99 protein-coding genes and 4 pseudogenes (2 of these 103 only partly in view) are annotated in these 113846 nt (G+C 70.8%); 55 read left to right on the forward strand and 48 right to left on the reverse strand.

Annotation, left to right across the window (positions count from 1 at the left end):
- Both ACWC5C_RS16495 and ACWC5C_RS16500 read left to right on the forward strand, forming a co-directional pair.
- On the forward strand, positions 1 to 106 hold the final stretch of the coding sequence (locus ACWC5C_RS16495) for an L-serine ammonia-lyase (protein WP_450876055.1). 1283 nt of this gene lie to the left of the window's left edge; the window shows 106 of its 1389 coding nt (coding positions 1284-1389); its start codon lies beyond the left edge, outside the window; the stop codon is at positions 104 to 106.
- Between the two features lie 17 nt (positions 107 to 123).
- Complete coding sequence (locus ACWC5C_RS16500; RefSeq protein WP_450876056.1) at positions 124 to 1803, forward strand: hypothetical protein; 1680 nt, start codon at positions 124 to 126, stop codon at positions 1801 to 1803.
- A gap of 394 nt (positions 1804 to 2197) precedes the next feature.
- On the opposite strand, the gene ACWC5C_RS16505 is transcribed toward ACWC5C_RS16500, so the two are convergent.
- From ACWC5C_RS16505 to ACWC5C_RS16515, 3 genes are all read right to left on the reverse strand, one after another.
- A complete protein-coding gene (locus tag ACWC5C_RS16505; RefSeq protein WP_450876057.1) occupies positions 2198 to 4300 on the reverse strand; it encodes an ATP-binding protein in 2103 nt (700 codons plus the stop codon).
- Between the two features lie 124 nt (positions 4301 to 4424).
- Positions 4425 to 5099 (reverse strand): contact-dependent growth inhibition system immunity protein, encoded by a 675-nt coding sequence (locus ACWC5C_RS16510; protein WP_450876058.1) that lies wholly within the window; start codon positions 5097 to 5099, stop codon positions 4425 to 4427.
- 25 nt (positions 5100 to 5124) lie between these two features.
- Positions 5125 to 7224: an RNase A-like domain-containing protein gene (locus ACWC5C_RS16515; protein ID WP_450876059.1), complete on the reverse strand. Its 2100-nt coding sequence runs from the start codon at positions 7222 to 7224 to the stop codon at positions 5125 to 5127.
- Positions 7225 to 7598: 374 nt separating this feature from the next.
- On the opposite strand from ACWC5C_RS16515, the pseudogene ACWC5C_RS16520 reads away from it, so the two are divergent.
- The 3 genes and pseudogenes from ACWC5C_RS16520 to ACWC5C_RS16530 form a co-directional block, all read left to right on the forward strand.
- Positions 7599 to 7823, forward strand: a pseudogene (locus tag ACWC5C_RS16520) (DNA-binding protein); the annotation flags it as partial.
- 52 nt (positions 7824 to 7875) lie between these two features.
- A complete protein-coding gene (locus ACWC5C_RS16525) occupies positions 7876 to 8034 on the forward strand; it encodes an RHS repeat domain-containing protein (protein ID WP_450876060.1) in 159 nt (52 codons plus the stop codon).
- Positions 8035 to 8059: 25 nt separating this feature from the next.
- A complete protein-coding gene (locus ACWC5C_RS16530) occupies positions 8060 to 8317 on the forward strand; it encodes a hypothetical protein (RefSeq protein ID WP_450876061.1) in 258 nt (85 codons plus the stop codon).
- A gap of 257 nt (positions 8318 to 8574) precedes the next feature.
- Here ACWC5C_RS16530 and ACWC5C_RS16535 read toward each other — a convergent pair whose 3' ends face one another.
- From ACWC5C_RS16535 to ACWC5C_RS16545, 3 genes are read right to left on the reverse strand one after another with little or no spacing between them, the layout of a single operon-like run.
- A complete protein-coding gene (locus ACWC5C_RS16535) occupies positions 8575 to 8799 on the reverse strand; it encodes a DUF397 domain-containing protein (RefSeq protein WP_450876062.1) in 225 nt (74 codons plus the stop codon).
- Positions 8796 to 9014, reverse strand: coding sequence for a DUF397 domain-containing protein (locus ACWC5C_RS16540; protein WP_450876063.1), 219 nt, complete (start codon positions 9012 to 9014; stop codon positions 8796 to 8798). The genes ACWC5C_RS16535 and ACWC5C_RS16540 overlap by 4 nt, the downstream gene beginning before the upstream one ends.
- Positions 9011 to 9835: a helix-turn-helix domain-containing protein gene (locus ACWC5C_RS16545; protein WP_450876064.1), complete on the reverse strand. Its 825-nt coding sequence runs from the start codon at positions 9833 to 9835 to the stop codon at positions 9011 to 9013. Before ACWC5C_RS16545 ends, ACWC5C_RS16540 begins: the two co-directional genes overlap by 4 nt.
- A gap of 133 nt (positions 9836 to 9968) precedes the next feature.
- Here ACWC5C_RS16545 and ACWC5C_RS16550 point away from each other — a divergent pair, with 133 nt between their 5' ends.
- Together ACWC5C_RS16550 and ACWC5C_RS16555 are read left to right on the forward strand one after the other, a co-directional pair.
- On the forward strand, positions 9969 to 10190 hold the full coding sequence (locus tag ACWC5C_RS16550; protein WP_450876065.1) for a hypothetical protein: 222 nt from the start codon (positions 9969 to 9971) through the stop codon (positions 10188 to 10190).
- Complete coding sequence (locus ACWC5C_RS16555; protein WP_450876066.1) at positions 10187 to 10405, forward strand: hypothetical protein; 219 nt, start codon at positions 10187 to 10189, stop codon at positions 10403 to 10405. Before ACWC5C_RS16550 ends, ACWC5C_RS16555 begins: the two co-directional genes overlap by 4 nt.
- Positions 10406 to 10557: 152 nt before the next feature.
- On the opposite strand, the pseudogene ACWC5C_RS16560 reads toward ACWC5C_RS16555, so the two are convergent.
- A pseudogene (locus ACWC5C_RS16560) lies at positions 10558 to 11821 on the reverse strand (RNA-guided endonuclease InsQ/TnpB family protein).
- Between the two features lie 442 nt (positions 11822 to 12263).
- Here ACWC5C_RS16560 and ACWC5C_RS16565 point away from each other — a divergent pair.
- Together ACWC5C_RS16565 and ACWC5C_RS16570 are read left to right on the forward strand one after the other, a co-directional pair.
- On the forward strand, positions 12264 to 12884 hold the full coding sequence (locus ACWC5C_RS16565) for a glycoside hydrolase family 25 protein (protein ID WP_450876067.1): 621 nt from the start codon (positions 12264 to 12266) through the stop codon (positions 12882 to 12884).
- 68 nt (positions 12885 to 12952) lie between these two features.
- Positions 12953 to 13261, forward strand: coding sequence for a hypothetical protein (locus ACWC5C_RS16570; protein ID WP_385448035.1), 309 nt, complete (start codon positions 12953 to 12955; stop codon positions 13259 to 13261).
- A gap of 40 nt (positions 13262 to 13301) precedes the next feature.
- On the opposite strand, the gene ACWC5C_RS16575 is transcribed toward ACWC5C_RS16570, so the two are convergent.
- The 5 genes from ACWC5C_RS16575 to ACWC5C_RS16595 form a co-directional block, all read right to left on the reverse strand.
- Positions 13302 to 13517 carry an EF-hand domain-containing protein gene (locus ACWC5C_RS16575; protein ID WP_385448033.1) on the reverse strand — a complete coding sequence of 72 codons (216 nt, stop codon included), beginning with the start codon at positions 13515 to 13517 and terminating at the stop codon, positions 13302 to 13304.
- A gap of 76 nt (positions 13518 to 13593) precedes the next feature.
- On the reverse strand, positions 13594 to 14217 hold the full coding sequence (locus ACWC5C_RS16580) for an N-acetylmuramoyl-L-alanine amidase (RefSeq protein WP_450876068.1): 624 nt from the start codon (positions 14215 to 14217) through the stop codon (positions 13594 to 13596).
- Positions 14218 to 14595: 378 nt separating this feature from the next.
- On the reverse strand, positions 14596 to 15102 hold the full coding sequence (locus ACWC5C_RS16585) for an ATP-binding protein (protein WP_450876069.1): 507 nt from the start codon (positions 15100 to 15102) through the stop codon (positions 14596 to 14598).
- A gap of 227 nt (positions 15103 to 15329) precedes the next feature.
- Positions 15330 to 16097, reverse strand: coding sequence for an enoyl-CoA hydratase/isomerase family protein (locus tag ACWC5C_RS16590; RefSeq protein WP_450876070.1), 768 nt, complete (start codon positions 16095 to 16097; stop codon positions 15330 to 15332).
- 23 nt (positions 16098 to 16120) lie between these two features.
- Positions 16121 to 17326, reverse strand: coding sequence for a L,D-transpeptidase (locus ACWC5C_RS16595; protein ID WP_450876071.1), 1206 nt, complete (start codon positions 17324 to 17326; stop codon positions 16121 to 16123).
- 381 nt (positions 17327 to 17707) lie between these two features.
- Here ACWC5C_RS16595 and glgX point away from each other — a divergent pair, with 381 nt between their 5' ends.
- The 6 genes from glgX (at position 17708) to ACWC5C_RS16625 (ending at position 30404) form a co-directional block, all read left to right on the forward strand.
- Positions 17708 to 20071 (forward strand): glycogen debranching protein GlgX, encoded by a 2364-nt coding sequence (gene glgX, locus ACWC5C_RS16600; RefSeq protein ID WP_450876072.1) that lies wholly within the window; start codon positions 17708 to 17710, stop codon positions 20069 to 20071.
- A gap of 34 nt (positions 20072 to 20105) precedes the next feature.
- Complete coding sequence (locus ACWC5C_RS16605) at positions 20106 to 21956, forward strand: ABC transporter ATP-binding protein (protein ID WP_450876073.1); 1851 nt, start codon at positions 20106 to 20108, stop codon at positions 21954 to 21956.
- Complete coding sequence (locus ACWC5C_RS16610; RefSeq protein ID WP_450876074.1) at positions 21953 to 24142, forward strand: ABC transporter ATP-binding protein; 2190 nt, start codon at positions 21953 to 21955, stop codon at positions 24140 to 24142. Before ACWC5C_RS16605 ends, ACWC5C_RS16610 begins: the two co-directional genes overlap by 4 nt.
- Before the next feature lie 366 nt (positions 24143 to 24508).
- On the forward strand, positions 24509 to 26734 hold the full coding sequence (locus ACWC5C_RS16615) for a M4 family metallopeptidase (protein WP_450876163.1): 2226 nt from the start codon (positions 24509 to 24511) through the stop codon (positions 26732 to 26734).
- 269 nt (positions 26735 to 27003) lie between these two features.
- The gene (locus tag ACWC5C_RS16620; RefSeq protein ID WP_450876164.1) at positions 27004 to 28644 is read left to right on the forward strand and encodes a M4 family metallopeptidase; all 1641 of its coding nucleotides are present in this window, start codon (positions 27004 to 27006) and stop codon (positions 28642 to 28644) included.
- A gap of 167 nt (positions 28645 to 28811) precedes the next feature.
- Complete coding sequence (locus ACWC5C_RS16625; protein ID WP_450876075.1) at positions 28812 to 30404, forward strand: M4 family metallopeptidase; 1593 nt, start codon at positions 28812 to 28814, stop codon at positions 30402 to 30404.
- Positions 30405 to 30472: 68 nt separating this feature from the next.
- On the opposite strand, the gene ACWC5C_RS16630 is transcribed toward ACWC5C_RS16625, so the two are convergent.
- The 3 genes from ACWC5C_RS16630 to glgP form a co-directional block, all read right to left on the reverse strand.
- Positions 30473 to 31009, reverse strand: coding sequence for a suppressor of fused domain protein (locus tag ACWC5C_RS16630; RefSeq protein WP_450876076.1), 537 nt, complete (start codon positions 31007 to 31009; stop codon positions 30473 to 30475).
- 94 nt (positions 31010 to 31103) lie between these two features.
- Positions 31104 to 32657: a phosphate ABC transporter substrate-binding protein gene (locus ACWC5C_RS16635; protein ID WP_450876077.1), complete on the reverse strand. Its 1554-nt coding sequence runs from the start codon at positions 32655 to 32657 to the stop codon at positions 31104 to 31106.
- A 130-nt stretch (positions 32658 to 32787) separates the two neighbouring features.
- Positions 32788 to 35424 (reverse strand): alpha-glucan family phosphorylase, encoded by a 2637-nt coding sequence (gene glgP, locus ACWC5C_RS16640; protein WP_450876078.1) that lies wholly within the window; start codon positions 35422 to 35424, stop codon positions 32788 to 32790.
- A 140-nt stretch (positions 35425 to 35564) separates the two neighbouring features.
- On the opposite strand from glgP, the gene ACWC5C_RS16645 reads away from it, so the two are divergent.
- From ACWC5C_RS16645 to ACWC5C_RS16685, 9 genes are all read left to right on the forward strand, one after another.
- Positions 35565 to 37484, forward strand: a complete 1920-nt coding sequence (locus tag ACWC5C_RS16645; protein ID WP_450876079.1) for a rhamnogalacturonan lyase — start codon at positions 35565 to 35567, stop codon at positions 37482 to 37484.
- A 48-nt stretch (positions 37485 to 37532) separates the two neighbouring features.
- Entirely contained in the window at positions 37533 to 38327 is a 795-nt protein-coding gene (locus ACWC5C_RS16650; RefSeq protein WP_450876080.1) for a pectate lyase, read from the forward strand.
- 77 nt (positions 38328 to 38404) lie between these two features.
- On the forward strand, positions 38405 to 39217 hold the full coding sequence (locus ACWC5C_RS16655; protein WP_450876081.1) for a pectate lyase: 813 nt from the start codon (positions 38405 to 38407) through the stop codon (positions 39215 to 39217).
- A 123-nt stretch (positions 39218 to 39340) separates the two neighbouring features.
- Positions 39341 to 40555, forward strand: coding sequence for a S8 family peptidase (locus tag ACWC5C_RS16660; protein ID WP_450876082.1), 1215 nt, complete (start codon positions 39341 to 39343; stop codon positions 40553 to 40555).
- Positions 40556 to 40894: 339 nt separating this feature from the next.
- Positions 40895 to 42889 carry an alpha-1,4-glucan--maltose-1-phosphate maltosyltransferase gene (locus tag ACWC5C_RS16665; protein WP_450876083.1) on the forward strand — a complete coding sequence of 665 codons (1995 nt, stop codon included), beginning with the start codon at positions 40895 to 40897 and terminating at the stop codon, positions 42887 to 42889.
- Positions 42886 to 44622 carry a maltose alpha-D-glucosyltransferase gene (treS, locus tag ACWC5C_RS16670; RefSeq protein WP_385446350.1) on the forward strand — a complete coding sequence of 579 codons (1737 nt, stop codon included), beginning with the start codon at positions 42886 to 42888 and terminating at the stop codon, positions 44620 to 44622. Before ACWC5C_RS16665 ends, treS begins: the two co-directional genes overlap by 4 nt.
- Before the next feature lie 1126 nt (positions 44623 to 45748).
- On the forward strand, positions 45749 to 47239 hold the full coding sequence (locus tag ACWC5C_RS16675) for a maltokinase N-terminal cap-like domain-containing protein (RefSeq protein ID WP_450876084.1): 1491 nt from the start codon (positions 45749 to 45751) through the stop codon (positions 47237 to 47239).
- Between the two features lie 423 nt (positions 47240 to 47662).
- Positions 47663 to 49837, forward strand: a complete 2175-nt coding sequence (gene glgB, locus ACWC5C_RS16680) for a 1,4-alpha-glucan branching enzyme (RefSeq protein WP_450876165.1) — start codon at positions 47663 to 47665, stop codon at positions 49835 to 49837.
- Positions 49838 to 49937: 100 nt separating this feature from the next.
- Positions 49938 to 51383, forward strand: coding sequence for a glycoside hydrolase family 16 protein (locus tag ACWC5C_RS16685; RefSeq protein WP_450876085.1), 1446 nt, complete (start codon positions 49938 to 49940; stop codon positions 51381 to 51383).
- Here the strand turns inward: ACWC5C_RS16685 and ACWC5C_RS16690 are convergent.
- Positions 51376 to 54210, reverse strand: a complete 2835-nt coding sequence (locus tag ACWC5C_RS16690) for an AfsR/SARP family transcriptional regulator (RefSeq protein ID WP_450876086.1) — start codon at positions 54208 to 54210, stop codon at positions 51376 to 51378. The two genes, ACWC5C_RS16685 and ACWC5C_RS16690, sit on opposite strands and share 8 nt — an antisense overlap.
- A gap of 146 nt (positions 54211 to 54356) precedes the next feature.
- Here ACWC5C_RS16690 and ACWC5C_RS16695 point away from each other — a divergent pair, with 146 nt between their 5' ends.
- Positions 54357 to 54551, forward strand: a complete 195-nt coding sequence (locus ACWC5C_RS16695; protein WP_385446346.1) for a hypothetical protein — start codon at positions 54357 to 54359, stop codon at positions 54549 to 54551.
- Positions 54552 to 54692: 141 nt separating this feature from the next.
- On the opposite strand, the gene ACWC5C_RS16700 is transcribed toward ACWC5C_RS16695, so the two are convergent.
- Complete coding sequence (locus tag ACWC5C_RS16700; RefSeq protein WP_450876087.1) at positions 54693 to 56141, reverse strand: cation:dicarboxylate symporter family transporter; 1449 nt, start codon at positions 56139 to 56141, stop codon at positions 54693 to 54695.
- A gap of 165 nt (positions 56142 to 56306) precedes the next feature.
- Between ACWC5C_RS16700 and ACWC5C_RS16705 the strand changes: the two genes are divergently transcribed.
- From ACWC5C_RS16705 to ACWC5C_RS16725, 5 genes are all read left to right on the forward strand, one after another.
- Positions 56307 to 57935, forward strand: a complete 1629-nt coding sequence (locus ACWC5C_RS16705) for a sensor histidine kinase (RefSeq protein WP_450876088.1) — start codon at positions 56307 to 56309, stop codon at positions 57933 to 57935.
- A 154-nt stretch (positions 57936 to 58089) separates the two neighbouring features.
- Entirely contained in the window at positions 58090 to 58803 is a 714-nt protein-coding gene (locus ACWC5C_RS16710; RefSeq protein ID WP_385446343.1) for a response regulator, read from the forward strand.
- 159 nt (positions 58804 to 58962) lie between these two features.
- The gene (locus tag ACWC5C_RS16715; protein WP_450876089.1) at positions 58963 to 59979 is read left to right on the forward strand and encodes a chitinase; all 1017 of its coding nucleotides are present in this window, start codon (positions 58963 to 58965) and stop codon (positions 59977 to 59979) included.
- Positions 59980 to 60099: 120 nt separating this feature from the next.
- Entirely contained in the window at positions 60100 to 61452 is a 1353-nt protein-coding gene (locus tag ACWC5C_RS16720) for an ABC transporter substrate-binding protein (protein ID WP_450876090.1), read from the forward strand.
- A complete protein-coding gene (locus ACWC5C_RS16725) occupies positions 61449 to 62360 on the forward strand; it encodes a carbohydrate ABC transporter permease (RefSeq protein ID WP_450876091.1) in 912 nt (303 codons plus the stop codon). The genes ACWC5C_RS16720 and ACWC5C_RS16725 overlap by 4 nt, the downstream gene beginning before the upstream one ends.
- Positions 62361 to 62495: 135 nt before the next feature.
- Here the strand turns inward: ACWC5C_RS16725 and ACWC5C_RS16730 are convergent, their stop codons facing one another.
- Genes ACWC5C_RS16730 through ACWC5C_RS16740 form a run of 3 tightly spaced genes read right to left on the reverse strand, consistent with a single transcriptional unit; the run spans position 62496 to position 65012 of the window.
- The gene (locus ACWC5C_RS16730) at positions 62496 to 63593 is read right to left on the reverse strand and encodes a CU044_5270 family protein (protein WP_450876092.1); all 1098 of its coding nucleotides are present in this window, start codon (positions 63591 to 63593) and stop codon (positions 62496 to 62498) included.
- Positions 63590 to 64234, reverse strand: a complete 645-nt coding sequence (locus ACWC5C_RS16735; RefSeq protein WP_450876093.1) for an RNA polymerase sigma factor — start codon at positions 64232 to 64234, stop codon at positions 63590 to 63592. Before ACWC5C_RS16735 ends, ACWC5C_RS16730 begins: the two co-directional genes overlap by 4 nt.
- A 58-nt stretch (positions 64235 to 64292) precedes the next feature.
- On the reverse strand, positions 64293 to 65012 hold the full coding sequence (locus ACWC5C_RS16740; RefSeq protein WP_450876094.1) for a TetR/AcrR family transcriptional regulator: 720 nt from the start codon (positions 65010 to 65012) through the stop codon (positions 64293 to 64295).
- Positions 65013 to 65112: 100 nt separating this feature from the next.
- Here ACWC5C_RS16740 and ACWC5C_RS16745 point away from each other — a divergent pair, with 100 nt between their 5' ends.
- The gene (locus ACWC5C_RS16745) at positions 65113 to 66015 is read left to right on the forward strand and encodes an NAD(P)H-binding protein (RefSeq protein WP_450876095.1); all 903 of its coding nucleotides are present in this window, start codon (positions 65113 to 65115) and stop codon (positions 66013 to 66015) included.
- A 9-nt stretch (positions 66016 to 66024) separates the two neighbouring features.
- Here ACWC5C_RS16745 and ACWC5C_RS16750 read toward each other — a convergent pair whose 3' ends face one another.
- Positions 66025 to 66477, reverse strand: coding sequence for a hypothetical protein (locus ACWC5C_RS16750; protein ID WP_450876096.1), 453 nt, complete (start codon positions 66475 to 66477; stop codon positions 66025 to 66027).
- 134 nt (positions 66478 to 66611) lie between these two features.
- Between ACWC5C_RS16750 and ACWC5C_RS16755 the strand changes: the two genes are divergently transcribed.
- From ACWC5C_RS16755 to ACWC5C_RS16765, 3 genes are all read left to right on the forward strand, one after another.
- Positions 66612 to 67634, forward strand: a complete 1023-nt coding sequence (locus tag ACWC5C_RS16755; protein WP_450876097.1) for an AraC-like ligand-binding domain-containing protein — start codon at positions 66612 to 66614, stop codon at positions 67632 to 67634.
- Positions 67635 to 67761: 127 nt separating this feature from the next.
- Positions 67762 to 68085, forward strand: coding sequence for a hypothetical protein (locus tag ACWC5C_RS16760; RefSeq protein WP_450876098.1), 324 nt, complete (start codon positions 67762 to 67764; stop codon positions 68083 to 68085).
- Positions 68086 to 68242: 157 nt separating this feature from the next.
- Positions 68243 to 69187 carry a helix-turn-helix domain-containing protein gene (locus ACWC5C_RS16765; protein ID WP_450876099.1) on the forward strand — a complete coding sequence of 315 codons (945 nt, stop codon included), beginning with the start codon at positions 68243 to 68245 and terminating at the stop codon, positions 69185 to 69187.
- Between the two features lie 209 nt (positions 69188 to 69396).
- On the opposite strand, the gene ACWC5C_RS16770 is transcribed toward ACWC5C_RS16765, so the two are convergent.
- On the reverse strand, positions 69397 to 69801 hold the full coding sequence (locus ACWC5C_RS16770) for a hypothetical protein (protein ID WP_450876100.1): 405 nt from the start codon (positions 69799 to 69801) through the stop codon (positions 69397 to 69399).
- 238 nt (positions 69802 to 70039) lie between these two features.
- On the opposite strand from ACWC5C_RS16770, the gene ACWC5C_RS16775 reads away from it, so the two are divergent.
- The 3 genes from ACWC5C_RS16775 to ACWC5C_RS16785 all read left to right on the forward strand — a co-directional run bounded on the left by ACWC5C_RS16775 (position 70040) and on the right by ACWC5C_RS16785 (position 71801).
- A complete protein-coding gene (locus tag ACWC5C_RS16775; RefSeq protein ID WP_450876101.1) occupies positions 70040 to 70432 on the forward strand; it encodes a glycosyl hydrolase in 393 nt (130 codons plus the stop codon).
- A 151-nt stretch (positions 70433 to 70583) separates the two neighbouring features.
- Positions 70584 to 71252 carry an SGNH/GDSL hydrolase family protein gene (locus ACWC5C_RS16780; protein WP_450876102.1) on the forward strand — a complete coding sequence of 223 codons (669 nt, stop codon included), beginning with the start codon at positions 70584 to 70586 and terminating at the stop codon, positions 71250 to 71252.
- Positions 71253 to 71321: 69 nt separating this feature from the next.
- Positions 71322 to 71801 carry an OsmC family protein gene (locus ACWC5C_RS16785; RefSeq protein ID WP_450876103.1) on the forward strand — a complete coding sequence of 160 codons (480 nt, stop codon included), beginning with the start codon at positions 71322 to 71324 and terminating at the stop codon, positions 71799 to 71801.
- 12 nt (positions 71802 to 71813) lie between these two features.
- Here ACWC5C_RS16785 and ACWC5C_RS16790 read toward each other — a convergent pair whose 3' ends face one another.
- From ACWC5C_RS16790 to ACWC5C_RS16805, 4 genes are all read right to left on the reverse strand, one after another.
- Complete coding sequence (locus tag ACWC5C_RS16790; RefSeq protein ID WP_450876104.1) at positions 71814 to 72353, reverse strand: hypothetical protein; 540 nt, start codon at positions 72351 to 72353, stop codon at positions 71814 to 71816.
- Between the two features lie 124 nt (positions 72354 to 72477).
- Positions 72478 to 73224 carry an AAA family ATPase gene (locus ACWC5C_RS16795; RefSeq protein WP_450876105.1) on the reverse strand — a complete coding sequence of 249 codons (747 nt, stop codon included), beginning with the start codon at positions 73222 to 73224 and terminating at the stop codon, positions 72478 to 72480.
- A gap of 244 nt (positions 73225 to 73468) precedes the next feature.
- Positions 73469 to 73672: a DUF397 domain-containing protein gene (locus ACWC5C_RS16800; RefSeq protein WP_450876106.1), complete on the reverse strand. Its 204-nt coding sequence runs from the start codon at positions 73670 to 73672 to the stop codon at positions 73469 to 73471.
- 3 nt (positions 73673 to 73675) lie between these two features.
- Positions 73676 to 74608: a helix-turn-helix domain-containing protein gene (locus ACWC5C_RS16805; RefSeq protein WP_450876166.1), complete on the reverse strand. Its 933-nt coding sequence runs from the start codon at positions 74606 to 74608 to the stop codon at positions 73676 to 73678.
- 139 nt (positions 74609 to 74747) lie between these two features.
- Between ACWC5C_RS16805 and ACWC5C_RS16810 the strand changes: the two genes are divergently transcribed.
- Positions 74748 to 75164, forward strand: coding sequence for an ATP-binding protein (locus ACWC5C_RS16810; protein ID WP_450876107.1), 417 nt, complete (start codon positions 74748 to 74750; stop codon positions 75162 to 75164).
- 72 nt (positions 75165 to 75236) lie between these two features.
- On the opposite strand, the gene ACWC5C_RS16815 is transcribed toward ACWC5C_RS16810, so the two are convergent.
- The 3 genes from ACWC5C_RS16815 to amcB form a co-directional block, all read right to left on the reverse strand.
- Positions 75237 to 75923 carry a pentapeptide repeat-containing protein gene (locus ACWC5C_RS16815; RefSeq protein ID WP_450876108.1) on the reverse strand — a complete coding sequence of 229 codons (687 nt, stop codon included), beginning with the start codon at positions 75921 to 75923 and terminating at the stop codon, positions 75237 to 75239.
- A gap of 73 nt (positions 75924 to 75996) precedes the next feature.
- Positions 75997 to 76188, reverse strand: coding sequence for a multiple cyclophane-containing RiPP AmcA (gene amcA / locus ACWC5C_RS16820; protein ID WP_450876109.1), 192 nt, complete (start codon positions 76186 to 76188; stop codon positions 75997 to 75999).
- Positions 76185 to 77336: a cyclophane-forming radical SAM peptide maturase AmcB gene (amcB, locus tag ACWC5C_RS16825; protein WP_450876110.1), complete on the reverse strand. Its 1152-nt coding sequence runs from the start codon at positions 77334 to 77336 to the stop codon at positions 76185 to 76187. Before amcB ends, amcA begins: the two co-directional genes overlap by 4 nt.
- A gap of 209 nt (positions 77337 to 77545) precedes the next feature.
- Between amcB and ACWC5C_RS16830 the strand changes: the two genes are divergently transcribed.
- The gene (locus ACWC5C_RS16830; RefSeq protein ID WP_450876111.1) at positions 77546 to 78067 is read left to right on the forward strand and encodes an NUDIX domain-containing protein; all 522 of its coding nucleotides are present in this window, start codon (positions 77546 to 77548) and stop codon (positions 78065 to 78067) included.
- A 9-nt stretch (positions 78068 to 78076) separates the two neighbouring features.
- Here ACWC5C_RS16830 and ACWC5C_RS16835 read toward each other — a convergent pair whose 3' ends face one another.
- Complete coding sequence (locus tag ACWC5C_RS16835; protein WP_450876112.1) at positions 78077 to 79531, reverse strand: hypothetical protein; 1455 nt, start codon at positions 79529 to 79531, stop codon at positions 78077 to 78079.
- Between the two features lie 245 nt (positions 79532 to 79776).
- Here ACWC5C_RS16835 and hisS point away from each other — a divergent pair, with 245 nt between their 5' ends.
- The 5 genes from hisS (at position 79777) to ACWC5C_RS16860 (ending at position 84834) form a co-directional block, all read left to right on the forward strand.
- On the forward strand, positions 79777 to 81105 hold the full coding sequence (hisS, locus tag ACWC5C_RS16840) for a histidine--tRNA ligase (protein ID WP_450876113.1): 1329 nt from the start codon (positions 79777 to 79779) through the stop codon (positions 81103 to 81105).
- A gap of 44 nt (positions 81106 to 81149) precedes the next feature.
- On the forward strand, positions 81150 to 81764 hold the full coding sequence (locus tag ACWC5C_RS16845) for a hypothetical protein (protein ID WP_450876114.1): 615 nt from the start codon (positions 81150 to 81152) through the stop codon (positions 81762 to 81764).
- Between the two features lie 42 nt (positions 81765 to 81806).
- On the forward strand, positions 81807 to 82646 hold the full coding sequence (locus ACWC5C_RS16850; protein ID WP_450876115.1) for a DUF1963 domain-containing protein: 840 nt from the start codon (positions 81807 to 81809) through the stop codon (positions 82644 to 82646).
- A 76-nt stretch (positions 82647 to 82722) separates the two neighbouring features.
- Positions 82723 to 83175 (forward strand): nuclear transport factor 2 family protein, encoded by a 453-nt coding sequence (locus ACWC5C_RS16855; protein ID WP_450876116.1) that lies wholly within the window; start codon positions 82723 to 82725, stop codon positions 83173 to 83175.
- A gap of 375 nt (positions 83176 to 83550) precedes the next feature.
- Entirely contained in the window at positions 83551 to 84834 is a 1284-nt protein-coding gene (locus tag ACWC5C_RS16860; protein WP_450876117.1) for a serine hydrolase domain-containing protein, read from the forward strand.
- 11 nt (positions 84835 to 84845) lie between these two features.
- Here the strand turns inward: ACWC5C_RS16860 and ACWC5C_RS16865 are convergent, their stop codons facing one another.
- Positions 84846 to 85331 carry a carboxymuconolactone decarboxylase family protein gene (locus ACWC5C_RS16865; RefSeq protein ID WP_450876118.1) on the reverse strand — a complete coding sequence of 162 codons (486 nt, stop codon included), beginning with the start codon at positions 85329 to 85331 and terminating at the stop codon, positions 84846 to 84848.
- 171 nt (positions 85332 to 85502) lie between these two features.
- Here ACWC5C_RS16865 and ACWC5C_RS16870 point away from each other — a divergent pair, with 171 nt between their 5' ends.
- The 5 genes from ACWC5C_RS16870 to ACWC5C_RS16890 all read left to right on the forward strand — a co-directional run bounded on the left by ACWC5C_RS16870 (position 85503) and on the right by ACWC5C_RS16890 (position 91977).
- Entirely contained in the window at positions 85503 to 86408 is a 906-nt protein-coding gene (locus ACWC5C_RS16870; protein ID WP_450876119.1) for an RNA polymerase sigma-70 factor, read from the forward strand.
- Between the two features lie 151 nt (positions 86409 to 86559).
- Positions 86560 to 86958, forward strand: coding sequence for a hypothetical protein (locus ACWC5C_RS16875; RefSeq protein WP_450876120.1), 399 nt, complete (start codon positions 86560 to 86562; stop codon positions 86956 to 86958).
- Between the two features lie 275 nt (positions 86959 to 87233).
- Entirely contained in the window at positions 87234 to 89330 is a 2097-nt protein-coding gene (locus tag ACWC5C_RS16880; RefSeq protein ID WP_450876121.1) for a glycosyltransferase, read from the forward strand.
- 69 nt (positions 89331 to 89399) lie between these two features.
- On the forward strand, positions 89400 to 91076 hold the full coding sequence (locus ACWC5C_RS16885) for an LCP family protein (RefSeq protein WP_450876122.1): 1677 nt from the start codon (positions 89400 to 89402) through the stop codon (positions 91074 to 91076).
- Positions 91077 to 91152: 76 nt separating this feature from the next.
- Positions 91153 to 91977 (forward strand): carbohydrate ABC transporter permease, encoded by an 825-nt coding sequence (locus ACWC5C_RS16890; protein WP_450876123.1) that lies wholly within the window; start codon positions 91153 to 91155, stop codon positions 91975 to 91977.
- Between the two features lie 7 nt (positions 91978 to 91984).
- On the opposite strand, the gene ACWC5C_RS16895 is transcribed toward ACWC5C_RS16890, so the two are convergent.
- The 3 genes from ACWC5C_RS16895 to ACWC5C_RS16905 all read right to left on the reverse strand — a co-directional run bounded on the left by ACWC5C_RS16895 (position 91985) and on the right by ACWC5C_RS16905 (position 95537).
- A complete protein-coding gene (locus ACWC5C_RS16895) occupies positions 91985 to 93121 on the reverse strand; it encodes a hypothetical protein (RefSeq protein WP_450876124.1) in 1137 nt (378 codons plus the stop codon).
- A complete protein-coding gene (locus ACWC5C_RS16900) occupies positions 93112 to 94437 on the reverse strand; it encodes a hypothetical protein (protein WP_450876125.1) in 1326 nt (441 codons plus the stop codon). The genes ACWC5C_RS16895 and ACWC5C_RS16900 overlap by 10 nt, the downstream gene beginning before the upstream one ends.
- 74 nt (positions 94438 to 94511) lie before the next feature.
- Positions 94512 to 95537 (reverse strand): ATP-dependent 6-phosphofructokinase, encoded by a 1026-nt coding sequence (locus ACWC5C_RS16905; protein WP_385446484.1) that lies wholly within the window; start codon positions 95535 to 95537, stop codon positions 94512 to 94514.
- A gap of 199 nt (positions 95538 to 95736) precedes the next feature.
- On the opposite strand from ACWC5C_RS16905, the gene pta reads away from it, so the two are divergent.
- From pta to pyk, 3 genes are all read left to right on the forward strand, one after another.
- Entirely contained in the window at positions 95737 to 97842 is a 2106-nt protein-coding gene (gene pta / locus ACWC5C_RS16910) for a phosphate acetyltransferase (protein WP_450876126.1), read from the forward strand.
- A gap of 49 nt (positions 97843 to 97891) precedes the next feature.
- Positions 97892 to 99037 (forward strand): acetate kinase, encoded by a 1146-nt coding sequence (locus tag ACWC5C_RS16915; protein ID WP_450876127.1) that lies wholly within the window; start codon positions 97892 to 97894, stop codon positions 99035 to 99037.
- A 61-nt stretch (positions 99038 to 99098) separates the two neighbouring features.
- Complete coding sequence (gene pyk / locus ACWC5C_RS16920; RefSeq protein ID WP_450876128.1) at positions 99099 to 100526, forward strand: pyruvate kinase; 1428 nt, start codon at positions 99099 to 99101, stop codon at positions 100524 to 100526.
- A 53-nt stretch (positions 100527 to 100579) separates the two neighbouring features.
- Here pyk and ACWC5C_RS16925 read toward each other — a convergent pair whose 3' ends face one another.
- The 9 genes and pseudogenes from ACWC5C_RS16925 to ACWC5C_RS16965 all read right to left on the reverse strand — a co-directional run bounded on the left by ACWC5C_RS16925 (position 100580) and on the right by ACWC5C_RS16965 (position 108256).
- The gene (locus ACWC5C_RS16925) at positions 100580 to 101227 is read right to left on the reverse strand and encodes a hypothetical protein (protein WP_450876167.1); all 648 of its coding nucleotides are present in this window, start codon (positions 101225 to 101227) and stop codon (positions 100580 to 100582) included.
- A gap of 90 nt (positions 101228 to 101317) precedes the next feature.
- Positions 101318 to 101704: pseudogene (locus ACWC5C_RS16930) on the reverse strand (Clp protease N-terminal domain-containing protein); the annotation flags it as partial.
- A gap of 117 nt (positions 101705 to 101821) precedes the next feature.
- Positions 101822 to 102223, reverse strand: a pseudogene (locus tag ACWC5C_RS16935) (Clp protease N-terminal domain-containing protein); the annotation flags it as partial.
- Positions 102223 to 103527: a caspase, EACC1-associated type gene (locus ACWC5C_RS16940; RefSeq protein WP_450876129.1), complete on the reverse strand. Its 1305-nt coding sequence runs from the start codon at positions 103525 to 103527 to the stop codon at positions 102223 to 102225. The pseudogene ACWC5C_RS16935 and the gene ACWC5C_RS16940, both read right to left, overlap by 1 nt.
- A 2-nt stretch (positions 103528 to 103529) precedes the next feature.
- Positions 103530 to 103886 carry an effector-associated constant component EACC1 gene (locus tag ACWC5C_RS16945; RefSeq protein ID WP_385446478.1) on the reverse strand — a complete coding sequence of 119 codons (357 nt, stop codon included), beginning with the start codon at positions 103884 to 103886 and terminating at the stop codon, positions 103530 to 103532.
- A gap of 191 nt (positions 103887 to 104077) precedes the next feature.
- The gene (locus ACWC5C_RS16950) at positions 104078 to 105361 is read right to left on the reverse strand and encodes a hydrogenase expression protein HypF (protein ID WP_450876130.1); all 1284 of its coding nucleotides are present in this window, start codon (positions 105359 to 105361) and stop codon (positions 104078 to 104080) included.
- Between the two features lie 73 nt (positions 105362 to 105434).
- Complete coding sequence (locus ACWC5C_RS16955) at positions 105435 to 105965, reverse strand: DUF6114 domain-containing protein (RefSeq protein WP_450876131.1); 531 nt, start codon at positions 105963 to 105965, stop codon at positions 105435 to 105437.
- A 139-nt stretch (positions 105966 to 106104) separates the two neighbouring features.
- Positions 106105 to 106722, reverse strand: coding sequence for a DUF6230 family protein (locus tag ACWC5C_RS16960; RefSeq protein WP_450876132.1), 618 nt, complete (start codon positions 106720 to 106722; stop codon positions 106105 to 106107).
- Between the two features lie 568 nt (positions 106723 to 107290).
- Positions 107291 to 108256, reverse strand: a complete 966-nt coding sequence (locus ACWC5C_RS16965) for a tetratricopeptide repeat protein (protein WP_450876133.1) — start codon at positions 108254 to 108256, stop codon at positions 107291 to 107293.
- A 135-nt stretch (positions 108257 to 108391) separates the two neighbouring features.
- Between ACWC5C_RS16965 and ACWC5C_RS16970 the strand changes: the two genes are divergently transcribed.
- Positions 108392 to 109096 carry a TetR/AcrR family transcriptional regulator gene (locus ACWC5C_RS16970; RefSeq protein WP_450876134.1) on the forward strand — a complete coding sequence of 235 codons (705 nt, stop codon included), beginning with the start codon at positions 108392 to 108394 and terminating at the stop codon, positions 109094 to 109096.
- On the opposite strand, the gene ACWC5C_RS16975 is transcribed toward ACWC5C_RS16970, so the two are convergent.
- The 5 genes from ACWC5C_RS16975 to ACWC5C_RS16995 all read right to left on the reverse strand — a co-directional run bounded on the left by ACWC5C_RS16975 (position 109072) and on the right by ACWC5C_RS16995 (position 112501).
- Entirely contained in the window at positions 109072 to 110772 is a 1701-nt protein-coding gene (locus ACWC5C_RS16975) for an acyl-CoA mutase large subunit family protein (protein ID WP_450876135.1), read from the reverse strand. The two genes, ACWC5C_RS16970 and ACWC5C_RS16975, sit on opposite strands and share 25 nt — an antisense overlap.
- Positions 110773 to 110883: 111 nt before the next feature.
- On the reverse strand, positions 110884 to 111219 hold the full coding sequence (locus ACWC5C_RS16980) for a DUF3817 domain-containing protein (protein ID WP_385446472.1): 336 nt from the start codon (positions 111217 to 111219) through the stop codon (positions 110884 to 110886).
- Between the two features lie 52 nt (positions 111220 to 111271).
- Positions 111272 to 111796, reverse strand: a complete 525-nt coding sequence (locus tag ACWC5C_RS16985) for a MarR family winged helix-turn-helix transcriptional regulator (RefSeq protein ID WP_385446471.1) — start codon at positions 111794 to 111796, stop codon at positions 111272 to 111274.
- Positions 111797 to 111869: 73 nt separating this feature from the next.
- Complete coding sequence (locus ACWC5C_RS16990) at positions 111870 to 112160, reverse strand: MTH1187 family thiamine-binding protein (protein ID WP_450876136.1); 291 nt, start codon at positions 112158 to 112160, stop codon at positions 111870 to 111872.
- A complete protein-coding gene (locus ACWC5C_RS16995; protein WP_385446469.1) occupies positions 112157 to 112501 on the reverse strand; it encodes a DUF3817 domain-containing protein in 345 nt (114 codons plus the stop codon). The genes ACWC5C_RS16990 and ACWC5C_RS16995 overlap by 4 nt, the downstream gene beginning before the upstream one ends.
- Positions 112502 to 112640: 139 nt before the next feature.
- Between ACWC5C_RS16995 and ACWC5C_RS17000 the strand changes: the two genes are divergently transcribed.
- Positions 112641 to 113279: an AIM24 family protein gene (locus ACWC5C_RS17000; RefSeq protein WP_450876137.1), complete on the forward strand. Its 639-nt coding sequence runs from the start codon at positions 112641 to 112643 to the stop codon at positions 113277 to 113279.
- Positions 113279 to 113846 carry the 5' portion of an AIM24 family protein gene (locus ACWC5C_RS17005; RefSeq protein WP_450876138.1) on the forward strand. The gene runs 83 nt beyond the window's last position, so 568 of the gene's 651 nt are visible here — the first part of the coding sequence; the start codon lies at positions 113279 to 113281; its stop codon lies off the right edge, out of view. Before ACWC5C_RS17000 ends, ACWC5C_RS17005 begins: the two co-directional genes overlap by 1 nt.

Genomic DNA, 113846 nt, shown 5'->3' on the forward strand with positions numbered 1-113846 from the left:
CCTCGACAAGGTCATCAAGACCATGAAGGACACCGGCGCCGACATGAAGGTCAAGTACAAGGAGACGGCGCGGGGCGGGCTCGCGGTCAACGTCATCGAGTGCTGACGCGGAGGGGGTGACCGGTGACGTCGGCTGATCCCCCGGCCCTACGGGTCCCGGTCGGGGAGGACGCGGAGCGCTGGACCAGCCGTGCGGCGGGCCGCCGCGTCCTGCTCGTCGTGCACAACGTCACCTCGGCCGGGCGGCTGCTGGACATACTGCCGCTGTTCCACGACGACTTCCGGGTGCAGCTCCTGGTCACCTCGACGGAGTCGTCCGCCTTCCAGGGCGGAGTGCGCGAGCTGTTCGCGGACCTGGGGCTGCCGGTGCTGCCGTGGGCGCAGGCGCTGGCGACACCGGTGGATCTGGCCGTCTCCGCCAGCTTCGGGGGCCAGCTCAGCGCTCTGCACGGCAAGCTGACCGTCCTGTCGCACGGCGTCGGCTACACGAAGCGGCTTTCCGCGCCCGGGGACGAGGGTGGCCAGCCGACCTTCGGCCTCTCACCGGAGTGGCTGCTTGAGGACGGGCGACCCTTCGTGGACGGGCTCGTCCTGTCCCACCCCGAGCAGCTGGAGCGACTGCGGCGGGTCTGCCCCGAGGCCGAGGCAGCGTCCGTACTGGCCGGGGACCCCTGCTTCGACCGCATGCTGGCCGCCGCACCGTATCGGGAGCGGTTCCGGCGCGCCCTGGGCGTACGCCGGGGTCAGCGCCTCGTCGTCCTCAACTCCACCTGGAACCCGGAGGGGTTCTTCGGCAACGGCGGCGACCAGGACGTCCTGCCCGGGCTGCTCCCCCGGCTCGCCGCCGAACTGCCCGCCGACGACTACCGGCTGGCGGCCGTGCTGCACCCCAACATCTGGTACGGCCACGGGCCCGGCCAGCTCCGCGTCTGGCTGGACCGCGCCCTGCGCAGCGGGCTCACCCTGGTCGACCCCGCGCACGCGTGGCGGCAGGCGCTGCTGGCCGCCGATGCGGTGGTGGGGGACTTCGGGGCGGTCTCGTACTACGCCGCTGCGCTGGGCACCCCGGTCCTGCTGGCCTCCGCCGAGCAGGACCGCCTGGATCCGGAGGCGCCTCTGGCAACGTTCGTCCGGAACGCCCCACGCCTAGATCCGCACGCCCCACTCCGAGACCAGGTGGAGGGCCTGTTGGCGCGCCACCGTCCGGCCCCGGGCCCCGCCTCCTTCACCACATCCGCCCCGGGCGCGTCGGCGGCGTTGCTGCGGCGCCACTTCTACGCCCTGATGGACCTCCCCGAGCCTCCGTCCCCCGCCCTCCTGGAGCCGTTGCCCCTGCCCCCGTACGTCCCGCCGCGTCGTACGGCACCCCTGAACGTCCGTACGCGCGTGAGCGGCGTCGACGTCTGGCTCGAACGGACCGTAGGCCACCCGTACAACGCTGTGGGCGACGCCCACCTGGCCGTCCACGAGGACACCCGCGACCCGGGTGATCTCGTGCGGGCCGACGTGATCGTGCGCGAGGGCCCGCCGGACGATCCGCGCCTGGGCGGCGCGGAGGGCTGGACGGCGGAGGTGCTGCGCCGGTACCCGCACTGCGCGATGGCGGCGTACGTGAGCGGCCCCCACACCTGCACGGTCCGCCTCCGGGACCACGCCCTCCTCCACCTATCGGGCGAGAACGCCGACCCGGCAGCGTACGCATCGTCCCTACACGCCCAGCTGGCGAGCGGCGTCCCGGTACCGCCGACCCTGAGGCTCCACGTGGCAGGCGAGGTACACGAGGTGCGGGTGGAACGGGCGTGAGGGTGGTGGGTACGGGGGCGGGGCCTCCGGGGCAGGGGCCTGGACGCGTATATTTTTGGCGCCACCACCGAAGAACGTGGAGTGGGCCGGGAGTAGGCGCCACAAATACACGTCGTCGTCCAGCCCCCCACCCCTCCGACCCCACCCCCTCCCGTTGTGGGCAATCGTCCCGCTGGGCGGGACGGGTGGGCACAACCCACCCACCGCCCCGCACCCGGCAGCGAAACCCCCGCCAGCGCAGGGCCCACCCACCGGCCCGCGCCCGGTCGCGCAACCCCCGCCCACCCCGGGGCCCGGGGTGTCCCCGGTTTCGGGAAGGGGCGGGTCAGGGGAGAGCCCCCACCCACCTGCCCGCACCCGGCAGCGAAACCCGACCGGGCAGGCAGCGGCCCCGCTACGCCTCGCACCGCTCCCGCAGACCAGCCAGGTAAGCCAGATGCGGAGCAGCCCGCTCCGGAGTGAGGAGCCGCTCCGCCTCAGCGATCTTCGTCAGGGCGGCGCCGTCATCCCCGGCGTCATGCAGCGTCTCGGCAAGGTCGGTGAGGGTACGGGCCAAGTTGTAGGCCTCGCCCTGCTCCGCGAAGAAGCCCCGCGCGGCTTCCAGCCGGTTGACGGACTCCGTCAGACCACCGGCACCGCGCAAGGCACGCCCCTGATGCCGTTGGATCAGAGCGAGGGCGCGCGGCAGGTCCCGCGCGCCCTCCTCGCCGGGACCGATGCGCCCATAGACCCGCTCCGCCTCGGCGAACCGCTCGTACGCCTCGTCCCACCGCCACTGGTACAGGCACAGCAGCCCCAGCATCTCCACGGACGAGGCCTCGCCCCGGACATGCCCCGCCGCACCCTCGCAGGAGACGGCAGCGCGCACCGCACGCTCAGCCTCCTCCCACTGCCGCAGCTCACCCAGACAGTGGCCGAGCTGGAAGTGCAGGGCGCCAGCGAGGCGAGTGCCGGGGTGGTGCTCGTCGGCGCAGCGGGCCGCGATGCGGAGGGCGGGCAGCGTGTCGTCCCAGTATCCGGCCTTCAACTGCAGGGGCCACAGCGCGCGGGCCAGCCACAGCACCGTGTCGACGTGCCCGTACTCCTCGGCCACGGAGACCGCCCGGACCAGGTTGCCCGCCTCGGCGAGCAGCGCCGTCATGCCCTCGGACTCGTTCGCGTACGGGCTCTCCCCGTCCAGTGCGCACTCGGTCCGCCAGCTCTGCGACAGGGCAGCGCGCGCGGCGTGCAGAGCCTGGTGCAGCAGCCCGTCGAGCACCCGGGACACGGCCGCAGCGCACTCCGCGATCCCGTGCTCCGGCCCGGCGGCGTCGGCCAGATGACGCCGTACCTCGGGCCGGAAGCGGTAGCGGCCATCCCCCAGCGGCTCCAGCAGCCGCACGTCCGCCGCCTCGGCGAGCATCCGGGCGGCGTCCTCCCGGGCGACGCCCGCGGCGTGCCCGGCGAGGCGGGAGTCGATCGCGGGCCAGCCGCCCAGCGCGGCCAACCGGCACAGCCGGGCCGCCTCGGGGCGGAGGCGGTGGCAGGCGTCCTGGGCCATGCCGCGCACCGGATGCGGATCCGTCGCGTCGGCGAGGGGCTGTTCGCCGGTCAGGAGGCGCACCGCCGCGGCCTTCAGGGCGAAGGCGTTGCCCGCGCAGCCGTCCAGCAGAGCGGACATCTGCGGCTTGGCCCGCGCGACCGGCTCCGGCCCCGCCACCTTGCGCAGCAGCTGCGTCGCGTCGCGGTCCTTGAGCGGGGGTACGGAAATCCGCTCCGCCTCCAGCAGGAACGCCGGGCCGGACGCGACGACCAGCAGGAACACCTCCGGGGTGGCCGGAATGAGGCCGCGCACCTGGGCGACGGAGGAGGCGTGGTCGATGACCACCAGCGCCCGGCGGCCCGCCGTGAGCCGCCGGTACGTCTCTTCGCGCCCCACCTCCGTGGGCGGCATGAGACCGGGCTCGACGCCCATCTGGCGCAGCAGGCGCTCCAGGACGGCGGCGGGTTCCAGTCCGTTGTCGGCGGCGGTGTCGCGGGCGTCGACGTAGAACTGCCCGTCGGGGTACTGCGCGATCCGGTCGGCGCCCCAGTGCAGCGCCACCGCGCTGGTGCCGATGCCGGGCGGCCCGTACAGCAGCGCGACCCGGGGCCGCCCGGCGGCGGCGCGGGTCGCCTCGCGCTTCAGCTGCTTCAGGACGGCCTGACGGTCGGTGAAGTCCCGCGTGGCGGGCGGCAGTCCCACGCTTGGCCGCAGCGCGGCCACCTCCGGCAGGCTCCGTACGAGCCGGGCGAACTCATCGCCATACCGTGGATCCTCGGCCAGCCGCGGCTGCATCTGACGCGCCAGCAGCTCCCACCCCTCCGGGGTGCTCGGCAGCGGCGCCTCCCGCCCCAGGGTCCGCCGCACCAGAGCGCCCGTCGAGACGAGCACCTGCTTGCCGACCTCTCCGGCGGCGCCGTTGCCCACCGCCGCGAGGAACGCGGTGAGCGCACTCACCGTCACGATCTCGAACACACCAGCCCCTCCCTGGCCCGGCCCGGTCCCTGGCAGGACTGTATCCCCGCGAGAGAGCGGCAAAGACATCATCAACACCCTATCGATGGGCGGTGACCTGCCACTTCATGGCTCGGCCCCGAGGTCAGGCCGGTTGACCACGCAGGTGTCGCTCGATGGCGTGTGCTACCTCGATGAGCCACTGCCGCAGCGGCACTCCGTCCGGAGGGCTGACGCCCATGCCCAGTGCCGTCATCGCCCGGCCAAGCTCCTGATCAGTTGCCGCCATGGCCAGCAACTGCTGGATCTCGTCAAACGCCTGCCTCAGATCACCTTCGGGATTTCCGCTTAGGTAGTCCGCCAGGGCCTCGCGATGCGAAGAGTATTCATATGAGAAGTCCTGGCCGAAGTAGCCGCCGATGAGCTGGTACAGCTCAGGAAAGAACTCCTCCCACTCCCAGCCCATGTGCGGAGTCTGTCCGGAATAACCTCCGGGGGCCTGCAGAGAAGCCCGGATATGAGCCCGTGCGATGCCAAGAGATTCCTCAATACCTCTGCCCTCCGCGGGGCGCACGTGAGGCATCAGGTCCACCTCGTCCGCGATCTCAGGAGAAAGCAGGCCAACGCTGAGAAGGTCGTCGAGTTCTTGGAGGACACGGAAACCGCGCTGGGGAAACCGCGAGATGATTCGCAGATATCCTTCCAAGGCCGGGCCCGGCCTGGCCGGGGTGTCGGTGAACTCATATCCCGTGTGGGTGTAGGCGCGAAGCAGGTTTTGGATCTCGTGAAATCGGTGGCCTGGCGCAGAAGGGTGGGACATGGGGATCCATTCGGGTGGAAGCGGCTCAGGGAACGGGGTAGGACGTCAGCACCCGGTATCCCGATGCTGCCGATGGGTCACGTTTGAGAATGACCTTCACCTTGTTGACCCAGCTTGGGGCATCGCCTCTCAGATAGCTCTCCCTGGTGAGGGTCAGTCCCGTGTTCTCGCTGAACGCCGTCTCGGGGAGGACGAGTTTCGGCTTGGAGCCGTTGAGCCAATCTGTGATCCTGCTCTGCTGTCGAGCCAACACCTCGTCCACGAATCGCTGAGCCCCTTTCTCATCCACAAAACGGGAGTCCGCTTCAAGGTTCGGCTGCGACCTCAGTCGACTTCGCATATCACGGGTTGTCTTCTCCACATGGCGTTCAATGGTGTGAGACCCATTCTTCCCCTCATCGCCCTTGATGTCGGCACGGTGTTCCGGCTTCGTCTTGCCCTTACGCTTTTCCCGGGGCCAGGCGTTCCAGCCGTCAGGGTTCCCTCCACCACCGCCGCCTGCCGCCGACATCAGGACGACGCCCAGCGTGCCGTAGACAGCGGCGTGGAGGGCGGCTTCCTGGGTTATGGCGTACGCGCCCGCCCTCGCGCCGCCCGCCAGGGCGAAGGCCAGGCCGCCGCCGGGTGGGAAGAGGGCGAGGAGGGAGAGCAGGAGGAGGGCGAAGCCCAGGTAGGTGGTGAAGTCGTGCAGCGCTTCCAGGAGGTGGAAGTTGCGGATCACCGAGGCATCCGGGGCCACGCCGTCCGCCAGCCTCAGCAGGAGCAGCGCGCCCACGACGCAGCCGCCCGCCGCCGTCCAGAGGCGGAAGCGGAGGATGGCCAGCACCTCGCCGTGGGGGAAGGCGCGGGTCGCCCGCCAGGCGCGGAGGAGGCGGGCGAGCTGCCAGGCCGTCCAGAGGAGGCCCGCGATGCCGAAGGCGATCAGGAGGGCGGCGGGCTGCCGCACCCCGGCCGCCAGGAAGAGCAGGGCCGGGGCGGCCAGGACGAGAGAGATGAGCACGGACCACTTGCGGCGCGGGTGCCGCATGGCGCGGGCGGCCCGCGCCACGGGCCGTAAGCCGACGCCCCGCCAAGCGCCTTCGCGGTCGGACGCGTCGATCTGCGCGGCGGACCAGACGACCGTCCGGTGCAGCGACTCGGCGCCGGGGTACGGCGGGCCGCCCGTCGCCCCGTACAGCAGAGCCCGCCGCAGCCGGGCGAACCGCAGCGCGATCAGCGTGGACCAGGGCACGCACCACGCCCCGTACGCCGCGAGCGCGCTCAGGCCGGAGCGTCCGGCCCGCTCGGCGGGCAGCAGGACACCCGGTACGTACGCCCTGCCGCGTCGCAGCCACCGCAGATCGGCGGCCATGGCGACCGCCAGGCACACCAGCGGTACGGCCCACAGCGCGCCCCCGATCGCGTCGACCCGCGACACGGCGTCCCGGTCGGCCGGGTGCGCGGCGGCGTAGTTGGTCAGCGCGTGGAGCACGCACGCCACGACCGGCGGCAGGACGCCGAGCACCCGCGTCCAGCCCTTCGCGCGCAGCAGCACGCCGACGCCGAGCGCCGCGAGGGCCGTGTAGACGAGGTGCGGGCTGGTGGCCGCGTCGGGGGTGCGGTCGCCCAGCTCCAACACCCCCTGCGGGGCAGGGAACCAGGCGGAGAAGACCTGCTCGGCGCCCGGAATGTACGGCGCCCGCAGGCTGTCGGGGACGGCCCAGCCGCCCGCCGGGTGCGGAATCGCCCGGTCCGCGTCCAGCCCGTACCGCGCCACCGCTTCGAGCAGCCCGAACCCGGCCCCGAGTGCCGCACCGAGGACGACGTAGTCCGTCAGACCCCACTGGCGACGGATCTTGACGTTCCACGCCACGAGCAGCAGCGGCGCGAGCTTCACCAGCTCTTCGATGACCGGGTCGACCTTATAGCTCGCGGTGCGTACGACCTTGACCAGCGACTCCCCGGTGTTCCCGGAGACCCCGCGCGTGTACGCCAACTCCAGCAGCGCCGCCGCGACCCCGCATCCGTAAACGCCGACGGCGACCGCCAGCAGCACCGAGGACATCCGCACCGACCGCGTCGGCGACGCCAGCACCAGCAGCTGCGCCACGCCGTACACGGTCGCCGCCACCATGAGCAGCGCCACGCCCAGCCCCCCAACGGATGTTCGATCCGGAGGGCGAGGCTATGGCGTGACCATGAGCGCGACAAGGGAATAAGAAAGAAGGGGTCGGTCTCGCTCCTGCGACTATGGGCTCATGGCCACTCCTCCCGCTCCCGGCGAAGGCCCCACCAGGCCGGTGTCCCTTTCCCTCCACGAGGGCACGATCTCGGCGCTCATAGAGCGCATCGGCAAGCGCGGCATGTCGACATACGTCGAAGCCCTCATCCAGCGCCAACTGGAGCGGGACCGGCTGCGCGAGTTGATCGAGGACGCCGAAGCCGCGCATGGGCCGGTCGATCAGGCCGCAGTCGAGGCGAAGCGGACCCTCCTGCGAGGAGACACCGACTCGGCAAACGGTGCATCAGGCGCGGTTCGACTACGCGGTCTCCCGGGTGAACGTCACCCCACCGACCGAGACAATCGCCCGCCACGCCAGCAAACTCCTCGCCGAAGCGGGCCTGCACGGGCACAAGTACGCACTCGACGCCATGGTGGCCGCCCACCGCACTTTCTCACCGGCACCCGTTCCCGAGGATCTCGTGATGCTCTGTGGGCCCGGCGTCCGCGTGCTCAGGATCTGATCCACAGCCCCCCGCGACCGCACGGCAGGAGCGCCTCGCGCGATGCGGACCCGTGGTCAGGGCCGCACTCGATCCGCAGGGCAACCCGGTGCGGATCACCGATCCGGGCGGCGCGGTGTGGCGGCAGACCTTCGACGCAGCGGGCAACCGGACTTCGCTCACCGACCCGCTGAGCACTGTGCCCCTCTACGAATATATGTCGTCACAGTGATGATCCCAAAGCAGGTAACTTTGCCGTGAACCCACGGGAATCGCTAATCAAACTGATCGACGTGTTTCTATCCGGCCAGGACAGATCGATGCAGATCGTGAGTCAGATCGAAGCGGTCACCATCGACTACTTCCTCGACTCGGACGTCTATGAGGTCCTCAGCGGTTCCGTCTCCCTGTACCGCCCAGGGGAAGGGCTCCCGTATATGGACGAAGAAGAGATGGCGGAGTCTCTGGAGGAAGCCCGGCAAGCATTGGTGGATGGCACTGGCGTAAGCGAATGATCCACAGCGGATCGGACCAGGCTCACCATCAGCCCCAAAAAATGCGAGGTGGCGATGACTGAGCAGGCGGCCAGGCTCAGCGAGCCGTGTGGCGGTTGCGGTCGGCCCTGCGAAGGGTGGGCGGTGCAACTGGTGAAGGAGGGCAGGCTCCGCTGGGAGCTTGAGTGGTCCTGTGACGTCGGTGGCGTTTCGCACGACACCTTTGCTCGGCCCCGCCGTTCTCGGGCGGGAGAACGGCGGGGCCGGGGGTGCTGGGGTCAGGGGGTGGGGAATTCCCCGCTACGCAGGGCGGTCGTGAACGAACCCCAGGCGCCCGCCGGGAAGACCAGGGCGGGGCCCATCGCGTTCTTGCTGTCCCGCACCGGGACAACACCCGCAGCGGCGGCAATGCCGGGAGCGAACTCCACGCACTCACCTCCGTTGCCGTTGCTATAGCTGGACTTGCCCCATACGGCACGCGACAAGTCGAGGGCGGTCCTCATCGGAACTCTCCGTCGCGCAGGGCGGTCGTGAACGAACCCCAGGCGCCCGCCGGGAAGACCAGGGCGGGGCCCATCGCGTTCTTGCTGTCCCGCACCGGGACAACACCCGCAGTGGCAGCTATGCCAGGCGCGAACTCCACGCACTGACCTCCGTTGCCGTTGCTGTAGCTGGACTTGACCCACGCAGCAGACGACAGATCGAGGGTGGTTCTCATCGGGCGTATTCCTCCATCACTCTACGGATCATTGCCAACGACTGATCGGGATGCAGAGCGGCAGCCCGCAGCCGGTCATAGGTGGCAGACGCGTACGCCACCGTTTCGGCCGAGTCGATCAGGTGGCCAGCCGTCACCGTATCCACGTAGGCGACGGGCGGCCCGTCCTCGAACGTCAGAAGGGTGAAGCTCTCAGGCGCCGGGGGCGCGCCCACCGCGAACGGTAGTACCTGCAGGGTGATGTGCGGAGACTCCGCCTCCTTCAGGAGGTGGGCCAGCTGGGCGGCCATGACCTTGGGGCCGCCCACTTCAGTCCGCAGGCAGGCCTCGTGCAGGACGCACCAGAGCAGCGGAGGTGCGTCCTTCTCCATCACCTCGTGCCTTCGCAGTCGCCCATCGATCAACTCGTCGATCTTCTTCGCGCTCTTCCGGGGATCTACGGCCTGGAAGACCTCCCGGGCGTACTCGGGCGTCTGCAGCATGCCCATGATGAGCGTCGCCGAGTAGTCCGAGATACCCGTCGCCTGGCGCTCCAACTGCACGTACGGGATGAACCAGTCCGGGTAGCCGTGCTGGCTCGCTCGCTTCCGCAGCCGCGCGAACGTACCCGGCGTGCAGAACACCCGGTCACACGCATCGGCGAACTCCGGGCTGGCCAGCCGTTCACCCGCCTCCACCTTGGCCACATATTGCTGCCCGTAGTTGGCCTGCAAGCCCAATTGCCGCTGGCTCAACTCCCGCAGCAAGCGCCAGGACCGGACCTCGGCCCCGAGGAACGCCGCCCCGGTGGAGGGCTCCTGCTCTTCCGTCGGCTCACTCACCTGTTCTTCTCCCCTCACCCCAAGCCTCCTGGTGTGTCCCCATCCCTGTTGCGCGCGGCCCCGCAGGGCAACGCTGGGAGTACACAGGGTGATTAAAGCCCGCAAGAGACATCCAAGTCAGGAAGAACCCCCCATGGTGTTTCCCCCCGAACACATCACCGAATCCAGCGGCGCGCCCCCTCCGAAGCCGGACGGCTGCGCCCTCTGCCGCCATTACGAGGCGCTGCGCGAACAGGCCACGCAAGACGGGGACTACAGCCGGGCCACCGACTACGAGGTGCTGCGCCGCCGACACCCCGACCACACCGTCCACATCCGCAGGACCCCGACGAACCCCGGAGAGCGAACCGCATGAACACGCAACGACCCGTACCCGGACAGATGGCGTACGACCCGGCCAGCGGCCGGACAGGGGTGGTGCAGGCGGTGCACAGCCCCGATGAATTGCTCTTCGACCATCAGGTGGACGGCGGCCGGGTGGCGTTCCTGCGGCCGGAGCGGGGCGGGGTGGAGTGGACGGCCGACGCCGCCACGCTCTGTCATCCCTCCCCGGGGAGTTCGTCCATCTGACCAGGTGAGAGACCTCGCCGAGGGGGAACCCTGTGCCGAATGAACGCTGCTGCTGATCGGCAAGAGCACCCTGGCCGCCACCCTCGCCTGGTTCATCGCGGCGGATCTGCTGCACGCCCAGTCGCCCGCGTTCGCGCAATTCTCCGCCGTGCTCATCTTGACTCCTCCCCCTCGTGAACGAGGGGGATTCCTAGCTCACGTCGCCTGGCCCCCGGCGGGGGCGCGGGTCTTACACGATCAGCACTAGCCGGGTACGAGACCAGCCCGGACCAGCATCACACGGGCTGAGTTCTTGTCTCTCGGAGAGACGGCTCCGCACGCAGTGCAGGCATACGTTCGTTCGGAAAGAGGTAGTGCGTGCTTGGTTCTCGCTCCGCACTGTGCACAGTCCATAGTGGTGTGCGCGGGATGGACCAGATGCACGGCGCGGCCGTGCTTGCGGCCCATCTCGATCAAGGCCCGCTTGGTCGCGCCGATCGCGGCGTCTGCGGCTTTGCGGGCCATGGTGGTCTTGGCGAGGAACTTCGGGCGGAAGTCCTCCACCGCGATGGCGCCGTGGTCGCGGACCACGGACTTGGCCCACTTGCGGCCGGTGTCCTGCCGCTGGTTCGCGATCTTCTTGTGCAGCTTCGCGGCCTGCCGCTTCGCCTCGCGGTAGCCGCCCGAGGCGGCCTGTCCCTTCTTCGGCTTCCTGCGGGCCATCATCCGCTGGTACTTGGCCAGCCGCTGAGCTGCGGCCTTCCCGTGCTGCGGATGGGGAAGGTCGTGGACGTCGGATGTCGTGGTCGCAGTCTCCCTGACGCCCCAGTCGATGCCGATCACACGCCCGGTGGCAGGAAGCCGGTCAGTCACCGTGCCCACGACGAACGACGCCCACCAGCGCCCCACCGCATCGCGGTACACGCGTACCGACGAGGGAGGCTTGGGCAGCTCCCGAGACCACACTGGCCGCACAACGATTCCGGCCGCCAAGTGCAGACGACCGTCCTTAAGCCGGAAACCGCGCTTGGTGTACTCAAGAGTGGGAAGCGCCTCGCGCTTCTTCTTGTACTTCGGCATCCCGGCACGCTGCCGCATCGGCAACCTGGCCTTGATGTCCTTGAGCGCCTTGGCACGGGACCTGCCGAAGTCACGTATCAACTGCTGCTGAGGAACACAGGCGCCCTCCCGCAGCCACGGCGTCCGGGCGCGGGCCTGCGTCAGCATCGCCGCGAGCTGCACCGGCCCGCACGTCGCCTTCTCCCCGGTCGCCCGGTTGCGCTGGTGGACAGCCTTGGACTTGGCAACGCACTCATTCCAGACCCAGCGGCACCGGTCCCACTCGGCTTCGAGCGACCGCCGCGCCGTGGACGACAGGCGCAGACGGTAGGTGTACCGGGCACGCCCACCCTCCGCAGCTACCCCCACGTGCGCCATCTCGCCCCCCTCACGGACCCGACCGGGGCGACATGCCGCCCCAATCACTCTGAAGGAGCATATGTACGACAGCAGCACACACGTCCCCCGTTCCCGCGCCCATCACCCCGACCAGCGAACACATGAACACGCGTTCGCATTACCTCGGCGGCGTCGACGGCGATACGGGCACTCCGCGCCCTGAACCGAATGCGGCGACGCTCCGCGCTACGACACCCGCATGCGATTCCTTCCTCAGCGCGAATGCCGAGGCCTCCTCGCGAGAAACGGGAGATTACGGGGCACGGCATAGCACGGCGGCGCTGGAGAAACATGAGTTTCCCTACCAAATCAGTCGCATGCGCAAATACCGTGCGTAACCCCGGCAGCGTTGCGTAGGGTCCTGGACCGGGCATGACAAGGGAGACCGCCCGTCCCCTTTTCAACTTCTGAGGCAGGAAACATGCTGCACGGCATCGACGTGAGTTCGCACCAATCCAGCTTCGACACGGACGGACTGGCCTTCGTCTTCATCAAGGCCACCGAGGGCCGGTCGTACATCAACCCGAAGCAGGTCTCCCAGGCGACGAAGGCGCGCAAGGCAGGGTGCGTCGTCGGCTTCTACCACTTCCTGTGGCCCGGGAACATCGCCGCGCAGGCCCGGTACTTCGTCGAGAAGTGCGCGTCCAAGCAGCACGATCTGCTCGCCGTGGACTGGGAGACCACCGGCTCGGGGACGTACGCCAGCAACGCGGAGAAGGACCGGTTCATCCGGGAGGTCAAGAAGCTGCGGCCCACCCACCGCGTGATGCTGTACTGCAACCGGAACTTCTGGCTCAACCACGACACCACCTCCTACGCCGGGGACGGGCTGTGGATCGCCGACTACGTCACGGCGGGCAAGCCCCGGATCAAGGCGAAGTGGCGGATCCACCAGTCCACCGACCGGCCGGTGGACAAGAACCTCGCGGACTTCTCCAGCAAGACGGCGCTGAAGACCTGGGCCACGGTCACCCGGGTGGCGAACGCCATCGAGGACCTGGTGGACGGCGACGACGAGGAAGAGGAGCGCAGCCAGGCATAAGGGGGGTCTCACCTGCGGGGACACCGCCCGTGGGGGCGTTGTCAGTGGGGGCGCCTACGCTTCCCGGTATGAGCTACGCAGACCTGCACGAACTCCGCAGCGCGCTCACGACCGCGTCCGACATCGCCTATTCGCTCGACGCCGCGCCCTCGGGCCAGGAGACCGAGCTGCTCACCGACGCCCTGCGCCGGGCGCTCGCCGCGGCCGGTGCGCTGACCGCCGAGCACGGGGCGACCGGCTGCTCCCAGCATCCGCGCGGGGCCGTCGACCCGCTGTACGGGGACCCGGACGATCCGCTGCCGCCCGGCTACGGCCGCTGTCTGCTGTGCAACGACCGGCGACGGCGGGCGAGCGCACAGCGGCGCGGCTGGCGCTGAGCGCGCCCGCGGCGCCGCCGTGCGCGCCGGGCCCGACGGGTCAGGCCTTGTTCTGCGCGGCCCAGAACTCGTCGAAGTTGAGCTGACCATCGCCGTTGCCGTCGTGGGAGTTGATCACGGCCTGGGCGACGGGCTCCGTGACATACGGGTCCCCCAGCTGCGCCATCACGCTCTTGTACTCGGCCGCCGTGATCAGTCCGTCCCCGTTGAGGTCGTACCGCTCGAACGCCTTGCGCGCCGCCTCGATGTCCGCCACCTGTTCCGCCCCTTTCAAGCGTGAGTCTGACCCGCACAGATTAGCGGCCCTGGCCAGAGGTCCGGCGCGCATGTGGTCAGGCCTGGTTGACCAACTCCAGATAGCGGTCCCAGTCCCACAGCGGACCGGGGTCGGTGTGGTCGGCGCCGGGGACCTCACTGTGGCCGATGATGTGCTCGCGGTCCTTGGGGATGGCGAAGCGGTCGCAGACGGCGGCGGTCAGGGCGGCGGACGCGGCGTACATCTCGTCGGTGAACCAGGCGGGGTCGTCCACCCATCCCTCGTGTTCGATGCCGATGCCGCGGTTGTTGTAGTCCTTGTTGCCCGCGTGCCACGCGACGTCCTTCTCGCGGACGAACTGCCCGATGTAGCCGTCGGCCGAGGCGACCATGTAGTGGGTGGAGACCTGGCGGGCCGGGTCCTGGAAGATCTTCACCGCGTCCTGGAAGGTCTCCTGCGTCACATGGATGACGACGAAGTCGATCGGGTAGGCGGTGGGGCGGCTGGAGACGCGGTAGTTGGAGGTGGAGGCCGGGATCCAGTGGGTGGGGGGATAGGCGGCCGCGCGGCGGCCGCGTCTGTCGGCGGCGTGGGCCGGGGCGGCGGTGGCGGCGGTGGCGAGTCCGAGGGCGGCGGCGCCGAGACCGGCGCCGGAGCGGAGGAGGGTGCGTCGGGTGGGGGCAGGGCCGTGCGCTTCCATGGGGGGCTCCCGAATGCAGTGCCAGGACAAGGGATCTGACGGGAAGTGACGCGCGTAGTGCGGTTCCATGGTGAAGCGTGGACAGGGCCATGCCAAGAACCGACAGGCGCCAGATGAACAACAAGGGAAATTCACACCTCTACCCGCCATTAACAAGGCAGGTGTCACAGCTCACCTTGGATTGGGTTGGTGGCGATCTGCCGGATCTGCAATAGTCAGGACCGCGACCCCCATTGACCCGGGCCTGGTCGTTCCCCGAATGCCGCGGAGCCACACCCCTTCCGCTCCTCGGCGGGGCGGACAGAGGTCCCCGGACCGTCACACGAGGACGGTCGGGACCTCTGCCCTCGGTCTTCTCACGCGCACCTCACGCGCACCTCACGCACTTTCCGGCACCCGCATCTCGAACCACGTCGTCTTGCCGCACGGCAGCAGGTCCACGCCCCAGCGCTGGGACAGCTGATCCACCAGCGTGAGGCCGCGCCCGCTGGTGTCGAGCGCCCCCACCGGCAGCAGACACGGCAGCCCGCGCGACGGATCGCGCACCTCGACCCGGATCCAGCCCCGGCGGCGCAGCAGCCGCAGCCCGAAGGTGCGGGCTCCGGTGTGCCGTACGGCGTTGCCCACCAGCTCGGAGACGAGCAGCACGGCGTTCTCGGCGAGCTGACTGGCGAGCCCCCAGTCGCGCAGCACCACGAATTCGGTCAACCGGCGGGCGGTGCGCGCCGATTCGGGACGGGACGGCAGCCGTACCTCTTTGTCCGCAGGATTCCCGAACAGTTCGAGCGCCCTGAGAGTCGGGTCCTCCTCGGCGGACGGCAGCCGCCGGACCGCAGCCGTACCAGTGCGCTGCTGCGGCTGCTCCATTCCCTCCAAGCCCGCCATGCCCCCCATGATGGCCGCCCGAAAGGCCGTCCGGGGCGGAACCAGGGGATTCCGAACACCGGAGCCCCAGGCTCCACAAACCGATCCCAGCTGTGCGATTGGCAGCGCAGGGTGTCAAAACACCCCACCTGACCAGCGATATCACCGCGCGTACGGGTGATCACCCAGCGTACCCGAACCGGCCATCGGGCGGTCGTGCGGCAAGCGAAGAAATTCGCTCGCACGGGTCAGGAAAATGTCGCCTTTCCGGGGCCGTCCTCGACGAAGCTCCGCATTCCGGTCTCCCGGTCCGCGGTGGCGAACAGCCCCGCGAACCAGTTGCGTTCGATGGCGAGCCCGGTGTCGAGGTCCGTCTCCAGCCCCGCGTCCACCGACTCCTTGGCGGCGCGCAGCGCCATCGCCGGGCCCTTGGCCAGCTTCGCCGCCCAGCGTTGCGCCTGCTCGTACACCTCCTCGGCCGGTACGACCCGGTCGACCAGCCCGATGACGAGTGCCTCGTCGGCCTTCACCTGACGGCCCGTGAAGATGAGGTCCTTGGCCCGGGACGGGCCCACCAGGCGGGACAGCCGCTGGGTGCCGCCCGCGCCCGGGATCAGCCCGAGCAGGATCTCGGGCTGCCCGAGCTTGGCGTTCTCGGCGGCGATCCGGAAGTCGGCGCAGAGCGCCAGCTCGCAGCCGCCGCCGAGCGCGTAGCCGGTGATGGCGGCGACCACGGGCTTGGGGATGCGGGCGACGGCGGTGAAGGCGTCCTGGAGGTCGCGGGAGCGGGCCACCATCGCGGCGTGGTCCATGTCCCGCATCTCCTTGATGTCCGCGCCCGCCGCGAACACCTTCTCGCCGCCCCAGACGACCACGGCCCGTACGTCGTCGCGGCGGGTCACCTCGGCGGCGAGTTCCCGCAGCCGGTCCTGGGTGGCGACGTCGAGCGCGTTCATCGGGGGGCGGTCGAGGCGGAAGGTGGCCACGCCGTCGGCGACTTCAAGATTCACAGTCATACGCCGCAGGTTAGTCCGCAGTGTTAGGCCTTCCAGTCCTCCCAGGACATGTTCCAGTCGCTGAGCCCGTTGCCCGGCTGGATCGTTTCGTCGTCCGAGTTCTTCACGATGACCACGTCCCCGATGAGCGACTGGCCGAAGAACCAGGCCGCCGGAGTGGACGGGTCGCCTCCGCCGCGCTGGTCGAAGAGGCCGACGCAGCCGTGGCTGACGTTGGCCGAGCCGAAGGTGGACCGGCCCGCCCAGTAGTTGCCGTGGAGGAAGGTGCCGGAGTCCGACAGCCGCATCGCGTGCGGCACGTCCTTGATGTCGTACTCGCCCTTGAAGCCGACCGTCGCGCCGTCCATCCGGGTCACGGCGAGCTTCTCGCTGATGACCATGGTGCCGTTGTACGTCTCGTTGCCGGGCGCGCCCGCGGTGATCGGGAGCTTCTTGATGGTCTTGCCGTCCCGCATGACCTTCATCGTGTGCGCCTTGGCGTCCACCACGGATATCTGGCTGCGGCCGATGGTGAACTTCACGGTCTTGGTCTGCTCCCCGTACACCCCGGGGCGGCCCTCGACGCCTTCGAGGTCCATCGTCAGCGTCACCTTGGTGCCGGGCTTCCAGTACTTCGCGGGCCGGAAGTCCAGCCGGTCGTTGCCGAACCAGTGGCCCTCGATCGGTACCGACGGGGAGGCGCTGACCTTGACGCTCTTCTCGACCGCGCCCGGGTCGGTGATGCCCCGGTTGAAGCGGAGCGAGACCGGCATGCCGACGCCGACCTTGGAGCCGTCCTCCGGGCTGTAGACGCCGACGAAGGTCTCTTCGGGCTTGAGCGTGGTGAACGTGGTGTGCTTGCGGGCCGCGCGGCCGTCCGCGTCCTTCGCGAGGGCGTCCACCGTGTACGTCGTACCGGCGCGCAGGCGGCCGTCCGGCTTCCAGCTCGTGCCGCCCCCGGTGGTCTTCCCAGCGACCGCGCGGCCCTTCTCGTCCTTGACCGTGACGGTGGTCAGCTCGCCCTTGGCGGAGGTGACCTTGAGCGCGCCGCCGCTGGTGCCGACGCCCTTCGCCCCGTCCCCCGGCTCGACCTTGACCACGGCCCGGGAGGGCCTCGGCTTGGCGGCCTCGGTGCCCTTGCCCTTCCCGCCGTCGTCGCCGGAGCCGCCTCCGCCGCACGCGGCGACCAGCGTCAGCAGCGCGCCGAGCGCCAGCGCGGACAGTCCCCTGCGGCCCCGCACCCTCGCCATCCCCGATATCCCCTGCACCCGCACCACAGCTCACTCCCCTCTGCGGAGCCGCGGCCCCCGCGGCAGCCCCGATCACGCACAAACGCGCACCGGCGCGCATGCGAAAAGGTAATCACATAGCACCGACAGCGGGATCATGTTCGAGGGTCACGGTTCTGTCCCAGGTGGGAGCGGTTCCCGTGACCGTCCTCGGGCGCGCCCGCCGGGGGCCGCCGCCGCGCCGGGGCGCGGAGCGTTGGGGCCGCCGGGTTTGCGGGCACAACAGGGCTACCGGGCACAGCCGGACGCGGTCGGGACGCCGCGCGGCGGGTGCCGCCCGGTCCGTCGGGCTCCGGACGGGAGGTGCGGAGCCCGGTCCCGTGCGAGCCGCCGGAGGCGCATGTGTCGAAAGCAGCCGAGCAGCACACCCTGGAGCCCTCCGACGGCTTACCCGCCCCGCCCGCCGCCGGACCGGCGCTCCGCCGCCCCGCCGCGCCCGCGCCGCTGCCCGCCCCGCGCGGCGGCGCCCCCGTGGCCGGACCCGCCGCGTGGCCGGGCACCCCGCAGCCGCTCGGCGCGCGCGTGCGCCCCGGGCCCGGCGGCGTGCCCGGCACCAACTTCGCGCTGTGGGCGGGCGGGGCGGAGGCCGTCGAGCTGTGCCTGTTCGACGACGATGGCACCGAGACCCGCCACCGGCTGGCCGAGCAGACCCACGAGGTCTGGCACGGCTTCGTCCCCGGGGTGCTGCCGGGGCGGCGCTACGGCTACCGCGTGCACGGCCGCTGGGACCCGTGGACCGGCGCCCGCTGGAACCCGGCCAAACTGCTGCTGGACCCGTACGCGCGCGCCGTGGACGGCGACTTCGGCCCGCCCGGCGGCCCGCTGCCCGCCGAGGTCTACGGCCACGTACGGGACTGGCCGCAGCAGCACGTCGCCGACACCGTGCGGGACGAGCGCGACTCGGCCCCGTACGTCCCCAAGGGCGTGGTCGTGGGCGACGACGCGGGCGGGCCGCCCGGCGGGTGGGCCCACGACCCGCGCCCCAGGACACCGCTGGCCGAGTCGGTGATCTACGAACTCCATGTGCGCGGCTTCACGATGCGCCACCCCGGCGTCCCGCCCGAGCTGCGCGGCACGTACGCCGGGCTCGCGCACCCCGCCGCGATCGAGCACCTGACCCGGCTCGGGGTGACGGCGGTGGAGCTGCTGCCGGTGCACCAGTTCGCGCACGAGGACCATCTGCTGCGGCGGAACCTGCGCAACTACTGGGGTTACAACTCCATCGGCTACTTCGCGCCGCACGCCGGATACGCCGCCACCGGCACCCGGGGCCAGCAGGTGGGCGAGTTCCGGCGGATGGTGCGCGCCCTGCACGCCGCCGGGATCGAGGTGATCCTCGACGTCGTCTACAACCACACCGCCGAGGCGGGCGAGCTGGGCCCGACGCTGTCGCTGCGCGGCATCGACAACCGGGGCTACTACCGGCTCCAGCAGGACCCGCGCCGCTACGCCGACTTCACCGGATGCGGCAACACCCTCCAGACCGGTCAGCCGCACGTACTCCGGCTGATCACCGACTCGCTGCGCTACTGGGTCACCGAGATGGGCGTGGACGGCTTCCGCTTCGACCTGGCAGCTGCGCTGGCCCGCTCCGCGCACGGCGGCGGCGCGGGGGTCGACATGCTCTCCCCGTTCCTCGCCGTGATCGCCCAGGATCCGGTGCTGCGGCGCGTCAAGCTGATCGCCGAGCCCTGGGACGTGGGATCCGGCGGCTATCAAGTGGGCGCGTTCCCGCCGCTGTGGGCCGAGTGGAACGACCGCTACCGCGATGCCGTACGGGACTTCTGGCGCGGCGCGCTGCCCGATGTGCGCGACCTCGGCTACCGGCTCTCCGGCTCCAGTGACCTGTACGGACACGGCGGGCGCGGACCGTGCGCCTCGGTCAACTTCATCACCGCGCACGACGGCTTCACCCTGCGCGACCTGGTGAGTTACGAGCGCAAGCACAACGAGGACAACGGCGAGGGCAACCGCGACGGCACCCAGGACAACCGCTCCTGGAACAGCGGCGCCGAGGGCGAGACCGACGACCCGGGCATCAGCGCCCTGCGCCGCCGCAGGCTGCGCGGGCTGCTCGCCACGCTGCTGCTGTCCACCGGCGTCCCGATGCTCGTCGCGGGCGACGAGATGGGCCGCACCCAGGGCGGCAACAACAACGCGTACTGCCAGGACAACGCGACCGGCTGGGTCGACTGGTCGCTGCTGGACGACCCCGGCTGGCAGGCGCTCACCGACCTCACCGCGCGGCTGATCCGGCTGCGCCGTGCCCATCCGGTACTGCGGCCGACCGCGTTCTTCTCCGGCCGCGCCCGGCCTCCGGACGGGGTGCGCGACCTCGCCTGGTTCACGCCGCGCGGCGAGGAGATGACGGAATCCGACTGGTACGCGCCGACGACCGCCCTCGGCGTCTACCTCTCCGGCCGCGACCTGCCGCAGCGGGACGCGCGGGGCGTGCCGGTCACCGACGACAGCTTCCTGACGCTGCTCCACGCGGGCGCCGGGCCGCTGCCGTTCGTCCTGCCCGGGCCGCCGTGGGCGGCGGGCTACGAACTCCTGCTGGACACCTCGCGCGAGGACCAGGAGGCTCCGCCGGGAGCGCGTTATCCGGCGGGCGCGCCGGTCGAGCTACCCGAGCGCTCCGTACTGCTGCTGCGCGCCCTGACCGCCGTAGACCTCCAAGCGGACCTACGACAAATATCCGAGTGAGCGCTGTCAGTGGCGGAACGTAGTCTCGCCACTGATGTCTGTGACAACGACGCCCCGGGACGCACCCCGGGAACAGGAGAGCGGAGCCGCCCCGCGGCACCGCTCCACCACGCGCTCCCTGCTGCGGCTGTGGCCCTACGTGCGCCCGGTGCGGGCCCGGTTCTTCACGGCGGCGGGGGTGACGGTCGTCGCCTCCTGCCTGGGTCTGGTCATCCCGCTGGTCCTCAAGTGGATGGTGGACGGGCCGGTCGCCGACCGCGACCCGTCCGGGGTGTGGCTGGGCGGTGCGCTGCTGCTCGCCCTCGGGGTGGCCGAGGCGGGGCTGTTCGGGCTGCGGCGGTGGCTGGTGGCGCGGCCGCTGGCGTCCGTCGAGGCGTCGATGCGCGCCTCTCTCTATCGCCATCTGCAGCGGCTGCCGGTCTCCTTCCACGACCGCTGGGCCTCGGGCCAGCTGCTGTCGCGGGCCACGACCGATCTGATGCTGCTGCGGCTGTTCCTGGCCTTCCCGCTGACCTTCCTGGTGGTCAACGGGGTCACCATCCTGGTCGGCTTCGCGATCCTGCTGGCGCAGCAGTGGACGCTGGGGCTGGTGCTGCTGATCCCGGCCGTGCCGCTGATGATCTTCTGCTCGCTGTTCGAGACGCGGTACGCGGGCGTGGCCCGCACGGTCCAGGACCAGACCGGGGATCTGACGACGGTCGTCGAGGAGGGCGTGCTCGGCATCCGTATCGTCAAGGGCTTCGGCCGCCACCGCAGCCAGGCCCGCGCGTTCCAGGCCCTGTCGGAGCGGGTACGGGCCACCGAGCTGCGCAAGGCGAAGCTGCTGGCCACCATCTGGGCGCTGATCATGACCCTGCCGGAGCTGGCGATCGGCGCGGCCCTGGTCCTCGGCACCATCCAGGTCGCCGACGGCGACCTCTCGGCGGGCACGCTCGTCGCCTTCCTGTCCACGGCCCTGGCGCTGCGCTGGCCGGTGGAGTCCCTGGGCTTTCTGCTGGCGCTCAGCCAGGACTCGGCGACGGCCACCGACCGGTTCTTCGAGGTCCTGGACGCCACTCCGGCGGACGCGGCGGACGCGGCGGACCGGCCCGCGTCCGTGCTGCCGGGGCAGCGCGGTGAGGGCGGACTGCGGTTCGAGGGGGTGGAGTTCCGGTACGGCGACACTCCCCCGGACGCCCCGCCCGTGCTGCGCGGGGTGGACCTGCACATCCGGCCCGGCGAGACCATGGCGCTCGTCGGGGCGACGGGCTCCGGGAAGACCACTCTGACCGCGCTCGTGCCACGGCTGCACGAGGTGACGCGCGGGCGGATCACCCTCGACGGGCGGGACATCACCGCACTCCCCCGCGACGAGGTGCGCGCCCTGGTGGCCGTCGCCTTCGAGGAGCCCACGCTGTTCTCGGCGACGGCCGGGGAGAACGTGCTCATGGGCGCGGACGGCGCGGACCGGGCCGCGCTGACACGGGCCCTGGAGGTGGCGCAGGCGGAGTTCGTACACGCCCTGCCGCACGGCACCGACACCGAGGTGGGCGAGCAGGGCCTGAGCCTGTCCGGCGGCCAGCGCCAACGCCTCGCCCTGGCCCGCGCCGTCGTCGGCGCCCCGCGCTTCCTGGTGCTGGACGACCCGCTGTCCGCGCTGGACGTGCACACCGAGGCGCGGGTGGAGGCCGCACTGCGGCAGGTCCTCGCGACGACGACCGCGCTGGTCGTCGCGCACCGGCCGTCGACCGTGCTGCTCGCCGACCGGGTGGCGCTGCTGGAGGACGGCCGCATCGCCGCCGTCGGCACCCACCACCAACTGCTGCGGGACAACCCGGCGTACCGGACGCTGATGTCGGGGCAGGAAGGCGACGACGACGTGAACAACGGGAAGGACGGCCCATGACGACGGCCGAGAACGCCCGGGATACCGAGGACGCCGGAGACGCGGGCGCCGCCGGGGAGCGCGCGGCCACCGGAGACGCGGGACGCACCGGGGCCGCTGGGGACGCCGGGCGGGTCCGGCGGGGGCCGGGGCGGAGCCCCGGGTACGGGAAGGGGCGGAGTGGGGAAAGCCCCGCCGCAGCCGAGGACGCCGGGGAGCGTGCGGCGGCCGAGGAGGAGCGCCCGGCCACCGACGACGCCGGACGAACCGGGGACGCCGAGGACGCCGGGGACGCCGGAGCCACCGGGCGCACTGGGGACGCAGGGGCTGCCGGAGCCACCGGGCGGGTCCGGCGGGGGCCGGGGCGGAGCCCCGGTTACGGGAAGGGGCGGGGTGGGGAAAAGCCCGCCGCAGCCGAGGACCCCTTCGACCACGACGTGCTGCCCGCCCCCAAGGGCGCCTCCCTCATCCTGCTGCGCTCACTGCTCGCCCCGCGCCACGCCCGCGTCTGGCTCGCGGGCGTCCTCCTGCTGCTGCAACAGGCCGCCGTGCAGGCGGGCCCGCTGCTCGTCGCGTTCGCCATCGACCGCGCGGTGCCCGCCTTCCGGGACGGCGACAACGGCCCGCTCATCGCCGTCGGGGCGAGCTACGCGGGCTGCGCGCTCGCCTCCGGCGCCCTCCAGTTCGCGTTCATCCGCGCCTCCGCCCGCATCAGCCAGGACGTGCTGCTGGACCTGCGGGGCCGGATCTACCGCCATGCCCAGGCCCTCAGCGTGGACTTCCACGAGCGGTACACCTCGGGGCGGCTCATCTCCCGCGCCACGACGGACGTCGAATCGCTGCGGGAGCTGCTCAGCGAGGGGCTGGAGGAGCTGCTCGGCATCGCGCTGTCCGTCGTCTACATCGCCGCGACCCTGCTGTACCTGGACTGGGGGCTCGGCGGCGCGGCCGTGCTCTCCTTCGTGCCGCTGTATCTGCTCATCCGCTCCTTCCAGCGCCGGTCGATGCGCGTCTACCGCAAGCGGTCGACGGCCACCGCCTCCGTCATCGTGGCGTTCACCGAGACGATGAACGGCATCCGCCCGGTGCAGGCCTTCCGCCGCGAGCGCGCCAACGACGCCCGCTTCGACGAGCTGAACGGCCGCCACCAGCAGATCAACGGGACCGCGATCCTGGAGATGGCCCGCTACGTGGTCGGCTCCCGGCTGACCGCGAACACGGCGGTCGCCGCCATCGTGCTGTGGGGCGCCTACCGGGTCGCCTCGGGCGATCTGGAGCTGGGCGTGCTGGCCGCGGCCGCGCTGTATCTGCGCAGGCTGTACGACCCGATCGACCGCATGGGGATGTTCCTCAACTCGTACCAGTCCGCGGCCGCCTCCCTGGAGAAGATCGCGGGCCTGCTGGCCCAGCGCCCGTCCGTCCCCGAACCGGCCGACCCGCGCCCCCTGCCGCCGCGCCCCACGCGGGAGCCCGGCCGCGAAGTCGTCTTCGACGGGGTGCGCTTCGCGTACCGCACCGGCGGCGAGGTGCTGCCCCGCTTCGACCTCACCCTGCCCGCCGGGCAGACGGTCGCGGTGGTCGGCGCGACCGGCGCGGGCAAGTCCACCCTCGCCAAGCTGCTCGCCCGCTTCTACGACCCCACCGAGGGCCGGGTGCTGCTCGACGGCGTCGACCTGCGCGACCTGGACACACCCGATCTGCGGCGCGGGGTGGTCATGGTGACCCAGGAGGCGTTCCTGTTCTCGGGCACGGTCGCCGACAACATATCCATCGGCCGCCCCGACGCCACCCGTACCGAGATCGAACAGGCCGCCAAGGCCATCGGCGCGCACGACTTCATCGCCGCCCTGCCCGACGGCTACGACACCGATGTCCGCAAGCGCGGCGGCCGCATCTCGGCGGGCCAGCGCCAACTGGTCGCCTTCGCCCGCGCCCTGCTCGCCGACCCGGCCGTCCTCATCCTCGACGAGGCCACGTCCTCCCTCGACATCCCGGGCGAACGCGCCGTCCAGCGCGCCATGGACACGGTCCTGCGCGGCCGCACCGCCGTCGTCATCGCCCACCGCCTCTCCACGGTGGAGATCGCCGACCGCGTCCTGGTCATGGCCGACGGCCGCATCGTCGAAGACGGCACCCCCGCCGCCCTCATAGCGGGCGAGGGCCGCTTCGCGGCACTGCACCAGGCATGGCGGGACAGCCTCGTATGACGCGACGCTGAGCTGCGCCGGGGGTGGCTCGGACTGAACTGCCGCATCCGGTATGCGGATACAGCACACGTGTCAACGGACGCTTTCCGGTCAACTTGTTGTCGCGCTCCTGACAGGTCGAGTCCAATGATGGCACTCTTCCCTCGACCGAGGTGCGGCAATTCCACAGCTCATCACCACCTCGGGCCACCCCCCACGCCGTACCACCTGCTCCGCCATGTCCTGCCCGGACGGTCGCGCCAGCGCGCGGCCAGCGCAGAAGGAGTCAGCGTGAAGACCTTCCCCCAACGGCATCTCAGACCCGGCAGATCCGACAGACCTCATCGGCGCGGCGCCGTGGCCGGTGCTCTGGTCGCTGCCGCCGCGATGATCGTCGTCGGTGTGCAGACCGGTCCCGCCACCGCCCGCGCGGGTGACGCGGCCGCCGGCGGCACGATGGCCGCCAAGGCCCGGCCCGGCGCGCTGCCCGCGCCGCTGTCGCCCGCCGCCCGTACCGCGCTGATCCGCGCCGCCGACACCGCCTCCGCCAAGGCCGCCACCGCGAAGACGCTGGGCCTGGGCGCGAAGGAGAAGCTGGTCGTCAGGGACGTCATCAAGGACGCCGACGGCTCGACCCACACCCGCTACGAGCGCACCTACGCCGGGCTGCCCGTCCTCGGCGGCGATCTGGTCGTGGACCGCGCCAAGGGCGGCGCGGTGGAGACCGTCGCGAAGGCCACCAAGGCCAAGCTGACGGTCGCGACGACCACCGCCGCCGTCAAGCCCGCCACCGCCGAGAAGGCCGCCGTGACGGCGGCGAAGGCGGAGGGCTCGCGGAAGACCGAGGCCGACCGGGCGCCGCGCAAGGTGATCTGGGCGGCGAACGGCACGCCGACGCTCGCGTACGAGACCGTCGTCGGCGGCCTCCAGGAGGACGGCACGCCCAACGAGCTGCACGTCATCAGCGACGCGGCCACCGGCAAGAAGCTGTTCCAGTACCAGGGCGTCAAGAACGGCACCGGCAACAGCCAGTACAGCGGGCAGGTCCCGCTCGGCACCTCGGGCAGCGCGGGCTCGTACAGCCTGACCGACACCGAGCGCGGCAGCCACAAGACGTACAACCTGAACCGCGGCACCTCGGGCACCGGCACCCTGTTCACCGACGCCGACGACGTGTGGGGCACCGGCGCCCCCGCCGACCTCGCCACCGCCGGGGTCGACGCCCACTACGGCGCCGCCGAGACCTGGGACTACTACAAGAACGTGCACGGCCGCAGCGGCATCCGGGGCGACGGCGTCGGCGCGTACTCCCGGGTCCACTACAGCAGCAACTACGTCAACGCCTTCTGGCAGGACTCCTGCTTCTGCATGACGTACGGCGACGGCTCGGGCAACGCCAAGCCGCTGACCTCGATCGACGTGGCGGCGCACGAGATGAGCCACGGCGTCACCGCGGCCACCGCCAAGCTGGTCTACAGCGGTGAGTCCGGCGGCCTCAACGAGGCCACCTCCGACATCTTCGCCGCGGCCGTCGAGTTCTACGCGGACAACGCGAACGACGTCGGCGACTACCTCGTCGGCGAGAAGATCGACATCAACGGCAACGGCACCCCGCTGCGCTACATGGACAAGCCCAGCAAGGACGGCGCGTCCAAGGACAACTGGTACTCGGGCGTCGGCAACGTGGACGTGCACTACTCGTCCGGGGTCGCCAACCACTTCTTCTACCTGCTCTCCGAGGGCAGCGGCGCCAAGGTCATCAACGGCGTCAGCTACAACAGCCCGACCTCCGACGGGCTGCCGGTCACCGGCATCGGCCGGGACGCCGCCGAGAAGGTGTGGTTCAAGGCGCTCAGCCAGCGCATGACGTCCAGCACCAACTACGCCGCCGCGCGCGAGGCGACGCTGTGGGCGGCGGGCGAGCTGTACGGCCAGGGCAGCGCCCAGTACAACGCGGTGGCGAACGCCTGGGCCGGGGTCAACGTCGGCGCCCGGATCGTCGACGGCGTCAGCGTCACCCCGCCCGGCGATCAGACCAGCATCGTCGGCCAGGCCACCAGCCTGCAGATCAAGGCCACCAGCTCCAACGCGGGCGCGCTGAGCTACGCGGCCACCGGGCTGCCCGATGGCCTGTCCCTCGACTCCGCCACCGGCGTCATCTCCGGCACCCCGACCACCGAGGGCTCCAGCGCGGTGACCGTGACGGTGACCGACGCGACGGGCGAGACCGGCACCGCGTCGTTCACCTGGACCGTCAACACCACCGGCGGCAACGTCTTCGAGAGCACCACGGACATCGCCATCCCGGACGGCGGCAGCGCGGTCAGCTCACCGATCACCGTGAGCCGCGCCGGGAACGCCCCGTCCGCCCTCCAGGTGACCGTGGACATCACCCACAGCTACCGCGGTGACCTGGTGATCGACCTCGTCGCCCCGGACGGTACGGCCTACCGGCTCAAGGGCTCCAGCATCTTCGACTCGGGCGACGACGTGAAGGCCACGTACACCGTGGACGCCTCGTCCGAGACGGCGGTCGGCACGTGGAACCTCAAGGTCCAGGACGTCTACGCGTCGGACTCCGGCACCATCAACGGCTGGAAGCTGACCTTCTGACGGTCCGTCAGCATCCTTAACAGCAACGCCATATAGAACCAGGCGCCGCCAGGGGTGACCCGACTCCTCCTGGCGGCGTCTCCCATGCGTTTCCATGAACAAATTCTCCTGGACCCGCCAGGAAACCCGTGACATGTCTGCGGCTTGTATGACAGTCTGCCCACGCATTACGCACCAGTACCTCTTGTTCAGTGCCGTGCCGCGCCTGCCGCTGCCCGGCACTGACCCCCCACAGCAACGAGGGAGTTAGCGTGAGCAAGACCTTCAGCATGCCCATATCCGGTGGCGGAAAGCGCCGTTCGGCGATCGCCGCCGGTGCCGCCGTCGCCACCGCGGCGCTGCTGGCCACCGGGCTGACCACCGGATCCGCCGGTGCCGCACCGGCCGACGCGGACGCCAGGGCGGGCGCGCTGCCCGCGAAGCTCACCGCGTCCGCCCGCGCCGAGCTGCTGCGCGACGCGAACGCCACCAAGGCCGAGACGGCGAAGTCCATCGGCCTCGGCGCCAAGGAGAAGCTGGTCGTCAAGGACGTCATCAAGGACGCCGACGGCACCACCCACACCCGCTACGAGCGCACCTACGACGGACTCCCCGTCCTCGGCGGCGACCTGGTGGTCCACCAGGCCAGAAGCGGCAAGGTGAACAGCGTCAGCAAGGCCACCAAGGCCACCGTCAAGGTCGCCACCACCAAGGCCGAGGCCGCCCCGAGCGGTGCGGCCCGGACCGCGGTGAAGGCCGCCCAGGCGGACGACAGCACGGACGCGAAGGCGCAGACCCCGCGCAAGGTGATCTGGGCCGCGGACGGCAAGCCGGTCCTGGCGTACGAGACCGTCGTCGGCGGCGTCCAGAAGGACGGCACCCCGAACGAGCTGCACGTCATCACCGACGCCGCCACCGGCAAGAAGCTCTACGAGCGCCAGGGCGTCGAAACCGGCAGCGGCGAGAGCCAGTACAGCGGCAAGGTGGAGCTGGGCACCTCCAAGGAGGGCAGCGGCTTCACCCTGACCGACGGCGACCGGGGCGGCCACAAGACCGTCAACCTGGAGAACAAGGAGGACGGCGAGGGCAAGGCGTTCACCGACGAGGACGACGCCTGGGGCAACGGCAAGGGCGACGACCCGCAGACCGCCGCCGTGGACGCCCACTACGGCGCCGCCACCACCTGGGACTACTACAAGAACGTGCACGGCCGCGACGGCATCGGCGGCGACGGCAAGGCCGCCACGTCCCGCGTCCACTACGGCGACAGCTACGTCAACGCGTTCTGGGAAGACTCCTGCTTCTGCATGACGTACGGGGACGGCGAGGGCAACAAGGCCCCGCTGACCGCCCTCGACGTCGCGGCGCACGAGATGACCCACGGCGTCACCTCCAAGACCGCGGGCCTGGAGTACAGCGGCGAGTCGGGCGGCCTCAACGAGGCCACCTCCGACATCTTCGGCAGCTCCGTCGAGTTCAACGCGAAGAACGCCGAGGACAAGGGCGACTACCTCGTCGGCGAAGAGATCGACATCAACGGCGACGGCACCCCGCTGCGCTACATGGACAAGCCCAGCAAGGACGGCCAGTCCGCGGACGAGTGGTCCGAGAAGGTCGGCGACCTCGACGTCCACTACTCCTCCGGCGTGGCCAACCACTTCTTCTACCTGCTGTCCGAGGGCAGCGGCGCGAAGGAGATCGACGGCGTCAAGTACGACAGCCCGACCTCCGACGGCAAGAAGGTCGAGGGCATCGGGCGGGACAAGGCCGAGAAGATCTGGTTCAAGGCCCTGACCACGTACATGACCTCCACCACGGACTACAAAGCGGCGCGTGAGGCAACCCTGAAGGCCTCGAACGACCTCTATGGGGACGACAGCGCCGAGTCCAAGGGCGTCGCCGCCGCCTGGGCCGGAGTCAACGTCAAGTAGCTCAACATCAGGCGGAAAAAGCGGCGTTACCGATGCGTAACGCACAACATGCGGCCGGTGCCCGGGGTTTGTCCCCGGGCACCGGTATGTTTTCTTCACAGCAAAGACACATCTTTGCCGGGTTGACCGATACGTCGGTCAACTTCCTTTCACAACAGGAGATACGCGTGGATTCACGCTCGACGTCTGCCATATCCGGCATAGCCCGTCACAGACGCTCGCGTACCGCCCTCGCCGCAGGAGCGGCGACCCTGGCCGCCTCCCTGCTCGCCGCCGGTGCCACCGCGGCCCCCGCGGGCGCGGCCACTCCCGAGTCCTCCGCTGCCACGTCCCTCGGGCTGGGCGGCAAGGAGAAGCTGATCGTCCGTGATGTCATCAAGGACGCCGACGGCTCGACCCACACCCGCTACGAGCGCACCTACGACGGGCTTCCCGTCCTCGGCGGCGACCTGATCGTCCACGAGGCGCCGAGCGGTGCCAAGGAGGGCGTCACCAAGGCGACGGACGCCGACATCAAGGTCGCCGACACCCGCGCCGCCTTCGCCGCCTCCGGCGCCCAGCGCACCGCCCTGGCCGCCGCGAAGGCCGCCGAGGTGACCGGCGCCGCCACCGAGCGCGCCCCGCGCAAGGTGATCTGGGCCGCCTCCGGCAAGCCCGTCCTCGCGTACGAGACCGTCGTCGGCGGCGTCCAGAAGGACGGCACGCCGAGCCGGATGCACGTCATCACGGACGCCGACAGCGGTAAGAAGCTGTACGAGTTCCAGGACATCAAGAACGGCACCGGCACCGGCCAGCACAACGGCAAGGTCACCGTCGGCTCGGTCAAGAGCGGCAAGCAGTGGCTGCTGAAGGACAAGGCGCGCGGCGGCCACCAGACGTACAACTCCAAGCGCTCGTGGGACGACACCAAGAAGGGGTCGGCGTTCTACGACCCCAACAACGTCTGGGGCAACGGCAAGCCCACCATCGCGCAGACCGCCGCCGTGGACGCCCACTACGGCGCCGCCGTGACCTGGGACTACTACAAGAAGGTCCTCGGCCGGAACGGCATCAAGAACAACGGCAAGGCCGCGTTCTCCCGCGTCCACTTCGGTGACGCGTTCCAGAACGCCTTCTGGGATGACGCCTGCTTCTGCATGACGTACGGCGACGGCGCGGGCAACAAGAAGCCGCTCACCTCGCTCGACGTCGCGGGCCACGAGATGAGCCACGGCCTCACCTCGGCCACCGCCAATCTGGAGTACAGCGGCGAGTCGGGCGGCCTCAACGAGGCCACCTCCGACATCTTCGGCACCGCCGTCGAGTTCTACGCCAAGAACGCCAAGGACAAGGGCGACTACCTCATCGGCGAGAAGATCGACATCAACGGCGACGGCACCCCGCTGCGCTACATGGACAAGCCCAGCAAGGACGGCCTGTCCTACGACTACTGGAAGAGCGGCGTCGGCGAGGACGACCCGCACTTCACCTCCGGCATCGCCAACCACTTCTTCTACCTGCTGGCCGAGGGCAGCGGCAAGAAGGTGATCAACGGTGTCACGTACAACAGCCCGACCAAGGACGGCCGGGTCGTCAAGGGCATCGGGCGGGCCAAGGCCGAGAAGATCTGGTACAAGGCCCTGACCACGTACATGACCTCGACCACCAACTACGCCAAGGCGCGCACCGCGACGCTCAACGCCGCGAAGAAGCTGTACGGCGCGAACAGCACCGAGTACAAGGCGGTCAACAACGCCTGGGGCGGCGTGAACGTCAAGTAGTCCCTGACTGATGCCCTGAGGTGATGAACGGCTGGGCGGGTCCCGTGACCCGCCCAGCCGATGCCGTGTCAGACGGCCGAAGGGCGCGTGACATCCAGCAGATTGGGCCGCTTCGCCCAGAAGCGCTCGAACAGCTCGTCGGCGTCCTCCTCCTCGACCAGGGCGGCCTCGGCGGCCGTCACCGGCATCAGGGTGATGATCTGCGCCGCGGGCTCCCCGGACGCGTTCCGGAACAGGTCGAAGTCGCTTCCGAAGTACGGACTCGGGTGCGCGAGCACGCCGTGCATCTCCGTGCCCTCCAGGACCGGCCGGTCGTTCACCACGACCGCCCCGTACTCCAGCCCGCGGCCCTGCTCCAGCAGCACACCGGCCATGCTGTCGACGAAGTAGCGGGCGATGTCCCGCTGCCCCTCCCACAGACTGCACACCAGCTCCTGCGGGCGCGTCGCGGTCAGGGACTGGAAGCGCAGCCCATTGGTGATCACCGTGCTGATCCCGGGATCCGGCTGATGGAACTCGACCAGGTCGTAGTGGCCCGATGCGATGTGCCGGATGGTTCCGAGGTGCTGTTCGAGATGGCCCAGAAACCCGTCGTCCGCTGTCATCCGTGTTCGCTTTCGTCGCACGTGTTGCGTCTCGGTGTGCAGGACGATACGGCTGACCGTGCGGTTGCACGACCTTCTGCACGTGCAGCGGGACTTATCGGGGCCCGGCGGCCAGTCGGCAGGCCTCCTGGTTCTCCGGGACGGAGCACGGCAGATGGCCATGGGTCTCGATCAGGTTCCGTCCGGTGTCACCCGCCAGATAGTCGAGGAACTTCGACGTCAGGGAGTTGGCGGGCGGCCGACCAAAGGTGTACGCGTACTCGGGCTCCCAGAAGGGGTACGTCCGCGTCCGCACCGATTCGATGGAGGGCGCCTGCCCGTCCAGCTTCAGCAGCTTGACGTCGCCCCCGGCGACGCTCCCCTCGGCGGACCGCAGTTCGGCGTAGCCGATCGCGCCCGGGATGCGGGCCACGGTCTTCAGGACCTCCTGGGTGCTGTCGAGTTCACAGCGCACCACCGTGTCCCGGGCGAAATTGGGGGTGCGGCAGTTGTCGGAGGTCCGGGAGATCTCGTTGTCGCCCAGCACCCGGCCCTCGAACACCCCGCGCGTCCCCGACTTCGCGTCCCGGCTCACCAGCCGCACCGGCAGATCGGGACCGCCGGGCAGCTGCTTCCAGTTGGTGATGCGGCCCGCGTAGAGCCCGCGCAGCTCCGCGAGCGAGAGATCCGGCAGCCGGACGTCCTTGTTCACCACCATGGTGAAGACGGACAGCGCCACCAGATGCTCCTTGAGCTTCGGATCGTCCTCCCCGTCCGGGCCGTCGGAGAAGGCGACGTACGGAGGGAACGCGCCCTTCGCCGTCTCGCCCGCCTCGCGCAGCGTGCCCGTACCGCGCCCGCTGCCCTCGGCCCGCACCTGGACCCGGGCGTCGCGGCAGTCGCTCCCGTACGCCCGGCCCAGGTCCCGGGCCACCGGGCTGAACGCGGTCGAGCCGACGATCGTCAGGTCCCCCTCGGCGCAGCCGCGCGGCAGCGGGTCGTCCTGCCACAGCTGGGTGCCGAACGACTGGAACATCAGCAGGGCCAGCAGGCTGCCGATGAGCCCCAGGACCCGGTTGCTGGGCCGCCGGAACTTCTCGTTGTTCCGGATACGGCCTTCCTTGATGCGCCCGCCCACATGCGGCGGCTTGTCGGTGCCGTCCCCGGTCAGCAGCACCAGCAGCTTGAAGTGGTCCCCCTTGTTCAGCGGCACCCTCGGCAGGGAGATCTCATTCCCCGCGCAGATCAGTCCGGGCCGCTCCTCGGTGCCGTTCTGCGGCAGATGGCGCAGCAGATCCGGATGGCTGGGCTCGGTCACCGCCACGTCCTGGACGATCCGGTTCGGGAACGTGGCGGTGAGCCCGCGGTGTTCTGTCGACGGCGCGGTGAAGTAGTCGTCCGCGTCGATGCTGCGGAAGCCGTCGTTCTCGATGCGCAGCAGCACCAGTGAGGCTCCGGCGAGATCCGGGTTGTTCTCCAGCATCCGCAGCCGCTGGTGGATCAGTCCGTCCTGGGCGCTGTCGTCTATCAGCGTGTCCATCTGCACGCGGTAGCCGATGCGCTTCCGCCCCGGGATCAGCCGTTCGTACGACAGCCCGCCGAGCGTGACGACGACGCCGAGGAGCGCCAGCAGGTTCTCCGGAGCCAGCAGTTGTTCCAGCCACTCCATGTCTTTTCCCCCGTCAGACACATGTCTTGGGGGGTGAATGTACGAGCCCAAAACGGACATCGGGCGGCCGTGGCCAAAACATCCCGCACTGTTCGTCGTCCGTTCAGCGAAGGGGCGGGGAACAGGGTGTTCAGCGCATCAGGACTCCCGCGACCTCGGAGGTGGATTCCGACGGCAGTGCGGTGAGGCCGAGTTCGGCCGGGGAGGCCAGCAGGGGGTGGGCGGGGAGGACGCGGACGGTGTAGCCGAAGGGGCCCGTGCGGTCGAGGGCGAGCGGGCCTTCGTAGAGGTGGCGGCCCTCGTCGTCGGGGCCCGAGGTGGGCTTGAGGGGGATGGCGGTGGTGTCGGTCAGCTGGTCGCCGTCGTCCACACGGCCCGCGACGGCCTGCACCTCGACGTCGGCGGTGTCGAGGCCGCCGAGGCGGACCTGGACGCGGAGGGAGAGCGCGGAGCCGAGTTCGGCGGCACCGCCGGGGGCGGGCGGGGTGATCCGGGTCTCGACGTGGTCGACGGCCACCTGTGTCCAGGCCTCGCGGACCTGGGCCTTCCAGGCGGACAGTTCATGAGCCACCGCGGGATTCAGCGCGCGGTGGGCGCGGGCGGCCGGGGCGTAGAGCCGCTCCACGTACTCGCGCACCATGCGTCCCGCGAGCACCTTGGGGGCGAGGGTGGTGAGGGTCTGGCGCACCATGTCGATCCAGTGGCCGGGGAGTCCGTCCGGGCCCCGGTCGTAGAACTGCGGTGCGACCCGGGTCTCCAGCAGCTCGTAGAGGGCGGTCGCCTCCAGGTCGTCGCGGCGGTCCTCGTCCACGGCGGAGCCGTCGGCGGTGGGGATGGCCCAGCCGAAGTCGGGCTCGTACCACTCGTCCCACCAGCCGTCGAGGACAGAGAGGTTGAGACAGCCGTTGAGCGCGGCCTTCATCCCGCTGGTGCCACACGCCTCCAGCGGGCGCAGCGGGTTGTTGAGCCAGACGTCGCAGCCGGGGTAGAGCTTCTGGGCCATGCCCATGCCGTAGTCGGGCAGGAAGACGAGGCGGTGCCGCACCCTGGCCTCGTCGGCGAACCGGACGAGTTCCTGGACGAGCCGCTTGCCGCCGTCGTCGGCCGGGTGCGCCTTGCCCGCGACGACGATCTGGATCGGCCGCTCGGGGTGCAGCAGCAGCTCGGTGAGCCGGTCGCGGTCGCGCAGCATCAGGGTGAGCCGCTTGTACGAGGGGACGCGGCGGGCGAAGCCGATGGTGAGCACGTCGGGGTCGAGGACGGAGTCGATCCAGCCCAGCTCGGCGGTGCCCGCGCCGCGCTGCCGCCACGACGCGTACAGCCGCTGGCGTACTTCGGCGACGAGCTGCTTGCGCAGGGTGCGGCGCAGCTCCCACAGCTCCCCGGCGGGGAGGTGGCCGAACTGGCGGGCGCCGAGCCGGGTCACCTCGGGGGCCCGCCAGGTGGGCGCGTGGACGCCGTTGGTGACGGAGGTGATGGGCACCTCGTCGGCGTCGAAGCCGGGCCAGAGCCCGGCGAACATCTCGCGGCTGACCTGGCCGTGGAGGGTGGAGACCCCGTTGGCGCGCTGGGCCAGCCGCAGCCCCATGACGGCCATGTTGAAGACGCCGGGGTCGCCGCCGGGGTAGGTCTCGCGGCCGAGGGCGAGGACGCGCTCGGTGCCGATGCCGGACAGTTCGCCGCCGTCCCCGAAGTGACGGGCGACCAGGTCGCGGTCGAACCGGTCGATCCCGGCGGGGACGGGGGTGTGGGTGGTGAAGACGGTCCCGGCGCGGACGGTCTCCCGGGCGGCCTCGAAGCCCGCCGCTCCTTCCTCTGCCTCCATGAGTTCGCGCATACGCTCCAGACCGAGGAACCCGGCGTGTCCCTCGTTGGTGTGGAACACCTCGGGCTCGGCGTGCCCGGTGATCCGGCAGTACGCGCGCACCGCGCGCACGCCGCCGATGCCGAGCAGCATCTCCTGCAGCAGCCGGTGTTCGCTGCCGCCGCCGTAGAGCCGGTCGGTGACCTCGCGCTCGCCGGGGCCGTTGCCCTCCACGTCCGAGTCGAGCAGCAGCAGCGGGACGCGGCCGACCTGGGCCTGCCAGATGTGGGCGTGCAGCGGGCGGCCCCCGGGGAGCGCGAGGGTGACCCGGGCGGGCTGGCCGATGCCCGCGCCGGGGCGGTGCTCGTGGAGCAGCGAGAGGGGCAGCTCGTTGGGGTCGAGGACGGGGTACTGCTCCTGCTGCCAGCCCTCGCGGGAGAGGGACTGCCGGAAGTAGCCGTGGCGGTAGAGCAGTCCGACACCGATGAGGGGGACGCCGAGGTCGCTGGCGGCCTTGAGGTGGTCACCGGCGAGGATGCCGAGACCGCCGGAGTACTGGGGCAGGGCGGCGGTGATGCCGAACTCGGGCGAGAAGTAGGCAACGGCGTCGGGCAGGGCGGGGTGGTCCGGGGCGTCCGTACGGCCCGGGTCGTCCGGGGACGCGGTGCGGCCCTGGTACCAGCGGGGGCCGGTCAGATAGTCGTCCAGGTCCTCGGCCACCGCGCCCAGGCGGCGCAGGAAGGCGCGGTCCGTGGCGAGTTCCGCCAGGCGGGCGACGGGGACGGCGCTCAGCAGCCGCACCGGGTCGCCGCCGGACTCCCGCCAGCCCTCGGGGTCCATGGCCTCGAACAGCTCGCGGGTCTCGGGATGCCACGACCAGCGCAGATTGCGCGCCAGCCGGTGGAGCGGTCGTAGGGGTTCCGGGAGCACGGGACGCACGCTGAAGCGACGGATGGCCTTCACACCTTCGACCGTAGCGGCCGACGCGCCCCCGTTTCGGCTGTTTCGCCCGAGCCCCGCGAAGTTCGGTCGGGAGGCGGCAACCTTTCCGGCCAGGGCGACCACTAGGGGGCGTTCACATCCCCCCATGCCTTGGAGGCCCCGTGCGTATCCGGGACGAATCGCAGCCCGCACCCGGTCACCCGCCCAGACACGCGGCGCGCGGGCGGCTCGGCCGTCCCCGGACGCTGGTCGCGGCGTTCGCGGTGGGCGGGCTCGCCGTCACCGGTCTGGCGGGCATCTCGGGGGCCGCCGAAGAGGGCACGGATACGACGGCCAAGGCTGCGGCCGCTCAGCTGGAGAAGCTGGACCGGGGCCTGGTCAGCGTCCGCTCGGGCAGCGACAACCTGGTCAGCTGGCGCTGGCTGGCCACCGACCCGGCCAATGTCGCCTTCAACGTCTACCGAGGCTCCACCAAGGTCAACGCGTCCCCGATCACGGGCTCGACCAACTACCTGGACAAGGGCGCGGCGGCCACCGAGACGTACACGGTGCGCGCCGTGGTGAACGGGACGGAGCAGGCCGCCTCACCGGCCGCCCTCGCGTTCCGCTCGGGCTACCTCGATGTCCCGATCTCGCCCCCGGCCGCCGGTTCCGGCTTCACGTACGAGGCCAACGACGCCTCCGTGGGCGACCTGGACGGCGACGGCGACCTCGATCTCGTCCTCAAGTGGCAGCCGACGAACGCGAAGGACAACTCGCAGTCCGGCGTCACCGGCAACACGATCGTGGACGGGTACACCCTCCAGGGCAAGCGGCTGTGGCGCATCGACCTGGGCCGCAACATCCGCTCCGGCGCGCACTACACCCAGTTCCAGGTGTACGACTACGACGGCGACGGCAAGGCCGAGGTCGCGATGAAGACCGCGGACGGCACGGTCGACGGCGCGGGCAAGACGATCGGCAGCGCGTCCGCCGACTACCGCAACTCCGGCGGCTATGTGCTGAGCGGCCCCGAGTTCCTGACGATGTTCAGCGGCAGCACGGGCGCCGCGCTGGACACCGTGGACTACGTCCCGGCGCGCGGCACGGTCTCCTCGTGGGGCGATTCGTACGGCAACCGGGTGGACCGCTTCCTCGCCGGGACGGCGTACCTCAACGGCTCCACGCCCTCCCTGATCGCGGCGCGCGGCTACTACACCCGCTCCGTCATCGCCGCCTGGGACTTCAAGGGCGGCAAGCTGACCCGCAAGTGGACGTTCGACACGAACAGCTCCACCAACAGCGGCAAGGGCTACGACGGGCAGGGCAACCACGCGCTGACCATCGGCGATGTGGACGGCGACAGCAAGGACGAGATCGTCTACGGCTCGATGGCCGTGGACGACAACGGCTCCGGGCTGTGGACGACGAAGAACGGCCACGGCGACGCGGCCCACCTCGGCGACCTCGACCCGTCCCGGCCGGGCCTGGAGTACTTCAAGGTCGACGAGGACTCCTCGAAGCCGTCCTCGTACCTGGCCGACGCCAAGACCGGCCAGGTGCTCTGGACGACCGGGGCCAACGGCGACAACGGGCGCGGCGTGGCCGGTGACATCTGGGCGGGCAACGACGGCGCCGAGATGTGGTCCGCGAAGGACGACCAGATCCGCTCGGCCTCCGGGGCCACCAAGGGCCGCAAGCCCTCCTCCATGAACTTCCTGTCCTGGTGGGACGGCGACCCGGTGCGCGAGCTGCTGGACGGCACGCGCGTCGACAAGTACGGCACGTCGGGCGAGTCCCGGCAGCTCACCGCCTCCGGGGTGCACTCGAACAACGGCACCAAGGCGAACCCGTCGCTGGCGGGCGACATCCTCGGCGACTGGCGCGAGGAGGTCATCTGGCCGACCAGCGACAACACGGCGCTGCGGATCTACTCCACGCCGTACGAGACCGACCGGCGGATCACCACGCTGCTGCACGACCGGCAGTACCGCGAGGCGCTGGCCTGGCAGAACACCGGCTACAACCAGCCGCCGCACCCCAGCTTCTTCATCGGCAACAAGATGGCCACCCCGCCGAGGCCGTCCATCAAGACCCCCTGAACCCCCTTCCCGAATTCCCCATCACCCCCTTCCGCACAAGGAGCTGATATGGCAGAACGAAGCACCAGACGACTCGCGCTGGGCGGTGCCCTCGGCGCCATCGCCCTCACCGCGGGTGCGATCACCACCGGGCTGTCCCTGTCGGCCGCGTCGGCCGCCTCCTGGCCCACGCCCAGCGGCAGCCCGCAGGCGGTCACCAAGACGATCCCCGTCAGCGGGACCACCGACGGCGGCATGAAGCGCTACTACGGCGACGGCGACCTCGGCAGCGACAACCAGGACGAGGACCAGGGCCCGCTGTTCGAGCTGGCCGATGGCGCGACGCTCAAGAACGTCATCCTCGGCGCCCCGGCGGCCGACGGCGTGCACTGCAAGGGCAGCTGCACGCTGCAGAACGTCTGGTGGGAGGACGTCGGCGAGGACGCCGCCACGTTCCGCGGCACCGGGAAGACGTACAACGTCATCGGCGGCGGCGCCCGCAAGGCCTCGGACAAGATCTTCCAGTTCAACGGCGGCGGCACGCTCAACATCTCCAACTTCGCCGGGCAGGACTTCTCGACGTTCGTCCGCTCCTGCGGCAACTGCTCCAGCCAGTACAAGCGCACGATCAACGTGACCAACACCGAGATCACCGCCCCGGGCAAGGTCATCGGCGGGATCAACACCAACTACGGGGACTCGCTGACCCTGCGCAAGGTCACGATCGTCGGGGACAGCGGCAAGAAGATCGTCCCGTGTCAGAAGTACATCGGGAACAACACCGGCAAGGAGCCGACGAAGAACGGCAGCGACGCCGACGGCACGTACTGCAAGTACAGCAGCTCCGACCTCACCTACAAGTAGCCATCAGGCGTAAGCGAGGTCCACCGCCCGGTCCGTGATCTCTCGCGGGCCGGGCTCCCCCCACGGAATGGATACACATGGCACGGCAGCACCACAAACCGCGTCCCACCCGCAAGCGCGCCCTGATCGGCGGCCTCGGCGCCGCCGCCCTCACCATCGGCGCGATCACGGCCGGGACGATGCTCTCCTCGGCCTCGGCGTCCGCCGAGTGGCCCACCCCCGGTGACGACAAGCCGGTCAGCTCGACGCAGCAGATCTCCGGGGTCGTCGACGGCAAGATGCGGCGCTACATCGGCGAGGGCGAACTCGGCGACGGCGGCCAGGACGAGGGCCAGCCCGCGATGTTCGAACTCGCCGACGGCGCCACGCTGAAGAACGTCGTCATCGGCTCCCCCGCCGCCGACGGCATCCACTGCGAGGGCAGCTGCACCCTGCAGAACGTCTGGTGGGAGGACGTCGGCGAGGACGCCGCGACCTTCCTGGGCGGCGCCAACGCCAAGTACACGATCACGGGCGGCGGCGCGCGCAAGGCCGACGACAAGGTCTTCCAGCACAACGGCGGCGGCACGCTCACCATCCGCGACTTCGCCGTGCGGGACTTCGGCAAGCTCTACCGCTCGTGCGGCAACTGCTCGAAGCAGCAGAAGCGCGCGGTGGTGGTGGACGGCGTGGAGGTGACCGCACCGGGCAAGTCGCTCGTCGGCGTCAACGAGAACTTCGGGGACACCGCGAAGCTCAGCGACATCACGATCATCGGGGACGACAAGAAGAAGATCGACCCCTGCGTCCGCTTCAAGGGCAACGACACCGGCGACGAGCCCGAGGAGACCGGCTCGGGACCGGACAGCAAGACCTGCCTCTACAAGGAGTCCGACATCTCCTACAAGTAGGCGCCCAGCACCGGCCCACCGCGCGCCGCGCGCGCGGTGGGCCCCCTGATGCGCACTTGTCGGGGTTCCCCGCCCACGAGACCCTGGCCGCCTTCGCATCGGGGAGGGTGGGAGGGATCGTCCATGGCGCACAGGAGGAGCACGCGCAGAAGGAGTCCGCACAGCAGGAGCAGAGGCCGCCGCCGGACGGCCGGGGCGCTGGCCGCCGCCGCGATGGTGCTGACGGGCGCGGCACTGCCCGCCCAGGCCGCGGGCCCGGCCGCGCACCACACGTACATCGTGACGCTGCAACGGGGGATTTCGGCCTCGTCCGGGCCGGGCGAGGACGTCGTCGAGCGGTACGGGGCGACGGTGCGCCGCACGTACAGCAGGGCGCTGAACGGCTTCGCCGTACGGGCCGACGAGGCGCAGGCGAGACGGCTCGCGGCGGACCCGGGCGTCGCCTCGGTGACCCGGGACGCCGAGGTGTCCCTGCGCGCCACCGCCACCACCCAGCCGTACCCGCCGTCGTGGGGTCTGGACCGGATCGATCAGCCCGCCGGGGCCGCGCTGGACGGGGCGTACACGGCGCCGTCCGGCGGCGGGCGCGGGACGACGATCTACGTCATCGACTCCGGAGTGCGCACCAGCCACCGGGACTTCGGCGGCCGGGCCCGCTCCGGCTGGGACTTCGTGGACGACGACCCGGTGGCGCAGGACGGCAACGGCCATGGCACCCATGTGGCCGCGACCGCCGCGGGCGCGCAGTACGGCGTGGCGAAGAAGGCCGACGTCGTCGCCGTCCGGGTGCTGGACGACCGGGGCGAGGGCACCAGCGCCGAGGTGCTGGCCGGTCTGGACTGGGTGCTGCGGCACGCCCGGAAGCCGTCGGTGGTGAACCTGAGCCTGGGGTCGGCGATCGCGGGGCCGGTCCCGGAGTGGGACGAGGCGATACGCGCCGGAGCGCGCGCCGGTCTCACCTTCACCATCGCGGCGGGCAACGCGGGCCGGTCCGCGGGCGCGTACTCGCCGGGGCGGGTGCCCGAGGCGATCACGGTGGGTGCGACGGACCGGGCCGACCGGCGCTCACCGTTCTCCAACTACGGCCCGGCGGTGGACCTGTTCGCGCCCGGCGACCGGATCGTCTCGGCGTCCCGCGCGAGCGATACGGCGGCGGCGACGCTGTCGGGTACGTCGATGGCGGCGCCCCATGTCGCGGGCGCGGCGGCGCTCTACCTCGCCGCCCACCGCTCGGCGACCCCGGCCCGGGTGAGCGCGGCGCTCACGGCGGCGGCCGAGGGGGCCGTACGGAACCCGGGGCGCGGCGCGCCGAACCGCCTGCTGCGGGTGATCGGCTGACGCGGCGTCGGCCGCAGGCGGCTGAGACGGACCCTGCCGCCCCTCATGATTACGGTCATATCATCGGCCCCGCACGGATACGCGCGGGGCCGCTTCGTGTACCCCGCGTTACGAACCGGTAGTTAACGGGAACCCGGATTGTCTCCCGGTGTCCGGTGGGAAGGCTTCCCGAACGCGCCCCCCATGGCCGACCCCATCCGCCCACCAGAGTGAACGCGGACAGGAGCTGTCATGCCCGCAACCCATCGCCCGGCGGTAAAGCCTATACAAAGGACAGAAGCCGCCGCCGACCATCAAGCGCCCTCCGCACATCAGCCCGCGACGCCGTCAGGTGATCCTATGATCGGTCGTATTCCCATCCTGGATATCCGTCCGCTGATCGACTGCGGCCGCCGCCCCGCCAAGGCGGTCGTGGGCGAGACCTTCGAGGTCAGTGCCACCGTGTTCCGGGAGGGCCACGACGCGGTCAGCGCCAACGTCGTCCTCCGCGATCCGGCCGGACGCTCCGGGCCGTGGACCCCCCTGCGCGAACTCGCCCCCGGTACCGACCGCCGGGGCGCCGAGATCACCCCCACCGCTCCCGGCCGCTGGTCGTACACGGTCGAGGCGTGGAGCGACCCCGTCGCCACCTGGCGCCAGCACGCCCGTATCAAGATCCCGGCCGGGATCGACACCGACCTGGTGCTGGAGGAGGGCGCCCGGCTGCACGAGAGAGCGGCGGCCGGAGTGCCCAAGAGCGACGGCCGGGAGGCGGTGCTCGGCGCCGTCGACGGGCTGCGCGACGAGCGCCGCCCGGTCGCCGACCGGCTCGCCGCGGCCCTCGCCCCCGAGGTCACCGACGCGCTCGACCGGCATCCGCTGCGCGAACTGGTCACCTCCTCGCGCCCGATGCCGCTCCAGGTCGAGCGGGAGCGCGCGCTGTTCGGCTCCTGGTACGAACTGTTCCCGCGCTCCGAGGGCGCCAAGGTGGCGGAGGGGCGGCGTCCGGTCAGCGGGACGCTGCGCACCGCCGCCGAACGGCTGCCCGCCGTCGCCGCCGCCGGGTTCGACGTCGTCTATCTGCCGCCCGTCCACCCCATCGGCACCGCGTACCGCAAGGGCCCCAACAACACGCTCTCCGCGGGCCCCTTCGACGTCGGCTCCCCCTGGGCGATCGGCTCCCCGGACGGCGGCCACGACGCGATCCACCCCGACCTCGGCACCCTGGACGACTTCGACCACTTCGTGGCCCGGGCGCGCGAGCTGCGCATGGAGGTGGCGCTCGACTTCGCGCTCCAGTGCTCGCCCGACCACCCCTGGGTCACCGAGCACCCCGAGTGGTTCCACCGGCGCGCCGACGGGACGATCGCGTACGCCGAGAACCCGCCCAAGAAGTACCAGGACATCTACCCCATCGCCTTCGACGCCGACTTCCCCGGACTCGTCCGGGAGACCGAGCGGCTGCTGCGGTTCTGGATGTCCCACGGCGTGCGGATCTTCCGGGTCGACAATCCGCACACCAAGCCCGTGGTCTTCTGGGAGAAGGTGATCGGGGACATCAACCGCACCGACCCCGATGTGCTCTTCCTCGCCGAGGCGTTCACCCGGCCCGCGATGATGAACACGCTCGGCATGATCGGCTTCCAGCAGTCGTATACGTACTTCACCTGGCGCAACGACAAGCAGGAGCTGACCGACTACCTCACCGGGCTGGCCGGGGACGCGGCCGCCTGGATGCGGCCCAACTTCTTCGTCAACACCCCCGACATCCTCCACGCCTACCTCTCGGACGGCGGCCGCCCGGCCTTCGCGATCCGGGCCGTCCTCGCCGCCACCCTCTCCCCCACCTGGGGTGTCTACGCGGGCTACGAGCTGTGCGAGAACACCCCGCTGCGCGCCGGGAGCGAGGAGTACCTCGACTCCGAGAAGTACCAGCTGCGCCCGCGCGACTGGGCGGGCGCGGAGCGCACCGGAGCGTCGCTCACCCCGCTGCTCACCCGGCTCAACCGGCTGCGCCGGCGGCACCCCGCCCTGCGCCGGCTGCGCAACCTCCGATTCCACCACGCCGACAACGACTCCGTCATCGTCTACTCCAAGCGCACGGGCGACTCGTGCGTGCTCACCGTCGTCAACCTGGACCCCCACCACACCCAGGAGGCGACGGTCTCGTTGAACATGCCGGAACTCGGCCTCGACTGGCACGAGTCCGCCCCGGTGCGCGACGAGCTCACCGGCGAGACCTATCACTGGGGCAGGGACAACTACGTGCGCCTGGAGCCTGGGCGTGACATGGCCCCCGCGCACGTGCTCTCCCTGCGACCGTCCTCACCGATCGGAGGGTCACCCACATCATGATCGTCAACGAGCCTGTACCGGACAAGTTCGAAGACACCCCGGCCAAGGACCGCGACCCCGACTGGTTCAAACGCGCCGTCTTCTACGAGGTCCTGGTCCGCTCCTTCCAGGACAGCAACGGCGACGGCGTCGGCGACCTCAAGGGCATCACCGCCAAGCTCGACTATCTGCAGTGGCTCGGCGTCGACTGCCTCTGGCTGCCGCCCTTCTTCGCCTCCCCGCTGCGCGACGGCGGCTACGACGTCTCGGACTACACGGCCGTGCTGCCGGAGTTCGGGGACCTCGCCGACTTCGTCGAGTTCGTGGACGCCACGCACCAGCGCGGCATGCGCGTCATCATCGACTTTGTCATGAACCACACCAGTGATCAGCATCCGTGGTTCCAGGAGTCCCGTACCGATCCGGACGGACCGTACGGCGACTACTACGTCTGGGCGGACGACGACAAGCAGTACCAGGACGCCCGCATCATCTTCGTCGACACCGAGACGTCCAACTGGACCTTTGATCCGGTACGCAAGCAGTACTACTGGCACCGCTTCTTCTCGCATCAGCCGGACCTCAACTTCGAGAACCCGGCCGTCCAGGAGGAGGTACTGGCCGCCCTGCGCTTCTGGCTGGACCTCGGCATCGACGGATTCCGGCTGGACGCCGTGCCGTATCTGTACGCGGAGGAGGGCACCAACTGCGAGAACCTCCCCCGCACCCATGAACTCTTGAAGCGCGTCCGCGCCGAGATCGACGCCCACTACCCGGACACGGTGCTGCTGGCCGAGGCCAACCAGTGGCCGGAGGACGTCGTCGACTACTTCGGCGACTACGAGGCGGGCGGCGACGAATGCCACATGGCGTTCCACTTCCCCGTCATGCCGCGCATCTTCATGGCCGTGCGGCGCGAGTCCCGCTACCCGGTCTCCGAGATCCTCTCCAAGACCCCGGCCATCCCGTCCGGCTGCCAGTGGGGCATCTTCCTGCGCAACCACGACGAGCTGACGCTGGAAATGGTCACCGACGAAGAGCGCGACTATATGTACGCGGAGTACGCCAAGGATCCGCGCATGCGCGCCAACATCGGCATCCGGCGGCGGCTGGCCCCGCTGCTGGACAACGACCGCAACCAGATCGAGCTGTTCACGGCTCTGCTGCTGTCCCTGCCCGGCTCGCCGATCCTCTACTACGGGGACGAGATCGGCATGGGCGACAACATCTGGCTCGGCGACCGCGACGCCGTGCGCACCCCCATGCAGTGGACCCCCGACCGCAACGCGGGCTTCTCCTCCTGCGATCCGGGGCGGCTCTTCCTCCCCACGATCATGGACCCGGTCTACGGGTACCAGGTCACCAACGTCGAGGCCTCCATGTCCTCGCCGTCCTCCCTGCTCCACTGGACCCGGCGGATGATCGAGATCCGCAAGCAGAACCCGGCCTTCGGGCTGGGCTCCTTCACCGAGCTGCCCTCCTCGAACCCCGCCGTTCTGGCCTTTCTGCGCGAGGCCCCGCGGACTCCGGACGGGGAGGACGACCTGGTGCTGTGCGTGCACAACTTCTCGCGCTTCGCCCAGCCGACGGAGCTGGACCTGCAGTCCTTCGCGGGCCGCCACCCGGTCGAGCTGATCGGCGGCGTCCGCTTTCCGGCCATCGGCGAACTCCCGTACCTGCTCACCCTGGCGGGCCACGGCTTCTACTGGTTCCGCCTGCGCCGAGCCGACCCCGTGCCCCGGCCTATGGTCTAGCCCCCACCCCGCCCCTTCCCGAAACCGGTGCTCCGCCCCGGACCCCGACCCCCATTGCGGCTACCGCCGCAGGGCCGTCCCGGGGCCGCGCCCCAGCCCCCGCAGCGCTGCCTCGGCGGCCGCGCCTCCGGCCAGGCAGCCCGGAACCGCGCCACAGGCCCCGCGCCCAGAGGCGGGAGCGACCTCGTCCCCGATCCGGCCCGCCACCGGGGGACACCACCCCGGCCCGGCCCCGACACGGCGCCCCGAGGGCACAACCCGAGGGGCCTGGGGGCACAACCCCGAGGCCGGGGCCCGGGGGCGCAACCCCGTGACCGGGGCCGGGGGCGCAGCCCCGAAGCCGGGACCCGGAGCGCAACCCCCTGGGGGCCGGGGCGCAACCCCGAGGCCGGGACCAGGGGCACAACCCCAAAGCGGGTCCGGGGCGCAGCCCCGAAGCCGGGAGCCAGGGGCACAACCCCGAGGGGCCGGGGGCGCAACCCCGAGGCCGGGGACCGGGAGCGCAACCCCGAAGCGGGGGCCAGGGGCACAACCCCGTGGCCGGGACCCAGAGCGCAGCCCCGAAGCGGGCCCGGGAGCGCAACCCCGAAGCCGGGAGCCAGGGGCGCAACCCCGAAGTGGGGGCCGGGGCACAACCCCGAAGCGGGCCCGGGAGCGCAACCCCGAAGCGGGGGCCAGGGGCACAACCCCGTGGCCGGGACCCAGAGCGCAGCCCCGAAGCCGGGAGCCGGGGGCGCAGCCCCGAGGCCGGGGGCCGGGGGCGCAGCCCCGAGGCCGGGACCAGGGGCGCAGCCCCGTGGCCGGGGGCCGGGGGCGCAGCCCCGGGGCCGGGGGCGCGGCCCCGTGGCCGGGGGTCGGGGCGGAGCACCGTGGGGGGCGGGGCGGAGCACCGGTTCGGGGAGGGGCGGGGTGGGGAAAGCTGCGCCCTCCGGCCGACGCGGCGTTTCCGGGTGGGGTTCATGGGCACTCTGACTACGTACCGCCACCGGCGGAGCCGATCGCGTACTCCGTACTCGCCGTACGGACGATCCTCGCCCGACACGTCCCGCACCGTCGCACAGTCAATGCCGCAATCCGGGACACTTTGCCCTGATCTGTCGTGTGCCCGGGGAAAGGACGCGACGCCATGCCGGAAGCTTCGTTCTCCCGGGGGGCACACCACCCGCCGACCGCTTTACCGCCAGCCAGCCCGAACGCCGGTACCACCGGGCTGCTCGGGTCACTCGCGCCGCTGCTCGCCGAGTGGCTCCCCCGGCAGCGCTGGTTCGCGGGCAAGGGCCGTCCCGTGACCGGCTTCGCCCTCGTCTCCGCGACCGAGATACTGCCCTGCCCGCCCGGCGGCGCCGCCCCCGGGCTGCTCCATCTGCTCGTCCGCGCCCAGCAGCCGGAACCGCCCGGCCACCGGCACGGCTTCGGCTGCGGCCACCGCCGTGGCGCGGCCGCCAGCGACTGCTACCAGATCCTGCTCGGCGTCCGCTCGACCCTGCCGCCCTCCCTCGCCCCCGCCCTCGTCGGCCGCCCCAGCGGCGGCCCGCTGGACGGCCGTACCGTGTACGAGGCGCTGGCCGACCCGCGCCTCGCCTCGCTCCTCCTGGAGCGGCTGCGCGTCCCCGGCCGTCTCGGCCCGCTGCGCTTCGTCCGCGAACCGTCCAACGCCATCCCGTCCATCCTGCCGCCCCGCCTGGTCACGGCCGAGCAGTCCAACTCCTCGGTGGTGTATGGCGATACGTTCATTCTCAAGTTCTTCCGGCGCGTCAGCCCCGGCACCAACCCCGACCTCGAACTCCCCCTCGCCCTCGCCCGCACCGGCTGCACCCGGGTGCCCGCCCCCGCCGCCTGGTTCGAGGCCGCGCCCCCGCCGGAGGGGCCAGGACCGCGCCCGGAGCCGTTCACGCTCGGCGTCCTCCAGCCCTACCTCGCCGGGTCCACCGACGGCTGGCAGCTCGCCCTCGACGCCCTCGCCGTACGCGCCGACTTCACCGACGCCGCCCGCGCCCTCGGCCAGGCCACGGCCGAGGTGCACCTCGCGATGGCCCGTACGCTCCCCGTCTCCGTACTGCGCCGCCCGCAGATCGAACACCTCGCGGCCGCCATGAGCGAACGCCTCGACTCGGCCGCCGCCGCGGTGCCCGCGCTCCAGCCGTACCGGGCCGCGCTGCACGCCGCGTACGAGGACGTCGCCGCCCTCGGCCGCGCCGGGCGCACCTGGGCGGCCCAGCGCATCCACGGCGATCTGCACCTGGGACAGTCCCTGCTGACGGCGGAACGGCAGTGGTCGCTGATCGACTTCGAGGGCGAGCCGTCCCGTCCGCTCGCCGAACGCCGCCGCCCGCAGCCGCCGGTCCGCGACATCGCCGGAATGCTCCGTTCCTTCGACTACGCGGCGGCCGTGGGCGGCCAGGAGGCCGCGCAGGACTGGGCGGGGCGGATGCGTGACGCGTACTGCGCGGGGTACGCGGAGGCCTCCGGCACGGATCCGCGCGACGAACCGGAGCTGCTGCGCGCCCATGAGACCGACAAGGCGGTGTACGAGGTCCTCTACGAGGCCCGCCACCGCCCCGACTGGCTGCCGGTCCCGATGACCGCGATCCGCCGCCTGGCCGCCGCCGTCCGCTGACCCCCTCCTTCACACACCCGCCTCCAACACCCCCGGGAGGACCACCCCGTGACCGCACGACCGCCGTCCGGCCAGCACCCGTCCGACGCCGACCCGGCCACCACCGGCCCCAGGACGGGCCCAGCGGTCCCGCCCACGTTCCTCCCGGGCCGATCGGCGCGCCCGGACGCGGCCCGTGCCGCCGCACCGGACGTCGAGGCCGGGCTGCGGGAGGCCGCGTCTCCCCGCGAGGATCCCCGCTCACCGCAATCCGCGGGCATCAAGCCCAACCCGCGGTCGTCGTACGGGGCGGCGCCCGAGCCTCGGGCGCCGCGAGGGGAATGCGGTGCGCGGGGCGGGGTCGCCGTACCGCACGACCCCGCGCCCGCGCCCGAACCGGAGGCCGGGGCGTATGACTACCTCGGGGTGCGGGACGCCGAGGCCATCGGGGCGGAGGAGCGGGGGCGGCTGCTGAGCGGGGGGCATCACGATCCGCATGCGCTGCTCGGGGCGCACCCCGTCACCGGCGGGGTGCGGTTCCGGGCGCTGCGGCCGTACGCGCGGGCCGTCACCGTCGTGGCCGCCGGGGTGCGGGCGCGGCTCCGCGCGGAGGGGGACGGGGTGTTCTCGGGGGTCCTGCCGCTGGCGGACGTCCCCGAGTATCAGTTGCTCGTGGCGTACGACGACGCCGAGGTGCGGGTCCACGACCCGTATCGGTTCCTGCCCGCGCTCGGCGAACTCGATCTGCACCTCATCGGCGAGGGCCGCCACGAGGAGCTGTGGCGGGCGCTCGGCGCGCAGCCGATGACGCACCACGGGGTGGTCGGCACACGCTTCACCGTCTGGGCGCCGAACGCGCGCGGGGTCCGGGTCACCGGGGACTTCTGCCACTGGGACGGCACCGGCTTCCCGATGCGCTCGCTCGGCTCCAGCGGCGTATGGGAGCTGTTCATCCCCGGCGTCGGCGAGGGCGCGCTGTACAAGTTCGAGATCACCCGGCCCGACGGCAGCCGCACGGTCCGCGCGGATCCGATGGCGCGGCGTACCGAGTGCCCGCCCGCGACCGCCTCCGTCGTGCACGCCTCGCACCACCACTGGCGCGACGAGGACTGGATGGCGCGGCGGGGCGGCGGGCGGGTGCACGAGCTGCCGTTCTCGGTGTACGAGGTGCACCTGCCGTCGTGGCGCCCCGGGCTGACGTACCGGCAGCTGGCCGAGCAGTTGCCCGCGTACGTCAAGGACCTCGGCTTCACCCACGTCGAGCTGATGCCGGTGGCCGAGCATCCGTTCGGCGGCTCCTGGGGCTACCAGGTGACCGGGTTCTACGCGCCGACGGCCCGCCTCGGCACGCCGGACGACTTCAAGTACCTGGTCGACGCGCTGCACCGGGCGGGCATCGGGGTGCTGGTGGACTGGGTGCCCGCGCACTTCCCCCGGGACGCGTGGGCGCTCGCCGAGTTCGACGGGCGGCCGCTGTACGAACCCGCCGACCCGCAGCGGGCCGCACACCCCGACTGGGGCACGCTCGAATTCGACTACGGCCGCACGGAGGTGCGGAACTTCCTGGTCGCGAACGCGGTCTACTGGTGCGAGGAGTTCCACATCGACGGCCTGCGCGTCGACGCCGTGGCGTCCATGCTCTACCTCGACTACTCCCGCGAACCCGGCCAGTGGACGCCCAACGCGCACGGCGGCCGGGAGAACCTGGACGCGGTGGCGTTCCTCCAGGAGATGAACGCGACCGTCTACCGCCGCTGCCCCGGCGTCGTGACCATCGCCGAGGAGTCCACCGCCTGGGACGGCGTCACCCGGGCCACCCACCACGTGGGCCCGAGCGGCTTCGGCGGGCTCGGCTTCGGGCTGAAGTGGAACATGGGGTGGATGCACGATTCGCTCGGCTACGTGGCGCATGAGCCGGTGCACCGGAAGTACCACCACCACGAGATGACGTTCTCGATGGTGTACGCGTACAGCGAGAACTACGTGCTCCCCATCTCGCACGACGAGGTGGTGCACGGCAAGCGCGCGCTGGTGAGCAAGATGCCGGGCGACTGGTGGCAGCAGCGCGCCGACCACCGGGCGTACCTCGGCTTCATGTGGGCGCACCCGGGCAAGCAACTGCTCTTCATGGGGCAGGAGTTCGCGCAGGGCGCGGAGTGGTCGGAGCGGCACGGCCCCGACTGGTGGCTGCTGGACCCCTCGTACTCCGCCGAACCCGACCACCGGGGCGTGCGCGACCTGGTCCGCGACCTCAACCGGACCTACGCGGCGACACCGCCGCTGTGGCAGCGGGACACGGTGCCGGAGGGGTTCGCGTGGGTGGAGGGGGACGGACACGAGGACAACGTCTTCGCCTTCCTCCGCTTCGACGCGGACGGCTCCCCGCTGCTCGCGGTCAGCAACTTCTCGCCGGTGGTGCGGCACGCGTACCGGGTGGGCGTACCGGACGCGGCCCCGCTGTGGCGGGAGGTGCTGAACACCGACGACGAGCGGTACGGCGGCAGCGGCGTCCGCAATCCGGAACCACTGAAGGCCGAGCCGACCGCCGCCCACGGCCGCCCGGCCAGCCTCCTGCCGGTACTGCCGCCACTGGCCACGATCTGGCTGCGCCCGGCCTGAGCCTTCGTTCAAGAGGTGACGACCAAAAGGTTGACGAGTGACGTGGACACGCCTAAAGAGAGGGGTGAGAGCGCTCTCACCCCCTTCAGGAGGTACGTCCATGCGTCGTCCCCACAGAGCCCGATCCGCCCTCAGATCGGCGTTAGCCGCCCTCGCCGCCACCGCCGCCGCCACCGCCGTCGCCCTCCTCGGCGCCACGTCCGTACAGGCCGACGTGCCGCCCGCGCCCGGCTGGACCCTCCAGTGGAGCGATGACTTCACCGGGTCGGCGGGCACCCTCCCCTCCGCCGCCAACTGGCAGATCGACACCGGCCACAGCTACCCCGGCGGCCCCGGCAACTGGGGCACCGGCGAGATCCAGAACTACACCAACTCCACCAGCAACCTCAGCCTCGACGGCTCCGGCAACCTCCGCATCACCCCGCTCCGCGACGGCGCGGGCAACTGGACCTCGGCCCGCATCGAGACCAAGCGCGCCGACTTCAAGGCCCCGGCGGGCGGTGTGCTGCGCATGGAGGGCCGGATTCAGATGCCGAACGTCACCGGCACCGCCGCCCTCGGCTACTGGCCCGCCTTCTGGGCGCTCGGCAGCCCGTACCGGGGCAACTACCAGAACTGGCCCGGCATCGGCGAGTTCGACATCATGGAGAACGTCAACGGGATCAACTCGGTGTGGGGCGTGCTCCACTGCGGCGTGAACCCGGGCGGCGCCTGCAACGAGTCCACCGGACTCGGCGCCAGCCGCGCCTGCCCCGGCTCGACCTGCCAGTCCGCGTTCCACACCTACCGCTTCGAATGGGACCGCTCGGCCACCCCGAACCAGCTGCGCTGGTACGTGGACGGCCAGCAGTTCCACAGCATCAGCCAGAGCCAGGTCGACGCCACCACCTGGTCCAACATGACCGACCACGCGGGCTACTTCATGCTGCTGAACGTGGCGATGGGCGGCGCCTTCCCCAACGGCGTCCACGGCTCGGCCACGCCCACCTCGGCCACCGTCCCCGGCCACCCCATGCTCGTCGACTACGTCGGGGTCTGGACCCGGGGCGGCGGCGGAACCGACCCCGGCACCGGCTCCGCCACCCTCTACCCGGGCTCGGGCGGCGCGCTCGGCGCGGCCTCCTCGTCCGCGACCGCCACGACCCTGGCCTCGGCGGGCGGCGCCAACCACGACGGGACGCCGTACCAGCCGCAGACGTTCACCTCGTCCGGCATCACGCGCACGTACAACGGCGGTTCGACGGCCTTCGACCTGTTCGTGGACGCGGGCACGACGATCGCCAACGGGCAGCAGGTGAGGGTGAGTTACGACCTCACCGGCGACGGCAGCTGGGACCGCACCGAGACCTACCAGTACTTCGCCACCGATCCGTCCCCGGGCTACGAGCACTACACCCAGGCCCGGGGCCTGAAGTCCACGACCGGCTCGGCGCTGGGCAACCTCAGCAACGGCAAGGTCCGCGTCGAGGTGTGGAACGCCATCGGCAACGGCACCAGCACCCTCGGCACCGGCAACCAGTCCACCGTCCGCATCCCCTTCAGCTAGCGCTACCCGGTTCGGGCTCGTCCAGCCGGGCGAGCCCGTCCCGGACCTGGTCCGCGTCCGGGTGGCCGAGGGCGTCGAAGCGGCTCAGCGCCGCGCGCCAGCTGTCCCGCGCCCCGGCCACGTCCCCGGCGGTCCGCTGGGCGTCGCCCAGCCGGTACAGCGACTCGGCCTCCCGCACCCGCTCGTCCAGACCGCGCCGCAGCTCGACCGCGCGCCGGTAGCAGGCGATGGCCTGCTGGTGGTCGCCGAGCTGGTGGTGGGCGTACCCGAGGCTGTCCCACGCGGCCGACTCCCCGCGCCCGTCGCCCGCCTCCCGCAGCAGGGCGAGCGCCTTCGCGCAGTGCACCAGGGTCTGGCTGCAGTCGCCGAGCATGGCGTACGCCCAGCCCATGTTGTTGAGCGCGTACGCCTCTCCCCTGCGGTGACCGGCCACCTGGTACAGCTCCATCGAGCGCCGGGCGTGGTACAGCAGCTCCTCGTCGCGGCCCTGCCGCTCGGCCGTCATGTTGAGCGCGACATGGATACGGGCCTGGCCGATGTGGTTGGCGGTCTCGCCGTGCAGGTCGAGCGAGCGCAGCAGATGGCCACGGGCCCGGTCGTACCGCCCCATCCGCAGATCGGCGAGGCCGAGCCCGTGGCGGGCGTGGGCCTGACCGGCCGGATCGGCGATGCGGTGGGCGGCGCCCAGGGCGATGCGGTGGATGGTGCGCTGGTCGTGCCAGTGGCCGAGCTGGTCCAGGAACTCCGCCAGCGACCAGGACAGCTGCCACGCGTGGGTCTCGAACCCGGCGTCCGCGGCCCGCTGGAGGGCCGCGATCAGCACCGGGTGTTCCAGGGTGAACCAGGTGAGCGCCTGGGCGTGTTCGCCGAACGTCTCGACGGCGACACCGGGCCGCGCCGGGCCGAGCGCGATCGGCTCCCGGTACGGGGTGAAGGCGCGCCCGGCGGCGAAGGCGGAGTGCAGATAGTGGTCCAGCACCCGGTGCAGCGCCGACCGGCGCTCGTCCGCCGAGTCGTGCTCCTGGGTCAGCTCCATGGCGTACGCGCGCAGCAGATCGTGGAACGCGTACCGGCCCGGGCTGCGCTCGGCGAGCAGCTGGGCCCGGGTGAGCCTGCTCAGCAGCCTGCGCGCCTGCGCCACGTCCACCCCGGCGAGGGACGCGGCGGCGGGGGCCGCGATATACGGGCCGGGGTGGACGCCGAGCAGCCGGAACAGCCGGGCGGCGTCGGCGCCGAGGGAGTGGTACGACCACGAGAACACGGCCCGGACGTCGGTGGTGGCGTCCCCGCCCTCGAACGCGTCGAGGCTGCCGCGCGCGTCGTGCAGCTCACCGGCGAGCGCCGCGATGCTGAACCGGGGGTGGGTGGCGGCGCGGGCGGCCACGATGGCGAGCGCGAGGGGCAGCCCCGCGCACACCGTGACCACGTCCTCCACGGCCTGGGGCTCGGCGGCGGCGCGCTCGGCGCCGATCCGGCCGATGAGCAGCTCGCGCGCCTCGGCGCGGCCGAGCAGATCCAGCGGCAGCGGCCTGGCCTGCTCCGCGACGACCAGCCCGGTGAGTTCGTTACGGCTGGTCAGCACCACCAGACAGCCGGGCGACCCGGGCAGCAGCGGACGTACCTGCTCGGCGTCGCGCGCGTTGTCGAGGAGGACCAGCACCCGGCGGTCGGCCAGCAGACTGCGGTAGAGGGCGGTCTGCGCCTCCACGGTGGCGGGGATGCGGTGCGCGGGCACCTGGAACGCGTCGAGGAACCCGCGGACCGCCTCGGCCACGGTCATCGCCGACCCGGTGGGGCCGAAGCCGCGCAGGTTGACGTACAGCTGCCCATCGGGGAACCGCTCCCGCACCCGGTGCGCCCAGTGCACCGCGAGCGTGGTCTTGCCGAGCCCGCCGCTCCCCGCGATCACCCCGATCGCGGCGGCGGTGGCGGTGGCGCGCAGCAGCGAGTCCAGCCCGCCGAGTTCGCGCTCACGGCCGGTGAAGTGGGCGACATCGGGGGGCAGTTGCGCGGGCACGGCGGTTCCGGCGGCGGTGGCGGTGTGCGGGCCCGGAGCGGCGGTGGCGTCATCCTCGCCTCCGGACACCCCGGCGGCTCCGGTAGGCCCGGACGCCCCGGCGGTGCCTGTGGCCTCCGCGAGCGCCTGGTGGTGGAGGCGTTGCAGCTCCTCGCCCGGTTCTATGCCCAGCTCCTCGGCGTACCGCTGCCGGGTGGCGCGGAACAGCGCGAGGGCGTCGGCGCGCCGCCCCGACCGGCGCAGCGCCTCCATCAGCAGGGCCACCGAGCCCTCGCGCAGCGGGTGTTCGGCGACCAGGGCGGACAGTTGCGCGGCGGCCTCGTGGTGGCGCCCGGCGCGTACGTCGAGCGCGGCGCACTCCTCCACCGCGGCCCGCCGCTCCTCCTCCAGACCGGCCCCGACGGTGTCGGACAGCCAGCCGCCCGCCACGTCGGCGAGGGCGGGTCCGCGCCACAACTGCAGGGCGGCGCGCAGCAGTCCGGCGGCCCGGTCGTCGTTCACCGTACGGGCCTCGCGCACCAGGTCACGGAAGCGGTGCAGGTCGACGGCCGTGCGCGGGGTGGTGAGGCAGTAGCCCTTGGCGGAGGTGGTCAGTTCGGTGTCGGGCAGTGCGGCCAGGATGCGGCGCAGCTTGGATATCTGGACCTGTACGGCGTTGCGCGCGGAGCCCGGCGGGTCCTCGCCCCAGACGGCCATCACCAGCCGGTCGACGGAGACCACCCGGCCCGGTTCCATCACCAGCATCGCCAGAACGGAACGCTGCTGCGCGGCGGTCGGGCCCAGCAGCTGGTCGTCCCGCCAGATCCCCACGGGTCCCAAGAGGCGTAAGCCGGTCCCGTCCACGCGCTGCCCCCGTCGGTACCAGAGAATCAGTGTGCCAATCCCGCAGCCTACCCACCGGGCCAGGTCAGCGAGGCATCAGCCGTACATCAGCGGCTTCCGGGACGCTGGGCTCCATGACCACGGCCGGACGCACCCGCCGCAGACCCCGGATAGGGGATCTCGTCTACGACATCGAGCGCGAGGCCATCGGCCGCGTCGCCTACATCGACGCCGGTGGCAACATCGCGTGGGTCAAGCCGCGCCACGGCGGGCCCGAATGGACGGCGCTCCCCGAACAGTTGCGTCCGGTGGCGGACGGAGAGGGCTGACCCGCCCCCCCCCTGTACCGGTGTCTCGTGTCTTGCCACGGGGGGAAGACGCGGGGCACCACCTCTCACCGCCGCCCGGACGGGAACACGACCGCGGCCCTGCCCCGATTCAGGAGGGCAGGGCCGCAGGGGCGTGGGGTGTCAGGCGGGCACGTGCTCCTTGGCCGTGTCACCATCACGCTGCTCGGGGAGCGACTTGGTGTCGGCGCCCCCGTCGGAGTCGTCGGCGGACGGGCCGTGGCCGCCGCCGTTCGCCGCGAAGGCCTCGGTGTCGAACGGGAGCCGCCCGGCGAGGACCTCGTTCATCCGGTCCTTGTCGATCTCCTTGGTCCACGTGCCGACCAGGACGGTGGCGACCGCGTTGCCCGCGAAGTTGGTGAGGGCGCGGGCCTCGCTCATGAAGCGGTCGACGCCGACGACCAGGCCGACACCGCCGACCAGGTCGGGCCGGTGCGACTGGAGGCCGCCCGCGAGGGTGGCCATGCCCGCGCCGGTGACACCGGCGGCGCCCTTGGAGGCGACGATCATGAACAGCAGCAGGGATATCTGCTCGCCGATCGCGAGCGGCTTGCCCATGGCGTCGGCGATGAACAGCGACGTCATGGTCAGGTAGATCGCGGTGCCGTCCAGGTTGAAGGAGTAGCCGGTCGGCACGGTGATGCCGACGACGGGACGGCTGACGCCCGCGTGCTCCATCTTGGCGATGAGCAGCGGCAGCGCGGACTCCGAGGAGGACGTCGAGAGGATCAGCAGGAACTCCCGCGCCAGGTACTTCAGCAGCAGGAACAGGTTCACGCCCGCCACCAGGCGCAGGATCGCACCGAGCACGACGAACACGAAGAGGAAGCAGGTGGTGTAGAAGCCGATCATGATGACGGCGAGCGCCTTGAGCGCGTCCAGACCGGTCTCGCCGACCACCGCGGCGATCGCGCCGAAGGCGCCCACCGGGGCCAGCCACATGACCATCGACAGCAGCTTGAAGACGAGCTGCTGTATGTGGCCTATGCCGCGCAGCACCGGCTCACCGGACTTGCCCATGGCCTGGAGGCCGAAGCCCACGAGGAGGGCGACGAACAGGGTCTGGAGCACCTGCTCGGAGGTGAACGCGGAGAGCAGGGTGGTGGGAATGATGCTCAGCACAAACCCGTCCAGGCCCTCGCTCGCGGCGCTGTCGACCTGGCCCTGTCCGGCCTTCGTCACTTCCTCCGTGATGTGGAGCCCGCTGCCGGGGTCCAGGAGGTTGCCGACGATCAGGCCGATGCCGAGCGCGACGGTCGACATCACCATGAAGTAGCCGAGGGCGAGCCCGCCGACCTTGCCGACCTTGGCGGCCTTCCGTACCGAACCGACGCCGAGCACGATCGTGCAGAAGATGATCGGCGAGATCAGCATCTTGATCAGATTGACGAAGCCTTCACCGATGGGCTTCAGCTCCACCGCCGTGTCGGGGGCGGCGAAGCCCACGAGGATCCCCAGCGCCACCGCGCCGATCACAGCGAGGTAGAGGTAGTGGATCTTTTCCTTCTTCTTCGCCTTCGGCCGCTCCGGCTCTGTACGTCCCGATGCGGGCGGCGTGATCTCCGCAGCCACGGTGCTGCCTCCTTCTCTTCGGCCGTCCAACTGTCCCGGCGCTGTATCCGTGTGCGGCTCGCACACCGCCTTGAACGGTTCCGGCGACTATGCCCCACGGCTGTGACGGGGGTCACCCTTCCGTTCATTTCGTTCACACAAAGATTCGTGTGCAGACTGATGGACATGCGCATCCCCCACCCGCGGAGCCTGGCCGGGCAGCTCTTCGCGATGCAGGTCGTGCTGGTCGCCGCGCTGGTGGCGGGATGCGCCGTCTTCGCGTACATCACCGACCGCGACCAGGCCACGGCGGCCGCGCGCAGCCAGGCCACGGCCGCCGCCGCTGCCGTCGCCGACTCCCCCTCGGTGGCCGACGCCGTGCGGTCGAAGAACCCCACCGCCCGGCTCCAGCCGTATGCGGAGAAGGTGCGCCGGGACACCGGCGTCACCTTCGTGACCATCATGAACCCGCGCGGTATCCGTTGGACACACCCTGATCCGGACAGGATCGGGGAGCGCTACCTCGGCCACATCGAGCCCGCGCTGAAGGGCCAGATCTTCCCCGAGACGTACACCGGCACCCTCGGCCCGTCCGTGCGGGTGGTCGCCCCGGTGCGCGACGCGCGGGCCGGGGACCGGATCACCGCGCTGGTCAGCGCCGGGATCACGGTCGAGACCATCAGCGCCCAGGTGCGGCGCCAACTGCTCGCGCTGCTCGGCGTCGCCGCCGGGGCGCTCGCCGTCGGCGGCCTGTGCGCGTACGTCATCAACGCCCGGCTGCGCCGCCACACCCACGGCATGAACGCCACCGAGCTGAGCCGGATGCACGACTACCACGAGGCGGCGCTGCACGCGGTGCGCGAGGGGCTGCTGATGCTGGACGGACAGCGGCGGATCGCGCTCATCAACGACGGCGGCCGGGAGCTGCTCGGGCTGTCCGACGACGCGGTCGGCGCTTACGTCTCCGAGCTGGGCCTGCCCAGCCCCCTCACCGGCGCCCTGCTGGCCGCCGAGCCGCGCGTGGACGAACTGCATCTGACCGCGGAGCGGGTCGTGGTCGTCAACACCTCCCCGGTGAGCAGCGGCGAACAGCGCGGCACGGTCGTCACGCTGCGCGACCATACGGAACTCCAGGCGCTCTCCGGCGAGCTGGACTCGGTACGCGGCTTCGCCGAGGCGCTGCGCTCCCAGGCCCACGAGGCCGCCAACCGGCTGCACGCCGTCGTCTCGCTGATCGAGCTGGGCCGGGAGGACGAGGCGGTCGAGTTCGCGACGGCCGAGCTGGAGCTGGCCCAGGCCCTCACCGACCAGGTCGTGGCGGCCGTCGCCGAGCCCGTGCTGGCCGCGCTGCTGCTGGGCAAGGCGGCCCAGGCCAGCGAGCGCGGCGTCGAACTCGTCCTCACCCCCGACAGCCGCATCGACGACGGTCTGCTGCCGCCCGGTCTCGCCGCCCGCGACCTGGTGACCATCGTCGGCAACCTCATCGACAACGCGATCGACGCCGCCGCCGAGGGCGTCGGCAGCGGCGCCGCCCGCAGCGCCCGGGTCACGGTCACCGTCCACGCCGAGGACGGCGAGCTGACCCTGTGCGTCGCGGACACCGGCGCCGGGCTCGACCCGGCGGCGGCCGAGGACGCGTTCCGGCGCGGCTGGTCGACCAAGTCGGCGGGGCGCGGCCTGGGGCTGGCCCTCGTCCAACAGGCCGTACGCCGCAACGCGGGCAGCGTGGACGTGGCCGGGGCGCCCGGCTCCGGCGCCGAGTTCACCGTACGGCTGCCGCTGACTGGCCAGCGACGGGCTGCCGCCACGTCGTGAGCGGCGGTCGGGCGGCGCGCGATGAGCACGTCCGGCGGATTCACAGGCCCGTAACCCTGGCCACTCTTCATTACGCTCCGTAAATTGGGGCCCCGAGCTTCTTGCCCAGCCCCGTCATGCCCCCGAGATCATGCCCCGAGAGGAACCCCGACCCATGAGCCCGCCGCAGGCGAACTCGACGACCCCGACCCCGGACCCGATCCGGGTGCTCGTCGTCGAGGACGACCTCGTCGCGGCGGACGCGCACCGGATGTACGTCGAGCGCGTCCCCGGATTCGCCGTCGTCGGCACCGCGCACACCGGCGGTGACGCCCAGCGGCTGCTGGAGCGCACCCCCGCCGACCTCATCCTGCTCGACCTCTACCTGCCGGACGGGCACGGCCTGCAGCTGGTGCGGGCGCTGCGGGCGGCCGGGCACGCGGCGGACGTCATCGCCGTCACCTCGGCCCGGGACCTGGCCGTGGTCCGGGACGGGGTCTCGCTCGGGGTGGTCCAGTACGTACTGAAGCCGTTCACCTTCTCCACGCTCCGCGACCGGCTCCAGCGGTACGCCGAGTTCCGGTCGACGGCGGGCGAGGCCAGCGGGCAGGACGAGGTGGACCGGGCGCTGGCCGCCCTGCGCGCGCCGCAGCCCGCCTCGATGCCCAAGGGGCTCACCCAGGCCACCCTGCACGCGGTCACCGAGGCGCTGCGCAGCGCCCAGGACGGCGTCTCGGCGGCGGCGACGGCGGAGGCGGTGGGGATCTCACGGATCACCGCGCGCCGCTACCTGGAGCACCTGGTGGAGGCGGGCCGCGCCGTCCGTACGCCGCATTACGGCGCGATCGGGCGCCCGGAGCTGGTCTACCGCTGGCAGAGCGAGCACTGAGCACCGCGCACTGAGCACTGAGCACCGCGCTGTGGCTCGGCCCGGGCGACCATGGGAAAAGACCATTAGGAAAGTTTCCTATCCACCATCTTGTCGCCGCCATGACGGCTCGCTAGCGTTCAGCCGCACCCTCCCCGACCCCCAGGAGGACCGCCCGTCATGCCTCAGCTCCCCCGCCGCCACCACAGACGCGCCCTCGCCGCCGCCACCGGATTAGTCGCCCTGATCACCACGGGCGCGGCCACCGCCGCCCAGGCCACCACCCCCGCGCCGCAGGCCACGGCGGCCGCGGCCATCGGCCAGACCGGTCCGTACCTCTACCTCGGCTGGGGCAGTCCGCCCAAGGCCACGGACGTGATGTCGGCGACCGGCACGAAGCAGTTCACGATGGCGTTCATGCTCTCCGACGGCGGCTGCACCCCCAAGTGGGACGGCTCCCGGGCGCTCACCGGCGGCACCGACCAGTCGACCATCAACGCCATCCGCGCGGCCGGTGGCGATGTCACGGTCTCCTTCGGCGGCTGGAGCGGCAACAAGCTCGGCGAGAAGTGCTCGTCCGCCTCCGCGCTCGCCGCCGCGTACCAGAAGGTCATCGACGCGTACGGGCTCAAGGCGATCGACATCGACATCGAGGCGAGCGAATTCGAGAACGCGACGGTCCGGCAGCGGGTGATCGACGCGCTGAAGACCGTCAAGCAGAAGAACAGCGGCATCAAGGTCTACGTCACCTTCGGCACCACCACGACCGGACCCGACTCCAACGGCACGGACCTGGTCAAGCGCGGCGCCAGGGCCGGGCTCGACGTGGACGGCTGGGCGGTCATGCCGTTCGACTTCGGGCAGGGCTCCGTCGACATGGCGGCGGCCACCAGGACGGCCGTCGACGGCCTCAAGAACACCGTCGCCAGCGCCTACGGGCTCTCCTCCGACGCCGCCTACCGCAAGGTCGGCTTCTCCTCCATGAACGGGAAGACGGACGTCGCGGGCGAGACGGTGACCCTGGCGAACTTCAACTCCATGCTCGCGTACGCCAAGAGCCACCATCTGGCGCGGGTCAGCTTCTGGTCCCTCAACCGCGACCGCAAGTGCGGCTCCGGCACGGACGCGGACGCGTGCAGCGGCATCAACCAGGGGACGTACGACTTCACCAAGGCGCTCGCGGGCTACACGGGCTGAACTGCCGCCCACCGCATCCGAGTTCGACCGGGACCATCCCGTACACGGGGATTGACCTTGCGTTGAGGGCCACCTTACGGTCGGCCCGCAGCCCACCCAGGGCAGCAAGGAGGTCGTGCCGTGCGCCCCACCACCACTCCACTGATCCTCACCGCCGCCGCCCTCGTCGCCACCGCCGGGCTCACCGCCTGCGGTGGCGGCTCGGGCAGCGACCCGGACACCGTCAAGGTCGCGTACAACCGCAGCACCGACAACAAGATCCGCTTCAAGGACAACCATCTCGCCGACGTGAAGAAGCAGTTCGAGAAGGCGAACCCCGGCAAGAAGGTCAAGCTGGTCCCGATCCAGGCGCAGGACAACGACTACGCCACCAAGGTCCAGCAGATGATGCGGTCCCCGAAGACCGCCCCCGACCTGGTCTACGAGGACACCTTCCGGATCAACGCGGACATCAAGGCGGGCTATCTGCGGCCGCTGGACGACTATCTGGCCAAGTGGAAGGACTGGGGCCAGTTCGTCGACACGGCGAAGACGGCGGCCAAGGCCGAGGACGGCAAGACGTACGGCGTCCCGGACGGCACCGACACCCGTGGGCTGTGGTTCAACAAGGACCTCTTCGCGAAGGCCGGGCTGCCCGCCGACTGGGCGCCGAAGAACTGGAACGAGATCCTGGAAGCCGCCCGGACCATCAAGAAGAAGGTCCCCGGCATCACCCCGCTCAACGTCTACACCGGCAAGGCCCCCGGCGAGACCTCCGTCATGCAGAGCTTCGAGATGCTGCTGTACGGCACGGGCGAGGCGGGCGGCCAGCCGCTCTACGACCCGAAGACGAAGAAGTGGGTGACGGGCGGCAAGGGCTTCCGCGACTCGCTCGCGTTCCTGAAGACCGTCTACGACGAGAAGCTCGGGCCCGACATCTCCGACGCCCTCGACCCCAACGTCGGCACCACCGTCTTCAGCGAATGGCTCCCCGAGGGCAAGCTCGCCATCGCCCTCGACGGCTCCTGGCTCGGCCAGAACTGGCTGAAGACCGGCGGCAAGCCGTGGCCCGAGTGGTCGAAGACCCTCGGCCAGGCCCCGATGCCCACCCAGCACGGACAGGCGCCCGGCAAGGTCAGCATGTCCGGCGGCTGGACCTGGGCGATCAGCGCGAAGTCCAAGAACCCCGATCTGGCCTGGAAGTTCATCGAGCAGTTCCAGACCAAGAAGAACGCGGTCCGGTGGGACATCGTCAACGCCCAGATCGCCGTCCGCGAGGACGTCGCGAAGGACCCGGAATACCTCTCCTCCATGCCCGGCATCCGCTTCTTCACCGGCCTGGTGCGCTACACCCACTACCGCCCGGCGCTCCCCGTCTATCCGCAGGTCTCCTCGGCCATCGGCGAGGCCATGGAGGCGGCGACCACGGGTGACTCCTCGCCGAGCGGCGCGGCGAAAGCGTACGACGAGCAGCTGAAATCCCTCACCGGATGACCACCGCGACCGCTTCGTCGGCCAAGGCGCCGCCCGCTGTGGGCGTGGTGCGCAGGGGGCGGCGGCTGCGGTGGCTGCCGCTCGCGCCGGCCACCGTCCTGCTGCTGCTCTTCCTCGGCGGGCCCATCGGCTACTGCTGCTACATCGCCTTCACCAATATGCAGCTGACCGGCACGTCCACCACGGAGTTCACCGGCCTCGCCAACTTCCGCCGCGCCTTCGGGGACGACGACTTCCGCAACGCGGTCGTCCTCACCCTCGTCTTCACCGTCGTCTCCTCCCTCCTCGGCCAGAACACCCTGGGCCTGGCCCTGGCCGCCCTGATGCGACGCGCCTCCAAGCCGGTGCGCACGCTCATCGGGTCGGTCGTGGTGGCGGCCTGGGTGCTCCCCGAGATCGTCGCGGGCTTCCTGCTGTACGCGTTCTTCCGCCGCGAGGGCACGCTCAACGCGGTCCTGGACGGGCTGGGCCTGCCGTCCCAGAACTGGCTCTACACCCTGCCCATCCTGGCCGTCTCCTTCGCCAACGTCTGGCGTGGTACGGCCTTCTCGATGCTCGTCTACTCCGCCGCCCTGTCGGAGATCCCGCAGGAGATCACCGAAGCGGCGGAGGTCGACGGCGCGGGCGGCCTCCGCCGCTTCTGGCATGTCACGCTGCCGGTGATCCGCCGCTCGATCGGCACCAATCTGATGCTGAACACCTTGCAGACGCTGTCGGTGTTCGGCCTCATCTGGGCCATGACCCGAGGCGGACCCGGCAACCGCAGCCAGACGCTGCCGGTGTTCATGTACGACCAGGCGTTCAACAAGTCCCTGATCGGCTATGGCACGGCGGTGGCGCTGCTTCTGCTGCTGGTGGGGGCGGCGTTCTCGGTGGTGTATCTGCGTCTGATGCGCGAGGAGGTCTGAGCCCGCTGTCGGTGGTGGCAGGGCCCTCCGTCCGTACGCCCGAGCCGGACCCGGGGGCCGCGAGCGCGGCCCCCGTCAGCACCACGGAGATCAGCAGGGTGCACACCGCCGCCGTGGCGGTCTTCGACGGCATCGTCAGCCCGCCTGTTGTCCCGCGGGCAGCTGCTTGTTGCCGTCGACCACCGCGCGCTGGGTGATCGCGCTGGTGTGGACCACGGTGCCGGGCTTGATCGGGTCGTTCTTGTCCGGGCTCGGCTTGACCTGGACGGTGCGCTCGCCGAGGAACTTCAGGCTCTTCTTGTCGAAGATCCACTCCTCGCGCTGGCCGCTCTGGTCCTCCATCCGTGCCACCGCGATCCCATGACGGCCGGTGGCGTCGGTCGCGTCGTCCACCGCGACCACCCCGGGGATCTTCGCGGCGGCCTGGTAGAGGGCGGGGACCAGCTTGGCGGGCGGGTAGCTCTCGGTCAGCAGATCGCCGATGGCGACGAAGGCCGCCTGGTCGAGGGGGACCTCCTTGTCCTTGTTCGCGCGGGCGTCCTGGTAGATCTTCTTCAGCAGGGCGTCGGGGTCGGTGGGCAGCTTGACGAGGTTGTCGTACGCCGAGCTGGACGCGTGCGGACCGGCCAGCGTCATGCCCTCGTCGCTGGTCTGACCCGCTTCGATCAGCCAGCCGTCCTTCCCGTCCTGGGACTCCCAGACCTGACGGTCGTGCAGCTCCTCGCTGACCACCGTGGTCTTGTCGTCCACCGTCCTGGGATAGGTGCTGGCCACCTTCGAGGCGACGTAGAGGAACTGGCCGTCGCGCACCACGGGCCCGTCGGTGTCGCCGGAGCCCGCCGCCAGCGAGACGCGGTCCAGCAGCTGCGGGCCGCCCTTGGCGTCGACTGAGCCGAGCTGGGTGGTCAGCGCGGGGCCGGTGGCCAGGGGCGTCGTACCGTCGCCGTCGCCGCCGCTCCCGCCGTACAGGGCGACGCCGCCCACGACCGCACCGGCCAGGGCGCAGGCCACGGCGGGCAGCAGGATCGGCTTGCGGAGGAACGGGCTGCGCTGCCTCGCGGGGGCCTTCGGGGCGGTGGTCCCGGCGCTGCGGATGTCGTCACGGATCTGGGCCATCAGGTGCTCCTTGTGAAACGCGTGGCGGCCCGCCGGGAGACCCCGCTCCCCGGTGTCCCGGAGCTGCTGAGTCTCCGGCCACTCAGCCGGATGCGGCTGGGAGGGGCTGGCGTTCATCGGTTTCCTTTCTCTGCGGACCGGATCGCGTAGCTGCGATCACCTCTTATCTGCCGGGTGGGAGAGGCGAGTTCCCGTTTTTTCTTGACGAGTTCGGCATCGGCGAGTTTGCGTAGCTTCGTCCGGGCGCGGGACAGCCTGGAGCGGACGGTTCCGAGGGGGATGGCGAGGGTGCGGGCGACGTCGGCGTACTCCATGCCCTCCCACAGGCACAGCACCAGCACCTCGCGCTCGGCCCGCTTCAGCGAACCGAGCGCGGTCACCGTGGCGTTGATCCGCCGCCGGTCGTCCACCCGGCCCGCCGTCTCCTCGGCGTGGTCGGGGATCCGTACGGACTCCTCCCCCGCCCCGGCGGCAGCGGCGGCCGCGGCCCGGTAGCGCCGGTTGCCGCGGCAGTGCGAGCGGGCCACGTTGGTGGCGATCCCCAGCAACCAGGGCCGCAGCGAACCCCCTTCGGCCTCGACCGACGCATGGCGCCGCCACGCCTCCATGAACGTGGCCGACATGACGTCCTCGGCCACGGACCAGTCGGCGGTCAGCCGGAAGGCGTGGTTGTACACCGCGCGCGCGTACTCGTCGAAGAGTTCCGCGAAGGCGTCGGGATCCCCGGCCCGTACCCGGGTTCGCGTATCTGTGGTCACGTCCTTAACTGACCAGCGCGGACAGAGGAGTTCCGGTGACGTGCGTCACAGCCGGGTATTAGCGGGCCCGGGCTGCGATCCGGTCGAGCCATTCCCGCATGAGGGCGCTCTCGGACGCGGTCAGGGCGTCGCTCCGCGACAGTACGGCACGGAGGGTGACGGCGGCGCTCCCTGGCCCGGGCTCGCATTCCGGGGCGGCGGGGGCGGCGGCGGTGGTGATCGCCGCGAGGACGGCCTCGCGGGCGGCGTGGGACAGCCCGGGGTCGCGGCGCTCCTCGGGCGTGGCGATGAGCGCGAGCGTCGCACCGGATCCGGCGGCGTGCACGAGGGCGGCGGCCCGCTCCTCGGGCACGCGCAGCCTGCCCGCCTCGGCGATGCGCCGGATGTGCCCGGCGAGTACGTCGAAGGCGGCGAGGGCCGCGGGCGACGACGCACCGGGGGGCTGCTGACCGTACATCAGCAGGTACAGCGCGGGGTTGGCCAGGCCGAGACCGACGTGGAGATCCCACCCGGCGCGTAGATCCTCGACCGGGTCATCGGTGGGCTGCGCGGCGGTCTTGTCGGCCAAGTAGGCCGCGAAGCCATGGGCGACGACGGCGTCGAGCAAGCCCTGCTTGTCACCGAAGAGCCGGTAGATGGTCGGCGGCTGCACCCCGGCGGCGGCGCTCACCGCGCGGGTCGACACCGCGTCGGTGCCGCCCTCCGCCAGCAGTCGGGCGGCCGCCGCGACGATGCGTTCCCGGTGCCCGTCCGTGGTGGTGACTTCGTCGCTCTCCATGTTTCCAACGATAACAGGATCGCGTTAGCGCCTCTTCGTTTCCGGTGATACGCTCTGCTCGTTATCACTGGAAACACCAGGTCATCAACGGGAGGCCTCCATGATCATCGTCACCGGAGCAGGCGGCAGGCTCGGCCGGGCGGTCACCGAGCGGCTGCTGGCGCGCGTCCCCGCCGAGGAGATCGGCGTCAGCGTGCGCGACACGGAGAAGGCGCGCGACCTCGGCGAGCAGGGCATACGCGTCCGCCGGGGCGACTTCACCGACCCGTCGAGCCTCGCCCACGCCTTCGAGGGCGCCTCGCAGGTCCTGATCGTCTCCACGGACGCCACCGGCGAGGCGGCCTTACGCGCGCACCGCGCGGCCGTCGACGCCGCGGCGGCGGCCGGAGCGGGCCGCATCCTCTACACCAGCCACATGGGCGCCGACCCCACCTCCCCCTTCGCTCCGATGCCCGACCACGCCGCCACCGAAGCCGCGCTGCGCGCGTCCGGCGTCCCCTTCACCTCGCTGCGCAACGGCTTCTACGCCTCGACGGCCGTGATGCTGCTCGGCGCCGCGCTCGACACCGGCGAACTCGTCGCGCCCGAGGACGGGCCGGTCGCCTGGACCGACCACGCCGACCTCGCCGACGCGGCGGCGCTCGCCCTCACCGAGGGCGGCGACGACCTCTCCCCCTCCCTCTCCCTCTCCCTCTCCCTCGACGGAACGACGCCCCCGCTCACCGGCCCCGAGGCGATCGACCTGGCCGGTATCGCGGCGCTCGCAAACCGGCTGACGGGCCGTCCGGTCCGCAGGGTCGTCGTCTCCGACGCCGACTACCGCGCGCACCTGATGAAACACGGCCTGCCCGAGTCCCGGGCCGACCTGCTCGTAGGCCTGTTCGCGGCAAGCCACCGGGGCGACTTCGCCCCGACCGACCCCACGCTCGCCCACCTGCTCGGACGGCCGACGGCGACGCTGACGGACGTACTGACGTCGACGATCCTGAAGGCGACGGCCTGAAGGCGACGGTTACGCCGACTGGTTTGCGCGTCGGCGCGCACCTGCGAGGGTTCCCGCCACGACGGCGGACACGAACAGGGCCAGCCCCAGGAACACCACGGGGTTCACCCACCCCGGCACCAACTCGGATTCCAGCCCGCCCGGCGTCACACACCGCGCACTGACCGGCAGCGTCCACCGCGTCACGATGTGGTCGCCCGGCAGGCCCTGCACCGTACACATCTGATCCGGGTCGAGGACGAAGAACCCCGACATCACCCCCCACGCGTACGCCCCGTACGCCGCCGCCCCGGCCATGACCGCGACCAGCACGCACGACGAGACGCTCGGCAGCTGCCACCCACCACCCGGCAGCCGCCGGTAGGCGCAGGCCCGCAGAACGAGCACCACGGCGACGACCACGACCACCCAGGGCGCGACGAGCGGCGCGAAGACCAGGGTCGGGAACAGAAACTCTGCCATGCCTGCCAGGACATCCCAGCGGGAACGCCGGTTCCTCCGTCAGGGCTGGCCGTTCACTGCCCTCTGTCGCCGCTCATGCGCCCGGCGGCATGCTCGTCCTGAGTACGCATGCACCTGATACGGGGCGGGTTGAGATGGAGACCGTATTCGACAGTGACGGACTGTCCGTGAACGAGCGCACCGAGGCGTGGACCGAGGCCGTGGCGGCGTCGCTGGCCCCCTGCCGCATCACGTTCCCCGAGCCGACTGCCTTCGGCGCGCGGCTACAGACCATGGAGCTGGGGGCGGCTCAACTTGTCGGCATATCGACTGCCGCGCTGCACTCGTACCGCGCCCCGTCCCTCATCAGGCAGTCCGATCCCGAGTGCTACCAGATCTGTCTGATCAGAACTGGGCAGCAGGGCCTCGACCAGGTGCGTCGACGCAGTCTGATCGAGGTCGGCGACCTCACGCTGTACGACAGCTCACGCCCCTTCGACGCGATGGTGCCCGTATCCCGGCGGCGGGCCGAGTCCTTGGTGCTGCAGCTTCCCAAGAGGCTGCTGCCGCTGCGGGAGCGGCAGGTCGCAGAGCTGCTTGCCGTGCCGATCCCGGGGCAGAGCGGCGTCGGTCGGCTGCTGGCTCAGTTTCTGCAGACAGTGGCCGACGAGGAGTCGGCGTGTACCGGCCGTGACCGGATTCGGCTGGCCGGTACCGCGATCGACCTGGTCGCGGCAACGCTCGCCCATCACCTCGACCGGAGCCGCGACCTGCCGCCGGAATCCCGCCAGCAGGTCCTGTTCCTGCAGATCGGCTCCTACGTCCAGCAGCACCTGGCTGACGCGGACCTTGGCCCGGCCCGTATCGCGGCGGTCCATCACATCTCCGTCCGCTCGCTGCACCGGCTGTTCCAGCAGCACGGCGTGAGCGTCCACTCCTGGATTCGCGGCCAGCGCCTGGCGTCCTGCCGCCGTGACCTGGAAGACCCTCTGCAGCGTCACGTGCCGATCCGGGCCGTGGCGGCCCGCTGGGGATTTCCCCGGCCCGCCGACTTCACCCGCGCTTTCCGCGCGCGGTTCGGCATGCCGCCCAGCGACTACCGCCACCACCATGCGCACCAGCACGGAACCGGGCCCGGCGCGCAGAAGGGCCGGGGCCGCACGGAGTCTGGCACGTAGCGCTAAGCGGTTGGCGCGCGCTGCTGACGACGGCCCGGCGCGGCGTCCGTAGTTTCGTCGGCGAGCACCAGGGCGAAGGGACCCAACGGGGGGACCCGGCCCGCGTGCGGGAAAGAGGACGCAACCCATGTCATTGCGTACGAAGGCCGCGGCCTTAACGGTCACCGCAGTCCTCGGTGGCGGACTCGCCGTCCCCGCCGGATCGGCGATGGCCGCATCCGCCGAGCAGGCGACCAGCACGAGCGTCCGGGGCACGGCCCCGGCGTGCGTCAAGCGGGATGTCATCAAGCAGAAGAAGCAGGTGACCGTCAGGAACAACTGCGGCAAGACCATGCACCTGAAGGTGGTCATCAACAACGGCCCCGACAAACGGTGCTGGACCTATTCGCGCGGTGAGGGCCGGGTGTGGAGTTGGAGCATCGGGTCGTACGGCAAGGTCGTCACCTGCTGACGGCTGCTTCCGTTCCGGTACGCGTGAAGCTCCGGCCGAGGGCATCTGCCCGGCCGGAGCTTCCCGCGTACCGGAGGCACGTTTTTGGCGTATTGCGCCCTATCGCACCGGTTGGGAAGTGAGGGACGCTTGGCTCCGGGGGATTCTTGTGGAGGTTGTGTTCGACAGCGACGACTTCCCCGCGCGGGATGTTCTTGACGCGTGGACGGACGCCATGCGGGACGCCGTGATGCCGACGCACTTCCGGCTCGTCGACATCGACGTCTTTCGCGGCTGGTTCAGGGCAATGCCGTTGGGGCCGGTGCAGGTGTCGGCAGCGGCGTACTCCTCGTTCTGCACGATCCGGACCCCCAAGCTGATCCGCACCGCGGACCCGGAGTGCATCCAGATCTCCCTCCTACGTGCGGGCACCCATGTGTTACAGCAGAACCGGCAGAAAATCGGGGGGCGCCCACGCGAGTTCTTGATCTGGAACAGCTCAAGGCCCTTCACCTCCTACGGTGACGGTGAGTCGCTCCTCCTCCAGTTCCCCCGCGCGCTGATTCCCCTGGCCGCCGAACAACTCGATCAGATCATGGCCTGTCCGCTCCCGGGAGATCAGGGAATGGGCCGGTTGCTGGCGGATTTCCTCACCCACCTGGCGAAATACGGCGCTGGCTATACGCCACAGGACGCCGCGCGGCTCGGCACTGTCGGCCTTGACCTGGCCGCCGCCTTCCTGGCGCATCACCTGGACCGCGAGGGCGATATTCCAGCCGACTCCCGGCAACGTGCCCTGTATCTGCGGATCATCTCGTTCATCCAGCACCGCCTGGGCGATGCGACCCTCACCGCAGGCGCGATAGCGGCGGCCCACCACATATCCGTCCGCTCGCTGCACCGGTTGTTCCAGCAGCACGGTGTGAGCGTCCGCTCCTGGATGCGCGGTCAGCGTCTTGAACACTGCCGCCGCGACCTGGCCGACCCTGTGAGGCGCCACGTGCCCATCCGGGGCATCGCCGCCCGCTGGGGATTCCCCCGGCCCGCCGACTTCACCCGCGCGTTCCGCGCCACGTACGGCATCTCGCCCAGCGAATACCGGGACCAGCAACGGCCGACATAACTCCTCAAACGCCTGCGGGTCCGTCTCGTCGCCCGAATAGTCCGCGATACCGAGCAGGAAATCCGCGCTCGCCGCCGCGAATCCTCCCAGCAGAGGCGGCGCACGCCAGCCCGCCGTGCCAGGGCAACCACTTCCCGTGCCGTTTCGGCGACCGGAAAGAGATACGTGCGGTCGACGCCCTTCTCTCCCGCCGAACCCCTTTCGAACGGTCATCGCCGGGGAGTCTCCGTCGCGGGGGCTGGGGCGACCCCCGACAGCCCCGTAACGAGAAGAACGTACGCGGCGAGGGCCAGGACCGGCATGTGCCCGCCCACGCGGTCGATCTCGTCGCTGAAGTACCCGGAGACCCCCACCCATACCAACCCCCCGACGACCACCAGCACAGCGCTGCGGGCCTCCCCCATCACCCGCATACCGGCCCACAGCAGAAACGGCATCAGAGCCCAGGAAGCGGCCGTAGTGAGCAGGAACTCAAAGGCCCCGGAGAACATCGTGTCCCCGCCCGCGTCCCTGCTGTCGCGGGCCCACGCATAGCCGCCGGACATGAGGGCGTGGCAGGCCGCGGTGGCGACGGTGGCGGTCAGGGCCCCTTTGACAAGTCGTACGTATCGCACGGCGGGGATCCTCCATAGGTGATCCGTCCTTCAGGTCTGAACAACGGCTGACGCGATGAGGTGCAATCTTCCCCTATCGCCCTGTCTGGGCGAGGAGTTGAGCGTTCGGACCGGTGTGTTCCGACCGGTGTGGGGACGGGTCCGGCGCCGCGCGGGGCGGGACCGGTCCCGGGGGAGTCGCGGTATACCCCGGATTGTCGCTGGATGAGCGATCCACACAACCGGAAGGACGTCAGACATGCGCACTCGCAGGACTCTCCTCGGCACCATCGCCGCCGTGGGCCTCACCGGAGCCATGCTCGCCGCGGTGACCCCGGCTCCGGCTCAGGCCGCCGAGGGCTGCAACACCACCAACGCCCGGACCGTCGCGTCCGCCTCGACCCACTCGCGCGGCATCGAGCTGCGCTACAACGGCACCTGCGCCTGGGGCCGGATCTTCGGCTCGCCCGGCGACCTGGTGTGGGTGGACCGCAGCCTCGATCGCGGCCGGACCTGGAAGCAGCTCAGCGTCACCAAGATCAGCACCGGCGGCAGCAACCACACCGACGCGTTCAACAACAAGGGCAACCTGATGCGGGCCTGCGGCAAGGCCAGCAACTATCCGGATGTCGCCTGCACCAGGTGGTGGTGACCTGACGGCCACTCCTGCGGCCCGTGGTGTCCGCTGGTGCGGACGCCACGGGCCCGGCCGTCATGTCGGCGGCGTATCGGGGGCTGTCGGCTCGATGTCGGTGGGGTCCGGCACCTTTCGAGAGGTCCCTCACCACGTTCCAGGAGCGCATATGACGATCACCCTCCGACCGGGAAGCACCGTGATGTTCACCGGCGACTCGATCACCGACTGCCAACGACAGGAGAGCGAAGACGGCCTCGGGTTCGGCTACCCGCTGCGCGTCGCGGGCGAATGGGGGCTCCGGCACCCGGACCGGCCCGTGACCTGGCTGAACACCGGGATCGGCGGCCACAAGGTGAGGGACCTCGAAGCCCGCTGGCGGACAGACGTACTCGACGCGCGCCCGGACGTGGTGTCGATCCTCGTCGGGGTCAACGACATGGGCTGGCACACGCTGGACCCGAAGGGGTACGTGATCGGCGCGGACGAGTTCGAGGCGGGTTACGACCGCCTGCTCGCGCCCCTCGCCGAGGCGGGCACGCGGCTGATCCTCATCGAGCCGTTCCTCCTCCCGATCCACGGCGTCGTGGAGGCCGGTGCCGGTACCGCGCTCATCGGCGAGAAGGAGCGGAACGAGTGGCGCACCGACCTGGACCCGAAGATCCAGGTCGTGCGCCAGCTCGCCCGCACGTACGGTGCGCAACTGCTCGCCGCCGACGGCATGTTCGCCCAGCTCGCCGCGGCGACCGGGCCGGAGTACTGGGCCGCGGACGGCGTCCACCCGACACCGGCCGGTCACGCCGCACTCGCGGCGGCCTGGCTGCGGCTGGTCGCGTAACCGGCCTCGCTCGACGGGCGCCTCGTCGGGGTCTGGGCTGACCATGCCGCCCCTCCTAAGCTCTGGCTCATGGCCACCACACACACGTACGACGTCACCGTCGAGTGGACGGGCAACCTCGGCACGGGCACGGCGAGCTACCCGTCCTACGGTCACGATCACGAGGTCCTGGCAGACGGCAAGGCCGGAATCGCCGCCTCCTCGGACCCCGCCTTCCGCGGCGACCCCGCCCGCTGGAACCCCGAGGAACTGCTCGTGGCCTCCGTCGCCCAGTGCCACATGCTCTGGTACCTCCACCTCTGCGCGGAGGGCGGGGTCACCGTCACCGAGTACGAGGACCACGCCCATGGGGTCATGACCATGGACGAGGTCGGCCGGGGCGGGCAGATCACCGAGGTCATCCTGCGCCCCGAGGTGACCGTCACCGACGCGTCGATGACGGAGAAGGCCCGCGCGCTGCACGGCGACGTGCACGCCCTGTGCTTCATCGCCCGCTCGGTGAACTTCCCCATCACCCACGCCCCCGTGATCCGCGTCCGGAAGAACTGAGCGGCGCGGCGATCACTCCGGGAAGACGGGCGTCCCGTCCGCCTCGGTCAGGTAGGGGCGTACGGGAGGCTCGACGCCCAGCGCGTCCCAGAGCGCGTAGGCCGCCGCGTACTTCACGTCGCCGGGCCCGGTGTCCACGAGGCGGTCCATGATCTCGGTGACGACCACCCGCACCGCCGGGGCCGGGTCGAGCCGTTCCAGGGCGTACCGGACCCCGTCGACCGCCTCCTGGCGAAGCCCGCCGTCGTTGGTGTACGGCCGGGCGTCCGGCCCGTGGACGGTCCGCAGCCAGCCGTACGGATCGTCCCCGATCTCGACGGTCGTCTCCCCCGCCGCCGCCGGTACGACCCGAACGGTCACCCGCGCGAAGCGGAGCCACCGGGCGGTGTGGCGCCGGAGCCAGTGGGTCCCCTCGGCGGTGTGGACGCGCAGGTCCCGCACGTACCAGTCGAGCCGCGTCCCGTCCCCGCCGCGTGTGCGCCCACCGGGGGTGAACCCCGCCCGCTGGGCGACCGCGGCAGACGCGGTGTTCTCCGGCTCCACCCGGATCACCGCCTCCTTCCCTCCGGCGATTCTCAACGCCCGGGCGGCGTCCCGCCATCGGATTGTGCGGGCGGGACCGGTCCCGGCGGGCGCCCCGCGCCATATCGATGCGCTGCGGAGGCCGGGGCGGCGGTCACTGGACGATGTGGCGCAGGTAGGCGGTCGGGTTGCTCATGTAGCGGCGCCAGTGGTCGACCAGTTCCAGGTCCTCCCATGCCACCCGGCGGAAGCCGTCGTCGCCGACTTCGATGATGTCCGCGCCGGGGGTGCTGGCGAGGATCGGCGAGTGGGTGGCGCAGACGACCTGGGCACCGCACTCGCCCAGCTCGTGTATGACCCCGACGAGCTGGAGGCAGGAGGTGAAGGACAAAGCGGCCTCCGGCTCGTCCATGACGTAGAAACCGGGCGCGGCGAACATGGCGCGGAACATGGCGAGGAAGCCCTCGCCATGGCTCATGCGGCTGGTGTCCTCTTCCCAGTACCCCGGTACGCCGCCGAGGTTCTCGGTCATGTCGAACGCGGTCTCGGCCCGGAGGAAGAAGCCCTTCTTGTTCTTACGGGGCCCGGCGAGCATCCGCGCCCCGGCCCGGGTGGTGTCCGCCCGCAGGACTTCGCCCAGCGCGGTCTTCGTCAGGTCGGGCCGACCGTGGACCCGGGCCAGACGGCCACCGTAGGCATCCAGCTTGAAGCTCTCCGCGATCGCCTCGACCAGGGTCGACTTGCCTGAACCGTTGTCCCCTACCAGGAAGGTCACCGGCCGGGTGAACGCGAGATCCTCTTCGAGGAGCTGTGCCACGGCGGGCACGGTGAACGGCCACCGCTCGCGTTCGCCACGCCCGGGCATCAGACCCTCCGGTACGCGCACCCGGTCGACGAACACGCCGCTCCTCGTCGTAGTTCGGCTGGCAGCCCCTCCGCACGCACCCGCTGGGCCGCAGGGCTGCCCAGAATATCGGCGCTCTTCCCGCGCGACCCGCGCGAGAGGAATACGCGATGACCGAACTGACCTTCGGCATGGCGTGGCTATGCCGCTGCCCGGTCACCACGCCGTGCTCAACCCGATCTCCTGTGACCGCGCACGCACCTGGTCGGGCTCCGCCACCCTCCCGTGCGAATGCCCCCGCTCACGCCTGAGGCGCCCCCGCGATCCGCCCACCGGCGACGGCGGCCCGGAAGTCCGCCCAGGCGGCGGGGGTCAGGTGGAGCATCGGCCCGTCCGGGCGCTTGGAGTCACGTATCGCCACGGCACCGGGCACGTTCGTAGCCACCTCGACGCATTCTTCCTGCCCGTTGCTGTAGCTCGACTTACGGAAGAAGAACGTTGCCACAGCTCAAAGTCCTTTGCAGAGTGTCCCGATGAACGCTCGGGAATCGGTTTCGGATAGCGCGGCCCGCGCAGTCTCCTCGAACAGTTCTACGTGCTGCGCCGCGCCTTCACCACCCTCGACCCATGTCGTGGAGAACGCCAATTCCTGGTACACCACGTCCATGGCACCCGGCTCGGCGAACGAGAGGACGTTGAACGAACCGGCGAGCCCTGGCATCATCCCCGCGCCGAAGGGGAGCACCTGAATCGTGACGTTGGGGCGCTCGCTCCAATCGAGCAGGCTCGACAACTGCTCCCGCATCATCTTGGGCTCTGCCGCAGGGATGCGCAGCGCCGCCTCCGCGATGACGGCCCAGAGGGAGAGCGGCTTGTCCTCGGTGAGCCTCTGTTGACGGGCAACCCGGGAGGCGACGAACGCCTCGATCTGACCGAGGCTCTCACCTGGAGCCGACGCGCGACGCGCCGACCGCACGTAGTCAGCGGTCTGAAGCAGCCCGGGAATGAACGACACCTGCCACGCTTTGACAGCCGTGGCCGCGCTCTCAAGCGGTACGTACTCCCTCATGGTCTTGGTGAGCGGGACGTCGTTCCACCAGCCCTTGGCCTTGCGGCGTTCGCGGTCGATGCGCGCCAGCTCAAGGAGCCCGCCGACGGTCGCCGGGTCGTTGACGCCGTACAGCGTGCACAAGGCGCGGATGTCCGGGTCGCGGATGGGAACCCAGCCGCCCTCCATCTTGGCGACCTTGCCCGTCGAAGCGCTGAGCGCCTTCGCCGCTTGCGTCTGCGTCAAGCCCGCTCCGGTCCGGAGCCCCATCAGCTCGCCGCCCAGCCTCCGTCCCAAGACGCTTGATGTGCTGTTCGCTTGGGTGGACTGACCCTCTGTCACCAGACACCTCTCCTCAGCGAGATGCCGCCAGTTTGATGCGTCTGGACACATCCCCGCAAGCGAGATCGGTTGAATTTTCCTCAGTTGAGTTGAACCGATCACACTCACAGGGCTACCTTCCGCAATGAACCGCTTACACAGGGACGCCAGTTGGCGGATCCGCTCCGCCCTGCCCGCACGGAGGTACGCGATGGCGATCGCACCCCAAGACCCCGTCATCCACAAGGACCGCGTCGACTACGTCCCGACACGGCGAAACGTGACCCGCGCCCGGCGGCACGCCGCGCGGATGGTCGCGGAGTGGGGCCACCCCGCCCTGGTCGACGACGCCGAACTCATCGTCGCCGAGCTGGCGGGCAACGCCGTGCGTCATGGCCGCGTACCCGGGCGACTGTTCCTTCTCGACCTCACTCTCACCGCGACGAGCCTGCGCATCGCCGTCGCCGACCCGAAGGGCGAACGGCTCCCCGAGCCCCGTCAGCCGTCCCCCGACGCCACACACGGCCGCGGCCTGCTCATCGTCACCACCCTCGCCGCCCGCTGGGGCATCTGCGAGCGCACGGTAGGCAAGGAAATCTGGGCCGAGCTGGACCTGGCCACGCCATAACCACTGTGATCGTGGGCCCGTTCGCCGTCGAGACAACCCTCTTCGAGCCGCTCGCATCTGGTGAACGGGCCCCTAGCTGCCCTCAAGGTCTTCGCCGAAGGTGATGTCCAGCTCGGCGGTAAGGGCTTCGGCCAGTTGCAGTGTCTGCGCTTGGTCGATGACAATCCGCTGGAGGCAGGCGAGGCCGCGAAGCTGGGAGAGGTCGTTGCCCCGGAGGTCGAGGCCGCCGTACGTACCGCCGTCGAACTCGGTCAGCCGCAGGTCGCAGTCGTCGGCCAGGGCGGCGCCCAGGTCGGCGGCGGCGAAGGTGGTCTCGCGCAGTGAGCACCTGGAGAAGATCACCGGGCCGACGGCCCGGACACGGGTGAAGGTGCTGTAGTCGAGCTTGCAGTCCTCGAACAGCACATGGTCGAGCGTGACGCCTTCGAGCGCGGCGCCCATCAGCTTGCAGTCGCGGAACACGGCCCGGGACACCTTGCTGTCGGCCCACCGCAGAGAGGCCAAGTCACAGCCAGCGAACTCCACGGAGTCGACGCGGACGCTCTCCAGCCGGGCCCGCTGGACCTTCACGCCGCTGATCCGCCCGTCCATCAGGTGGGTGTCGGCCAGGTCGAGGTCCCGCAGATCGGCGTCGGCGAAGTGGAACTCCGCCATCCGGCCGCGGCCGCCCTCCAGCGATGTGACGGCTGAGAGGTAGCGGCCCGGCTCATCGAGGGCGGGAAGGGTGACGCTCGTGCGGCGGATCGTGCGGGTGTCCATCAACAGCCTTTCAGCGCGGTGGTTCGGCCATGGCGCTGCTGACACCCTCTGGCGGGTGTCAGCAGCGGCGCGGCTACTTCCTCTTGTTCCAGTTGTCCCAGGTCGGACGGTTATCGAAGGGAGCCGGGGTCTTCGCCCAGTTGTCCCACGTGGGCCGGTTGTCCCACATCGCTTCAACGATCACCGGAGACAGGACGTCGTGGAGGGCTATCAACTCCACCACGACGGGAGCATCGGACGTGGCCAGCCTGTCGAGGACCGTCATGCGGCTGTCTCCTTCATCGCGAGAGTGGACAGGGCCGTGACCAAGGCCTGTCGAGTGACCCGGCAGTAGTTGGTCTCGGTGGACTGGAGGCTGCCGTTCTCGAAGTAGCGGTTGGCAGCCTGAGCGCCACGACAGAAGGCGAAGAACTCACATTCGGCCTGGCAGCGGTCCAGGCCGGTGAGGAAGTCGCGGACGTAACGCAGCCGGTGAGCGTCTCCAAGAATCTCTGCCAGGGGCCGGTCGAGGACGTTGCCAGCCAGGAAGTCGCCGTACTCTGGCGCCTCGGTATCGGCTAGTTCTGGGGAGAGCAGAACCACATCGCCATTCCACGAGACGGTCGGGATCGGGTCGAGGCGGCGCTGGTCCCACTCGGCCCTCCGACCTGAACGAATCAGCTGGAGGTACTCGGCGAGGCGTTCGACTTCCCTTACCGACGGGGCGCCGGGGTGCTCGCGGGCCCAGGTGAGGACGCGGCACCAGAACTCCTGGGCCTGGACCTCGGTGGGTGGCTGCCGGTCGATATTGGCCCCTTCAATCTCCTCGATGTTGAAGCCCACCGAGTGACTTCCCAACGTGTCCAGGTACGCCAGCAGCTCCTCCGGCATCGCAACGCCCTCGGTGCCGACCACTGAGATCACGGAGAACGGAATGCCGCGCTCGCGCAGCCGTGTGATGCCACGCAAGATCCGGTCGAAGGCAGGCTTGCCCTGAAGGTCGACGCGCTCGGCATTCAAAGCGGCAGGCCCGTCGATGCTCACCCCGACGCGAACGTCGTACGCGATCAACAGGTCACACCACGTCTCGGTAAGGAGCGTCGCGTTGGTCTGAACGTAGTGATGGACCCGGCCCTCTTGGCGCAGGGCCTCGAACGGCGTGAGCAGACCCTGGAGCTTCTGCTGGCCCACGGCGAGCGGTTCCCCGCCATGCCAGACGATGCCGATGGGATGGCCGCTGTCCTCGAACTGGGCCACCGACTTCGCCAGAGCCCCTGCCACCTCCCGAGGCATCTGATGCTTGAGCTTGCGGAACGGGAGGTAGCAGTACCGGCAGTCCAGATTGCACCAGGTCGTGGGCTGGGCCACAACGGTTTGCGGGTCCGCGAACCGCTGCTGGTACCGGGCACGCCAGGGGGACGAACGAGAGTGCATCGTGATCCTCTCCTCAACGGGGAGGGTCGTCGCCGACCGCGAACGGGGGCCGCAAGAGCGGGATACGACCACCATCCGGCCCACCGGGACGGGGTCGTGATGACATCGCGCTGTCATCACCGATGACATGTCATCCATGCGGGAGGCACTCGAACTCTGGCCATTTGCACAGCAGTTCGGATCACGTTCGCTGGGCTATCGTGACGGACGTGCCTCGCTCGATTCTGATCCACGACGGCCAGACCTCCCGCGATGTCGGTCTGGTGTACTGCTGCTCGGGTTACCTGGTCGAGCACGGCAAAGTGCTGCTCGTCCATCACAACCGCTTCGACAAGTGGGTTCCGCCGGGCGGCCACATCGAGCCCGGGGAGTCCTTTGCCGGAACCGCGGTGCGTGAGTTCTTGGAGGAGACAGGGCTGCTGGTGGAGGCGATGTCCAGCCAGCCTGCCGTCCACCCCGCCGACCACAACGCCACTCCCGAAGCCGTCCCGTTCTACGTGGACATCGAGCGCGAAGGGTTCCCGACCCCGGCGCTGGTGCAGTTCTTCTACGTCCAACGGCAGCGAGGCATCCGCGAGCAGGCCGTAGAGGCCCAGCTCGAAGAGGTTCACGGGGCGGCCTGGTTCGGCATGGCAGAACTCGACGACCTCAAGACCTTCGACCAGGTGCGTTCCTTGGCCCGCTTTGCCCTGCTGAACTACCCGCTGGTCGCTGAACGCGCCATGTCCTAGGCGGCTGCTCTATCGCCCTGCGAGGCGATAGCCGCTGGCCCCGTCAATCGTGGCGGCCAGCAGCAACCGGGTCGGGGCGCCGCCGAAGGCGGCGGAGATCGCCCGGTTCAGGCGCTGGACGTATTTGGGCACCGAGGACGGCGCGATGTAGAGCGCACCCGCGATCTGGTCGGTCGAGAGGCCGCCCTCGGGCGCCTCGTACACGACCTTTAGGAGGTCGAATAAGCGTTCCGACAGTGCGCACACCACCTCCCCTGCGCTGTCCCGTGCGCCGACGACGATCCGGCGGCCCGAATCGAGCGCGACGTGCTCGATGATCAGCTCGGCCGAGCCCTCGTCCACGTCCTTCGGAGCGTTGCCTTCAAGGCTCAGCCGCGTCAGGCGTCGCATCGCTTCCTCATGGACCGACACTGTGTAGTACGCGGCCCGGATAGTGGCCCGCTCACCCGAGGCTCCCGGTTCGTTCCACAGTCCGGCCTCCGGGTCCCACAGATCGTTCATCAAACGCCACGCCTTGGCGAGCCGGGGATCGCGCGGGCTGGCCCCGGCCCGGATGGCGGCCTGGGCGCACAGCGCATACGCCATATGCTCCCACGCGGTGCCCTGCACGTCCTTGTCATCCTCGACGAACGTCTCCCAGCGGTGGTGGTTGCGCAGCAGCCACTGACCGGCCTCGGAAACCACCTCGGAAACTCGCTTCATCTGCACCATTGCGTGCACGCCACCCGCCTCCTGCGGGACGTCCCGGTACGCTGGCCCGCCGTCGGATCCGGTGCCCGCGCACACAACGGACAGCGCCAGCAGGCACAGGGCGGTCTTGCTCGGGCTCGGGTCGGTGTCGACGTACGTACGCCATCCCCAGGCCCCACTGGGGCGCCGGTGATAGAGCAGCCCGTGCACGCCGTGGTCGATCAACGGCTCGACCCGTTCCAACAGGCTGCTGGTCTCCACCCCGCCCGGAAGGAGGAGCCCGGGGCCGACCTCATTGAGGGCGTCCCGGAGTCGGGCGAGCGCGTGAACGGTCAGGGCAGTCTGGTGCAGCGAGGTGTCGTCGAGCCCGAGGACTTCGGGCCAGCCATGGTCGACCTGATGGTCCTCGAACCAGCCGACGCACCAGGCCGCCGCTTCCCCGACACCGTCGTGGTGGAAGAAGCGCGGGTGGGAGAGCAGCCCGGCCAAGCCGAAGGCGATGAACCGGGTGTGCTCGCCACGGCCCCCCTTGTGCCGGGGCTGGCAGTGCTCCACGATGGCGCGGGCCAGGAAGCCGAGCGCCTGACGTACCGGTTGGCCGCCGATACCGGCGACCCGCAGAATCGGCAGGACCTCACTGGTGTTGACGATCGACGACACCGAGGTGAGCGTCAGGCCCCACCCACCGTCGTAGCCCTGGTTGTGCAGCAAAGTCCGGGCGGCCTCACCCACTCTCGCCTCGAACGCCGCGAGCCCCGCACACGAACTCTTCATGCTTCGCCTCCGCCCCCGGCACCGATGCCCCGATCGGAAAGGTACCCAACTCGCCCTTAATGGACGCGCGTTCTCATTTCCAGGGGTGACAACCGGCCCCTGTGGCGTACGGGGGCGCACCGTCGGCAAGGAGATCTGGGCCGAACTCGACCTGACCGGTTCCCGGACGAGCGATGGCCCGAATGGGTGAGTGACCGTCACATCGCGTTTTGCAGTGCGACGTTGGCTTCCGGAACTATGGCCACATGGCCTCCATGAAACAGTTCGACCCCGCGTCCGGGACCCGCGATTTCCTCGCCGCCGAGTACGAGCGACGCGAGCGCGCCTTCTCGACCATCCGGACGGTGTTTGCCCGGTACGGCTTCCAGCCGCTCCAGACGCCCGCGTTCGAGCGGCTGGATGTCCTTACCGGCAAGTACGGGGACGAGGGGGACAAGCTGATCTTCAAGATCCTCCGACGAGGGGAACATGAGGCCACCGGCGAGGCCGACCTAGCACTCCGCTACGACCTCACCGTCCCGCTCGCCCGCGCCGCAGCGGCCTACGGCAGTCAGCTCCCGTCGCCGTACAAGCGGTACGCCATCGCCCCCGTATGGCGGGCCGACCGGCCCGGCAAGGGGCGCTTCCGTGAGTTCGTCCAGTGCGACCTGGACATCGTGGGCTCCTCCTCCCCGCTGTCGGACGCCGAGGTCGTTCTCGCGCTCCACGACGCCCTTGAAGCGCTCGGAGTCCCCGAGTTCCGCTTCCTGGTGAACTCGCGCCACGCGCTGTTCGGTCTGCTGGAGGCGTACGGCGTCCCGGACGATCTTGGCTCTGGTGCGCTGATCACGCTCGACAAGCTCGACAAGCTCGCGCCGGAAGCGGTCGTGACCGAGCTGGTGTCCGGCCGTGGCCTCTCGCAGGAGGTGGCGCAAGGCTTGGTCGATGACCTCACCGCCCCGGATGCGGTCGAACGCGTCAGGGATCAGTTGAAGTCCAGCGACACCGGCCAGGCCGGACTGGCCGAGGTGGACCGGTTGCTCGACCTCACCAAGGACACGATCCCTGCCGAGCGCATCGGCTTCACGCCAAACCTCGTACGCGGCCTCGATTACTACACCGGGATCATCTTCGAGGTGGCCGCCCCCGGCATGCCCGGATCGATCGCTTCCGGGGGCCGCTACGACGGGTTGATCGGCCGACTCGGCGGCAAGGACTCCCCCGCGTGCGGCGGTTCCCTGGGCATTGAACGCATCCTGCCCCTGCTCTCGCAGGAGGACGACGCCGCCTATGCGCAGATCGACGTGGCCGTCACCGTCATGGGCGAGGAGCAGGCCGCCGACAGCTTCCGCCTGGCGGCCGATATTCGCCGCGCGGGAATCCGCACAGGTATCTATCTCGGATCGAGCGGGAAGTTCGCCAAGCAGATGAAGTGGGCCAGTGATCAAGGCGCCCGCTTCTGCCTGATCTACGGGGCGGCCGAACGCGAAGCCGGAACGGTCACCCTTCGGGACATGGACAGCGGCGAACAGGTTCAGATCCCACTCGATCACGCCGCCGCAGAACTCTCACGGCGGTGCGCTCCATCCAGTTGACGCGCAGCGGGCCCGTTCCGCTGCCGACTTGTTCCAAGGAGGAAGTGGATGGGAACGCAAGGCGATCGGATCTTCCGGACCACTGCCGAGCGGGGGTTCCCGGACCCTGGCTCAGCTTCGGGGACTCCCTGTGCGACGAGGCAGCCCTCAGCACCGAACTGACCCGGGCCATCACCAAGGCACGCAAGGAACCCGCAGATGGGACGCGCGCGGAGGCCACGCGTGTCTTCCAGGCGAAGAAGACGAACCTTCAGCGGTGCGCGGGCATCCTGGACCAGGTGCTCAGCGACTATGACGCCTCCGGGATGTGGCAGGTCCTGGACGAGCGGGCCAGCAGGCTGGATGTCCAGGACGTGCTGGAGACGTGGGGCCGGACTCAGGCGCTCCACCCGTTCCCCGTGGTGCTCCGCAGCCTTGAGTTCAACTGGGGCTACATGAAGGAGCACGGCGTCCGGTCGTTCTACGAGATGACGCGGGGATACGTCTCGCGGCTCCAGGAGAACACCCAGCGGTGGAACGAAGCGTGGCTCCACGAGGTCACCACCGGCGTGGTGGACCGCATCACGTCCATCGAGTGCGACCTCGCCAGCATCGAGGCCCCAATGCACTGCGACGTATGCAAGAAGACGATCACCGCGCTGCTCTATCTCGACGAGTAGACCGACAGCACCCGTGTCACACTGGGCTGCTTGAATCCCCGCATGGATCCGAACGCCACGCTCACCGCCCTGCGCGACTTCTGCGCCGAACGTCTCGGCGCGGACCTCGCGGACCGCTTCGTCCGCCTCGCCCGGCCGGGCTTCGCGCTCGCCGAAGCCGGGCCGGGGCAGGCCGCCGGGTGCAGCCGGTTCGGGGGGCGGGCGGTGCTCGAACCCGGCACGGGCTGGCCGACCTGCGACGGGCTTCCGCTGAGCCTGCTCGCCGTCCTCGATACCGACGCCCTCGCTCCGTGGCTGGACGGGGTCCTCCCGGCCGGGACGGGGCTGCTCAACTTCTTCGCCCTCGACAGCGACTCCGAGGACGCCGACCCCGCCGCCATGGAGCTGTCGCTGAAGTACGACTGCACCGACCCGCAGGTGGGGCGGGTGGTCGCGGCCCGCTCCGCGCACGCCGTCGAGACGCCACCGCCCGCCCGGGCGAGCGTCTTCGAGCCGGTGCCGTGGGCGGCGGCGGCCGGGTTCGCCTTTCCCGACAGCTTTGATCCCGCCTGGGACGCCCTCGATCTGGGGCCCGACGCCGACGACATGGCGCGGGCCATGCCCGCCATGTACCTGGAGGGCCTGCTGACCGAGTGGTCGGAGCGGCCGGGCGCGCTCGACTCCGAGGACATCGCCTTCGGCCGACCCGAATTCCCCACCGGCAGCTCCCCGTTCCTGCCGGACGGCGAAGACCCGAACCGCTACCACCACCTACTCCAGCTGTCCGGCCGGGACGACTGGTACATCGGCGGCGACGGCGGCTGGATGCACTGGTCGATCCCCACCGAGGCGCTGCGGGCCGGAGACTTCACCCGGGCGATCCCGACCCCCGACATCTGGTGAACGGGCCGCTGCGGCAAGATCGCGACGTCTGATTTCCGCCAGCGATCCTTGATGAGGTCGATGGATCCTTGCGGGCATGACTGATTCGTTCAAAGCGGACTCGGTGGCCCTGCTCACCCTCATGTACGCGGCCGAAGCGGAGTACCTGGCGGCCGGTGGTCCAGGTGAGGCCTCGTTCGATCTTCTCGCTCCGTTCTTCGCTCCCGATGTCGTCCTTCACCAGGCCGATGCCCTGCCCTTCGGGGGCACCTGGCGTGGGCATGCGGGCATGGAACAGTTCTTCCTCGCGATGAGCCGGACGTGGAAGTCGTTCGAGATGGTGAAGCAGGAGTTCCTCGCCACCGGCGAGACCACGGTGGTGCTCACCCAGGTCAGTGCGAGCGCACGTGCGACCGGCCGGAAGCTCACCTTCCCCATCCTGCAGACGATCGAGTTCAGGGACGGGCGCATCGCCGAGGTCCGTCCTTTCTACTGGGACACCGCCGCAATCGCCGATGCCTGCACAGCACCTTCGCAGACGCCTGCATGACCACCCGGTTACTCGCCCCATCCGGCCGCGGCCGCCCTCCAGCGAGGTGACGGCTGAGAGGTAGCGGCCCGGCTCATCGAGGGCGGGAAGGGTGACGCTCGTGCGGCGGATCGTGCGGGTGTCCATCAACGGCCTTTCAGCGCGGTAGCGCGGCTACTTCCGTCGCTTCAACGAGCAGCGAGGCCGATGGATCCGTCCGTGGCGGGGCGTGAACGCATCAGTGCGGGCCCCGTCAGCGTGATGGCGAGGCAGGACGGCAGGGGGATAACCCCCGGTGATCCGGAGGGGTGGCCGGATCGTCTCGTGATCTCTCGCGGAGAAGGATGGGCGGCACCGCCATCGGCAAGCAGGCGAGAGCTGCGAGGGAGGACGACTGTGTCGTCGTACAGGGCATCGGGCCGCCGGATCCTGCGTGGGGTGCTCGCGCTGACGTTGGTGACCGGGGTCGGCGGGTTACTCGGCGGCTGCTCGCGAGCGGCGCAAGCGGACGCGGATGCGGATGCGGACGCGGATGCGGGTACGAGGGTGGCGGCACCGGCCGACGGGCGGTTGGGGGAGCTTGCGCAGACCGCGGCGGACACCGGGTCCCTAGGCGTGATCGTCCGCGTGGACCGGGGCAGCGGGAAGCCCGTGGAGATCGCGCGGCAGACCGACTGGGCCAGGGCCGATCACCGGCTGGCCGTGAACGACCGGTTCCGGATGGCGTCCAACACCAAGACGGTCGTCGCGACCCTCATCCTCCAGCTGGTCGCCGAGGGCGAGGTCGAGCTGGCCGATCCGGTGGAGAAGTGGCTGCCGGGGGCGGTCGGGGGTGGGCGGGACATCACGGTGAAGATGCTGCTCAACCACACCAGCGGGCTGGGCGACTATCTGCTGACACCGGAGTTCCTGCCCACCCTGACCGGGCAGAAGCCGCGCGCGTGGCGGCCCGGGGAGCTGCTCGCGATCACCCCGCCGCAGGAGCCCCCGTCCGCTCCCGGCGAGAAGTACGCGTACAGCAACGCCAACTACGCGGCCCTCGGGCTGATCCTGGAGAAGGCCACCGGGGAGAGCCTGGCCCGGCTGATCGAGCGGCGGATCACGGGGCCGCTGGCGATGAACGACTCCTTCCTGGCCAGCGACGCCGGTTTCGGCGCGGGGACGACGCACGCGACCGGGTACGAGCCGGGCTCCGAACGGCTGCGGCGCATCCTCGCCCCGGCGGTGGAACTGCCCGAGGGCACCGGGTTCGCCGGGCCCGAGCGGCCGTACGACAACGTCGACACCACCGACCTCGACCCGAGCTGGGCGTGGGCGGCGGGCGGCATGGTCTCCACCGCGCGGGACTGGCAGCGGTTCCAGACCGCGCTGATGTCCGGCAAGCTCCTGCCCGAGGCCCAGCTGGAGCAGATGCGGACGATGGTCACCGCGCCGGAGGAGGGCGGCGGCTACGGACTGGGGCTGATGAAGGTGGACAGCCCCTGCGGCACCGTCTGGGGCCACACCGGTGGCGAGCCCGGCTACTCCAGCGAGGTCTACACCGATACGAGCGGCCGCCGCAGTGTCGCGGTCCTGACCACCACCAACTTCGGCAACAAGGAGGCGAAGGCCGCCACCGCCAACAAGGCCGTGGTGGACACCGCCGTCTGCACCATGCTGGGCAAGCCCCTGCCTGCCTGAGCAGAACCCCGTCAGCTGGTCGCGGCGGCGAACATGCCCGCCTCGTACGAGCCGCCCCGCTGGTGCACGATCACCGCCAGCCGGTTGGCCGCGTTGATCAGGGCGACCAGCGAGACCAGCGCGGCGATCTGGTCGTCGTCGTAGTGCTCCCGCACCCGCGCCCAGGTCTCGTCGGACACCCCGTCGTAGGCGTCGGCGAGCCGGGTGCCCTCTTCGGCGAGGGCCAGCGCGGCCTGCTCGGCGTCGGTGAAGACGGTCGACTCGCGCCAGACGGCGACCAGACCCAGCCGGACCGCGGTCTCTCCGGCGGCCGCCGCCTCCTTGATGTGCATGTCGACGCACCAGCCGCAGCCGTTGATCTGGCTGGCGCGCAGCGACACCAGCTCCTGGGTGGACTTCGGCAGCGACGACTGGTGGATCAGCAGTCCGGCCCCCGCGAACCGCCTGGCGAAGGTGGCGCCGAAGGTGTTCTCGAACAGGTTGAGTCGGGTTTCCATGGTGTGGACCTCTCGTCGTGTCGTACGGGACGAACATGAGATGCCGCAGCCCCGCTCCCTGTGACGGGTAGGCCGTGTGACGTGCGCCACCGCCCGGGGGTGTCACAGAAGTACGGGGAGCGGCGTCTTGTGCGCGTGGCATCGTCGAGAGCGAGCAGGCGGGAGCAGCCGGTGAAGAGTGAGCAGCACTCCGAGGGCACAGACACGGCGACCGAGGCGTTCGTCGCCCATCGCAATCTGCTGTTCACGGTCGCCTACGAGATGCTCGGCTCGGCCGCCGACGCGGAGGACGTCCTGCAGGAGACCTGGCTGCGCTGGTCCGGGGTCGACCTCGGCGCGGTGCGGGACCAGCGGGCGTACCTGGTACGGATCACCACGCGCCAGGCGCTGAGCCGCCTCCGTACGCTGGGCCGCCGCAAGGAGTCGTACGTCGGCCCCTGGCTGCCCGAACCGCTGCTGACCGCCCCGGACGTGGCCGAGGACGTCGAGCTGGCCGAAAGCGTGTCGATGGCGATGATGCTGGTGCTGGAGACGCTGGCGCCGACCGAGCGGGCGGTGTTCGTGCTGCGCGAGGTGTTCGACCTCGGGTACGACGAGATCGCCGACGCCGTCGGCAAGAGCGCGGCCGCCGTCCGCCAGATCGCGCACCGGGCCCGGGCGCACGTCGCGGCGCGCCGCCCGCGCGGGGCCGTGTCCCCGGCCGAGTCCCGGGACGCGCTCGACGCGTTCCAGCGGGCGGCCGAAACGGGCGATCTGCAGGGCCTGTTGGACATCCTCGCGCCGGATGTCGTCTTCCTGGGCGACGGCGGCGGCATCAAGCAGGCCGTCCCACGGCCCATCGTGGGCGCCGACAAGGTGGGCCGTCTGCTGGCCGCCGGGCTGGGCCGGATGGCCACCGTGGGAACGCTGCGGCCCGCGCAGGTCAACGGCCATCCGGCGCTGGTCCTCCAGCAGGACGGAGCGGTCGACACCGTCCTGGCGGTGCGCATCGACGACGGCCTCATCACCGGGCTCTACGCGGTGCGCAACCCCGAGAAGCTGTCCCATATGCGTCAGGAGACGGCCCTGCGCCGCTGATCCCAGGAAGTGATCGCGAGGGGGGTCTTGCCCGAACTAGCCGCTCTGTCGCCCAAGTTGGGAAAAATAATCTTGCCCTTGGGGAAACCGCTCCATAAAGTGACTCGCTGGCGCGCCCCGACTGAAGGGGCGGCCGTAACGGGAGGGAACCATGCGAGCTTTACGTAAGGCCTCGATCGTGGCCGGCATCGCGGTGATAGCAACGATGGGCCTCGCCCCCCAGGCACAGGCGTCGAAGAACAGCGGCTGGATCTACACCAGCAATCAGAGCGGCGCCGCCTTCTTCGACGCCGACCTGAACGGTCAGCCCGGCGTGGAAAAGATCACCGTGTGCGACAACAGGTCCGACGGCCGCGGGGTCAGGGTCGAGGTCAGCGGTCGGGACGGCTCCGGCTCGGTGTGGATCTTCAAGTCCGACCCCTCCAACAACGGACGCTGCGAATCCATTCAGGGCAACTTCTTCCTGGAGGACACGGCCGTCGGCATCGTGGTCTACGAATACTGGGGGGACAACACCGCCCACAAGGCGACCGGCACAGCCGTCGCCTGACCCCGATCGCGCGCATGACGGTCCGCCGACTCTGTCGGCGGACCGTTGTCGTCTCGGCTGTCGTCTCGGCCGCCGACAGACGATACGGGATCGGACCGTCCCGGAGGGCGGCGTCGGGGGATTCTTATCCGTTGCCGCCGGTTCGGCGTGGGCGCTGATCGCTCGTCATTACGGTGAGACCGTCCGAGCCGCGTGGGGCGGCCCGACCACCGACCGAAGACGTGCCACGGCGGCCGTGGCTCATGCGACCCTGACCCTGGGGGACGATCCAGCCGATGAGCCACCCGATCCGAGGAGGCCGACACAAGCGGTCCCGTGACCCGCGCGCGCACTGGCTGCTGCTTTCCCTCAGCCTCCCGCTCATGTTCGGCCTGCTGATGTTCCAGGGCTGGACCACCCACGAGGTCGACGCCGCGAAGTCGCGGCCCGCGTGCACCACCCCGGTGCCGAAGGACATCGTCGGCGGCGGCCCGGTGGTGCAGATCAACAACGGCCAGGTGAAGACGGTGAGCATGCCGCCGGGGACGGTGGCGCTCACCTACGACGGCGGGCCCGACCCGGAGTGGACGCCGCGCATCCTCGACCTGCTGCGCCAGAACAAGGCGCGCGCGACGTTCTTCCTCAACGGCGCCAAGGCGGCCCGGTGGCCGGATCTGGTGCGGCGGATCAGGGCCGAGGGCCATGAGATCGGGTCGAACACCTACACCGGCGCCGACATGGGCACCGCCTCCTCCGTCCGCTCCTCGATGGAGCTGTCGCTCACCGAGTCGGCGCTCGCGGGCACCGTGGGCGCCGAACCGCGGCTGATACGGATGCCGCTGACCACCGACGTGGAGACGCTGTGCGGCGTCGAGTGGCAGGCGGCGCGCAAGGTCGCCGCGAAGGGGTACGCGCTGGTCGCCGCCGACAAGCCGTCGAAGGCGCCCTCGCAGGGGCTGATCCGGCAGCTGTCGCAGACGGACACCGCGTACCAGGAGACCGCGAAGCTGCTGAAGAACCCGCGGGTGCAGCGGTTCACCACCGTCACCGGCGGGCTCGGGGTGCCTCCGGTGGAGACCCGGTCGTCCGCCCTGGAGCGCTGGCAGGGCAACGCCCTGATCTGGCTCGCGGCGATCGGCCGCGCCTTCGTGACCATCATGACGTGGGTGCTGGGCATCGCGGGCGCGCTGGGCGTGCTGCGGCTGGTGCTGCTCGTCGTGTTCGCCCGCGCCCATGTCCGGCGGATCACCCGCTACCGGCCGGGCGACCCGCCGCCCCCGGTGGTGAACGAGCCGGTGACGGTGCTGGTGCCCGCGTACAACGAGGAGGCGGGCATCGAGGGCACCATCCGCTCGCTGCTGGCCTCCACCCACCAGAAGCTCCAGGTCATCGTGATCGACGACGGGTCGACGGACCGTACGGCCGAGATCGCCGCCGCGAGCAACGACTCCCGGGTGCTGGTGATCCGTCAGCCCAACTCGGGCAAGCCGACCGCGCTCAACACCGGCCTGGCGCACGCCAAGCACGACATCGTCGTCATGGTCGACGCCGACACCGTCTTCGAACCGGACGCCATCCGCCAGCTCATCCAGCCGCTCGCCCAGCCGGAGATCGGCGCGGTGAGCGGGAACACCAAGGTCGGCAACCGGCGCAGCCTGCTCGGCAGATGGCAGCACCTGGAATACGTCTTCGGGTTCAACCTCGACCGCCGGATGTTCGAGGTGCTGGAGTGCATGCCGACCGTCCCCGGCGCCATCGGCGCGTTCCGGCGGGAGGCGCTGGAGGAGGTCGGCGGCGTCAGCGAGGACACCCTCGCCGAGGACACCGACCTCACCATGGCCCTGTGGCGGGCCGGTTGGCGCGTGGTGTACGAGGAGACGGCCGTCGCCTGGACCGAGGTGCCCACCTCGCTGCGCCAGCTGTGGCGGCAGCGCTACCGCTGGGGCTACGGCACCCTGCAGGCCATGTGGAAGCACCGGCGCGCGGTCGTCGCGCGGGGCTCGGACGGGCGCTTCGGCCGCCGGGGGCTGACGTATCTCGCGCTGTTCCAGGTCGTGTTGCCGCTGCTCGCGCCCGTGATCGACCTGTTCGCGCTGTACGGGATCCTCTTCCAGAACCCCACCGAGTCGGCCGGGGTGTGGCTGACGTACCTCGCCATCCAGGTGGTGTGCGCCGGGTACGCGCTGCGGCTGGACGGGGAGCGGATGCGGACTCTGTGGTCCCTGCCCTTCCAGCTCTTCGCCTACCGGCAGTTGATGTATCTGGTGGTCATCCAGTCCGTGGTCGCCCTGCTGCTCGGCGCCCGGCTGAAGTGGCACCGGATCCAGCGTTCGGGGACGGCCGGGGAGACGCTCGGCACAGCGCCCGCATACCAGAGCCTGACATCGAGATAACGGGCGCCCGCGACCGTATCAGTAGTCAGCAGGCATACGGACGTTTCCATGCGAAGGGAGGCTGCCCCCATGAGTGACCGGCGGGACGGGCGGGCAGACGCGAACGGGCACGGCGGCGGGATGCCACCGAGCCACATCACCCCGGACGAGCAGCCGCAGCGGGGCACGGCGGCGTACCTCCAGCAGCAGCCCACGCGGGAGACCAGAGGACCGGGCGAGCCGGGAGGGCCGGGCGAGCCAGGAGGACCGGGCGAGCCGGGGCAGGGCGCGTGGGCGCGGGAGACGGCCAACGCGCCGACCGAGTCGTTCCCCGTCGTGCCGCCCTCTCCGGCGCCACCGCCTCCGCCGCCACCGACCCCGGGCGCACCCGGGCCGGGCCTGGGGGCGACGCAGCAGGTTCCGGGCCTCGCGCCGCAGGGCCGGGGCGCCGCCCCGCCGGGCCCGGGGGCCACCCAGCAGGTGCCGGGCCTCGCCGCGCCGGGCCCGGGGGCCACCCAGCAAGTCCCGGGCATCACGCCGCCGATGCCGCGCGCCGGACAGCGGGGGCCGGGAGCCACCCAGTCGATCCCGGGCCTCACCCAGCCGGTCCGGACCGACGCCGGGCTGTGGCGCCCGGACACCCCCGCGCGACCGACACCGCCCGCGCCCCGGACGCCGCCCGCCCAGCGGCCCCCGTACGAGGACGACCCCGAGCCGCCCGTGCTGCGGCGGCGCGCGCCCAGAGAACCGCTCAGCCGCCGCCGCAAGGTCACCCGCCTCGCGGTCGTCATGGTCTCGTCGCTGCTCGTCGCCTCCGGCAGCGCCTACATCTGGGTCGACACCCAGATGAACCGCGAGGTCGACCTCAACAAGGCGGCGAACCGCCCGCCGCTCGGCAAGGGCACCAACTACCTCATCGTGGGCTCCGACAGCCGCGCGGGCCTGTCCGCCGAGGCCAAGCAGACGCTCCGTACCGGCTCGGCCGAGGGCGGCCGTACCGACTCGATGATGGTGCTGCACACCGGCGCCAACGGCACCACGATGCTGAGCCTGCCGCGCGACTCCTGGGTGCGGGTCCCCTCGTACGTACGTCCCGAGACCGGCAAGCGCTACGGCGAGGAGCAGAACAAGCTCAACGCGGCCTATTCGCGGGGCGGTCCCGATCTGCTCGTCCAGACCATCGAGCGCAACACCGGGCTGCACATCAACCACTACGCGGAGATCGGCTTCGGCGGCTTCGTGGACATCGTGGACGCGGTCGGCGGCGTACGGATGTGCGTGGACCGCGACATCAAGGACGAGAAGTCCGGCCTGGACCTCAAGAAGGGCTGCCAGGTGCTCGACGGCGGCAAGGCGCTCTCCTTCGTACGGCAGCGCAAGCAGGAGGCCAACGGCGACCTGGGGCGCACCCAGAACCAGCAGAAGTTCCTGGCCGCCCTCGCGGAGAAGGCCGCCACCCCGGGCGTGCTGGCCAACCCCTTCGCGGCGTTCCCGACCGTCAGCGCGGGTCTGGACACGCTCATCGTGGACAAGCAGATGAACCTGCAGAAGCTGATGTCGCTGTTCCAGGCGATGAAGGGCGCGACGTCCGGCAACGGCAAGCGGCTCAACGTCCCGGTGTCCAACACCAATCTGCGCACCTCCAAGGGCAGCGCCGTGCAGTGGGACGACGCGCAGGCGAAGCGGCTGTTCGAGCAGCTGCGGGGCGACCAGCCGGTGGACGTGCCCGCGTCCCTCCCCGGGCAGCCGGCAGCGGCGGCGCAATAGAACGACAGGCCGGGTGGGGGTTTTCGGTGGCACCTCCGTCTTCCCCTCCCGGCCGGGCGAACGGTTTCATGGACCGGTGTCCGTGCTCTCACGCCGCCGCCTGGCGGCCGACGCCGCGCTGCTCGCCGTCGCGGCGGCCTTCGTCCTCCCGCTGGCCTGGCTGCTGCTCGCCTCGGTCGACGGCGAGGCGACGTTACGGGTGTCGGCGCCCGGCAGCCCGACGCTCGACAACTTCTCGGCGGTGTGGACGGACGAGATCACGTTCACGCCGATGCTCAACAGCCTGCTGCTGTGCGGCAGCGCCACCGCGCTGACCGTCGCGTGCGCGGCGCTCGCCGCGTATCCGCTGTCCCGGTTCCGGTCGGGCGTGGTGCGGCCGTATCTGATGACCGTGCTGTTCACGACCTGTCTGCCGATCACCGCGATCATGGTCCCGGTCTACGGGCTCTTCGTCCAGGTCGACCTGATCGACACCATGTCCGGCACCGCGCTCTTCCTCGCCGCCTCGCAACTCCCCTTCGCGATCTGGCTGATGAAGAACTTCATGGACGGCGTGCCGGTGATCCTGGAGGAGGCGGCCTGGACGGACGGCGCGTCCTGGGCGCAGGGCCTGGCGCGGGTCATCCTGCCGCTGATGGGGCCGGGCATCACGGTCGTGACGATCTACAGCTTCATCATGATGTGGGGCAACTTCTTCGTCCCCTTCATGCTGCTGCTCTCCCCCGAACAACTCCCGGCGTCCGTCTCCATCTTCACCTTCTTCGGCAACCACGGGCAGATCGTCTACGGGCAGCTCGCCGCGTTCTCGATCCTCTACTCGACCCCGGTGGTGCTGCTGTACGTGCTCATCTCCCGGCGGCTGGGCGGCGGCTTCACGCTCGGCGGGGCGGTGAAGGGATGACCCTTCGTCAGGGAGTCTTCGGCGCCGCGCAGCCGTGGTCTTCGGCCGAGCGGGCGGCGAACGCGGACAGCGCCGCGCGTTCGTAGCCGAGGTCGGGGCGGGCGCGGGCCTCGCCGTCGGCGTCGTCGGCGCGGATCAGATACAGGGCGCGCGGGGCGCCGCCGGGGCAGTTGGCACCGGCCCAGTACGCGCTCTGGCCGAGCCGCCCGGCGGGCTTCTCGGCGGGGGTCACGCCCTCGCCGTCGTTGCGGGTGTACTGGGCGCGGGCGTCCTCCGCGTAGGGCCCGTAGTACGCGTCGAGCCGGTAGCGGGGCGCGCCGTCGCGGGCGCCGAGGGCGCAGATCTCGCGCGGGGCGCGGGCCCTGGCGGTCTCGCGGGCCGTGGAGACGGCGGAGCGGGCGGCGGTGGGGACGGCCGCGCAGGTGCCGGTGGCGCCGAGCAGCGGTTCGTACTCGTCCTTGTTCACCGGCAGGCCCACGCTGCGGACCGGGGTGCCCAGCCGGGCGCCGCAGCCCCAGCGGTCGTCGGCCCGCCGGGCGGTGGCGGTGGCGGTGCGGACGAAGGAGGGGCGGGTGGCGGGGTCGTCCAGGGTGGTGCCGCCGAGCGCGGTCTCGACGGTGATCAGCAGACTGCGGCCGCCCCGGGCGCAGTCGAGCAGCACGGCCGCGGTGGCCTTGCCGTCGCCGGGGTCGCCCTGGCGGGCGTTGTCGGTGGCGAGGACGCCGGACCAGCCGTGCCCGATCGGGACGGGGAGGGTGTCGTGGGCGGGTACGGCGGTGGGCAGCTCGCCGGTGCCGTACTCGGCGCGGGGGCGGGGTGCCCCGGCGATGGTGACGCGCACCCGGCCCCGGCCCTCGGCGATCGCCTCGCAGCGCACGGCCAGGGAGGTGTCGCGGCCGGTGCCGAAGGTGCCTTGGGCGCTGCTGGTGACGTCCATCTCGCGGTCGCCGAGCACCGTACGGACCTCGTCCGCCGCGAGCGCCCCGCCGCACGCCTCGTCGAGCGCCCGGTCGTCGCTGCCCGCGAACCAGGCGACCAGGCCGGTGAGGACGGCCAGGACGATGGCGGCGGCCGTGATGCCCCGCACCTGCCGCCGGGTGACCAGCTGGGTGAACGGCGAGCGCGGCCCGGTCGTCAGTGCCATTCCTCCACCTCTCCGAGCACCTTGGTGGCGTGGCAGCCCGCCGTCTTCGGCCAGCCGTCCTCGGCGCCGAGGTAGCGGGAGAGCAGGGTGTGCGCGGTCTCGGAGAGCGCGGCGCGCCGCGCGGGGCCGAGCGGGACCGTCTCGCCGTCGGGTATGCGCAGCCGGGGCAGGACGGAGACCCGGTGGTAGGTGACCCGGCCGCCGCACACCGACCTTGCCCACAGGGCGAGTTGGGGATGGGTGAGGTAGGAGGGGACACGGTCCACCTGATCCGCCGCGTCCGTCTTCGCTTGGTCCGCCGCGTCCGTCTTCTCCTGGTCCGCCGCGTCCGTCTTCTCGGGTCCGGCGTTCACGAGCCGGTTCTCCTCGCCCGCGCCCCAGCCGGGCACATGGCCCTCGCGCTCGTACGAGTCGTACGCGGACCGGCCCAGGATCCCCGCCCAACTGGCCGCCTCGACGCCGGTGATCTGCCACTCCTGCGGCGTCACGCCCGTGTTGGGCCGGGCGTCCGGGTCCCAGTCGCCGGTGCAGGCGCTCAGGGAGGTGGAGTCCTGGGCGTCGCCGCGCGTGGCCCACGCTCCGGGCCTGAGCCCCGGCACCGAGGACGGGCTGATCCAGTCGCAGCTCCGCGACGCGGGACCGTCCCCGCCCTGCTCACCGGCCATGGCCACGACCTGGGTCGGCGGGTCCAGCGACGGGCCGCCGCAGCGCTGCGCCCGGGTGATGGTGTTGGCGACGTGGACGGCGGTACGGAATCCGGTGAGCGCGGTCGTACGTTCGGCGCCGCCCGCCGCCCCGGCGCTTCCGTCGCGGACCTTGGCCGTGACGTACAGATCGGTCGTCGGCCGGACCCGGCCGCCCAGCCCGCCCTGGCAGTCGGCGACCAGCCAGGCGCCGCGCGCACCGTACCGGCCGGTGGTGCCGGGCGCCGTGAAGGCGGCGCCGGGGCCCGGGTGCAGGATCTCGCGGGTCTCCATGCCCTGGGGCACGTCCGAGACCAGCGCCTCGGCGTGGACGGTGACGCCGTTGCCGCCGCCCCAGGAGAGCGAGCAGTCGAGCAGGGAGCGGCTCTCCTGGCCGGGGGCGAGCATGGTGCCGTGCTGGCGCAGCTCACCGGGGCGGGCGTCGCGCACCAGCCGCTGGAGGTCGTCGTACGGCAGGGCGCCGTCGCAGGCCTTCCGTAACTGGCCGCGGTTGGCGGCGAGATGGCCGCCGCCCTGGCTGCCGATCGCGATGACGGCACCGGTGACCAGTGCCGTGATCAGTACGAAGAGGAGCGCGTAGCGCAGCCACACACGGTCCGTTAACCCGCCCATCCCGCCGGTCTCCCTCGCCCCCCCTGATCGTCTCCGTCCCCGCGGATCAGGCGGGGACCGTACAGGAGCTGCCTTTAGAAAACGGACTCGGCCTCGTCCATGCGGTGGGCCGGGACGGTCTTCAGCTCGGTGACCGCCTCGGCGATCGGCACCATGGCGATGTCGGTGCCGCGCAGCGCCGTCATCATGCCGAAGTCGCCGCGGTGGGCGGCCTCGACGGCGTGCCAGCCGAAGCGGGTGGCCAGGACGCGGTCGTACGCGGTGGGCGTGCCGCCGCGCTGGACGTGGCCGAGGATGACCGGGCGGGCCTCCTTGCCGAGCCGCCGCTCCAGCTCGGCCGCGAGCCGGTTGCCGATCCCGGCGAACCGCTCGTGCCCGTACTGGTCGATCGCGCCCTTCTGGTAGTCCATCGCGCCCTCGGCGGGGTGCGCGCCCTCGGCGACGCAGATCACGGCGAACTTCTTGCCGCGCGAGAAGCGCTCCTCGACCATCTTGACCAGCCCGTCGACCTCGAAGGGGCGCTCCGGGAGGCAGATGCCGTGGGCGCCGCCCGCCATGCCGGACTCCAGGGCGATCCAGCCCGCGTGCCGCCCCATGACCTCGACGACCATGACCCGCTGGTGCGACTCGGCGGTGGTCTTGAGGCGGTCCATGGCCTCGGTGGCGACGCCGACGGCGGTGTCGAAGCCGAAGGTGCGGTCGGTGGAGGAGATGTCGTTGTCGATGGTCTTGGGGACGCCGACGATCGGCAGCCCCGCGTCCGACAGCATGCGGGCGGCGGTCAGGGTGCCCTCGCCGCCGATCGGGATCAGCACATCTATGCCGTAGTCGCGGGCGTGGTCCCGGGAGGTCTCACAGGCCTCGCGCAGCCGGGCGCGCTCCAGGCGGGAGGAGCCGAGGATGGTGCCGCCGCGGGCCAGGATGCCGCTCACGTCGTCCAGGTCCAGCTTGCGGTGGCGGCCGTCGAGGAGTCCCTTGAAGCCGTCTTCGAAGCCGATCACCTCGTCCCCGTGGCCGGCGACCGCGCGGTGCACCACCGACCGGATCACAGCGTTGAGGCCGGGGCAGTCGCCGCCTGCGGTGAGAACTCCGATGCGCATCGTGCTGTGTCTCCTGCTCCCTACGGGTAGATGTGAGCCAGTCCGATTGTTTCATGGGCAGGGTGATGCTGTGTCCCTATACCGCTGAGCGCCCTAGCCATGGCCAAAGGTATTGTCAAGAGGACTGGGCCACCGAAAACGGCCAATTTGTGTCCGAAGGATGCATGTAAGGAAAACGCCGAGGAAACGGAGAGCACGCGTGACGCGCAGCGTGTACGTGACCGGGATCGAACGGGGGGACGGCCGCCAGGTCGTCGAGCTGGGGGTCATGGAGTTGCTGACCCGCCATGTCGACCGGGTCGGCGTCTTCCGTCCCCTGGTGCACGACGACCCCGACCGCCTCTTCGATCTGCTGCGGGCCCGCTACCGGCTCAGCCAGCCGCCCGCCTCGGCGAGCGGGATGAGCTACGAGGAGGCGACCGCCCTGCAGGCCGAGAAGGGCTCCGACGAGCTGGTCTCGCGGCTGGTCGACCGCTTCCACGAGGTGGCCCGCGAGTTCGAGTACGTCCTCGTCCTGGGCAGCGACTACGCCGACACCAGCCTCCCGGACGAGCTGGGGCTGAACGCCCGGCTGGCGAACGAGTTCGGCGCCTCGGTGATCACGGTCGTGGGCGGTCAGGACCAGAACGCCGAGGCCGTCGTCGCCGAGGCCCACAACGCCTACCGCGCGTACGAGGCGCAGGGCTGCGACGTCGTCGCCGTCGCCGTCAACCGGGCCGTGCCGGACGACCGCGCGGAGATCGCCGAGCGGCTCGCCGCCCGGCTCCCGGTGCCCGGCTACGTACTCCCCGAGGACGGGGCGCTGTCGGCGCCCACCGTCTCGCAGATCGTGCGCACCCTCGGCGCCGACGTGCTGCTCGGCGACCACGCCGGGCTCTCCCGGGACGTGCGGGGCTTCGTCTTCGGCGGCGCCATGCTGCCCACCTTCCTGCCCGCCCTCACCGAGGGCTGTCTGGTCGTGACGCCCGGCGACCGCGCGGACCTGATCGTCGGCGCGCTCGCCGCGCACAGCGCGGGCTCCCCCGCCATCGCCGGAGTGCTGCTCACCCTGGACGAGCGGCCAGGACCCGACATCCTGGCGCTGGCGTCCCGGCTGGCCCCCGGCACCCCGGTGGTGGCGGTGGCGGGCGGCTCGTTCCCCACCGCGGCCGAGCTGTTCGCCATCGAGGGCAAGCTGAACGCGGGCGCGCCGCGCAAGGCCGAGACCGCCCTCGGCCTCTTCGAGCGCCATGTGGACACCGCCGCGCTGACCGACCGCGTCGCGGTGGCCCGCTCCGGCCGCGTCACCCCGATGATGTTCGAGCACGAGCTGATCGAGCGGTCCCGGTCCGGCCGCCGCCGGGTGGTGCTGCCCGAGGGCACCGAGGAGCGGGTGCTGCGCGCCGCCGACGTCCTGCTGCGCCGCGATGTGTGCGACCTCACACTGCTGGGCGGCGAGGACGCGGTCCGCAAGCGCGCCGCCGAGCTGGGCATCCAGCTCGCCGAGGCGCAGATCGTCGACCCGGAGACCTCGCCGCTGCGGGACCGCTTCGCGGAGAGCTACGCGAAGCTGCGCGCCCACAAGGGCGTCTCCTACGAAGAGGCGTACGACGTGGTGGCCGACGTCTCGTACTTCGGCACGCTGATGGTCCAGGAGGGCCTGGCCGACGGCATGGTCTCGGGCGCGGTGCACTCCACCGCGGCCACCATCCGGCCCGCGTTCGAGATCATCAAGACCGCGCCGGGCGCGCACATCGTCTCGTCCGTCTTCTTCATGTGCCTGGCCGACCGGGTGCTGGTGTACGGCGACTGCGCGGTCAACCCGGACCCCAACGCCGAGCAGCTGGCCGACATCGCCATCCAGTCGGCGACCACGGCCGCCCAGTTCGGGGTGGAGCCGAGGATCGCGATGCTGTCGTACTCCACCGGCACCTCCGGCTCCGGCGCGGACGTCGACAAGGTGCGCAAGGCGACCGAGCTGGTGCGCGAGCGCCGCCCGGACCTGCTGGTCGAGGGCCCGATCCAGTACGACGCGGCGGTGGACGCGGCGGTCGCGGCGACCAAGCTGCCGGACTCCGAGGTGGCGGGCAAGGCCACCGTGCTGATCTTCCCGGACCTCAACACCGGCAACAACACCTACAAGGCCGTGCAGCGCTCGGCGGGCGCCGTCGCGGTCGGCCCGGTGCTGCAGGGTCTGCGCAAGCCGGTCAACGACCTGTCCCGTGGGGCGCTGGTGCAGGACATCGTGAACACCGTCTCGATCACCGCCATCCAGGCCCAGTCCCAGACGCCCCCGACCACTCCGACCACCCCGGCGCCCCGGTGACACCGGCGCGCCACGTACCGATGGCCCCGATACAGAAAGTGCAGACCGCGTGAACGGCTCCCGCGTCCTCGTCCTCAACTCCGGCTCCTCGTCCGTCAAGTACCAGCTGCTGGACATGGCGGACGGCGCCCGGCTCTCCTCCGGCCTGGTGGAGCGGATCGGGAACGGCCCGGTGGCCGATCACACGGCCGCGCTCAAGCAGGTCGCCGAGGAGCTGGCCGGGCAGGGCCTCGGCCTCGACTCGCCCGAGCTGGCGGCGATCGGCCACCGGGTGGTGCACGGCGGCACCCGGTTCACCGAACCCACCCTGATCACCGACGAGGTGGTCGAGGAGATCGAGAAGCTGGTCCCGCTGGCCCCGCTGCACAACCCGGCGAACGTCACCGGCATCAAGGTGGCCCGGTCGCTGCGCCCGGACCTGCCGCAGGTCGCGGTCTTCGACACCGCGTTCCACTCCACGATGCCGGAGTCGGCGGCCCGGTACGCGATCGACACCGAGACCGCCGACCGGTACGGGGTGCGGCGGTACGGCTTCCACGGCACCTCGCACGCGTTCGTCTCCCGGGCGACGGCGAAACTGCTGGGCAAGGACGTCGCCGAGCTGAACACGATCGTGCTGCACCTGGGCAACGGCGCCAGCGCCTCCGCCGTGCGCGGCGGGGTGTGCGTGGACACCTCCATGGGACTGACCCCCTTGGAAGGCCTGGTGATGGGTACCCGCTCCGGTGACCTCGACCCGGCGGCGATCTTCCACCTGTCCCGGGTGGGCGAGATGTCGACGGACGAGATCGACACCCTGCTGAACAAGCGCAGCGGGCTGATCGGGCTGTGCGGGGACAACGACATGCGCGAGATCGGGCGCCGGATGGGCGAGGGCGATCCGGCCGCGCAGCTCGCGTTCGACATCTACATCCACCGGCTGCGGAAGTACGTGGGCGCGTACACCGCGGTGCTGGGGCGGGTGGACGCCATCGCGTTCACGGCCGGAGTCGGGGAGAACTCGGCCGCGGTGCGGGAGGCCGCGCTGCGCGATCTGCCCGCGTTCGGCATCGAGGTGGACGCGGTGCGCAACGCCGTGCGCGGCGCCGCGGCGCGGCTGATCTCCGCCGAGACCAGCCGGGTGGCGGTGGCCGTGGTGCCGACCGACGAGGAGCTGGAGATCGCCAGCCAGACGTACGACCTGGTCAGCGACTAGCCTTCGGCTCGGCTTCGACTTGAAATATTCCGCTCCGAAACAAACCGATAGGATCAGCCTCATGCGCCGTTCCAAAATCGTCTGCACACTGGGCCCCGCCGTCGACTCCTACGACCAGCTCAAGTCGCTGATCGAGGCCGGGATGAACGTGGCCCGCTTCAACATGAGCCACGGAAGCCACCCGGAGCACGAGGAGCGCTACCACCGCGTTCGCAAGGCGTCCGAGGAGACGGGGCGCGCGGTCGGCGTCCTCGCCGACCTCCAGGGCCCCAAGATCCGGCTGGAGACCTTCGCGGACGGCCCGGTGGAGCTGGTCCGCGGGGACGAGTTCATCATCACCACCGAGGACGTCGACGGCGACCGGACCATCTGCGGCACCACCTACAAGGGGCTGCCCGGCGATGTCTCCAAGGGTGACCAGATCCTGATCAACGACGGCAACGTCGAGCTGCGGGTCACCTCGGTAGAGGGCCCCCGGGTCCGGACGATCGTCATCGAGGGCGGGGTGATCTCCGACCACAAGGGGATCAACCTGCCGGGCGCCGCGGTCAACGTGCCCGCGCTGTCCGAGAAGGACATCGACGACCTGAAGTTCGCGCTGACGATGGGCTGCGACATGGTCGCGCTGTCCTTCGTCCGGGACGCGGCCGACGTCCGCGATGTGCACCGGATCATGGACGAGGTCGGCCGCCGGGTGCCGGTGATCGCCAAGGTCGAGAAGCCGCAGGCGGTCGCCAACATGGCGGACGTCGTCGCGGCGTTCGACGGCGTCATGGTGGCCCGCGGCGACCTGGCGGTGGAATACCCGCTGGAGAAGGTCCCGATGGTGCAGAAGCGGCTGATCGAGCTGTGCCGCCGCAACGCCAAGCCGGTGATCGTCGCGACCCAGATGATGGAGTCGATGATCGAGAACTCCCGGCCGACCCGCGCCGAGGCGTCCGACGTCGCCAACGCGATCCTGGACGGCGCGGACGCGGTCATGCTCTCCGCCGAGTCGTCGGTCGGCTCGTACCCGATCGAGACGGTCAAGGTGATGTCCCGCATCGTCCAGGCCGCCGAGGAGGAGCTGCTGTCGCGCGGCCTCCAGCCGCTGGTGCCCGGCAAGAAGCCGCGTACCCAGGGCGGTTCGGTGGCCCGTGCGGCGTGCGAGATCGCCGACTTCCTGGGCGCCAAGTCGCTCGTCGCCTTCACCCAGTCCGGCGACACCGCGCGGCGGCTCTCCCGCTACCGCGCCCAGCAGCCGATCCTGGCCTTCACCACGGACCCCGACACCCGCAACCAGCTGTCGCTGAGCTGGGGCGTGGAGTCCTTCGTGGTGCCGTACGTGGAGCACACCGACGCGATGGTGGACCTCGTGGACGCCGAGCTGTCGAAGCTGGGCCGCTACTCCTCGGGCGACATCATGATCATGACGGCGGGTTCGCCCCCCGGCGTCCCCGGCACCACCAACATGGTCCGGGTGCACCACATGGGCGGCGAGAGCCGCTAACCACCCAGCGGTGAACCACCGGGCGGCCGGGCTCCTTCACGGGGCCCGGCCGCTCAGCTCATGGCCCAGATGTAGCGGTCGTCGACGACGGGTTCGCTCGCGGTCTGGTCCGCGAACAGCTCCGCGATGTGCCGCGCGGTCACGGTCTGCGCCCCGTCCGTCATCCGCACCCTGGACCCCGCCTCGTCCAGGACCTCCACCGCCTTCCCGGGCAGCACGCGGTCGGTGATGTGCCGCGCGGAGAGGCGCACGGCGGCGTCGAGAGCGTCGTCGGTGATGGTGACCTGGTGGTGGGCCTCGTACTCGCCGCGCAGCAGCTTGAGGATGCCGACGGCCTCGTCATGGCTGGGCTCGTGCACCGGAACGGTCTGGAAGTACTCGCCGATCTCCGGGAATGCCGCGTAGGTCTCCGGGTCGGTGACGGCGATGATCCGCGTCTTGTGCCACGCGAGCACGCGCAGCGCTTCGATGTCGCCCGCCCGCACGTTGTCCACGAACAGCACCGTGCGGTCCAGGTCCCCCACCGTCTCCCGGGTAACCTTCGCGACGTCGACGGCCAGCAGCCGCACCTCGGCCAGTGCCGCCGGTACGTCGCCCCGGGCGATGCGCTCGGCCAGCCCCGAGACGATCGACGTGCGCCCGGTGCCCACCTCCCCCACCAGCAGGGCGTTGCTACGGGACTTGCGCATCAGGATCTGCATGACCCGCTGGATCTCCCGCTCGCGCCCGACGACCACGGGCGGTGACTCCGGGGGCGGTACGGGGCCCGGTTCCGGTTCCGGTTCGGGGGTGGTGAGAATGCGGATGACCTCGGCCCGCACCCGCTCCGGAGTGGCGAACGCGCGCAGCAGCTGCGCCCCGTCCCCGTCGCTCTCGCGCATCAGCCCCAGCAGCAGATGCTCCGTACCGATGTAGTTGTGGCCGAGCGACAGCGCGTCCCGGAGGGCCAGCTCCAGTGCCTTCTTGGCCCTCGGCGTGAACGGGATATAGCCGGTCGGGGGCTTCGTGCCGAAACCGGCGGTCCTGATCAGCCGCTCGCGGACCGCGTCATGCGAGATGCCGAGGTTGTGCAGCGCGGCGGCGGCGACGCCCTCCGCCGGGAAGAGACCCAGCAGGATGTGCTCGGTCCCCAGGTGGTTGTGGCTGAGCTTCCGCGCGGCCTCCTGGCCCTCCACCAGGGCCTGGCGCGCCCGGTCGGTGAACCGCTCGAAGAACTCGTTCCCCTGGGTGGGCGCGGTGGTGGGCGCGGTGGTGGGCGCGGCCCCCCTGGCGGCGGGATCGCGGACCTTCTCCCGCATGGCCTCCAGCTGGACGCCGTAGGCCCCGAGGACCCGGGATGCGATGCCGTCCCGCTCCCGCATGAGGGCGAGCAACAGGTGCTCCGGACCGATGTAGTTCATGCCGAGCTGGATGGATTCCCGGAGCGCGTCCTCCAGCGCCTGCCGGGCCGCCGGGGTGAAGGGGATGTGCCCGCTCTTGGCCTCCGTACCCCGGGAGAGGGCCCGCTCCACCTGCTCGCGCACCCCGGCCGCGGACAACCCGACGCTCTTCAGGACCTCGGCACCGGGGCCTTGGTCTTCGCGGAGCACACCGAGCAGCAGGTGCTCCGTGCCGATGTAGTGGTGCTTGTACTCCCGGGCCACTTCCTGGGCTATCACCACCGCCCGCCGCGCCCGGTCGGTGAACCGCTCGAACATCACTCACCCCCAGCCAGGATTTCGGACAGATGCTGGTGAGCCCGCAGCGTATGCGGATGGTCCGGGCCCAGCACCCGCTCCCGGTCCGCGATCAGCTCGCGCAACAGCGCCACCGCCTCGTCGTGCTCGCCGGTGAGGGCCAGGTTGTGGGCCAGGACATGGCGGGTGCGCAGTGTCTGCACGTCGTCCGTGCCCAGGACCCGCCGCCGGTCCAGGAGGAGCAGCCGCAGCATCCGTATCGCCTCCGGCCGCCGCCCCGACTCGCCCAGGTTGACGGCGAGGAACTGGCGGCTGCGCAGGGTGTCCGGGTGGTCGGGGCCCAGCAGCCGGGTCTGCCGGGCGTGGATCTCCCACAGCCGGTCCACCGACTCCGCGGGCGCACCGGCCCCGCCCCGGGTGTGCGCGAGCCACTGACGGGTGCGCAGCGTCGCCACATGGTCGGCGCCCAGCAGGGCCTTCTGCTCCTCCAGCAGGGCACTGAACGCCTCCGCCGCCTCCGCGTACTTGCCCGCCGCGCACAGCGCCACCGCGGCATCGTGGCGGGCGGGGTCGTCGGGGATCCGGTGGGCGCGGTTGCGGGCGAGGGCGAGGAGGGCGGCGTTCCGCGAGCCGCGCTGGAGGGGTGCGGGCAGGCCCTCGGCGGTCATGGTGGCCTGGAGCCGCCGGTAGACCTCGTCGATGCTGAGCAGTTCGGGCCCGCCCGTCACACCGTCCCGCAGCAGCCGGATCAGCCGCCCGGTGAACGCCGTGGTCTTCTCGCCGTCCTGGATCAGGGAGACCTCGTTGCCCTGGGAGGACGCCATCACATACGTGCCCTCCACATCGACCTGCCCCATCACGGCGGCCTTCGGCCCGGCCATGGTGCCGCTGAGCGCGCGGCCGGAGAAGCAGCAGTCGAGGATGATGACCTTCGAGGTGGCGCGGCTGCCGAGGACGACATCGCGCAGCTTGCGGTATTCCAGGGAGTCGAACTCGGGATCCTCCCATTCGCTGTCGGTCAGCGACAGATACAAGTCCTGCCGCCGGGGCGCGATGAGGCCATGGCCGACGTAATGAACCAGCAGCAGGTCCTCCGCCTCGGCCGCCGTCGCCCGTAAGGCGCGGCCCACCCGCTGAATGTCGCCGTCGTCCAGCAGTACGGTGCAATGCCGGTCCGGGACCGCTCCGTACGCGGGATCGGTGAGAGCGGCGGCCAGATCCTGGATGGTGTCGCGGACAGCGGGAAGGTCCGGAAGGTTCGGGTCGGAATAGCGACTTGTGCCGATCAGGACCGCCCGGGAACGCTCGGAATCGGGCAACCGCATGGCTATTCCTCTTCTGCGCGCAGCGCCTGCCGGAGAATCTCCTCGACCGAATCCTTGGTCACATGCCGGGCGTCGATCTCCAGCCGCTGGCCGTCCGCCCGGTGGACCGTGACCTTGATGCCGGAGCGGCGCGGCTGGGACAGCCAGGCCCGCAGCGAGGACGCCAGGACGGAGAGGGCGCCACCCGCGCCCAGCGAGACCACGAGCAGCTCCGCGGCCGCCCCCATCTCGCCCTCGCGCGGCGGTGCCGCCTTCGGTTTCACCCGCCCGGCCAGTTCGGGTTCACCGCGCAGCCACTCGGCGAGCTGCGCAAGGCTTTCGTCCGGCTCCGGGCCGTCGACCGAAATATGGCTCTCCACCGCTGCCCCCCGTTTTTCCCCCGGCGCGCGCCAAGCGGCATGGTGCGCGTCCACGCGAACACTCAAGGTAATGATAGAGCCCGGCGCGGACAAACGCGCCCGCGAGCACCGGGCGATCGGCCTGGTGCCCGCGGGCGGTGCCCTCCGAGGAGGGCCTTGCGGCTCCCGAACAGGTATGTGGTTTTCCGGGGTTATTCCCCGGTCGTGTACACGTGCATTCCCGGGATGGTCAGTTCGCCACCGAACTGTCCGGCCTGGGTGACCGTCACATCGGTGAAGAACACCTCGGGGATGTTCACCGGCGGCGGGGTCTTCGGGCTGAAGGTGATCGGGATGATCCCCAGGAGGTTGCCCTTCAGCTCCTCGGTGTACATGGTCACCGTGCCGTTGCGGAACTCCGAGGTGGAACCCTCGCGCGCCGCCACGTTGGTGGTGGTCCCGCCCGGGCCCTTGACCAGCTGGTGCAGATCCTTGATGTCCACGCCCTCGGCGGTGAACTTGAGGACCTTCTTCGACTGGCCGTTGTGCGTCCGGACGTCGACGATGCCCTTGTAGTCCAGTCCGTGCAGGGAGAGCATCGTGGTCTTGAGGACCCATGGGTCGTCGGGCAACAGGCTGGCGGTCGGCTCGTCCTTCGCGTTCTTGTACGCGTCGGCGTCGAACTCGGGGCAGGGGTAGCCCACCTTGCCGCTGTCGTCCGCGCCCTCGGACGGGGAACCGGAGGGCTTCGGCAGGGCCTTGTCGGCCTTGTCCTTGGCGTCCTCGGCGGCCTTCCCGGCCTTGTCGACGGTGTCCTTCACACCGTCGCCGACCTTGTCCACCGTGTCCTTGACCGGGTTGTCGGTCTTCTTCCCGGTGGACTCGGTGGACGGGGAGGGGCTGGGCGTCGCGGAGGACTGCGACGGGCTGGGCGTGGCGCTCGGCTCGGCCGAGGCGTCGTCGCTCTTGGCGGCGTCGTCGGCGTCGTCGGCCTTGTCGGCCTCGTCCGGGGTGAAGATGTCGTGCAGCTTGTCCCCGATACCCAGCGGGTCCAGCGGGTTCTTGCTCTCGGACTCCGACGGGCTCGGCGACGCGCTGGGCTCACCGGACTCCTCGTCGTCCCCGGAGTCCGACGAACCGGACGGGCTCGGGGTCGGAGTCGGCTTCGACGGCGCGGAACCGGACGTACCGTCCTGGTCTCCGGAATCCTCAGCGCCCTGGTCCTCGGAGCCCTTGTCGTCAGAGCCCGGGTCCTTGGCGTCCGAATCCTTGCCGCCGTCCTTGTCCTTGTCCTCGGGCGAGCCCTTCTTGCCCTCGGCGTCGTCCTTGTCGGCCTCGTCCGGCTGGGAGACACACGGCCCGGCCTTGTAACGGTCCTCGGCCCGCGTGTTCGCCGACGCGAGCTGCGGGGTCAGCCCCATGCCCATGAGTACGGCCGTCGGCATGGCGGCCAGCGCTATCGCTTTGCCCGCGGGCACCTGAAGGCGAGTGAGCATCGACTTCCTCGGCGCCGCGTGCCGCGGTCCGGTTCTCGCCCGGCGCGGACTTCCGTCCGCGGCCTGCTCCTCTTCACCCCGCACGGTGCCTCCCATTCGTGGCTTCCTGGTCCGGTGCGGGTCCGGCCCCCGCCGGCTCCGGCACACCGCCATCGTCAGCGCCGTCCTTGGGCGCGGTTCCCGGGCCCCCGGCCGGCTGTGCCGCGGGAGTCTCGCCCGGCGCCCAGGCGACCCCCATGCCGCCGCCGAAGAGGGCGAGCAGGAATCCGACCAGGAAGCCGCCGATGTTGGACACGGGCAGCGACACCAGGCCGAGCAGGATCGAGGCGACCCCGGCGAACGTCCGCACCATGGGCTGGAACCACATGGTCAGACCCAGCATCACCAGCAGTACGCCGATGATGAGCGAGGCGGATCCGGCGGTGGTGGACAGGTTGATCGTGAACCCGCCCGCGTTCAGGCTGTTGTACGGGAAGTACATGATCGGCAGCCCGGCCAAGGTGGTGAGCAGCCCCGCCCAGAACGGGCGCTGCCAGCGCCACGCCCGGAAGGCCTCCCGCCAATGGCTGATACGGTCACGCGCCCCCGGCGACTCGGCACTCATTGAAAACAGCTCCCTGGGGCTGGCGATCTCGGCGATCGCACGTTCTACTGCGGTACTCAACTGCGCGGCGCCTTGGCGCCTCTGGGCGTTGCCGGGTGAGGGGCAGCGCCGCGGCCCCCCACCCTTCCAGCTCAGCGCCTCAGAAGCACTCGTTCTTGCCCTTGCTGACCTTCATCGAAAGGCCGGAGAGCTTGAACGTGCCCGCACTGGTCGCCCATGCGGTCTGCTTCACACCAGTCAGCGTCGCCGAATCGGCCTGCTGGGCGAACGAGCCCGGAAGGGCCTTGTCGCCCTTGTTGATGCCGGGACCCTTGTTCGCGTCGCCCGCGGCCACACCGATGTCGATGCCGCGGAACGTCGCGTCGGCGTCCAGCTGGTCAAGGTCGATGAAGAGGTTCTTCGCCTCGACCACCTTGGCGCCGTTACCGGCCGACAGCTTCAGCGACACATCGCCGAAGACCGGGACCGGGACGACCACCGACTGGCACAGACCCTTGAGCTTGGCGCTCTTGAACGCGGACACCGCGACGGGGATGCTCTTCCCGCCGTGCTGGGTGTCTATCGCGCCGTACTGGGCGAAGCCCGTACCGTCGAGCCGGTCGACCGCGACCTTGAACTGCTGGCCGGACACGTTGAACGAGGCCGCGAGCGCACCCTGTGACAGGGCGACGCCGATCGCGGCCGTGGCAGCAACGCTCGGAACCATGACAACGGCGAACCGCTTCCATCTGGTCCCGCCACGAGCCAGGGACTCCATGACTTTCCTCCTTCTCGGACGTACATCTCCGGACCTGGGCCGCGGCCCAGGACTGGGATGGGAGAAGTGCTACGTCCTCGGGAAGGAGAGCGCCCACGTCTCACAGGCGCGAAACTGCACCCGCCGAAACACCGGCGATCACCCCCGAGCGACAACCACTGGCCACGCTTCTCGCGCAACCTCCTGGACAGGCCCTGCCTGTTGGGCAGAGACCCCCCTGTCCACGGCCGGCGCCACTGCCGCCGGCCTGCTCGGTGGGGACCCACCCGCAGCACCGCGCCGACCGGTTGCCGGGCTTCGATGAGGATGGACCGAGCTTGGCTGATCGTGGTCCATTCACGGCTTCGACACAAGGGGTTCGTTACTAGCGAGTAACGGCGCGATAACCGATCAGCGGCGGGTCGGTCGAGGCCGGGCACGCAGGGTCGCCGCCCGACACCCGGAAAGACGGGGAGATTTGACGGCAAGAACGGACAAAGTCCGAGCACTCACTTACTGGCAGTAACAGCAGCCGCGTTTACCAAGTTTTGGTAAAGCGCGGCCGCTGTTCCGTTTGAGACCCGTGAGGTCAGAACAGGACGCGCGCCAACGCGCTACGCGCCGTGACCACTCGGGGATCGTCACCGCCGATCACATCGAACAGGCTGAGCAGATGGAGCCGGGCCGCCTCGCGGTCCTCACCCACCGTGCGCCGCACCGTGTCGACCAAGCGACCGAAGGCGTCCTCCACATGACCGCCCACCAGATCCAGGTCGGCCGCCGCGATCTGGGCCGCCGGGTCCGCCGGGCGCTCGGCGGCCTCCTTGCGCACCTGCTGCGCGTCCAGACCCTGCACCCGCTCCAGCAACTGGGCCTGGGCCAGGCCGAGCTTGGCCTCCGCGTTGGCCGGGTCGTCGTTCAGCACGTTCTGGTACGCGCGGACGGCACCGCCCAGGTCACCCGCGTCCAGCGCCTCGTGGGCCGCGGCCAGCGCGCTGTCGTACGGACCGGCCGGGGCCTCCGGGGCCTCCTGCTCCGCGTCCTCCGCGCCCGCCGCCTCGGCCGGGGCGCCGACGATGCCGAACTGCTGCTCCGCGGCCTGCACCAGCTGGTCCAGCACCTGGCGGATCTGCGCCTCCGGCGCCGCGCCCTGGAACAGCGGCACCGGCTGCCCGGCGACCACCGCGAACACCGCGGGGATCCCCTGCACGCCGAACTGCTGGAAGAGCATCTGGTTGGCATCGACGTCGATCTTCGCGAGGACGAACTTCCCCGCGTACTCCCCGGCCAGCTTCTCCAGGATCGGACCGAGCTGCTTGCACGGCTCGCACCACTCGGCCCAGAAGTCGATGACGACCGGCACTTCGGTGGAGCGCTGCAGGACCTCCTGCTGAAAACCCGCCTCATCGACGTCGAAGACCAGACGCGTGGGCGCGGGCGCGCCGGTACGGGCCGCGTCGGCCCGCGCCTTCTCCGCCTTCTGCTTCGCTTCCCCGGCCGCCTTCACCGCGGCGAGGTCGACCACTCCACTCATGGACATGTTCCGTGGCTGCATGGTCCTATCCTCCCCTCTCGGCGCGGTGAATGGAAAAGCGCGTCGGCCGATGCGCGGACAGGCCGGTCTTACGCTACGAGCCGTAGCGTAACTGGCCGGGACACCCGCGTCTACCTGCGAGTAGGGTCGTGCGCCATGAGCCCGCCCAGCCGGCGCACCGGGCGCCCCCGCAGCGTCGAGGCCGACCGTGCCATCCTCGGCGCGACGCGTGCCGCGCTGGTCGAGCTGGGCTGGGGAAAGCTCACGATGAGTGACGTGGCGGCCCGCGCCGGAGTCGCCAAGACGACCCTCTACCGCCGCTGGGCGGGCAAGAACGAGCTGGTCGTGGACGCGGTGGCGGCGGTCTTCGACGAGCATCTGATGTCGGCCGACTGCGGCAGTTTGCGGGCGGACATCGAGAACGTCGTGGTGCGCTTCGCCGAGCTGCTGGAGCGGCCCGAGACCAAGACGGCGCTGATGGCCGTGGTCGCCGAGGCCACCCACGACCAGGCGCTGGGGGCCCGGGTCCGGTCCGCGATCGTGGACCGGCAGAAGCGGCTGGTGCTGATCGGCCGGGAGCGCGCGCAGCTGCGCGGCGAACTCCCGCGCGAGGAGGACCCGGGCACGGCCGCCCGCAACGCGGACCTGATCTTCGACGTGATCGCGGGCTCGGTGGTGCACCGGCTGCTGGTCAGCGCGGAGCCCGTGGACACGGAGTGGGCCCAGGGCTTCTCGACGCTGCTGCTGCACGGGCTGGCCGCGGCGGCGCGCCCCGAGAGCGGTGAGCGGGGTCCGGGCGGTGAACGGGGCCCGGGCGGTGAACGGGGCGAGAGCGGTCAGAACCCGGCGGGCTCGGTGTAGATCCCCCACTCCTCGCGCAGCGCGTCGCAGATCTCGCCGAGCGTCGCCTCGGCGCGCACCGCCGTCAGCATCGGCTCGATCATGTTGGAGCCGTCCCGCGCGGCCGCCACCATCGCCTTCAACCCCTCGGCGACCCCGGCCTCGTCCCGGCCGGTCCGTCGGGTGCCCAGCTCCCGTACCTGCTCGCGCTCGACCTCGTGGCTGACCCGCAGGATCTCCAGATCGCCGGTGACCGAGCCGTGGTGGCAGTTGACGCCGACGACCTTCTTGTCGCCCTTCTCCAGCGCCCGCTGGTACAGGAAGGCGGACTCGGCGATCTCCCCGGTGAACCAGCCGTCCTCGATGCCGCGCAGGATGCCGGAGGTGATCGGCCCGATCGGATGCCGCCCGTCCGGTACGGCCCGGCGGCCGCGCTCCTTGATCTGCTCGAAGATCTTCTCGGCGTCGGCCTCGATCCGGTCGGTGAGCGCCTCGACGTACCAGGACCCGCCCAGCGGATCGGCCACGTTGAGGATGCCGGTCTCCTCCATCAGCACCTGCTGGGTGCGCAGGGCGATCTCGGCGGCCTGCTCGCTGGGCAGCGCGAGGGTCTCGTCCAGGGCGTTGGTGTGCAGCGAGTTGGTGCCGCCGAGCACGGCGGACAGCGCCTCCACGGCGGTCCGTACGACGTTGTTGTACGGCTGCTGGGCGGTGAGCGAGACCCCGGCGGTCTGGGTGTGGAAGCGCAGCCACTGCGCCTTCTCGGACGTCGCCCCGTAGACGTCGCGCATCCAGCGGGCCCAGATGCGGCGGGCCGCCCGGAACTTGGCGATCTCCTCGAAGAAGTCGAGATGGGCGTCGAAGAAGAAGGACAGGCCGGGCGCGAAGGCGTTGACGTCCAGGCCCCGGGAGAGGCCCAGTTCGACGTAGCCGAAGCCGTCGGCGAGGGTGTACGCCAGCTCCTGCGCGGCCGTCGCCCCCGCCTCGCGGATGTGGTAGCCGGAGACCGAGAGCGGCTTGTACGCGGGGATGCCGCGCGCGCAGTGCTCCATCAGGTCGCCGATCAGCCGCAGATGGGGCTCGGGCGGGAAGAGCCACTCCTTCTGCGCGATGTATTCCTTGAAGATGTCCGTCTGCAGCGTGCCGTTGAGTATCCCGGGGTCCACGCCCTGCCGCTCGGCGGCGACCAGATACATGCAGAAGACCGGGACGGCAGGACCGCTGATCGTCATCGAGGTGGTGACGTCGCCGAGCGGGATGTCCTTGAAGAGGATCTCCATGTCGGCCGCGGAGTCGATGGCGACACCGCAGTGGCCGACCTCGCCGAGCGAGCGCGGATCGTCGGAGTCGCGGCCCATGAGCGTCGGCATGTCGAAGGCGACCGACAGCCCGCCCCCGCCCGCCTTGAGGATCATCTTGTAGCGCTCGTTGGTCTGCTCGGCGTTGCCGAAGCCCGCGAACTGGCGGATGGTCCAGGCGCGGCCGCGGTAGCCGGTGGCGTAGAGGCCGCGGGTGTACGGATACTCCCCGGGCCAGCCGATCCGCTCGAATCCCTCGACCGTGTCACCCGGCGCGGGACCGTAGACCGGCTCGACCGGGTCACCGGACAGGGTGCTGAAGTCCGCGTCCCGCTTGCGCGACGCGTCGTACCGGGCCTGCCAGCGGCGGCGGCCTGCCTCAATGCCTTCGGCGTCCATGCTTCAAATTTACTAGGACGTCCAAGTAATTGTCGACGGCTGACGGTCTCCGCCGGGCCGACCGAGTGGCCGGTCGACCCGTGTCCGCAGGTCGGAGGGGTGCGGCGGGTCTCAGGCCCGCGCGGTCTGCGGCTCGCCGCTGACCAGCGGCTCCAGCTCGCGGGAGACCTTGCGCTCGACGAAGAAGGCCGCGGTCGGGATCGTCCCGGCGAGCAGCACCCAGGCCAGCTTGCCGAACGGCCACTTCGCCTTGGAGCCCACGTCGAACGCGAAGACCAGGTAGAGGACGTACAGCCAGCCGTGCGCGATGCCGACGACGCTGGTGAACCCGGACGCCCCGCTCACGTCCAGCAGATACTTGGCGATCACACCGATGGTCAGCAGGATCAGCAGCACACCGGTGACGTAGGCCATCACCCGATAGCGGGTCAGGACGCTCTTCTTCATGCGGTTGAGCGTAACCGTCCGTTCCGGGGCGATCTTCGCCGCCCCCGGCCCGTCACTCGCCCTCGTCGCCGGTGTCCTCGAAGTCCTCCGCGGCGATCCGCAGCGGGCGCAGCATCCGGAAGATCTCCCCGCACCCCTCGGCGTCGTACACCCCGAGCCCGAAGTCCATGGCCATCAGGTCGCGGGTGGCCGACTCGACCACCTCACGGCCCTGCCCGGTGATGGAGGCGAGGGTGCCGCGGCCGTCGGCCGGATTGGGCCGCTTGTCGACCAGACCCGACTTGACCAGGCGATCCACCGTGTTGGTGACCGAGGTCGGGTGCACCATCAGCCGCTCGCCGATCTTGGACATGGGCAGCTCACCTGACTTGGAGAAGGTGAGCAGCACCAGCGCCTCGTAGCGCGCGAAGGTCAGCCCGTACGGCTTGACCACCGCGTCGACCTGGCCGAGCAGAATCTGGTGGGCCCGCATGATCGAGGTGATCGCGGCCATCGACGGTACGGAACCCCATCGCTGCTTCCAGCGCTCGTCGGCGCGGGCGATGGGGTCGAACGGCAGGCTGAGCGGCTTCGGCACGGTACCGACCCTACCGGCCGGTCATATCGAGGTCAGCCCGGTCTCACCCTTCAAAACGGGCCACGGCGCCCTCCTAGGACAGATGGCGCTCCACCGTGTCCACCTTCGAGGTGAGGCCGTCCGTCACCCCCGGGCGGATGTCGGCCTTCAGCACGACGGAGACGCGCGGAGCGCGCGCCTCCACCGCCGCCACGGCGCGCTTGACCACGGCCATGACCTCATCCCACTCACCTTCGACCGAGGTGAACATCGCGTCCGTGCGGTTCGGCAGACCCGACTCCCGCACCACCCGCACCGCGTCCGCGACGTACTCCCCCACGTCCTCGCCGACGCCCAGCGGGGTCACCGAGAAGGCGACGATCATGTGTTGACCACGCCCTCGCGGCGGGCGCGGGCCGCGATCACACCGGCCTCGGTCTCGCGCTTGAGCATCCGCTCGGCGAAGAAGCCGCCGGTGGGCAGGACGGAGAGGACGAAGTACAGCGCGGCGGTCTTCCAGCCCCACTTGGCGCGGTTCCAGGCGTCCGCCCAGAAGACCACGTAGAGGATGAAGAGGACGCCGTGCACCATGCCCATCACCGGCACACCGTTGAAGTCCGTGGTGCGCTTGAGCACCGAGCAGACGAGCAGCAGCAGGAAGGACACGGCCTCAGGCGCGGAGACCAGGCGGAGCCGGCGCAGCGCGGTGGCGGTCTTGAGTTCCACGAGAGCACCTTCGCATGAGGAGACACGGACGAGGGAACGGAAAAAGAGCGCTTGTGAAGCTGTGCACAAGCGCTTCCTATTGTTGCAGCCCCGACCGCGATCATTTCTCCAGGGTGGCGGGACCGATACCGTCGGCTCCGTGGCTCACTTTCGGCTCCAGGGATCCAGGGTGCTCGCCGTCGACCTGACCGGCGACTCCGTGAAGGCGAAGAACGGCGCGATGGTCGCGTACGAGGGGGACATGACCTTCAAGAAGAGGACGGGCGGCGGGGAAGGGCTGCGGGGCATGGTGACCCGGCGGCTCACCGGCGAGCAGATGGCGGTCATGGAGGTGAAGGGGCACGGCACGTGCTACTTCGCCGACCGGGCCAGCGAGATCAACCTGGTGTCGCTGCACGGCGAGAAGCTGTACGTGGAGGCCGGGAACCTGCTGTGCACGGACGCCGCCCTGCGCACCGGCACCTCCTTCACCGGACTGCGCGGCTCCGCGCAGGGCAACGGGGTGTTCACCACGACCGTGGAGGGCACCGGCCAGGCGGCGCTCGTCTCGCACGGCACGGCGATCGTGCTGCGCGTGACCCCGCAGACCCCGCTCCAGGTCGACCCCGGCGCGTATGTAGCGCACACCGGTAACCTCAAGCAGCACTTCCAGTCGGGGGTGAACTTCCGCGCGGTGATAGGCGAGGGCGGGGGCGAGGGCTTCCAGATCCGCTTCGAGGGCGAGGGCCTGGTGTACGTGCAGCCCAGCGAGCGCGACACGATCGGGGGCGACGACTGATGCCGTTCACCAACCTCACCTCCCGCATGGTGGAGGCCCAGGTGACGCCCGGCCAGACGCTGTTCAGCCAGCGTGGCGCGATGCTGGCGTACCGCGGCCAGGTGCGGTTCACCCCGAGCATCACCGGCGGCCAGCGCGGAGTGATGGGCATGATCGGGCGGCGGGTGGCCGACGAGGCGACGCCGCTGATGACCGTCGAGGGCCAGGGCACCGTGATGTTCGGGCACGGCGGACACGAGGTGCACGTGATCGACCTGGTCGGCGACACGCTGTACGTGGAGGCGGACCGGCTGCTGGCGTTCGACGGCTCGCTGCGCCAGGGCACGATGTTCCTGGGGTCGCAGGGCGGGGTGATGGGCATGGTGCGCGGCCAGGCCACCGGCCAGGGGCTGTTCACCACCACGCTGGAGGGGCGGGGTTCGGCCGCGGTGATGGCGCACGGCGGGGTGATCGAGCTGCCGATACAGCCGGGGCGTCCGGTCCATGTCGATCCGCAGGCATATGTAGCCCACCGGGGTGATGTTCGCAATAAGCTCTCGACGGCCCTCGGCTGGCGCGACATGGTGG

The sequence above is a fragment of the Streptomyces sp. NPDC001700 genome (assembly GCF_053596435.1).

What these genes read in the sequence shown, in the direction of transcription:
- ACWC5C_RS16510 (WP_450876058.1), bottom strand. Translation starts at nt 5,099, where the DNA reads ATGTCCCACCCTTCTGCGCCAGGCCACCGATTTCACGAGATCCAAAAC.
- ACWC5C_RS16535 (WP_450876062.1), bottom strand. Translation starts at nt 8,799, where the DNA reads ATGAGGACCGCCCTCGACTTGTCGCGTGCCGTATGGGGCAAGTCCAGC.
- ACWC5C_RS16540 (WP_450876063.1), bottom strand. Translation starts at nt 9,014, where the DNA reads ATGAGAACCACCCTCGATCTGTCGTCTGCTGCGTGGGTCAAGTCCAGC.
- ACWC5C_RS16550 (WP_450876065.1), top strand. Translation starts at nt 9,969, where the DNA reads ATGGTGTTTCCCCCCGAACACATCACCGAATCCAGCGGCGCGCCCCCT.
- ACWC5C_RS16555 (WP_450876066.1), top strand. Translation starts at nt 10,187, where the DNA reads ATGAACACGCAACGACCCGTACCCGGACAGATGGCGTACGACCCGGCC.
- ACWC5C_RS16565 (WP_450876067.1), top strand. Translation starts at nt 12,264, where the DNA reads ATGCTGCACGGCATCGACGTGAGTTCGCACCAATCCAGCTTCGACACG.
- ACWC5C_RS16570 (WP_385448035.1), top strand. Translation starts at nt 12,953, where the DNA reads ATGAGCTACGCAGACCTGCACGAACTCCGCAGCGCGCTCACGACCGCG.
- ACWC5C_RS16580 (WP_450876068.1), bottom strand. Translation starts at nt 14,217, where the DNA reads ATGGAAGCGCACGGCCCTGCCCCCACCCGACGCACCCTCCTCCGCTCC.
- ACWC5C_RS16585 (WP_450876069.1), bottom strand. Translation starts at nt 15,102, where the DNA reads ATGGCGGGCTTGGAGGGAATGGAGCAGCCGCAGCAGCGCACTGGTACG.
- ACWC5C_RS16590 (WP_450876070.1), bottom strand. Translation starts at nt 16,097, where the DNA reads ATGACTGTGAATCTTGAAGTCGCCGACGGCGTGGCCACCTTCCGCCTC.
- ACWC5C_RS16595 (WP_450876071.1), bottom strand. Translation starts at nt 17,326, where the DNA reads ATGGCGAGGGTGCGGGGCCGCAGGGGACTGTCCGCGCTGGCGCTCGGC.
- ACWC5C_RS16605 (WP_450876073.1), top strand. Translation starts at nt 20,106, where the DNA reads ATGTCTGTGACAACGACGCCCCGGGACGCACCCCGGGAACAGGAGAGC.
- ACWC5C_RS16610 (WP_450876074.1), top strand. Translation starts at nt 21,953, where the DNA reads ATGACGACGGCCGAGAACGCCCGGGATACCGAGGACGCCGGAGACGCG.
- ACWC5C_RS16615 (WP_450876163.1), top strand. Translation starts at nt 24,509, where the DNA reads ATGATCGTCGTCGGTGTGCAGACCGGTCCCGCCACCGCCCGCGCGGGT.
- ACWC5C_RS16620 (WP_450876164.1), top strand. Translation starts at nt 27,004, where the DNA reads ATGCCCATATCCGGTGGCGGAAAGCGCCGTTCGGCGATCGCCGCCGGT.
- ACWC5C_RS16630 (WP_450876076.1), bottom strand. Translation starts at nt 31,009, where the DNA reads ATGACAGCGGACGACGGGTTTCTGGGCCATCTCGAACAGCACCTCGGA.
- ACWC5C_RS16635 (WP_450876077.1), bottom strand. Translation starts at nt 32,657, where the DNA reads ATGGAGTGGCTGGAACAACTGCTGGCTCCGGAGAACCTGCTGGCGCTC.
- ACWC5C_RS16650 (WP_450876080.1), top strand. Translation starts at nt 37,533, where the DNA reads ATGGCAGAACGAAGCACCAGACGACTCGCGCTGGGCGGTGCCCTCGGC.
- ACWC5C_RS16655 (WP_450876081.1), top strand. Translation starts at nt 38,405, where the DNA reads ATGGCACGGCAGCACCACAAACCGCGTCCCACCCGCAAGCGCGCCCTG.
- ACWC5C_RS16660 (WP_450876082.1), top strand. Translation starts at nt 39,341, where the DNA reads ATGGCGCACAGGAGGAGCACGCGCAGAAGGAGTCCGCACAGCAGGAGC.
- ACWC5C_RS16665 (WP_450876083.1), top strand. Translation starts at nt 40,895, where the DNA reads ATGATCGGTCGTATTCCCATCCTGGATATCCGTCCGCTGATCGACTGC.
- treS (WP_385446350.1), top strand. Translation starts at nt 42,886, where the DNA reads ATGATCGTCAACGAGCCTGTACCGGACAAGTTCGAAGACACCCCGGCC.
- ACWC5C_RS16675 (WP_450876084.1), top strand. Translation starts at nt 45,749, where the DNA reads ATGCCGGAAGCTTCGTTCTCCCGGGGGGCACACCACCCGCCGACCGCT.
- ACWC5C_RS16685 (WP_450876085.1), top strand. Translation starts at nt 49,938, where the DNA reads ATGCGTCGTCCCCACAGAGCCCGATCCGCCCTCAGATCGGCGTTAGCC.
- ACWC5C_RS16695 (WP_385446346.1), top strand. Translation starts at nt 54,357, where the DNA reads ATGACCACGGCCGGACGCACCCGCCGCAGACCCCGGATAGGGGATCTC.
- ACWC5C_RS16705 (WP_450876088.1), top strand. Translation starts at nt 56,307, where the DNA reads ATGCGCATCCCCCACCCGCGGAGCCTGGCCGGGCAGCTCTTCGCGATG.
- ACWC5C_RS16710 (WP_385446343.1), top strand. Translation starts at nt 58,090, where the DNA reads ATGAGCCCGCCGCAGGCGAACTCGACGACCCCGACCCCGGACCCGATC.
- ACWC5C_RS16715 (WP_450876089.1), top strand. Translation starts at nt 58,963, where the DNA reads ATGCCTCAGCTCCCCCGCCGCCACCACAGACGCGCCCTCGCCGCCGCC.
- ACWC5C_RS16725 (WP_450876091.1), top strand. Translation starts at nt 61,449, where the DNA reads ATGACCACCGCGACCGCTTCGTCGGCCAAGGCGCCGCCCGCTGTGGGC.
- ACWC5C_RS16730 (WP_450876092.1), bottom strand. Translation starts at nt 63,593, where the DNA reads ATGAACGCCAGCCCCTCCCAGCCGCATCCGGCTGAGTGGCCGGAGACT.
- ACWC5C_RS16740 (WP_450876094.1), bottom strand. Translation starts at nt 65,012, where the DNA reads ATGGAGAGCGACGAAGTCACCACCACGGACGGGCACCGGGAACGCATC.
- ACWC5C_RS16745 (WP_450876095.1), top strand. Translation starts at nt 65,113, where the DNA reads ATGATCATCGTCACCGGAGCAGGCGGCAGGCTCGGCCGGGCGGTCACC.
- ACWC5C_RS16750 (WP_450876096.1), bottom strand. Translation starts at nt 66,477, where the DNA reads ATGGCAGAGTTTCTGTTCCCGACCCTGGTCTTCGCGCCGCTCGTCGCG.
- ACWC5C_RS16755 (WP_450876097.1), top strand. Translation starts at nt 66,612, where the DNA reads ATGGAGACCGTATTCGACAGTGACGGACTGTCCGTGAACGAGCGCACC.
- ACWC5C_RS16760 (WP_450876098.1), top strand. Translation starts at nt 67,762, where the DNA reads ATGTCATTGCGTACGAAGGCCGCGGCCTTAACGGTCACCGCAGTCCTC.
- ACWC5C_RS16775 (WP_450876101.1), top strand. Translation starts at nt 70,040, where the DNA reads ATGCGCACTCGCAGGACTCTCCTCGGCACCATCGCCGCCGTGGGCCTC.
- ACWC5C_RS16780 (WP_450876102.1), top strand. Translation starts at nt 70,584, where the DNA reads ATGACGATCACCCTCCGACCGGGAAGCACCGTGATGTTCACCGGCGAC.
- ACWC5C_RS16785 (WP_450876103.1), top strand. Translation starts at nt 71,322, where the DNA reads ATGGCCACCACACACACGTACGACGTCACCGTCGAGTGGACGGGCAAC.
- ACWC5C_RS16805 (WP_450876166.1), bottom strand. Translation starts at nt 74,608, where the DNA reads ATGTGTCCAGACGCATCAAACTGGCGGCATCTCGCTGAGGAGAGGTGT.
- ACWC5C_RS16810 (WP_450876107.1), top strand. Translation starts at nt 74,748, where the DNA reads ATGGCGATCGCACCCCAAGACCCCGTCATCCACAAGGACCGCGTCGAC.
- ACWC5C_RS16815 (WP_450876108.1), bottom strand. Translation starts at nt 75,923, where the DNA reads ATGGACACCCGCACGATCCGCCGCACGAGCGTCACCCTTCCCGCCCTC.
- amcA (WP_450876109.1), bottom strand. Translation starts at nt 76,188, where the DNA reads ATGACGGTCCTCGACAGGCTGGCCACGTCCGATGCTCCCGTCGTGGTG.
- amcB (WP_450876110.1), bottom strand. Translation starts at nt 77,336, where the DNA reads ATGCACTCTCGTTCGTCCCCCTGGCGTGCCCGGTACCAGCAGCGGTTC.
- ACWC5C_RS16835 (WP_450876112.1), bottom strand. Translation starts at nt 79,531, where the DNA reads ATGAAGAGTTCGTGTGCGGGGCTCGCGGCGTTCGAGGCGAGAGTGGGT.
- hisS (WP_450876113.1), top strand. Translation starts at nt 79,777, where the DNA reads ATGGCCTCCATGAAACAGTTCGACCCCGCGTCCGGGACCCGCGATTTC.
- ACWC5C_RS16850 (WP_450876115.1), top strand. Translation starts at nt 81,807, where the DNA reads ATGGATCCGAACGCCACGCTCACCGCCCTGCGCGACTTCTGCGCCGAA.
- ACWC5C_RS16855 (WP_450876116.1), top strand. Translation starts at nt 82,723, where the DNA reads ATGACTGATTCGTTCAAAGCGGACTCGGTGGCCCTGCTCACCCTCATG.
- ACWC5C_RS16865 (WP_450876118.1), bottom strand. Translation starts at nt 85,331, where the DNA reads ATGGAAACCCGACTCAACCTGTTCGAGAACACCTTCGGCGCCACCTTC.
- ACWC5C_RS16875 (WP_450876120.1), top strand. Translation starts at nt 86,560, where the DNA reads ATGCGAGCTTTACGTAAGGCCTCGATCGTGGCCGGCATCGCGGTGATA.
- ACWC5C_RS16880 (WP_450876121.1), top strand. Translation starts at nt 87,234, where the DNA reads ATGAGCCACCCGATCCGAGGAGGCCGACACAAGCGGTCCCGTGACCCG.
- ACWC5C_RS16885 (WP_450876122.1), top strand. Translation starts at nt 89,400, where the DNA reads ATGAGTGACCGGCGGGACGGGCGGGCAGACGCGAACGGGCACGGCGGC.
- ACWC5C_RS16895 (WP_450876124.1), bottom strand. Translation starts at nt 93,121, where the DNA reads ATGGCACTGACGACCGGGCCGCGCTCGCCGTTCACCCAGCTGGTCACC.
- ACWC5C_RS16900 (WP_450876125.1), bottom strand. Translation starts at nt 94,437, where the DNA reads ATGGGCGGGTTAACGGACCGTGTGTGGCTGCGCTACGCGCTCCTCTTC.
- ACWC5C_RS16905 (WP_385446484.1), bottom strand. Translation starts at nt 95,537, where the DNA reads ATGCGCATCGGAGTTCTCACCGCAGGCGGCGACTGCCCCGGCCTCAAC.
- pyk (WP_450876128.1), top strand. Translation starts at nt 99,099, where the DNA reads ATGCGCCGTTCCAAAATCGTCTGCACACTGGGCCCCGCCGTCGACTCC.
- ACWC5C_RS16925 (WP_450876167.1), bottom strand. Translation starts at nt 101,227, where the DNA reads ATGCAGATCCTGATGCGCAAGTCCCGTAGCAACGCCCTGCTGGTGGGG.
- ACWC5C_RS16940 (WP_450876129.1), bottom strand. Translation starts at nt 103,527, where the DNA reads ATGCGGTTGCCCGATTCCGAGCGTTCCCGGGCGGTCCTGATCGGCACA.
- ACWC5C_RS16950 (WP_450876130.1), bottom strand. Translation starts at nt 105,361, where the DNA reads ATGCTCACTCGCCTTCAGGTGCCCGCGGGCAAAGCGATAGCGCTGGCC.
- ACWC5C_RS16955 (WP_450876131.1), bottom strand. Translation starts at nt 105,965, where the DNA reads ATGAGTGCCGAGTCGCCGGGGGCGCGTGACCGTATCAGCCATTGGCGG.
- ACWC5C_RS16960 (WP_450876132.1), bottom strand. Translation starts at nt 106,722, where the DNA reads ATGGAGTCCCTGGCTCGTGGCGGGACCAGATGGAAGCGGTTCGCCGTT.
- ACWC5C_RS16965 (WP_450876133.1), bottom strand. Translation starts at nt 108,256, where the DNA reads ATGCAGCCACGGAACATGTCCATGAGTGGAGTGGTCGACCTCGCCGCG.
- ACWC5C_RS16970 (WP_450876134.1), top strand. Translation starts at nt 108,392, where the DNA reads ATGAGCCCGCCCAGCCGGCGCACCGGGCGCCCCCGCAGCGTCGAGGCC.
- ACWC5C_RS16975 (WP_450876135.1), bottom strand. Translation starts at nt 110,772, where the DNA reads ATGGACGCCGAAGGCATTGAGGCAGGCCGCCGCCGCTGGCAGGCCCGG.
- ACWC5C_RS16980 (WP_385446472.1), bottom strand. Translation starts at nt 111,219, where the DNA reads ATGAAGAAGAGCGTCCTGACCCGCTATCGGGTGATGGCCTACGTCACC.
- ACWC5C_RS16990 (WP_450876136.1), bottom strand. Translation starts at nt 112,160, where the DNA reads ATGATCGTCGCCTTCTCGGTGACCCCGCTGGGCGTCGGCGAGGACGTG.